Source organism: Rhodococcus sp. 14-2483-1-1, from assembly GCF_002259335.1.
In the GTDB taxonomy this organism is placed as follows: domain Bacteria; phylum Actinomycetota; class Actinomycetes; order Mycobacteriales; family Mycobacteriaceae; genus Rhodococcoides.
On sequence record NZ_NPFX01000007.1, the window covers coordinates 114,342 to 229,684 of the forward strand.

At 64.7% G+C, this 115,343-nt stretch carries 105 protein-coding genes and 1 tRNA gene (2 of these 106 cut by a window edge); 62 read left to right on the top strand and 44 right to left on the bottom strand.

Annotation, left to right across the window (positions count from 1 at the left end):
• The 4 genes in view from CH294_RS06935 to CH294_RS06950 are tightly spaced (at most 9 nt apart) and all read left to right on the top strand, a layout consistent with a single transcriptional unit that may run on beyond the window.
• Positions 1–182 carry the final stretch of an ABC transporter permease gene (locus CH294_RS06935; RefSeq protein WP_032405316.1) on the top strand. The gene continues 853 nt to the left of window position 1, outside the view, so only the last 182 of its 1,035 coding nucleotides appear in the window; the start codon falls outside the window, past its left edge; it ends in the stop codon at positions 180–182.
• Positions 179–1,207: an aryldialkylphosphatase gene (locus CH294_RS06940; RefSeq protein ID WP_094737452.1), complete on the top strand. Its 1,029-nt coding sequence runs from the start codon at positions 179–181 to the stop codon at positions 1,205–1,207. The genes CH294_RS06935 and CH294_RS06940 overlap by 4 nt, the downstream gene beginning before the upstream one ends.
• 9 nt (positions 1,208–1,216) lie before the next feature.
• Positions 1,217–1,969, top strand: coding sequence for a glutamine amidotransferase (locus tag CH294_RS06945; RefSeq protein ID WP_094608655.1), 753 nt, complete (start codon positions 1,217–1,219; stop codon positions 1,967–1,969).
• The gene (locus CH294_RS06950) at positions 1,966–2,592 is read left to right on the top strand and encodes a TenA family protein (protein WP_094737453.1); all 627 of its coding nucleotides are present in this window, start codon (positions 1,966–1,968) and stop codon (positions 2,590–2,592) included. The genes CH294_RS06945 and CH294_RS06950 overlap by 4 nt, the downstream gene beginning before the upstream one ends.
• Positions 2,593–2,657: 65 nt before the next feature.
• On the opposite strand, the gene CH294_RS06955 is transcribed toward CH294_RS06950, so the two are convergent.
• The 6 genes from CH294_RS06955 to CH294_RS06980 all read right to left on the bottom strand — a co-directional run bounded on the left by CH294_RS06955 (position 2,658) and on the right by CH294_RS06980 (position 9,487).
• Complete coding sequence (locus CH294_RS06955) at positions 2,658–4,055, bottom strand: MFS transporter (RefSeq protein WP_032405826.1); 1,398 nt, start codon at positions 4,053–4,055, stop codon at positions 2,658–2,660.
• 159 nt (positions 4,056–4,214) lie between these two features.
• Positions 4,215–4,874, bottom strand: coding sequence for a bifunctional 4-hydroxy-2-oxoglutarate aldolase/2-dehydro-3-deoxy-phosphogluconate aldolase (gene eda, locus CH294_RS06960; protein ID WP_094737454.1), 660 nt, complete (start codon positions 4,872–4,874; stop codon positions 4,215–4,217).
• Positions 4,871–6,283, bottom strand: coding sequence for a mannitol dehydrogenase family protein (locus CH294_RS06965; RefSeq protein ID WP_094737455.1), 1,413 nt, complete (start codon positions 6,281–6,283; stop codon positions 4,871–4,873). The genes eda and CH294_RS06965 overlap by 4 nt, the downstream gene beginning before the upstream one ends.
• Positions 6,280–7,230: a PfkB family carbohydrate kinase gene (locus CH294_RS06970; RefSeq protein ID WP_094737553.1), complete on the bottom strand. Its 951-nt coding sequence runs from the start codon at positions 7,228–7,230 to the stop codon at positions 6,280–6,282. Before CH294_RS06970 ends, CH294_RS06965 begins: the two co-directional genes overlap by 4 nt.
• An 8-nt stretch (positions 7,231–7,238) precedes the next feature.
• Positions 7,239–8,444, bottom strand: a complete 1,206-nt coding sequence (manD, locus tag CH294_RS06975; RefSeq protein WP_094737456.1) for a D-mannonate dehydratase ManD — start codon at positions 8,442–8,444, stop codon at positions 7,239–7,241.
• Entirely contained in the window at positions 8,441–9,487 is a 1,047-nt protein-coding gene (locus CH294_RS06980; protein WP_094737457.1) for an alcohol dehydrogenase catalytic domain-containing protein, read from the bottom strand. Before CH294_RS06980 ends, manD begins: the two co-directional genes overlap by 4 nt.
• Before the next feature lie 119 nt (positions 9,488–9,606).
• Between CH294_RS06980 and CH294_RS06985 the strand changes: the two genes are divergently transcribed.
• Complete coding sequence (locus CH294_RS06985) at positions 9,607–10,320, top strand: GntR family transcriptional regulator (RefSeq protein WP_032405307.1); 714 nt, start codon at positions 9,607–9,609, stop codon at positions 10,318–10,320.
• A 69-nt stretch (positions 10,321–10,389) separates the two neighbouring features.
• Here CH294_RS06985 and CH294_RS06990 read toward each other — a convergent pair whose 3' ends face one another.
• The gene (locus CH294_RS06990; RefSeq protein WP_094737458.1) at positions 10,390–11,559 is read right to left on the bottom strand and encodes a thiolase family protein; all 1,170 of its coding nucleotides are present in this window, start codon (positions 11,557–11,559) and stop codon (positions 10,390–10,392) included.
• Positions 11,560–11,652: 93 nt separating this feature from the next.
• Between CH294_RS06990 and CH294_RS06995 the strand changes: the two genes are divergently transcribed.
• Both CH294_RS06995 and CH294_RS07000 read left to right on the top strand, forming a co-directional pair.
• Entirely contained in the window at positions 11,653–12,120 is a 468-nt protein-coding gene (locus tag CH294_RS06995; RefSeq protein ID WP_094608662.1) for a helix-turn-helix domain-containing protein, read from the top strand.
• Positions 12,121–12,124: 4 nt separating this feature from the next.
• Entirely contained in the window at positions 12,125–12,664 is a 540-nt protein-coding gene (locus CH294_RS07000) for a hypothetical protein (RefSeq protein ID WP_094737459.1), read from the top strand.
• Here the strand turns inward: CH294_RS07000 and CH294_RS27700 are convergent.
• Complete coding sequence (locus CH294_RS27700) at positions 12,659–13,105, bottom strand: cold shock domain-containing protein (protein ID WP_212709771.1); 447 nt, start codon at positions 13,103–13,105, stop codon at positions 12,659–12,661. The two genes, CH294_RS07000 and CH294_RS27700, sit on opposite strands and share 6 nt — an antisense overlap.
• Positions 13,106–13,158: 53 nt before the next feature.
• The gene (locus CH294_RS07010; RefSeq protein WP_094737460.1) at positions 13,159–13,749 is read right to left on the bottom strand and encodes a LysE family translocator; all 591 of its coding nucleotides are present in this window, start codon (positions 13,747–13,749) and stop codon (positions 13,159–13,161) included.
• Positions 13,750–13,801: 52 nt separating this feature from the next.
• On the opposite strand from CH294_RS07010, the gene CH294_RS07015 reads away from it, so the two are divergent.
• Both CH294_RS07015 and CH294_RS07020 read left to right on the top strand, forming a co-directional pair.
• On the top strand, positions 13,802–14,356 hold the full coding sequence (locus tag CH294_RS07015) for a CGNR zinc finger domain-containing protein (protein ID WP_094737461.1): 555 nt from the start codon (positions 13,802–13,804) through the stop codon (positions 14,354–14,356).
• On the top strand, positions 14,353–14,748 hold the full coding sequence (locus CH294_RS07020; protein ID WP_094737462.1) for a VOC family protein: 396 nt from the start codon (positions 14,353–14,355) through the stop codon (positions 14,746–14,748). Before CH294_RS07015 ends, CH294_RS07020 begins: the two co-directional genes overlap by 4 nt.
• A 153-nt stretch (positions 14,749–14,901) precedes the next feature.
• Here the strand turns inward: CH294_RS07020 and CH294_RS07025 are convergent, their stop codons facing one another.
• The 7 genes from CH294_RS07025 to dcd form a co-directional block, all read right to left on the bottom strand.
• The gene (locus tag CH294_RS07025; RefSeq protein WP_080734214.1) at positions 14,902–16,017 is read right to left on the bottom strand and encodes a fused (3R)-hydroxyacyl-ACP dehydratase subunits HadA/HadB; all 1,116 of its coding nucleotides are present in this window, start codon (positions 16,015–16,017) and stop codon (positions 14,902–14,904) included.
• A 50-nt stretch (positions 16,018–16,067) separates the two neighbouring features.
• The gene (locus tag CH294_RS07030; protein ID WP_032405301.1) at positions 16,068–17,036 is read right to left on the bottom strand and encodes an Hsp70 family protein; all 969 of its coding nucleotides are present in this window, start codon (positions 17,034–17,036) and stop codon (positions 16,068–16,070) included.
• Between the two features lie 139 nt (positions 17,037–17,175).
• On the bottom strand, positions 17,176–17,463 hold the full coding sequence (locus CH294_RS07035) for an ANTAR domain-containing protein (RefSeq protein ID WP_032405300.1): 288 nt from the start codon (positions 17,461–17,463) through the stop codon (positions 17,176–17,178).
• 150 nt (positions 17,464–17,613) lie between these two features.
• Entirely contained in the window at positions 17,614–18,663 is a 1,050-nt protein-coding gene (locus CH294_RS07040; protein WP_094737463.1) for a hypothetical protein, read from the bottom strand.
• A gap of 84 nt (positions 18,664–18,747) precedes the next feature.
• The gene (locus CH294_RS07045; RefSeq protein WP_094737464.1) at positions 18,748–20,190 is read right to left on the bottom strand and encodes a CYTH and CHAD domain-containing protein; all 1,443 of its coding nucleotides are present in this window, start codon (positions 20,188–20,190) and stop codon (positions 18,748–18,750) included.
• Between the two features lie 54 nt (positions 20,191–20,244).
• The gene (locus CH294_RS07050) at positions 20,245–21,795 is read right to left on the bottom strand and encodes an Hsp70 family protein (RefSeq protein ID WP_141216468.1); all 1,551 of its coding nucleotides are present in this window, start codon (positions 21,793–21,795) and stop codon (positions 20,245–20,247) included.
• Between the two features lie 165 nt (positions 21,796–21,960).
• Positions 21,961–22,539, bottom strand: coding sequence for a dCTP deaminase (gene dcd, locus CH294_RS07055; protein WP_032377592.1), 579 nt, complete (start codon positions 22,537–22,539; stop codon positions 21,961–21,963).
• A 140-nt stretch (positions 22,540–22,679) separates the two neighbouring features.
• On the opposite strand from dcd, the gene CH294_RS07060 reads away from it, so the two are divergent.
• The 6 genes from CH294_RS07060 (at position 22,680) to CH294_RS07085 (ending at position 29,766) form a co-directional block, all read left to right on the top strand.
• Positions 22,680–23,393 carry a hypothetical protein gene (locus CH294_RS07060; protein ID WP_094737466.1) on the top strand — a complete coding sequence of 238 codons (714 nt, stop codon included), beginning with the start codon at positions 22,680–22,682 and terminating at the stop codon, positions 23,391–23,393.
• Positions 23,390–25,501 (top strand): Rv1355c family protein, encoded by a 2,112-nt coding sequence (locus tag CH294_RS07065; RefSeq protein WP_094737467.1) that lies wholly within the window; start codon positions 23,390–23,392, stop codon positions 25,499–25,501. The genes CH294_RS07060 and CH294_RS07065 overlap by 4 nt, the downstream gene beginning before the upstream one ends.
• 117 nt (positions 25,502–25,618) lie before the next feature.
• Entirely contained in the window at positions 25,619–27,400 is a 1,782-nt protein-coding gene (locus tag CH294_RS07070; protein WP_094737468.1) for a bifunctional diguanylate cyclase/phosphodiesterase, read from the top strand.
• A gap of 32 nt (positions 27,401–27,432) precedes the next feature.
• Positions 27,433–27,506 (top strand) — tRNA-Gly (locus CH294_RS07075).
• A gap of 269 nt (positions 27,507–27,775) precedes the next feature.
• Positions 27,776–28,627 carry a glycoside hydrolase family 16 protein gene (locus CH294_RS07080; protein WP_032405296.1) on the top strand — a complete coding sequence of 284 codons (852 nt, stop codon included), beginning with the start codon at positions 27,776–27,778 and terminating at the stop codon, positions 28,625–28,627.
• A gap of 179 nt (positions 28,628–28,806) precedes the next feature.
• Positions 28,807–29,766, top strand: coding sequence for an alpha/beta fold hydrolase (locus CH294_RS07085; RefSeq protein WP_094737469.1), 960 nt, complete (start codon positions 28,807–28,809; stop codon positions 29,764–29,766).
• Positions 29,767–29,770: 4 nt separating this feature from the next.
• Here the strand turns inward: CH294_RS07085 and CH294_RS07090 are convergent, their stop codons facing one another.
• Entirely contained in the window at positions 29,771–30,949 is a 1,179-nt protein-coding gene (locus CH294_RS07090) for a helix-turn-helix domain-containing protein (RefSeq protein ID WP_094703106.1), read from the bottom strand.
• A 190-nt stretch (positions 30,950–31,139) separates the two neighbouring features.
• Here CH294_RS07090 and CH294_RS07095 point away from each other — a divergent pair, with 190 nt between their 5' ends.
• From CH294_RS07095 to CH294_RS07115, 5 genes are all read left to right on the top strand, one after another.
• A complete protein-coding gene (locus tag CH294_RS07095) occupies positions 31,140–32,864 on the top strand; it encodes an aldehyde dehydrogenase family protein (protein WP_094737555.1) in 1,725 nt (574 codons plus the stop codon).
• A gap of 34 nt (positions 32,865–32,898) precedes the next feature.
• The gene (locus tag CH294_RS07100; RefSeq protein ID WP_094737470.1) at positions 32,899–34,485 is read left to right on the top strand and encodes a GMC family oxidoreductase N-terminal domain-containing protein; all 1,587 of its coding nucleotides are present in this window, start codon (positions 32,899–32,901) and stop codon (positions 34,483–34,485) included.
• A 161-nt stretch (positions 34,486–34,646) separates the two neighbouring features.
• On the top strand, positions 34,647–35,345 hold the full coding sequence (locus tag CH294_RS07105) for a hypothetical protein (protein WP_032405820.1): 699 nt from the start codon (positions 34,647–34,649) through the stop codon (positions 35,343–35,345).
• A 91-nt stretch (positions 35,346–35,436) separates the two neighbouring features.
• On the top strand, positions 35,437–35,907 hold the full coding sequence (locus CH294_RS07110) for a hypothetical protein (protein WP_094737471.1): 471 nt from the start codon (positions 35,437–35,439) through the stop codon (positions 35,905–35,907).
• Positions 35,904–36,569, top strand: coding sequence for a methyltransferase domain-containing protein (locus tag CH294_RS07115; protein ID WP_080734215.1), 666 nt, complete (start codon positions 35,904–35,906; stop codon positions 36,567–36,569). Before CH294_RS07110 ends, CH294_RS07115 begins: the two co-directional genes overlap by 4 nt.
• Here CH294_RS07115 and CH294_RS07120 read toward each other — a convergent pair.
• Positions 36,556–37,872 (bottom strand): hypothetical protein, encoded by a 1,317-nt coding sequence (locus CH294_RS07120; protein ID WP_032405818.1) that lies wholly within the window; start codon positions 37,870–37,872, stop codon positions 36,556–36,558. The genes CH294_RS07115 and CH294_RS07120 overlap by 14 nt on opposite strands.
• Positions 37,873–37,951: 79 nt before the next feature.
• Here CH294_RS07120 and CH294_RS07125 point away from each other — a divergent pair, with 79 nt between their 5' ends.
• From CH294_RS07125 to CH294_RS27400, 5 genes are all read left to right on the top strand, one after another.
• Complete coding sequence (locus CH294_RS07125) at positions 37,952–38,749, top strand: S-methyl-5'-thioadenosine phosphorylase (RefSeq protein ID WP_032405817.1); 798 nt, start codon at positions 37,952–37,954, stop codon at positions 38,747–38,749.
• On the top strand, positions 38,746–39,804 hold the full coding sequence (locus tag CH294_RS07130; protein ID WP_094737472.1) for an NAD-dependent epimerase/dehydratase family protein: 1,059 nt from the start codon (positions 38,746–38,748) through the stop codon (positions 39,802–39,804). The genes CH294_RS07125 and CH294_RS07130 overlap by 4 nt, the downstream gene beginning before the upstream one ends.
• Entirely contained in the window at positions 39,797–40,450 is a 654-nt protein-coding gene (locus tag CH294_RS07135; RefSeq protein ID WP_094737473.1) for a glycosyltransferase family 2 protein, read from the top strand. The genes CH294_RS07130 and CH294_RS07135 overlap by 8 nt, the downstream gene beginning before the upstream one ends.
• A complete protein-coding gene (locus CH294_RS07140) occupies positions 40,447–41,121 on the top strand; it encodes a DUF2064 domain-containing protein (RefSeq protein ID WP_094737474.1) in 675 nt (224 codons plus the stop codon). Before CH294_RS07135 ends, CH294_RS07140 begins: the two co-directional genes overlap by 4 nt.
• Positions 41,122–41,293: 172 nt before the next feature.
• Positions 41,294–41,455 carry a hypothetical protein gene (locus tag CH294_RS27400; RefSeq protein WP_165712864.1) on the top strand — a complete coding sequence of 54 codons (162 nt, stop codon included), beginning with the start codon at positions 41,294–41,296 and terminating at the stop codon, positions 41,453–41,455.
• Positions 41,456–41,461: 6 nt separating this feature from the next.
• On the opposite strand, the gene CH294_RS07145 is transcribed toward CH294_RS27400, so the two are convergent.
• Positions 41,462–41,896, bottom strand: coding sequence for a MarR family transcriptional regulator (locus tag CH294_RS07145; RefSeq protein WP_094737475.1), 435 nt, complete (start codon positions 41,894–41,896; stop codon positions 41,462–41,464).
• 219 nt (positions 41,897–42,115) lie between these two features.
• Between CH294_RS07145 and CH294_RS07150 the strand changes: the two genes are divergently transcribed.
• The 3 genes from CH294_RS07150 (at position 42,116) to CH294_RS07160 (ending at position 45,706) form a co-directional block, all read left to right on the top strand.
• Positions 42,116–43,144, top strand: a complete 1,029-nt coding sequence (locus CH294_RS07150) for a DUF4185 domain-containing protein (RefSeq protein WP_230592733.1) — start codon at positions 42,116–42,118, stop codon at positions 43,142–43,144.
• Between the two features lie 23 nt (positions 43,145–43,167).
• Positions 43,168–43,791, top strand: coding sequence for a class I SAM-dependent methyltransferase (locus CH294_RS07155; RefSeq protein ID WP_094737476.1), 624 nt, complete (start codon positions 43,168–43,170; stop codon positions 43,789–43,791).
• 79 nt (positions 43,792–43,870) lie between these two features.
• A complete protein-coding gene (locus CH294_RS07160; protein ID WP_094737477.1) occupies positions 43,871–45,706 on the top strand; it encodes an acyl-CoA dehydrogenase in 1,836 nt (611 codons plus the stop codon).
• A gap of 194 nt (positions 45,707–45,900) precedes the next feature.
• Here the strand turns inward: CH294_RS07160 and CH294_RS07165 are convergent, their stop codons facing one another.
• The 4 genes from CH294_RS07165 to CH294_RS07180 all read right to left on the bottom strand — a co-directional run bounded on the left by CH294_RS07165 (position 45,901) and on the right by CH294_RS07180 (position 51,784).
• Positions 45,901–46,887, bottom strand: coding sequence for a hypothetical protein (locus tag CH294_RS07165; RefSeq protein ID WP_094737478.1), 987 nt, complete (start codon positions 46,885–46,887; stop codon positions 45,901–45,903).
• A gap of 492 nt (positions 46,888–47,379) precedes the next feature.
• Positions 47,380–47,871: a flavin reductase family protein gene (locus CH294_RS07170; RefSeq protein WP_094737479.1), complete on the bottom strand. Its 492-nt coding sequence runs from the start codon at positions 47,869–47,871 to the stop codon at positions 47,380–47,382.
• Between the two features lie 170 nt (positions 47,872–48,041).
• A complete protein-coding gene (locus tag CH294_RS07175; protein ID WP_094737556.1) occupies positions 48,042–50,249 on the bottom strand; it encodes a VanW family protein in 2,208 nt (735 codons plus the stop codon).
• Between the two features lie 230 nt (positions 50,250–50,479).
• Positions 50,480–51,784, bottom strand: coding sequence for a helix-turn-helix domain-containing protein (locus CH294_RS07180; protein WP_249305121.1), 1,305 nt, complete (start codon positions 51,782–51,784; stop codon positions 50,480–50,482).
• Between the two features lie 148 nt (positions 51,785–51,932).
• On the opposite strand from CH294_RS07180, the gene CH294_RS07185 reads away from it, so the two are divergent.
• From CH294_RS07185 to CH294_RS07205, 5 genes are read left to right on the top strand one after another with little or no spacing between them, the layout of a single operon-like run.
• A complete protein-coding gene (locus CH294_RS07185) occupies positions 51,933–52,754 on the top strand; it encodes an ABC transporter ATP-binding protein (RefSeq protein WP_249305123.1) in 822 nt (273 codons plus the stop codon).
• Positions 52,747–53,466, top strand: a complete 720-nt coding sequence (locus CH294_RS07190) for an ABC transporter ATP-binding protein (protein WP_094737481.1) — start codon at positions 52,747–52,749, stop codon at positions 53,464–53,466. The genes CH294_RS07185 and CH294_RS07190 overlap by 8 nt, the downstream gene beginning before the upstream one ends.
• 26 nt (positions 53,467–53,492) lie before the next feature.
• A complete protein-coding gene (locus tag CH294_RS07195; protein ID WP_032405283.1) occupies positions 53,493–54,371 on the top strand; it encodes a branched-chain amino acid ABC transporter permease in 879 nt (292 codons plus the stop codon).
• A 1-nt stretch (position 54,372) separates the two neighbouring features.
• Positions 54,373–55,416 (top strand): branched-chain amino acid ABC transporter permease, encoded by a 1,044-nt coding sequence (locus CH294_RS07200; RefSeq protein WP_032405282.1) that lies wholly within the window; start codon positions 54,373–54,375, stop codon positions 55,414–55,416.
• Positions 55,413–56,732, top strand: a complete 1,320-nt coding sequence (locus CH294_RS07205; RefSeq protein ID WP_032377571.1) for an ABC transporter substrate-binding protein — start codon at positions 55,413–55,415, stop codon at positions 56,730–56,732. The genes CH294_RS07200 and CH294_RS07205 overlap by 4 nt, the downstream gene beginning before the upstream one ends.
• Before the next feature lie 137 nt (positions 56,733–56,869).
• Here the strand turns inward: CH294_RS07205 and CH294_RS07210 are convergent, their stop codons facing one another.
• Positions 56,870–58,168, bottom strand: coding sequence for an acetyl-CoA C-acetyltransferase (locus CH294_RS07210; protein ID WP_032377570.1), 1,299 nt, complete (start codon positions 58,166–58,168; stop codon positions 56,870–56,872).
• Positions 58,169–58,307: 139 nt separating this feature from the next.
• On the opposite strand from CH294_RS07210, the gene CH294_RS07215 reads away from it, so the two are divergent.
• Positions 58,308–59,654 (top strand): 3-oxoacyl-ACP reductase, encoded by a 1,347-nt coding sequence (locus tag CH294_RS07215; protein ID WP_032378373.1) that lies wholly within the window; start codon positions 58,308–58,310, stop codon positions 59,652–59,654.
• Positions 59,651–60,508 (top strand): MaoC/PaaZ C-terminal domain-containing protein, encoded by an 858-nt coding sequence (locus tag CH294_RS07220; protein ID WP_032405280.1) that lies wholly within the window; start codon positions 59,651–59,653, stop codon positions 60,506–60,508. Before CH294_RS07215 ends, CH294_RS07220 begins: the two co-directional genes overlap by 4 nt.
• A 79-nt stretch (positions 60,509–60,587) precedes the next feature.
• Here CH294_RS07220 and CH294_RS07225 read toward each other — a convergent pair whose 3' ends face one another.
• Together CH294_RS07225 and CH294_RS07230 are read right to left on the bottom strand one after the other, a co-directional pair.
• Positions 60,588–61,190 carry a TetR/AcrR family transcriptional regulator gene (locus CH294_RS07225; protein WP_032377568.1) on the bottom strand — a complete coding sequence of 201 codons (603 nt, stop codon included), beginning with the start codon at positions 61,188–61,190 and terminating at the stop codon, positions 60,588–60,590.
• Between the two features lie 62 nt (positions 61,191–61,252).
• A complete protein-coding gene (locus tag CH294_RS07230; RefSeq protein WP_094737482.1) occupies positions 61,253–62,428 on the bottom strand; it encodes a glycoside hydrolase family 3 N-terminal domain-containing protein in 1,176 nt (391 codons plus the stop codon).
• A gap of 153 nt (positions 62,429–62,581) precedes the next feature.
• Here CH294_RS07230 and CH294_RS07235 point away from each other — a divergent pair, with 153 nt between their 5' ends.
• From CH294_RS07235 to CH294_RS07245, 3 genes are all read left to right on the top strand, one after another.
• Complete coding sequence (locus CH294_RS07235) at positions 62,582–63,049, top strand: universal stress protein (protein ID WP_032377566.1); 468 nt, start codon at positions 62,582–62,584, stop codon at positions 63,047–63,049.
• Between the two features lie 136 nt (positions 63,050–63,185).
• Entirely contained in the window at positions 63,186–63,356 is a 171-nt protein-coding gene (locus CH294_RS07240; protein ID WP_080730504.1) for a DUF2613 domain-containing protein, read from the top strand.
• 22 nt (positions 63,357–63,378) lie between these two features.
• The gene (locus tag CH294_RS07245; RefSeq protein ID WP_094737483.1) at positions 63,379–67,626 is read left to right on the top strand and encodes an alpha-(1->3)-arabinofuranosyltransferase family protein; all 4,248 of its coding nucleotides are present in this window, start codon (positions 63,379–63,381) and stop codon (positions 67,624–67,626) included.
• Here CH294_RS07245 and CH294_RS07250 read toward each other — a convergent pair.
• Positions 67,604–68,752: an acyltransferase gene (locus CH294_RS07250; protein ID WP_094737484.1), complete on the bottom strand. Its 1,149-nt coding sequence runs from the start codon at positions 68,750–68,752 to the stop codon at positions 67,604–67,606. The genes CH294_RS07245 and CH294_RS07250 overlap by 23 nt on opposite strands.
• 167 nt (positions 68,753–68,919) lie before the next feature.
• On the opposite strand from CH294_RS07250, the gene CH294_RS07255 reads away from it, so the two are divergent.
• A complete protein-coding gene (locus CH294_RS07255) occupies positions 68,920–70,041 on the top strand; it encodes a DUF3068 domain-containing protein (RefSeq protein ID WP_094608684.1) in 1,122 nt (373 codons plus the stop codon).
• A 67-nt stretch (positions 70,042–70,108) separates the two neighbouring features.
• Here CH294_RS07255 and CH294_RS07260 read toward each other — a convergent pair whose 3' ends face one another.
• The 3 genes from CH294_RS07260 to CH294_RS07270 all read right to left on the bottom strand — a co-directional run bounded on the left by CH294_RS07260 (position 70,109) and on the right by CH294_RS07270 (position 73,870).
• Complete coding sequence (locus tag CH294_RS07260; RefSeq protein WP_094737485.1) at positions 70,109–71,827, bottom strand: nitrilase-related carbon-nitrogen hydrolase; 1,719 nt, start codon at positions 71,825–71,827, stop codon at positions 70,109–70,111.
• Positions 71,824–73,266 carry a cytosine permease gene (locus tag CH294_RS07265; protein ID WP_094737486.1) on the bottom strand — a complete coding sequence of 481 codons (1,443 nt, stop codon included), beginning with the start codon at positions 73,264–73,266 and terminating at the stop codon, positions 71,824–71,826. The genes CH294_RS07260 and CH294_RS07265 overlap by 4 nt, the downstream gene beginning before the upstream one ends.
• A gap of 166 nt (positions 73,267–73,432) precedes the next feature.
• The gene (locus CH294_RS07270) at positions 73,433–73,870 is read right to left on the bottom strand and encodes a MarR family winged helix-turn-helix transcriptional regulator (RefSeq protein ID WP_032377561.1); all 438 of its coding nucleotides are present in this window, start codon (positions 73,868–73,870) and stop codon (positions 73,433–73,435) included.
• Between the two features lie 104 nt (positions 73,871–73,974).
• Between CH294_RS07270 and CH294_RS07275 the strand changes: the two genes are divergently transcribed.
• The gene (locus tag CH294_RS07275) at positions 73,975–75,051 is read left to right on the top strand and encodes a substrate-binding domain-containing protein (RefSeq protein ID WP_032377560.1); all 1,077 of its coding nucleotides are present in this window, start codon (positions 73,975–73,977) and stop codon (positions 75,049–75,051) included.
• Here CH294_RS07275 and CH294_RS07280 read toward each other — a convergent pair.
• A complete protein-coding gene (locus tag CH294_RS07280) occupies positions 75,023–76,246 on the bottom strand; it encodes a polysaccharide biosynthesis protein (protein ID WP_170944622.1) in 1,224 nt (407 codons plus the stop codon). The genes CH294_RS07275 and CH294_RS07280 overlap by 29 nt on opposite strands.
• Positions 76,247–76,271: 25 nt before the next feature.
• Here CH294_RS07280 and CH294_RS07285 point away from each other — a divergent pair, with 25 nt between their 5' ends.
• Complete coding sequence (locus CH294_RS07285) at positions 76,272–78,035, top strand: hypothetical protein (protein ID WP_094737560.1); 1,764 nt, start codon at positions 76,272–76,274, stop codon at positions 78,033–78,035.
• Here CH294_RS07285 and CH294_RS07290 read toward each other — a convergent pair.
• A complete protein-coding gene (locus CH294_RS07290) occupies positions 77,955–79,196 on the bottom strand; it encodes a glycosyltransferase family 4 protein (protein WP_094737559.1) in 1,242 nt (413 codons plus the stop codon). The two genes, CH294_RS07285 and CH294_RS07290, sit on opposite strands and share 81 nt — an antisense overlap.
• Positions 79,197–79,278: 82 nt before the next feature.
• On the opposite strand from CH294_RS07290, the gene CH294_RS07295 reads away from it, so the two are divergent.
• A complete protein-coding gene (locus CH294_RS07295; RefSeq protein WP_230592639.1) occupies positions 79,279–80,049 on the top strand; it encodes a class I SAM-dependent methyltransferase in 771 nt (256 codons plus the stop codon).
• A gap of 9 nt (positions 80,050–80,058) precedes the next feature.
• Positions 80,059–80,937: an ROK family protein gene (locus tag CH294_RS07300; protein ID WP_094737487.1), complete on the top strand. Its 879-nt coding sequence runs from the start codon at positions 80,059–80,061 to the stop codon at positions 80,935–80,937.
• 57 nt (positions 80,938–80,994) lie between these two features.
• Here the strand turns inward: CH294_RS07300 and CH294_RS07305 are convergent, their stop codons facing one another.
• From CH294_RS07305 to CH294_RS07320, 4 genes are all read right to left on the bottom strand, one after another.
• A complete protein-coding gene (locus tag CH294_RS07305) occupies positions 80,995–82,824 on the bottom strand; it encodes a phosphoenolpyruvate carboxykinase (GTP) (protein WP_032405271.1) in 1,830 nt (609 codons plus the stop codon).
• Between the two features lie 309 nt (positions 82,825–83,133).
• On the bottom strand, positions 83,134–83,436 hold the full coding sequence (locus CH294_RS07310; RefSeq protein WP_052070345.1) for a DUF6802 family protein: 303 nt from the start codon (positions 83,434–83,436) through the stop codon (positions 83,134–83,136).
• A 34-nt stretch (positions 83,437–83,470) separates the two neighbouring features.
• On the bottom strand, positions 83,471–84,949 hold the full coding sequence (locus CH294_RS07315) for a hypothetical protein (RefSeq protein ID WP_141216469.1): 1,479 nt from the start codon (positions 84,947–84,949) through the stop codon (positions 83,471–83,473).
• Positions 84,946–86,010: a hypothetical protein gene (locus CH294_RS07320; RefSeq protein WP_094737488.1), complete on the bottom strand. Its 1,065-nt coding sequence runs from the start codon at positions 86,008–86,010 to the stop codon at positions 84,946–84,948. Before CH294_RS07320 ends, CH294_RS07315 begins: the two co-directional genes overlap by 4 nt.
• Positions 86,011–86,219: 209 nt before the next feature.
• Between CH294_RS07320 and trmB the strand changes: the two genes are divergently transcribed.
• The 4 genes from trmB (at position 86,220) to CH294_RS07340 (ending at position 93,201) form a co-directional block, all read left to right on the top strand.
• Positions 86,220–86,978, top strand: coding sequence for a tRNA (guanosine(46)-N7)-methyltransferase TrmB (gene trmB, locus CH294_RS07325; RefSeq protein ID WP_032405268.1), 759 nt, complete (start codon positions 86,220–86,222; stop codon positions 86,976–86,978).
• Positions 86,979–86,992: 14 nt separating this feature from the next.
• A complete protein-coding gene (locus CH294_RS07330; protein WP_230592732.1) occupies positions 86,993–87,679 on the top strand; it encodes an NYN domain-containing protein in 687 nt (228 codons plus the stop codon).
• Positions 87,680–90,913, top strand: a complete 3,234-nt coding sequence (locus CH294_RS07335) for an MMPL family transporter (RefSeq protein ID WP_094737489.1) — start codon at positions 87,680–87,682, stop codon at positions 90,911–90,913.
• Positions 90,914–91,047: 134 nt separating this feature from the next.
• On the top strand, positions 91,048–93,201 hold the full coding sequence (locus tag CH294_RS07340) for an MMPL family transporter (protein WP_037147310.1): 2,154 nt from the start codon (positions 91,048–91,050) through the stop codon (positions 93,199–93,201).
• Between the two features lie 78 nt (positions 93,202–93,279).
• Here CH294_RS07340 and CH294_RS07345 read toward each other — a convergent pair whose 3' ends face one another.
• The 3 genes from CH294_RS07345 to CH294_RS07355 all read right to left on the bottom strand — a co-directional run bounded on the left by CH294_RS07345 (position 93,280) and on the right by CH294_RS07355 (position 97,089).
• Complete coding sequence (locus CH294_RS07345) at positions 93,280–95,226, bottom strand: DUF2339 domain-containing protein (protein WP_170944623.1); 1,947 nt, start codon at positions 95,224–95,226, stop codon at positions 93,280–93,282.
• Between the two features lie 78 nt (positions 95,227–95,304).
• Positions 95,305–95,955, bottom strand: a complete 651-nt coding sequence (locus tag CH294_RS07350) for a DUF1707 domain-containing protein (RefSeq protein WP_032405265.1) — start codon at positions 95,953–95,955, stop codon at positions 95,305–95,307.
• Positions 95,956–95,976: 21 nt separating this feature from the next.
• Positions 95,977–97,089, bottom strand: a complete 1,113-nt coding sequence (locus tag CH294_RS07355; RefSeq protein ID WP_094737490.1) for a glycosyltransferase — start codon at positions 97,087–97,089, stop codon at positions 95,977–95,979.
• Between the two features lie 110 nt (positions 97,090–97,199).
• Between CH294_RS07355 and CH294_RS07360 the strand changes: the two genes are divergently transcribed.
• Entirely contained in the window at positions 97,200–97,589 is a 390-nt protein-coding gene (locus CH294_RS07360) for a hypothetical protein (protein ID WP_032405807.1), read from the top strand.
• Positions 97,590–97,591: 2 nt separating this feature from the next.
• On the opposite strand, the gene CH294_RS07365 is transcribed toward CH294_RS07360, so the two are convergent.
• From CH294_RS07365 to CH294_RS07380, 4 genes are read right to left on the bottom strand one after another with little or no spacing between them, the layout of a single operon-like run.
• Positions 97,592–97,810, bottom strand: coding sequence for a hypothetical protein (locus tag CH294_RS07365; RefSeq protein WP_032405263.1), 219 nt, complete (start codon positions 97,808–97,810; stop codon positions 97,592–97,594).
• Positions 97,811–97,847: 37 nt separating this feature from the next.
• The gene (locus tag CH294_RS07370; protein ID WP_170944630.1) at positions 97,848–98,474 is read right to left on the bottom strand and encodes a response regulator transcription factor; all 627 of its coding nucleotides are present in this window, start codon (positions 98,472–98,474) and stop codon (positions 97,848–97,850) included.
• Between the two features lie 29 nt (positions 98,475–98,503).
• On the bottom strand, positions 98,504–99,673 hold the full coding sequence (locus tag CH294_RS07375; RefSeq protein WP_170944624.1) for a DUF5931 domain-containing protein: 1,170 nt from the start codon (positions 99,671–99,673) through the stop codon (positions 98,504–98,506).
• A complete protein-coding gene (locus tag CH294_RS07380) occupies positions 99,660–100,838 on the bottom strand; it encodes an AI-2E family transporter (protein WP_032405806.1) in 1,179 nt (392 codons plus the stop codon). The genes CH294_RS07375 and CH294_RS07380 overlap by 14 nt, the downstream gene beginning before the upstream one ends.
• Before the next feature lie 142 nt (positions 100,839–100,980).
• Here CH294_RS07380 and CH294_RS07385 point away from each other — a divergent pair, with 142 nt between their 5' ends.
• The 14 genes from CH294_RS07385 to CH294_RS07450 all read left to right on the top strand — a co-directional run bounded on the left by CH294_RS07385 (position 100,981) and on the right by CH294_RS07450 (position 114,734).
• Positions 100,981–102,456: an adenylate/guanylate cyclase domain-containing protein gene (locus tag CH294_RS07385; RefSeq protein ID WP_032378364.1), complete on the top strand. Its 1,476-nt coding sequence runs from the start codon at positions 100,981–100,983 to the stop codon at positions 102,454–102,456.
• A 9-nt stretch (positions 102,457–102,465) separates the two neighbouring features.
• Positions 102,466–103,596, top strand: a complete 1,131-nt coding sequence (locus tag CH294_RS07390; protein WP_094737493.1) for a YbhN family protein — start codon at positions 102,466–102,468, stop codon at positions 103,594–103,596.
• 109 nt (positions 103,597–103,705) lie between these two features.
• Positions 103,706–104,257: a YceI family protein gene (locus CH294_RS07395; protein WP_032405259.1), complete on the top strand. Its 552-nt coding sequence runs from the start codon at positions 103,706–103,708 to the stop codon at positions 104,255–104,257.
• A gap of 159 nt (positions 104,258–104,416) precedes the next feature.
• Entirely contained in the window at positions 104,417–104,791 is a 375-nt protein-coding gene (locus CH294_RS07400; RefSeq protein WP_094737494.1) for a DUF3054 domain-containing protein, read from the top strand.
• 150 nt (positions 104,792–104,941) lie between these two features.
• A complete protein-coding gene (gene nhaA / locus CH294_RS07405) occupies positions 104,942–106,276 on the top strand; it encodes a Na+/H+ antiporter NhaA (protein WP_094737562.1) in 1,335 nt (444 codons plus the stop codon).
• Between the two features lie 42 nt (positions 106,277–106,318).
• On the top strand, positions 106,319–107,416 hold the full coding sequence (locus tag CH294_RS07410) for a serine hydrolase domain-containing protein (protein WP_212709772.1): 1,098 nt from the start codon (positions 106,319–106,321) through the stop codon (positions 107,414–107,416).
• 81 nt (positions 107,417–107,497) lie between these two features.
• A complete protein-coding gene (locus CH294_RS07415) occupies positions 107,498–108,739 on the top strand; it encodes an APC family permease (RefSeq protein ID WP_094737495.1) in 1,242 nt (413 codons plus the stop codon).
• A 31-nt stretch (positions 108,740–108,770) separates the two neighbouring features.
• Entirely contained in the window at positions 108,771–109,136 is a 366-nt protein-coding gene (locus tag CH294_RS07420) for a metalloregulator ArsR/SmtB family transcription factor (protein ID WP_032405255.1), read from the top strand.
• Positions 109,133–110,221: an ACR3 family arsenite efflux transporter gene (gene arsB / locus CH294_RS07425; RefSeq protein ID WP_094737496.1), complete on the top strand. Its 1,089-nt coding sequence runs from the start codon at positions 109,133–109,135 to the stop codon at positions 110,219–110,221. The genes CH294_RS07420 and arsB overlap by 4 nt, the downstream gene beginning before the upstream one ends.
• On the top strand, positions 110,221–110,640 hold the full coding sequence (locus CH294_RS07430; protein ID WP_094737497.1) for a phosphatase: 420 nt from the start codon (positions 110,221–110,223) through the stop codon (positions 110,638–110,640). Before arsB ends, CH294_RS07430 begins: the two co-directional genes overlap by 1 nt.
• A gap of 5 nt (positions 110,641–110,645) precedes the next feature.
• Positions 110,646–111,701, top strand: coding sequence for an ArsO family NAD(P)H-dependent flavin-containing monooxygenase (locus tag CH294_RS07435; protein ID WP_094737498.1), 1,056 nt, complete (start codon positions 110,646–110,648; stop codon positions 111,699–111,701).
• On the top strand, positions 111,698–113,014 hold the full coding sequence (locus CH294_RS07440) for an NAD(P)-binding domain-containing protein (protein ID WP_094737499.1): 1,317 nt from the start codon (positions 111,698–111,700) through the stop codon (positions 113,012–113,014). The genes CH294_RS07435 and CH294_RS07440 overlap by 4 nt, the downstream gene beginning before the upstream one ends.
• Before the next feature lie 125 nt (positions 113,015–113,139).
• Entirely contained in the window at positions 113,140–114,051 is a 912-nt protein-coding gene (locus CH294_RS07445; protein ID WP_094737500.1) for a fumarylacetoacetate hydrolase family protein, read from the top strand.
• Positions 114,048–114,734 carry a TetR/AcrR family transcriptional regulator gene (locus tag CH294_RS07450; protein ID WP_032405249.1) on the top strand — a complete coding sequence of 229 codons (687 nt, stop codon included), beginning with the start codon at positions 114,048–114,050 and terminating at the stop codon, positions 114,732–114,734. The genes CH294_RS07445 and CH294_RS07450 overlap by 4 nt, the downstream gene beginning before the upstream one ends.
• A gap of 26 nt (positions 114,735–114,760) precedes the next feature.
• Here the strand turns inward: CH294_RS07450 and CH294_RS07455 are convergent, their stop codons facing one another.
• A protein-coding gene (locus CH294_RS07455) for a sulfite exporter TauE/SafE family protein (protein ID WP_032405248.1) crosses the window boundary here: on the bottom strand, positions 114,761–115,343 show its 3' portion. It continues 164 nt past the right edge of the window; 583 of the gene's 747 nt are visible here — the last part of the coding sequence; its start codon lies off the right edge, out of view — the gene reads right to left on this strand; its stop codon occupies positions 114,761–114,763.

Here is a 115,343-nt window from a genome sequence, read left to right on the forward strand (position 1 = left end):
CCGTGATCGGTGCGGTCCTCACCGGCATCATTGCCAACGGCCTGACCCTGCTGGGCGTCAGCCCGTTCCTCACCCCGATCATCACCGGAATCGTTCTGCTCGTCGCCATCTGGATCAACATGCGTGGGCATTCACTGGCGTCGCTGTTCAAGCACTTGCAGAGCGCTCCGGGCAAGCAGTGATCGTCACGACGGTCACGGGGCCGGTCGACTCCAGCGAACTGGGGCTGGTGCTGCCACACGAGCACCTGCACAACGACGCCTTCGTGGCGTACTCGGAGTCGCCCGACCCCGCTGTGGCACACGCTCTCTCCGGACCGATCTCGGCTCGAGATGCATGGCTGCTGCACGACAATCCCTATCACAGCGCCGACAACTGTCGGATCGACGACGCGACAGCCGTATTGGCAGACCTGAAAACCTTTGCCGATCACGGTGGGACGACCGTCGTCGATCTGACGCCGCCCGGAATCGGCCGTCGGCCCGAGATTCTGGAACAGTACTCCCGCGAATCGGGTGTCCGCGTCGTCATGGGCTCGGGCTGGTACCTCGAAGCCACGCACCCGGCCGAGGTCGCGTCGCTCGGCGTCGACCAGCTCGCGTCGGGACTCATTGCCGAGTTCACCGCGGACGACGGACCGCGGCCCGGGGTGATCGGCGAGATCGGCGTCTCGCCGTCGTTCACCGCCGACGAACAGAAAGCGCTGCGCGCAGCGTGCGTCGCCCAACGAGAAGTCGATGTACCACTGTTCGTTCATCTTCCGGGCTGGCAGCGGCGCGGGCACGAAGTGCTCGACATCGTCATCGATGAGATGGGCGTCGACCCGAGTGCTGTGGTGCTCTGTCACATGGACCCGTCGGGCAACGATCCCGATTACCAATGCGCTCTGGGCGATCGCGGGGTGTATCTCGAATTCGACATGATCGGCATGCCCTTCGAGTTCCCGGGCGAGGGGCAGTCTCCGTCACCCGCCGAGACCGCCTTCGCGGTCGCCGGTCTCATCGGCGGAGGGTACCGACAGCAACTTCTCCTCAGTCACGACCTGTTCCTCAAGTCGATGCTCCGCGCCTTCGGGGGCAACGGTTTGGCCTACGTACCAATCTCTTTCGCAGCCCGACTCGTGCGCAGCGGAATCGATCCACAGCACGTTTCCTCGCTGATGCGAGACAACCCCAGGTCGCTCTTCGAGAGCGCCGGAAAAGGATAGAGAACCACCATGGGTAAGAAAGTTCTGATCGCCGGTGAAAGCTGGATGACCACCTCGACCCACGTCAAAGGGGTCGACGAATTCACTGTGCACTCCTACGTCGAAGGCGTCGGACCGCTCAAGGATGCCCTGACCTCCCGCGGACACGACGTGGTGCACATGCCGGCGCACCTGGTGCCGACCCAGTTTCCCGGCAGCGCAGACGCCCTGTCCGCCTACGACGTCATCGTGCTCTCCGACATCGGCGCCAACTCGATTCAGCTCGCGCCGAGCGTTTTCGACCGGTTTCAGGCGGGCGAGGATCGATTGGTCGAGCTCCGGAACTGGGTGCACGACGGCGGTGCGCTGCTGATGATCGGCGGCTACCTCTCGTTCTCCGGATTCCAGGCCCGAGCAGCGTTTCGGCAGACGGCACTCGCAGACGCGCTGCCGGTGACGATGCTCGCCGAAGACGATCGCGTGGAGACGCCCGGCGGCATGATCCCCGTGGTTGTCGACGGCACGCACCCCACCGTGAGCGCCAGCGGTACCGAGTGGCCGGCTCTACTCGGCTACAACCGCGTGATCGCCAAGGACGGAGTTGCCGTACCCGCCACCATCAACGGCGATCCGCTCGTCGCTGCGGGCACCTACGGTAAAGGCCGCTCGGCGGTCTTCACCTCCGACTGCTCGCCGCACTGGGCACCGCCGGAATTCTGCGAGCAATGGCTCGGATACACCGATCTGTTCGACGGCCTGATCACCTGGCTGTCCGAAGAATGAGTCGATCCACCGAACTGACTGCGCGGCAACATCGCAACCTCGTTGCCGCGCAGCAGGCCAGTTTCATTACCGACTCGATCGGCGGCACACTGCGCGACGACGACTTTCGGCGTTACCTGGTGATCGAGGAAGCGTTCGTGCTCACGGCCGTACGCATCCTGGGCCTCGTGGTTGCAGAGTCCGAGTCCTTGGACGACGCAACCGATCACGTGATGTCACTGTCCAACCTCGTCGGTGAACAGCGTGAGTACTTTGCCGGGTTACGCGAGCAGTTTCCGTACGACGGCGACGTGCGCGAGTTGATCGAGAGCTCGTCCGTACTGTCCAACTACGCACTGGGACTCGTCCGTCGAGACGGACGGTCTGCGGCTCTGGTCGCGATGTTCGCCGCCGAGACCCTGTACCTGTCCTGGTGTCGCGCAGCATTGGATGCGTCGGTCGATCGCGAACCGGCACTACAGGAGTGGATCGAGATGCACACCCGACCCGCCTTCGTGGCGCAGGTGGACGCATTGGCCCGCGAGGTCGACGCCATGGACGGTGTGGACGACGCAACGCTGGACGAGTGGTTCGCCGGCATGCTCGCCGCGGAGACCGAGTTCCACAACGCGGCGATGCACTAATGCCTACGGCAGTGGTGCGGTTGAGCGCCGTCTGGGGCACATAACCACGCCACTGCCGTAGGCACTCAGGCTGCGTCGTTCAGTCTGACGAGATCGCGGCCCTTGGTTTCCGGTGCCAGGTAGGACGAGACCAGGGTGATCGCGGAGTAGATCACGAGCATCGCCGCGATGGGCCACCAGCTACCCGTCCATGCGGTGAGGCTGGCGGCGAGCAACGGTCCGATCGCGGTGGCGAGGATGCCGCCGATTTCCTTGGCCAGTGCGAGTTGCGTGAAGCGGGTTCGCGCACCGAACAGTTCCGCCATCGTCACGCTCTCGAGTGAGAACAGGCCGAGCACACCAAGATTGAGGGCCAGCACCATTGCGACGACGAGGGCCACTGTGTTGCCGCTCGTGACCATCAGCATCAGTGGGAAAGCCAGAATCATCGTCAGCGCGCTGAGCACCATATAGATCGGACGACGACCGAATCGGTCGCCCAGGATGCCGACGATCGGAATGGTGGCGAAGCCGATGAGGGAACCGTAGACGATTGCACTGGTGGCAATGGAACGATCGATCAGCAGCGTCGACGCGATGTAACCAACCAGGAATGTCTGGATCAGCCCGGAGTTGCCGGCCTGACCGAACCGCAGACCCAGCGCGATGAAGAACGCGCGGCCCTTCTTTTGCTTGAGACCGGACTCGAGAACGCTGACCTTCAGTTCCTCGTCGGTCTTCTCGATCTCGTCGCGTGAGAGGGCCACACCGTCGACCACATCGGCACGCTCCTCGAAGACCGGGCTCTCCCTCAGGTTGGAGCGCAACCACACCGCGAAGATCATCAGGAAGAAGCTCGCGAGGAACGGTACGCGCCAGCCCCAGCTGAGCAACTGATCCTCGGACAGTACAGCGAGCAGCAAGGCCCAGATGGCGGACGCAGCAAGGGTTCCGGAGTTGGTGCCCAGGGAGACGAGTGAGGCGATGAGGCCTCGACGCTTGTCCGGTGCGTACTCGACCAACATGACCGTGGCACCGGCGATTTCGGCTCCGGCGCCGAATCCCTGGATGAGGCGAAGGGCGACGAGCAGGATCGGGGCCATGATGCCGATCGCGTCGTACGTCGGGAGCGCACCGATGAGGGTGGTGGAGGCACCCATCATCGCGATGGTGATGAACAGGACCTTCTTTCGACCGATTCGATCGCCCATCCGGCCGAAGTAGATGGCACCGACCAGGCGCGCGACATAGCCGACGCCGTACGTGGCCATGGCGGCGATCAATCCGATCGCCGGGCTGACGTCGGGGAAGAAGATGCGATTGAAGACGATCGCGGCGGCGAGCGAATACAGCTGGAAGTCCATGAACTCCATTGCCGTACCCAGCCAACCGGACATCGCCGCCTTGGTGAGGTCTTTCGTGCTGCGAGTCGGGACGGCGGTGTTACCGCGATCGTCCGTCGATTCGTTGGTGTCCTGTGACATCCGAAGCTCCATTGCTGGTGATGATCGATGAGTTCATGATGCGAGTTCGCCGCGGGCCTACGTGAGACCGGTGCCTCATCGAGGGAGGTTGGTGGCGCTCGCCACAGTGATATACAAGCACTGTTATACCAATCCGTCAATGACCCTTCGCGAACCGAACTAGGCGCTGGACAGCGCACTCGCAGAACGAGCCAGTTCCTCGATCGAGGCCCAGTCCCCCGCCTGCACGAGCGAGCACGGCGTGAGCCAGCTACCGCCGACGCACACCACGTTGGGCAGCGCCAAGTAGTCGACGGCGTTCTGCGGAGTGATGCCACCGGTGGGGCAGAACGTCAAGTGAGGCAAAGGACCCGCCAGAGCCCCCAGCGCCGATGCCCCTCCCGACGACTCGGCCGGAAAGAACTTCATCTCGGTCGATCCGCCCTCGGCAACCGTCATCGCTTCGGTCGCCGTCGACACTCCCGCCAGAAGCGGAACCGGCAGCGCGCGGGCCGCGTCGAGCAGCCCCCTCGGGGATCCGGGCGAGACCAGGAATCGCGAGCCGGCATCCACCGATCTCAGCGCGTCCTCGCGGGTCAGCACCGTTCCCGCCCCGATGACTACTTCCGGCACGTTCGCAGCGATTGCTGCGATGGCACCGAGAGCGGCCTCCGAACGCAGCGTCATCTCGATGATGCCGATACCGCCGGCATACAGAGCCCGAGCCAGCGGAACCGCATCCTCGACCCGATCGATGACGACAACCGGAATAACAGGGCTTACGCGCAATACATCACGGGCAGTTAGGTTTTCGAGCAATTCTTCGTGTTCGGAGGTCATGTCAACACTCGTTTCCACTTGCTCGGCGAGTCGGTCCGTAGGAAGTCGGTCCACGCAACGACCTGCGTGCCGAACGGTGAAGTGGCCCCGAGATCGGGCCCGAAGATGGAGTCGATACCGAGCAGGTCCGACGCCGATCCGGCACGGGACAGCTGTGTCGACAACGGATCATCCAGCACACGTCCGGCTTTCGCTTCCTCCAGCACGAAAGCGCACCAGGCCCCGACGGCGAGAGCGAGCATGCCCGTCGAGCCACCGGCGGACGTTGCATCACGCACAGTCCCCAACAGGCGCGGACCGAGCTTCTGTGATCCGTCCATCGCCACCTGCCGGGTGGTGTGTTTCAGCGCCGGGTTGGCGAATCGCACACGAACCTCGTCGCCGTACCCGACAGCGTCCATTCCGCCGACCATCGTCGGTGCGACGTCTCGAAGAACCATGGTCCGGCAGATCTCGTCGAGCACCGGATCCCCGACCGCCTCGGCGATGGTGCTGTGCCCACGGAGGATTCCCAGGTACGCCAGCACCGAATGGGTGGCATTGAGCACGCGCAGCTTCATCGTCTCCCAGGGCTCCACGTCCTCGACGAACTGCACGCCGACTCGCTCCCACGCTGGACGCGGACCTGCGAAATCGTCCTCGATCACCCACTGCCGAAACGGCTCGCACACCACCAGAGCGTCGTCGCGTAGGCCGGTTCTTCGCTCGTTGTCCGCCCTGTCGTCGTCAGTGGTAGCGGGCACGATTCGATCGACCATGCTGCTGGGGAACGTGACTCGACGCGTAATCCATTCGGCCAGGCCATGGTCGCGGTCACGGGCAGCGACGAAAGCGTGGACCAGCTCGGACAGAATTCGACCGTTCGACGGCAGGTTGTCGCAGCACAGGACTGTCAGAGGCGAATCGCCTGCCATGCGCCGATCCAACCCCGAAACCAACTGCCCGACCACCGTGCGCGGCGGCCTGCCGCTCAGATCAGCCACGATCTCCGGATCGTCCAGACGCAGTCGGCCCGAGGCAGGGTCGAGCCGATATCCCTTCTCGGTGACCGTCAGAGTGACGATGTGTGTTGCCGGATCGGCGATGGCCTCGACAACCGCGTCGGGGTTCGCGGCTGCGTTCCGTACGTCGAGCATCGAGCCGACAACGGTCGCCGTAGTCTCCTCGATCCCCTTCTGCACCAGGGTGAACAACCCGTCCTGCGGGGCGAGCTGCTCCACCACCGTATTGCTTCGCTGAGTGAAACCTGTGATGCCCCAGTTCGTTTCCCCGGTCAACAGTGCGGCCTCGTAGGTGAACGCTGCCTGATGCGCCCGGTGGAACGCTCCGACGCCGAGATGCACGATTCCACTGGAGGTGGGACGGGCGACCGCGGCGGTCGCGTCGGACAACCGGGTGGACGCCGTCATGTCGCTACTCGCTCGGTGCGGTATCGCTCACCGTGGCGGCGGATCTCGTCGAGCGGTGCAATGAGACCGGTGCCGCCGCGTCCGCCGACGCTCAGCGATGCCGCTGCTGCAGCCATGGCCGCGGCCTCGCGAAGATCGTCGCCGAGAGCGAGACGCGCCGTCAGGGTGCCGGCGAACACGTCACCGGCACCGGTCTGATCGATCACTTGGCGGGCAGGAATCACCGGCTGATGGGACCGTCCCTCCTCGGTGAAGATGCTGGACCCTTCGGAACCCTGGGTGACCACCACAGAGCGTGCACCCCAGCCCATCAGGGACGCCGCAGCACTCGCCGGATCGTCTGTGCCGAGCAGCAATTCGATCTCGCTCGGTGCCGACGGCACCATCACCTCGCAGTAGGCGGCGATGTTCTGCAGGAAGTCGCGCGCCTGATCGGCCGTCGTCAACCTGGGGCGGAAGTTGGGGTCGTAGACAAATCTGCCCGAATGCTGCGCCACGTGCAGCATCGTGCGGGCGAGGGTCGGCGACAGTGCCGCAGCGATTCCGCCGCCCAGGACGGCACCCGCATTCTCGATCACGCCCACGGGCAGGTCCGCCACATCGAGCTGGCTGCCCACCGAACCGGCTCGGGCATAGGAGAACTGGCGATTACCCTCCGGATCGATGTGCAGGAAGTAGACACCCTGCTGGCCGGGGACTCGCCGAACGAAGGTGTCGTCGATGCCGAGCTCACGAATCCGCCGACAGACAGCGTCGCCGAGCTCGTCGTCGGATACCCGCGCGACGAGGGCTACCGAAGCCCCTGCAGCAGCAGCGGCGGCACCTGCGTTGACGACATCGCCCGATACTCCGAGCACACCGTCTGCTCCGTGCCGAAAGGCCTCGGTGGTCGAAACCTCGACGAGCGGCTCGCCGAGCAGGACTACATCGAACTGAGTTGTGGCCATGTGGCGCTTCACCAATCGTGCATACTGCCGTCGAGACGGCGATTGACGGGCAGATACTTGGGGTTGTACGGGTACTTCGCGGCGGCCTCTTCGTTCACCTCGACGCCGATACCCGGCTGGTTTCCCGGATGCATGAAGCCGTCGGTGAAGGTGTAGCTCGTCTGGAACACATCGCCCGTCGGGTCGACGTGCCCCATGTACTCCTGCACTCCGAAGTTGGGAATCGACAGATCCACGTGCAACGCGGCAGCGAGGGAAACCGGCGAAAGATCGCCCGCACCATGAGATCCCGATCGAACGCCGTACAGATCGGCCAGCGAGAAGATTCTGCGCAGATGGGTGATACCGCCGGCGTGCGAGACCGACGTGCGGATGTAGTCGATCCACCGGTTGGTGATCAGATTCTGGCAGTCCCAGATCGAGTTGAAGATCTCGCCGACGGCAATCGGGGTGGTGGTGTGCTGACGAATGACGGCGAAGGCGCTCTGATCCTCGGCGGGGGTGGGATCTTCGATCCAGAACATGCGCATCTCTTCGAGGTCCCGCCCGAGTCGTCCCGCTTCGATCGGGCTCAGACGGTGATGTACGTCGTGGAGCAGGTGGAAGTCGAACCCGTGACGTTCACGCACGGCACCGAGCATCTGCGGTGCGAACCGCATGTACGGGGCGGTATCCCACGAGTCCTCCTGCGGCGCAGCGCCGGATGCGGGTTCGTAGAAGCCGTCGACCGGAATTCCGTAGGTCTTCTTCAGGCCGGGAATGGCCGACTGGGCACGAATTGCTTTGTAGCCCTTGTCGAGATGCGCTTGGACGTCGTCGAGCATCTCGTCGATGCTACCGCCGCTGGCGTGCCCGTAGACCATGATCCCGTCTCGTGCAGCACCGCCGAGGAGCTGGTAGACCGGCATATCGGCGGCCTTGCCCTTGATGTCCCACAGTGCGACGTCGACCGCTGCGATGGCTGTCATCGTCACCGGACCACGCCGCCAGTAGGCACCCTTGTACAGGTACTGCCAGATGTCTTCGATCCGGTGGGGATCGCGTCCGATCAGGAGCGGCGCAATGTGGTCCTTCAGGTACGACTCCACCGCGAGCTCGCGTCCGTTCAGAGTCGCATCACCCCACCCGACGATGCCCTCGTCGGTGGTGATCTTGAGCGTGACGTAGTTGCGGCCCGGAGCCGTCACGATGACGGTGGCGTCGATGATTTTCATTGCGGTCCTTGCGAAGTGGTGTCGATGACGATCTTGAGCTGGGTGGGGTCGGTGAGCGCGGCCTCGAGCGCTGCAGCCGATTCGGCCAACGGGTACGTCGATGTGACGAGCGCGGCGAGGTCCACTCGCGCCGATCCGGCGAGTGCGATCGCGTCGGCGAATGCCGAAGGGCCATAGCGGAAGCACCCGCGGATATCGAGCTCCCAGCGTTGCACTGCTCCGATGGGGAATTCGGCGACCGCGCGTCCCGGCACGCCGACGAGCGCCAGGATGCCTGCCGGGCCGAGGGAGCGTGCTGCATCGGCAATGGCTCCGGGGTGGCCCGAGCAGTCGAACGCGATGTCGAAGGTGCCCTCGGGCAGTGCATCTTCGCCCGAGCGCAACGTCGTGGTGGCACCGAGCGCTGCCGCGACCTCGAGCCGCGCGGGTGCGACGTCGGTGATGGTCGTCTCCGATGCGCCCAGGGCAATGACCGTCTGCAGAACCAGCAGTCCGATGGGCCCGGCACCGGTGATCGCGATGCGCTCGCCCAACACCGACCCGACCCTGGCTGCGGCCCACGCTGCGACGGCCAAGGGCTCGATCAGCGCAGCGACGCCGTCGTCGATCGAATCCGGGAGTGGGTGCGCGAATTCGGCTGTCAGGACAACGGATTGCCGCAGCAGTCCGTGATTCGGTGGGGATCCGAAGCAGACGACACTGGGGCAGACGTTGTAGTGACCGCTCAGGCTCAGCGACGAGGTGCCGTTCGGAACCGCGGGCTCGATTGCCACTCGCTGGCCGATTCGGCCCTGAGACACGCCCGCGCCGACCTCGGTGATGACCCCGAATCCCTCGTGCCCCAATACGGTGGGCTGCGTCAGCGAGTTGGAGCCGTTGCGGCCGTCTGCGTAGTAGTGCAGGTCCGAGCCACACAGGCTCACGCCGTGTACCTCCACCCTGACCTGGCCGTCGCCGACCTGCATACGGTCGATCTTCTCGATCCTCAGGTCACGTGGACCGTGCAGAACGGCCGCCTCGTCGTTGCCGCTGATCACTGCCATCGCTGTAGAGCCTCCGCCGTAGTGCCTTGAATATCAGTACTACCATACTAGTGACCGAGGGCACTCCGTCAAGGGTTCGGCACTGCGGGTCACCCGGCACCCCGCGTTAGTCTTGACCGGTGAGCACACAGAGCAGCAGGAAAGTCACCGCACGAGAGCGGGCGTACAGAGAATTACGCCTACGCATCGTGTCCTTGACGCTCCCCCCGGGTAGCCCGCTGTCGGAGAACGAACTCGCCGAGCAAATGTCCGTGAGCCGCACACCCGTCCGTGAGAGCTTGATCCTGCTGGCCGAAGAGGGCCTGGTTCAGGTCTTTCCGCAACTCGGTACATTCGTCTCACGCGTCGACACCGAGCGCGTTGCCGATGCCCAATTCGTCCGGGAGGCAATAGAAACCGCGTCGCTCAGCGATGCGGTCACGTCTCGGTCGGACGACGATCTGGCCGCGTTGCGGGCAAATCTCGCTGCGCAGGCCGAGCCCGGAATCGACATGGACCAGTTCTTCGAGCTGGACGAGCAATTCCACCAGTTACTTCTTGCGGCCGGTGGACATTCCGCCGCATGGCGATCCGTCGAATCGGCGAAGGCTCATCTGGACCGAGCACGACGACTGGGGCTTCGTGACACTCGGCCCATTCCCGACCTGATCGAACAACACACCGCAATAGTCGACGGCCTCGAAGCACGAGACTTCGAGGCCGCCGCTCGGTCGATGCGCGAGCATCTGCGTGCCGTGTTCGCCGATGTCGAATACATCAAGAGCAAGAGCCCACACCTGTTCTCCAACAGCAACGAACGACCGACACGCAAAGTCGTCTCCAGCTGGGAGTGAGTGCGGCTCCGCCGCAATGGTGCGGTTATGTGCCCTCCAGGGGACTCAACCGCACCACTGCCGTAGGCATTACAGGCGCTCGACGATGGTGGCGTTCGAGAGACCACCCGCCTCGCACATCACCTGCAACCCGAATCGCTGCTCGCGCTCGGCGAGTGCGTGGACCATAGTCGTCATGATGCGGGCACCACTGCCGCCGAGGGGATGACCGATGGCGATGGCTCCGCCGTTGACGTTGACCTTGTTCAGGTCCGCGCCGGTCTCCTTGGCCCATGCGAGCACCACGGACGCGAAGGCCTCGTTCACCTCGAACAGATCGATATCGTTCATGGTCAGCCCGGCTTTGGCGAGCACCTTCTTCGTCGCCGGGATGACTGCGGTGAGCATCATCAGCGGATCGTCGCCGACCACCGCGAAGCTGTGCAGCCTGGCCATCGGGGTGAGGCCGAGTTCCCTCGCCTTCTCGCTGGTGGTGATCATGACCGCCGCACTACCGTCGTTGACCTGACTTGCGTTGCCCGCGGTGATGTTCCACCCGATTTCCGGGAACCGCTGCGCCATGGCGTCGCTGTAGTAGGCCGGTCGCAGTCCGGCTAGGGTCTCCAGCGTGGATCCGGTGCGGATTCCCTCGTCGCGGTCGAGCCCACGGATTGCGGTGATCTCCCGCTTGAAACGTCCCTCTTCGGTGGCTGCGGCAGCCTTCGCATGACTCGACAAGGCGAACTCGTCCATCTCGGTGCGGCTGATACCCCACTTCGCCGCAATCAGTTCGGCGCTGATTCCCTGCGGCACCAGACCTTCCGGATACCTCTCGGTGAACCCGACACCTGCCGGATCTTCGGTTCCGACCAGGTTCGAACCCATCGGAATGCGGCTCATCGACTCCGAACCGGTAGCCACGGCCAGATCGTAAGCACCGGAGATGACACCCTGAGCGGCGAAATGTATTGCCTGCTGGCTACTTCCACATTGCCGGTCGACGGTGGTTGCGGGCACCGATTCGGGATAGCCCGCCGCCAGCGCCGCGCGCCGAGTCATGTTCGACGCCTGATCCCCTACCGCAGTGACAACTCCGCCGATGACGTCGTCGATCTGGTTCGGGCCTATCCCGCTGCGCTGCACTACTTCCCGCAGGCTGTGGGCCATCAGGTCGACTGGATGCTCGGGATGCAACGTGCCGTTCGTTTTGCCCCGCCCGACCGGGCTTCTCACTGCCTCGACGACGACTGCGTCTCTCATGACGGCTCCTTGTCCGATCGATCCGTTCCTATCGGATCGCTGACACCACGGTACGAGCTGGCTTTAGTTTTGTAAAGTCAGTAGGATCGTGACATGCCCCTCCACATGGACGGCCCGCTGTCCGACCTCGAGACCTGGACAGCCGGCGACCGATGCTCCATTGCGCGCGCCTTGTCTGTGGTCGGCACGCGATCGACCATGCTCATCCTGCGCGAGGCCTTCTACGGAACCACCCGCTTCGACGACTTCAGCCGACGCGTCGGCATCACCGACGCCAGCAGTGCGGCCCGCCTCAAAGAGCTGGTGGAGGTTGGGATCTTCGTCAAACAGCCCTACCGACCGGACAAGGGCAGAACGCGTTACGAATACGTTCTGACGAGGATGGGCGAGGATCTGCTGCCCGTCGTACTCGGATTGATGCAGTGGGGCGACCAATACCTGCAAGACGACGACGGACCACTCGACGTCGTCGATTCACACGGCGAGCCCGTGCGCGTCCGCGTCACCGACAACCGTGGTTCCGAAGTGCCGATGAACGAGCTGCGAGTACGGATACGCTGAGCCCGTGGTGATGTCGCGGTGGATCGGCGCAGCTCTCGGCCTGACCCTGGCCGTCGCCTTCTCACTGCTGTGGCAGTTCGCCGCACCTCTCTCAGCGTTCGATGCGACGGCCCTGCCCGGCGAAACAGGAAGCGTGACCATCGTCGGCTACTCGATTGCGTTCGTGGAGAGAGGCCCACACTGGCTTGCCCCCTCACTGATCATCAGCGCCGTAACACTGTGCGCCTCAGCTGCGGCCGCCGAGGCGCGAAACCGGCTCGGCCACAACGACACCGATGAATCGAATTTCCGCTGCACGTGGTGGCCGTTGCCGACCTCGGTGCTGCTTGCGATCACCGTGTGGACAGTCGCCACAGTCGACCCGCCGGCGAGCGCCGGCGTCGACATGGTTCATCCCGACTCGATCGCCGCCCAGATGTCTCGGTCGCCACTGTTCCGCGATTCGAGCACGGTCTTCCTGATCGAATGCCTGACCATCTCGATCGCGATCGGTGCCGTCTTCACAGCTGGCCAGCGCGCCGCAGACGGCTACAGGCGATCATGATGAGAGCGGCTTCACCCGTTCCGCTCGGTATCGGTACCAGTCCTGCTCGGCCTCGGGTCCGTATTCTGCAACCAAATCCACGTACTCGACCGTCACGTGCTGACCCGGGTACGGCATGCGAAACCCCGATCCCTCGATGCTGGAGTAGAACACCCAACAGCCACCAGGAAGTTCGGGCGCGTCGAGCACACCCCAGCCTTCCTCACCGTTGAATTCGCGAACCACCGCTCGTGTCGTCGAGGTCGGTACCGGCTCGGGCATGAACGGCTGAGCGTCGTCCGACGCGACAAAATCAGTGATGCCGCCGTCTGGGCTGTACGTCCACGACGCTCCACGGAACGTCGGCTCGCCAGCGCTTCTGAAGAAGACCAAGATACCTGCGCCGGCGACGGCCAACGCCGCCAGGACATAGCCCCTCTGCCTCGAATAACCAAAACCCACCGCCTGACGGTACCTGCACAGACTCCTCGGCAACGAGTGCGTCGCAACCGCTCTCACACCGCCTCGACGGCGAGTGCGACTCCGATACCGATGAACAACACCCCGGCCACACGGCTCCAGGACGTCGAGTTCGACGAACCGCTGGCCAGGCGGCCCACAGCGGCGGTGACCACTGCCCAGACCGCCAATCCGATTGCCACATCGACGATTCCGAGTAGACCGATCTGCAGGGGAAGCGCTCCGTCGGCATCGACGAACTGCGGCAGAAGCGCGACGAAGAACAGCACGGCTTTGGGATTGAGCAAGTTCGTCACCAGTCCCATACGAAACCACCGCACGTCGGACGTCGCACTCCCCTCCGACGAAGTCTGCCGCAGTGCCGAGATGCCCAGCCACACCAGGTACAGACCTCCGAGGATCTGAATGATGTTCAGCGCGGTCGGCGATCGAGAGATGAGCAGCGACAGCCCCACCACCGCTGCAACCATGTGCACGCACAATCCGGTCTGCGCGCCGAGGCCCGCTCGCCACCCCGCGGCGCGGCTGCTCGCCGCCGCTCGGGCCACCACCGCGAAGTCAGGACCGGGTATCGCGTAGGCCAGGAGCACCACGCCGAGGAACGGTAACCATCGGATATCCGTCATTGCCTCGACGGTATCTGATGCTTTTCGATACGTAAACCGTTAGAGTCAGGATATGGATTGGAACTGGCTCGGCGACCACTTCGCACTCGACGTGGTCAACACCGTGCAGTTGCAGCGCGGTGCTTACGCCGAATTGATCGACTCGGTCGCCGACCTCCAGGACTGGGCCGAACTGCAGGGCGCGCGAGTGCCCGAGGTCATCCCCGACGGTGCCGACATAGTCACGTTCAAGGTGACGCGCGATCACCTGCTGTCGCTACTGCGTGCGGTGGCGTCGAACATGGATGTTCCGCGGGAAAGCGTCGAACACATCGATGAGATTGCCCGACGCCATCCGGTGACCCGACGGCTCGATCTCGGCGACGGCGGTGGCGTCGGAGATGTTGTGGGAACCGATGATCCGATCGAATCACTGTGCGCGCGTGCGGCGTCCGCCGTCATCGATCTACTCAACGGGCCGGATCGCGCACGATTGGCCTTGTGCGACGCTCCGCGATGCGGTCAACTGTTTCTGCAGGATCGGCCCAATCAGCAATGGTGTTGCAGCGCATGCGGGAATCGCGCGCGTGCGGCACGACACCACGCCAAGGAGAAGCGGGGATCATGAACATTTCGGTACGCCAGGTGGTACTCGACTGCACCGACGCCCGCCAACTCGCCGAGTTCTATCGGCAACTCCTGGGATTCGAGTACGTCCCCGGCGACGCCGAAACGATCGACCCGGACTGGCTCGCCATCAACGCACCCGACGGCTCGTGGCGCATCGCGTTCCAGCAGATCGATGCTCTTCCCGAAGCAACATGGCCGGACGGCGAACACCCGCAGATGGCGCACCTCGATTTCATGGTGAGCACCGTGGCGGAACTCGACGAAGAACACTCCCGTGCAATGGAATTGGGCGCGCGACTATTGCGGGATCTACACGACGATCCGGAGGAGCCGATCCGAATCTACGCCGATCCGGCCGGCCACCCCTTCTGCATCTTCGTAGGGCCCTGACCGGCACACATCTACGCCCCTCGTTGGAATCCGCACCTCCCCCGCGGGGTGCGGATTCCGACGAGGGACGTATTTGTGGCCCGCCACTACCGTCATCGAGCGGTGCGGTCAAGTGCCGCCTGGGGCACCCAACCACACCACTGCCGCAGGCACTCAGCCCAATTGCACCGTTGCCGTAGCGCGGTGACCGAAGATTCGCTTGCCCTCGAATGTCGCACCGATGGACACCACAGCGGTTCGAGTCGCCTCGTCCTTCGACTTGATCTTGCCACTGAAGACGATTTCGGCCGGCTTGTGCGTGTCCACCGGGATCGGGGTGGTGAAGCGAACGGTGTAATCCTTGACGGCACCCGGATCGCCGAGCCACTCGCTGATGTATCCACCGCCGACGCCCATCGTGAGCATGCCGTGCGCCAGGACGTTCTCGAGGTCGATCATCTTGGCGAACTTCTCGTCCCAGTGAATCGGATTCGCATCACCCGCGACGCCGGCGTAGTTCACCAGATCTCCGCGAGTCAATCGCACAGTGCGCGTGGGCAACTCGTCGCCGACGCTCACCTCGTCGAACGTCCGCGTCGGCTGTCCCCGGTACTCCTCGACAATGAGCGGCTCGTGCTCCTGCGGGGTGGACAGGGTGTCGTGCTCGCTCGCGTTGGCGACTGCTGCGTCCATCGATGCGCCGAACATCACCAGGTTGCGGGCGGCTTCGGCGATGGCCGGGTCGATTTCACCGGACCGTCCGACGAGCAGGGTGGTGTAGGTGGTCTGCACCAGTTCGTTCTTCTGGTTGGACACGACGTTCTTGGTGACCATCATGTCTCTGCCCATGACCGTCTTGAACGAGTCGAGCGAGACGTCGCACGTCAGCTGATCACCGGCCAGGATGGGCTTCTGGAAGACCAGCACCTGGTCGGTCTGCAGAATCTGGCTCAGGTCGTAGCCCTCGGCGATGGACTCGAGGAGCTTCTTCTGCGCGAGCGTGCCGACCAAGGACATGAACGTCAGAGGTGCAACCAGAGCGCTGTGTCCCAGCGCGGCCGCGGCATCGCCGTCCCAGTGTGCGGGGTGGAAGTCCTGGACCGCGCGGGCGTACTCACGAATCTTCTCGCGACCCACCTCGTAGTAGTCCTCGGTGCGGTAGTGATAACCGACCATGCTCCGCGCGTGCTCCGCCGGGTCGAATGCCTGTTCGTCGGCTGCTACCGCGCCGGACTCCGCTACCTGCTCTGCCACTGTTGTCCCACCGTCTCGTCCCCTGCTGTTCATCATTACCCGAGCAACCTACCCAACAACGGCGCAGGTTGGCCAGGCTGGGGCATTCAAGCAGAGCGGTGTCGCGGCGCGTCGCGATAGCCCACCACGCCCACCATGGCGCCCTGCTGAGACAACCCACCGGCTCGGCTCATCGCCCCACGCGGATGGTGCTGACGCGACGCAACGACATCGACGGCCATCAGCGCAGCGCCGTGAGCAGTAAGTGACTCGGGATTTGCGGGCGCGATGACCGGCAACATCAGATCGCGGCGAAACAGCCGACGAAGCGACGGCAGGTTGGCGCAGCCGCCGACCATCACCAACGCATTCACGGCACAGGGCGCATCGACGATGACACTGGCCACCCAGTCCTCGAGCGAACCGATGCTGCGCTCGAGTACATCGTCGAAGGTGTTGCGCCACAATCGGACCGGTCCACCCACGAACGGTCCGACAACCTCTGCCACCCGCAACCTCGACAGTTGCTCCCGCGCCGTACGAATCGCGACCAGCAAGTCCGCTCGCGCGCGATCGGTTGCCAACTCGTCTGCGCCGTACGTCGAGAGCAGGTAGCGCGAAATCTGCTCGTCACACCCGATGCCACCGAACAACGTGGTGCGCACCGACCTGAACACCGTGCCGGTAACCGGGTCTGCGATGGACACCGTGGTGCCGGACGCCCCGATATCGCAGATCGCGACGGTACGTGCGCCCTCGAGCTGACCCGTACCTCGCAGATACCGCAGCTGAGCACCGAGTTCCGACGCGACCAGCAGACGATCTGCCTCGTACGTGGAGTACGCCGATGTCCGGCCACGGGCACCGGGATCGTCGGGGACGGCCAAGACGATGTCTGCTCGCTCGACCATCTGATCGCGCGACATCGACTCGACCAGATCGAGGGCGACCTGGAGATGGTCGCCGGGATCGAACGAGTGCACGATGTGGGCCGACCGTACGGATTCGTCGAACGCATCGACGGCGACCCCTCGGGCGGTGGCAGAACCCACCGAGACACCAAGGACTGTTCTCATGTTCCCTCGACTCGAATAGCTACTCCGACCAGCCGATAGTAGCCCTCGAACCGCCCCCTGGACAGCAAATCAGCGATCTATGTGAACTTTCGGTTTGTTTAGTCCGATTTTTCACGCCTCCGGGCGGAATTCGACAGCGTCAGGCGACATGATCGAAGGGATCACGGCGGTCGGCCAACAACGGTCCCCAGTCTTCCTGCGCCGACGTCATGGCCGCGCAGGCGACACCGTTGGCCGAGTCCATACCGCGGGCGGCGGCCACGATGGAACGGGCCGACTGCACCAGAGACACATCGAAACGAAAGCTGTGCGCCGCCAACTCCGCGAACGCATCCTCGGGACTACAGCCACGCAGCGCGATGAGAACACCCACTGCCCTGTCGATCGTCGTGCGGGTCACCACTTCTGCTGCGGCATTGTCGGTCATCGGATACTCACCGTCTACTGGTCGATCACCCGATGGTAGCGAGGCTCGAGCAGAAGTTCAGGTGTCGAAGTGGAATTCACACACCCGTCATAAGAAGGACTTGTCCGAGTATCAAACCCGCTCGCTCACAAGGGAACAGCACGTTTCGGATCACTCGACCTGTTCCACCGTCGGTTCCGCGGAAGGCTCCTCCGGGGTGGACGTGGGCTCGGTTGTCACCGGAACCTCCACGGTGGTCGTGGGCGGATCCGTGTCCGGAACCTCGGGCTCGGGCTCCGGTTCCGGCTCGGGCTGTGGCTTCGGATCCTTGGTCGGAGTTCGCCCGCCGCCCGACTCGTCACCGTCGGGGGCGTCGGACGCGTTGCCGCCTCCACCGACGATCGCTCGATCGGGCTGTCCGCCGCCGCCCGAACCGCCGGTGCCCGACGCCGCGTCGGCTACCGGAGTCGGAACAAGGGCCGCCGGTGGTGGTTCGCTCCACACGCCGACCGGCACCGGCCCGAACGGGGGTGCCTCGACGCCCTGCGCATCTACGGAAGGAAGTGTCGACGAACCGAGAGGTGTGCCCGTGGTACCGGCCACCACTGTCGCCGACGACGGCGTCTCGGCGACGACAACGGCGTCTGCTGTACCGACCGCGGGACTCTGCTCCGAGCCGGTCGCCGCCAGTGCCCAGACCGTCGCACCGCTGAGCGCGGCCAGTATTGCGATACCCAAGCCGATCATCGTCAGCCGAGCACCGCGCGGGGTGCCCGTCCGATCACCACCGGAAGGACCCCCGACGTCCTCGCCCGCGTCGAGCTCGTCAGCCGACAGCTCGCTCCGCCACGATGCAGGGCCGGTCGCGGTACCGAAGAGTGCGGCTGCGACTGCGAACGGAACCTCGACGTCCAACCGCGGATCTCCGGCATCCACCACCCCGACGTCGCGAACAGCATGGGCGACCAAGGCGGCGCGAACGATTCCGCAGAGCGCGATGCTGTCGCAGACCACCGCGGAACCGACGATGTGCAGATCGTTCTGGGCTGCCTGCACCCTCATGATTCCGAGCATCGTGGTGACGGCGTCACCGACACCGCCGGGAGCTGCGGCAACAGAAACAGTGCGGGTGGAAATAGGCCCGAGTTCGGGCAGATCGGCCTCGACCAGGACAGCCGACACTTCTTCGACACCGACGTGTACGCCGAGCGCTATGGACATGATCGTCGACTCCCCCGAATCCAATTCCGACTCAGAGTACCCTTCGGAACGCAAAACGGGGAATTCAATTGTTTTATGCGGCGATCAGAACTCCAGCTTGCTCGCCTCGTCTCGGGCCGCTTCTGCTGCGCGGCGCTCGCGCTCGAAGAGCAGACCGAACGTGAAACCGTTCTCCCCTGCCGTCGTCCCGGCTCGCGCACCCAGCGTCCGCAGAATGCCCGCCGCGATCACCGCATCCTGATGCTCGCCGAGCACTTCCTGAATCATCTTGAAACGCTTGATGTTTGCTTTCGAGACCTTCTTGTCCACCACCGGCGCGACCAACTCGGCCGCATACCGAGCTCGCTTCGACGCCTTGCGAGCGCGGTGCAACGCCTCGTCGTCGGTACCGAGCACCGCACTCTTCGTACGATCGATCGCCTTCTTCCCGGCCTTGCGTGCAAGCTTGACCAGCAGGCGATCGCTGACCTCTCCGTCGATCGGCAGCCCGCGCGACCATGCCGACAACTGCGTCAGCAGCGCGCGATAGCGGTCGCCGTCGAGTTCGGCCATCGCTGCTTCACGATGCCGAATCTGCTCTGCCAACAGATCGTTCTCGATACGCGAGGCCACCGGCCCCAGCACCCATTCGGACGGCAGTTCCCGCAGCGCCGCAGCGAACCGGGCGCGCTGCACCTGACGGTCTCGTACCTCACCCAGAAGACTTGCGTACCAGGATAGTTCGGCCTCCAGATGAGCTGCGGCCTCGTCCTCGAACGCACTCCCGAACACCCGAAGAGTGCTGCGATACCGTCTGATTGCCACCCGGGTGGAATGGATCGGGTCCAACCCGCGACGCAGATACACATCACCCGCGACGATTGCCTGCACCTGCTCGTCGAGGTAGTCCGTCAGCAGCCGAACTCCGGAGTCGGCCGGCACCTCGCGCACCACGGACAGCGCCCGATCCAACTTCGACGGGTGCGCCGACGGGCGAGCACCCGCACCGCGCAGCAGCTTTCCGGCCTTCTTCAGAAACGACTCGGAACCGGCCGGGCCGAGTTCGACCTCGACCTCCCGCCACCGCGGCCCCGTCGCGCCGCCGATCAAGACCACCGACACCTCGTCGTCGGCGATCTCCGCAACCACCGATCCGTCGGCGTCGGACACCGAATGCACCGTCCGACGCGTCGTCAAGGTCGCGACCGCGGACAACTGCCCGCCCATCACGGCGCCGCGAAGAACGTCGGCCAACTCGTCGGGCACCACGTCGTCGGCACTGCTGCCGAGAGGAAGTCGAATCTCCGTTCGCGCCTTCTCTGCTGGAACCTTCGCGTGCCAGCCGTTGTCCGAATCTCCGGTGCGCCGCCGCAGCGTGATTCCCCGTTGCAACAGATCGTGCCCGGCAGTGTCGAAGTACTCGCTGATCAGATCGGTCTCACTCGTCGCCAGGACCCCATCGGTGGGCACCAGCGAAGCGAGAGTGGGCAACTCGAAATGTGCGTCGACGTCGAACTTGTCTTCGCGCTCGGTCTGAATCGACTCCATACGACCATCCTGCCTCGAGTACCGGGTCCGACGGCGGCGGAAAGCGCAGACCCGTCAGCCTCGCGGCATGTCCAGTTTCGGGAACGGGAAATCGAACGTCCGAGTCGTGCGGGTGGTGGTCGTCGGACGAGCGGTGGTGGTCGTCGGGCGCGTGCTGGTGGTCGCCGGAGCCTGTGTGGTCGTGGGCTGTGAAGCCGTCGTCGTCGGAGCCGCCGTCGACTGCTCCGACGTGGGCCTGACGGGAGCCGTCGACCCGTCGTCATCGGGAGTCGCACCGGTTGAGGCCGTTGTTCGCCGCGGCGCGGTTGCTCGTGCCGCATCGGAGGTCGTGGATGCGTCCGACGAGGATGTCGTGGGTGCCGGGGAGGAGGTGTCCCCGGACGGGGATGTCGACGTCGTCGTGGTCGCGAGCGGCACCGATGACCGATCCGGATCTGCAGGGGAACCGGCCGATGCAGGCTCCACGGACTGGGAGCGGACCGTCTGCGATGAATCCTGCGAGCTGCCGACCGACGGTGCCGGATCGTCGGTATTGGTCCGCGCTGCTGCGGCGACGACGGTCCCGGCCGCACAGACCGCAACCAGTGCGGCGACTGCGCGTCCGAGATGCCGCGACTTGTTGGCTCTGGTCATCCGCTTGGAGGAGGTGTCGCTGTGCCGCGGGCGTTTGGAGACCACCGCACCCACCGGGACAACTGCGGCCACCTCACGATCGGCGGAATCGCTATCGACGGCCGCGAATTGCTCGGTGATCGCGTCGTGCGTCGTCGGCGCAGGCCGAACGCCTACCGTCCGAGCAATCCCTGCAGCACCGCGGGCCGCCAACAGTTCCGGTTCTTCGGGAACGAACACCGGCATCGAGACCGCGTCGAACAAGACCTGTCGAACGATCTGCATGTTGGCACCGCCACCCACCGCGACGACGGCGTCGACGCGGATGCCCCGCGCACCGACGGCGTCGAGCACATCGACTGCCATCGAGACGGCTCGGTGCACCGAGTCGCCGATGAGCTCGTCGAGAGTGCCGCGCCACAATGTCGCGCGACCGCCGACGAAAGGTCCGAGAACCGAGACGCTGCGCAGGAGCGACAGTTGGTGTTTACCGACTCGGACGTCGTGGACGAGCCGTCGCCGGGCCTCGACCGTCAGTGCCTCCGCTGCCCCGAACGTGGCGATGAGGTGATCGCACAGGACACGATCGCAGGCATCACCACCCAATTCATCGGTGCGAGACGCGGCGAGTACCCGGCCGCTGTGGACATCCACCACGGACACCGACGTGCCGGACGCACCGACGTCGAACAGCGCGACGCAGCTCTCCCCGGCGAGTACACCCGTTTCCCGGAGCGCACCCAGCTGGGCACCGAGCTCAGAGACGAGCACAACGTCGTCGGAGAAATCCTGGTCGAAGGCCGTTCTGGGGTCGCTTTCGCGAAGCGCGAGAACCGGGTAGAAGTCAGCGGACGCATGCTCGGCTGCCAGATTGTGCACCGAGGTGATGACGGCATCCCAGGGATCGGGTGCAAGACCGTTGGGCGCCGGCCCTGACGCCACTGGTTCGTGTACTTCCATGACGGAACCGGGGAGAGCGTTGTTGCTGATCACGCTGCGAACACCGCTCGATCCCAGTGACGCACCGAGTACAGACGCACCGACAACCGCGGACACAAGAAACCTCGTTCTGGTAGGCCCCAACCCACGTTAGGTCACCAGAGTACCGCTACAACCGGCCATTCGTCATGTTTCGAAGGCCGAAAACAAACTCGGGGGTCAGTCCACGCTCGACTGATTGAAGTTCAGGTACGCCTTGGACGGGGTGGGACCGCGCTGGCCCTGGTACTTCGACCCGACGGCGGCGCTGCCGTAGGGGTTCTCGGCGGGCGACGACAGCCGGAAGAGGCACAGCTGCCCGATCTTCATTCCCGGCCACAGCGTGATCGGAAGATTGGCGACGTTGGACAACTCCAATGTGATGTGACCGCTGAAGCCCGGGTCGATGAACCCTGCCGTCGAATGAGTGAGCAGACCGAGCCGTCCGAGTGAGCTCTTGCCTTCGAGTCGACCGGCCAGATAATCCGGCAGCGTCGTCAGCTCCAAGGTGGAGCCGAGCACGAACTCGCCCGGGTGCAGAACGAAGGGTTCGCCGGCCTCGGGCTCGACCAGCGTCGTCAACTCGTCCTGCTGCAACGCCGGATCGATGTGCGTGTAGCGCGTGTTGTTGAACACACGAAACAGCTTGTCGAGCCGTACATCGACGCTCGACGGCTGAACCATCGACGGGTCGAACGGCTCGATGGCCAGGTTGCCAAGGGTCACTTCGGCACGGATGTCACGGTCGGAGAGCAGCACCTCTGCAGGCTACTGGTCCACTACTGCCTCCGGCGACACACCCGAGCCCCGGTCAGGGCGAGTAGCTAGGCAAAAGAAAATCCGGACAATCGAGCGGCACCAACTTTCACACTCGGGCAACTCCTATCAGGAAGAGTGAAATGAGAATTCCATTCGACGTTCCGTCGTACCAGGACGATCGATCTCGATGCCGCATTGTCGCCGCAACACCCGGAAACAATCCGGTGCTGTGGGAACAATTCCTCGACGGCGCAGAAGAAAGTTATACGAGACATGGTGTTGCTTCTGCGCTCGAAATGTCGACCATTCGAGACGGTGACACCACCACCCTGTTCTTCGCAGCACTCGATCACGCCGAGGTGATGGTCGGCGGGGTGCGCGTGCAAGGCCCGTATTCCTCGGTGGATCAATCACACGCACTCGTCGAATTCGCGGGACATCCCACCGGGCGCCGCCGCGTTCACGCCATGCTCGACGAGCGCATCGCGCACGGGGTGGTCGAACTCAAGTCGGCATGGGTCGCGCGGGACGCACACCGCGGCCGCGCCATCACGGCAGTGATCGCGGAATCGCCCGCGTACAGCACCGCGATGCTCGGCGCGCGGTACGCACTGGCCACCGCCGCCTCCCATGTCCGCAGCGCATGGCTCGACACCGGCGCGATCATCGCCACCCAGATCGAACCCATCCCCTATCCCGACGAGCGATACCGAACAGAGGTGTTCTGGTGGGACAGGCGAACTCTCGCGTTCGACGCCGAACTGTCCACCTGGCGGCGGATGCGCCGCAACACAGTCACCTTGCTCGCCCACCGTCGACCGTCCATCGGACTCCCGGAAGCAGTGGCATCATGAGCGAGGTATGGCAGCCTGTGATATTCGACAAGACGGATGCCGCACAGCGCGCCGCCCTGGCGGAACTCGAACAGGATACGAGCCTGACATTTCTCGATGAGCGCGAGACGCAGAGAAACGGCTTGCGCACTCTCCTTCCCAGCCCTGAGCAGAGCCTTCTCGAAGAGAACGACCGGTGGGTGTACTTCCCGTGGAGAAAAACGGTGGTCGCGGTTCTCGGACCCACGGCATTTCGACACCTGAGACTCGACAGAAACCGGAACAAGATAACCCGTTCCGAACAGAATTCATTGGGAGATCTCACCATCGGAATTATCGGCCTCAGCGTCGGGCACGCCATTGCCCACACGTTGGCACTCGAAGGAATCTGCGGAACGCTGCGCCTTGCAGACTTCGACGCCATCGAGCTCTCCAATCTCAACAGAATTCCGGCATCCATCCTCGATCTCGGTATCAACAAAGCGGTCGTCGCGGCGAGACGCATTGCGGAGATCGATCCGTATCTACGGATAGAAATAGTCGAGGACGGAATCACGGACGACACCATCGACGGGTTCTTCGACGGACTGGACCTTCTCGTCGAGGAATGCGACTCACTCGACGTCAAGGTCCTCGCCCGCGAAGCAGCCAGATCGCGCCGTATCCCGGTGTTGATGGAGACATCCGACCGTGGGTTGCTCGACGTCGAACGCTTCGACCTCGAACCCGAGCGCCCGGTGTTCCACGGCGTACTCGGAGAGATCGACTCGACGCGCCTGCGAGGCCTGGGCACCCGGGACAAGATTCCGATCGTGCTCGACCAGCTGGACGCCGCGCTCCTCTCGGCGCGCATGGCCGCATCGATGGTGGAGGTGAGCGAGACGATCGAGACGTGGCCACAGCTGGGCGGCGACGTCCAGCTCGGTGGTGCCACCGTCGCGGCCGCTGTTCGACGCTTCGGCACCGGAGCCCACCTGCCGTCCGGACGAATCCGGATCGACCTCGACACGCATCTCGATGCGCTCGCCTCTCCGCATCCGACTCGGACGGAGGAACTGTCCCCGACCGATGGTGCAGACGGTTCGCCGACGAGCTTCGTCGATCCCGACGAAGCCGTTCTCGATGCTGCCCGACGCGCACCGTCCGGCGGCAACAGTCAGCCGTGGACGCTGTCGACCGACGGACGCACGGTGACGATAGGCATCGACCGATCCCGCACCTCGACACTCGACATCGCTTTCCGCGGCAGCTGTGTAGCAGTGGGTGCCGCGGCCTTCAACGCTCGCGTGGCCGCCGCCGCTCAGGGCAGATTCGACGGTGAGCTCATCACCGACCACGGAGTCGAAATCTCGTTGAGTGACCGTGACTCCGAACCGATCACCGATCGACGCCTCCTCGACGGCGTTGTCGGACGATGCACCGATCGGGAGTTGGGCACCGCCGAGCCTCTCGACGCGAGCGTTGCAGCAGACGTCGTTGCTGCGGCCGCGGCGGAAGGTGGGCGAGCCGTGCTGCTGACGGCACGCGAATCCATTTCTGCGGCTGCGGACATTCTCGCCGACGCCGACCGTATTCGGTATCTCACACCACATCTGCACCGAGAGATGTTCTCCGAGTTGAGATGGCCGGGAGATCCCGATCCGGACCGAGGCATCGAGGTAACGAGCCTGGGGATCGACGACGCGGATCTGTCCAAGCTCGAGATCGTCAAGCGGCCGGACGTCATGGCGCTCGTCGACACCTGGGACGCCGGCGCGGCGTTGGGTTCCGACATGCGTGATCGGGTGCTGTCGAGCTCGGCGCTGGTGGTGATCGTCGTACCCGGATCGACCGCAGACCATTACATTCGGGGAGGATATGCAACGGAGAACGTTTGGGTAACTGCGCATTTGCACGGTCTGGCCGTACAGCCGGTTTCCCCCGTGTTCCTGTACGCACGCACCCCGGAAGAACATCAGCAGCTGTCGATGCACCGCGGAGAAGCGTTGCAGGAGTTGAACTCGAGGTTTCGCACACTCCTCGACATCACCGACATCGAATCGGTAGCGCTGGTGTTGCGGCTCAGTTGCGCCCCGAAAAGCAGGATATACAGTCGCAGAGTGCCTGTTTCGGCTCTCGGATCGGGGTAGAGTCCGGCAAAGACCAGGAGGAACAGTCCTGCACTGTGTCTGCGAAGAGGCGGGAGCGGGGCACTGGCGCACACACAGACGCTCGAGGTTCTCGTCACCGGCGTCGCAACCGAACTCATGGGAGTCGATGCGGCGACGGTGCACGAGGCGTACGAATCCGTGCTGCGGCGACTCGTGGACCACCTCGGCATCGACTTCGGTTTCCTCAGGCACAACGATTTCGAGGCGAGAGCCACTGTGCTCAGCGCGGAATGGCCCCGACGACTGAGTAGGCCCGATCCGGATCCGCTGGCCGTCGTGAAATTCGAAGACGCCGATTCGGTGTTCGCACTGGCCGAAACACTGACCGAACCGGCAGTGTTTCGGCCGGGCCAGCAACAGGATGGCTATCGCCGACGCGTCGAGCAGGGATCGGGATTCTCCGCGACGTCGATGGCCGTGGTGCCGCTGCTGCACGCGGAACGAACCATCGGCATCCTCGGCCTGATCAAGATCGGCGACCGCTCCTGGTCCGAGATAGAACTCAACGCTCTCAAAGCAATTGCGGCGCTGCTCTCCCAACTACAAGCACGAGTGATCGCCGAGGAACAACTGCGATTCGCGGCCCTGCACGACCATTTGACCTCACTGCCGAACCGCACGGCCCTCGCACAGCACCTCCGCGAACGACTCGACCCGTCCATGCCCGGTCCCGTCGCGGTGATGCACATCGACCTCGATCGACTCAAAGCACTGAACGACTTTCTCGGGCATCTCGCCGGAGACCACTTCCTCGAAACCATCGCGAATCGACTGCAGAGCTTCGTCGGCGATTCGGCCGGCATCGTCGCGCGTCTGGGCGGCGACGAGTTCGTCGTCGTACTCGCCGGACCGTGCTCGGCCCGCGTCGCGACACACCACGCCGAACTCATCGCCGATGCCATGAACGCACCCGTCACCCTCGGTGTCGAACGAATAAGCCGCAGCGCCAGTATCGGCATCGCCTTCGGCCAACCCGGCCGGCACACCGCGGAATCACTGCTGCGACAGGCAGATCGAGCAGCATTGGTTGCCAAACGTGCAGGCGGTCATGACATCGCTCTGTTCACCGACGAAATGCATGCCGATTCCGAACTACGCAACGACGTCGAGATCCACCTGCGCGACGCCATCGCAGGCGACTCGTTGATCCTGCATTTTCAGCCCGAGGTGGACCTCGTCTCGGGACGGATCACCGCAGTCGAAGCATTGGTTCGATGGCAGCACCCCACCCGTGGACTGCTACCCCCGTCCGCGTTCATCCCGGTCGCGGAGGAGACGAACCTCGCCGGAGAACTCGGTCGCTGGGTTCTCGAACACGCCTGCCGCACGCTGGCCGACTGGCAGCGGGACATCCCCGAGCTCGACATCTCGATGCGCGTGAACATATCGCCGGTCCAACTCGTCACCAACGGTTTTGTCGGCGCCGTCGCCAGAGCACTGGAAGAGTTCTCGATAGCAGGCCCCAACCTCTGCCTGGAGATCACCGAAGTGGCAGTGGTGCAGGATCTTTCACGCACACGCGTGACGCTCCGCGAACTTCGCGAACTCGGCGTGCAAATAGCGATCGACGATTTCGGTACCGGATACAGCTCACTGTCGCACCTGAAGGAACTGCCCGTCGACGCACTCAAGATCGATCGCGCCTTCGTCACCGAGCTCGGCAACGGAACCACCGGCGACCTCGCCATCGTCCAGTCCATCATCGGACTCGCCGACGCGTTCGGGCTCAGCATCATCGCCGAAGGCGTCGAAACGCAGAGCGCCAGAAACACCCTCATCGAACTGGGCTGCACTCGCGCGCAGGGCTACCTGTTCTCCAAACCGGTAGCCGCCGCAGACGCCCTGATCCTGCTGCACGGTGTGCGAATCGACGTCTGAGTGCCCTGCTAACCTGAACAGCGCAACGCCACGCCGGTGTAGTTCATTGGTAGAACGCGACCTTCCCAAGGTTGAGAGGCGGGTTCGATTCCCGTCACCGGCTCCACGGACCGACCCTTCGGCCTCACCTCCGACTCACGAACAACCCTGAACACACGGACCATCCCGAGTCACTACATTCACTCCTGAAACAAACCGACCAACGGGTCGATCGGTCGGTACCCTCGCAAAAGACCGATAGCGTATGCGAATTCATTCATTGTATTCGCAAGAATTCCTGCATTTCAAAAGAGTCTTCTTCCGCCTTCATCGGCGTGCTAGAAATCGAATGTCGACTTTCTTTCACACGACATCTGACCTGACAGGAATCCCCTCATGCGTTCACTATCGACCCTTGCTGCGGTCACCCTGACGACATTGGCCGTTGCCGTGTCGTCGGCCACCGCGGCCCCCGCGCTCGCTGCGCCCCTGAGAACCCAAGGCGGAGCAGGAACCCTCCTGTGGGAAGATCAATTCAACGGCTACGGCGGACCGGACCCCTCCAAATGGGGGTTCCAAACCGGCCGGTGGGGTGCGAGTTCCGGTGAGCAGCAGTACTATACGAACTCCTGGAACAATGCGAACCAGTTCAACGGAACCCTGAACATCACCGCGCGTCGCGAAACCCCGCCGGACGGCAAGGGGGCACCGAACAACTTCACCAGCGCTCGAGTGGTCAGCATGGGCAAGCAGTCGGCAACCCCACCGGTACGCATCGAGGCGTCGATCAAGATGCCGAGCGCACAGGGTTTGTTGCCGGCATTCTGGACACTGGGACTTCAGCCCGGCGGTGAGTATTCGTGGCCCAGTCAAGGCGAGATAGACGCGGTCGAAATTCCCGGATTGAACGGGCCATCGTTCAATTTGCATGGTCCCTCGAAAAGGAATTCGAGCCAGGACGTGAAAGCAGGCGGAGGAATGGGTCCCGTCGGAAACGGCTTTCACACCTACCGAATCGACTGGCTACCGACCAGTATCACCTGGTTCGTCGACGGAGTTGCGAGATATTCACTGACCAAGGCTCAGTACGAGGCGAAAGGCGGCAACTGGAAGGCATTCTCGGGTGCCTGGCCGCATTACATCCTGCTCAACGTGGCAGTGGGCAACAACTGGGTCGGGAAGACACCCACGAGCACGCCGTACCCGCAGACCATGAGCGTCGACTGGCTCCGCGTGAGCCGTCTCTGACCTGCAGGTAAGCCCGATCGATCGAGGAGCCCAGCCACATCGGCTGGGCCCCTCGTCGTGCGTCGATCAACTCTCCTCTTTTCGCTCGCTTCTTTGTAGCAGAACAATTCTTAGGACTTTTACCGGTCAAACGCGTTGGTCATAGGGACATCTCACAAATTCAGGAATACCGTCTGTACATGCGCGGACCACGCCAGAGTCTGATCACCCTCGTCATCGCCGCGGCTGCTGTCGCCATCGCTGCACCGACCGCACAAGCGACTCCACTGATGCCCATTGCGGCTGCGCCCGAGCAACCCGACCACGCCGACGCCATCCGCTACGCGGCAACCAACCGTGACGCCGCCCCACCCGGGTCCAACGACATGAGCTGCACACCCACCGCAGAGCACCCCGACCCCGTCATCCTGGTGCACGGCACCGACTCCACTGCGTACTCCGACTGGGCCGCCTTCTCCCCGATACTCCGAGCAGCCGGATTCTGCGTGTTCGCCATCAACTACGGTGCATCTCCCGACGGCACGAGCAACGGCTACGGTGCCATCGAAGACAGTGCGGCACAACTGAAATCGATGGCTCAGTCCATCCTGGACACGACCGGGGCTGCAGCGGTCGATGTGGTCGGTTACTCACAGGGTGCTGCGGTCGCACGATACTTCGTCAATCGGCTCGGCGGTAACGCCATGGTGCGTCGCTGGGTGGGAATTGCATCCCCGACCTACGGCGGCACCATGTACGGAGCCACCCCCGTCGTGCAGGCTGTGCCCGGTGCAACCAGTCTGGTGGCAGGCGAATTCGGACCCGGGCTGGCGCAACTGATGGCCGGATCCGACTTTCTCGATCGCCTCAATGCAGGCGGCGACACCGTGCCCGGCGTCGAGTACACGTCCATCGCAACCAGAGTCGACGAAGTGATTCAGCCGTATACCAATGCGCTACTTCGGGATCCCGGAGCCCAGAACATCGTGGTGCAGGACGTGTGCCCCGACACCGAGGTAGCGCACTTCACGTTCACCTACGATCCCACTGCACTGCGCTTGGCGCTCAATGCACTGGATCCAGCGAACGCACGCCCCCCGACGTGCGTCCCGGTGCCCCTGGGATCCGGAATCCTCGACGTCGTCCTGGCCAGCAATTGACGTCTCAAGTGAGCAGTTGATGCGCTCTGAGTCCGACGTACAGTTCTGCGGCCTGAACGGGATCACGAAAATCTCGGCCGGTCAGCTCGGCAATTCGCCGTAGCCGATACAACACCGTATTGCGGTGATAGTGCAGCGATTCGGCGGCACCCTTGGTGGATCCACCGCACGAGAACCACGCGTCGAGTGTGGCCAGCAGGCTCTGCCGCTCGGCGCGTGGCAACGCCAGTAGATCGCCGAGGATCTGACGCGAGGCGATGCGACCCGACTTCGGATCGCGGACCAACAACAGCGGCACCGGTACCGAGTCGTATCGAATCGGCGTCGACTCGGCAGTGCAACAGGATCTCGCCAACCGCGCTTGAACCACGGCGTCACCGATACCCGACGGGGACCGAAAGACCGAACTCACCCCTACCCGCCCCGCGCACAATTCACTCAGCGTCACCAACGCGGAGTCGATCTCCGATTCGGTTGCCGCGCACATCAACCCGACGCTTCCGTCCACCTCCGCATCCCACACGGACTCGGTGCCCGTCGAACGAAGTCGCGCGATCAACCCGTCGACCCCCACCGCCGTGGTCAGCGGCTCCTGCGAGACCACCACGAAGTAACCGTGGTCGGGAATGCGAAATGCTCGCAGCGCGTCGGCAGCCGCGGACGGATTCGCCGTGTGATCGGCGAAGAGAACCCGAATGAGTCGGCCACGGGCCTCGGCACTCTCGCGGGCACGCATGTCTGCGCTCTGCCGATAGGCCTCCGCGGCCTCGTCGGAATACACGTCGACCAGAGCCCACACCTGTGCTGCCATGTCGAGAAGTGCGTGACTCGCCCGGCCGTCCGAGCGCAGCATCAACTCGTCCCAGACCAACCTGCCGCCGAGCCGGAACGCGTGCAGCAGTGCAGCCAGCGGTACCCCCTGCTCGGCCTTGAGTCGGCCTGCGGCCTGTGCCGACTCGAGCTGCATGGGCGCGCGACCGGACAGCTTGCCCAGCATCGACGCCAGATTGCTCCGCGCCGCCTCGTGCAGCTGCTCGGGCGTGAGCAGCGTCGATTCGAGGTATGCATGCTCGGCCCCGAGAATTCGACGCACCAGTTCGCTCGCCAGATCGTCGACGCCGTCGAGCATCGTCGCGGCCAGATCGGTCGGTGACGGATGCAGATCCAATTCGGTCGCGGTCATGACAGAACTCTAACCGCACCCATGTAAGCCACGCCACACCCGAACTGTGCGACGGCACAAACGGTGGGACTCGATTGACAGCGGTGGCCCATAGCGTCCGCGCCACGAATGCGACGACAATCACACTCGAAGCCGTGTATCCGAACAACGATCTGGAGCCGAGAAGTTGACCAGCGAAGCCACCCCGTACCTGCATCCCGTCCCGACCACTGGCTCCGACTCCCACCCAGCCGTCGATGCCGCTCTCACCGATCTGTCTCAGGGTGAGAAGAACTGGGGACAACTCACCCTGGCCGATCGGCGGGCACTGCTCGAACGCATGCACGAGCTGACCTCCACTCACGCCCAGGAATGGGTGACCGCGGCCTCGTCGATCAAGGGCCTCGACAGCTCGTCCAGCCTCGTCGGTGAGGAATGGTTGTCCGGCCCCTACTCCTTCCTCGGTGCGCTCGGTGCCCTCTCCCACACGCTCACGGCGCTGGAAGCGGGCACCAGTCCGCTGGCCGACGTGAAGTTCGGGACGGCGCCCGGCGGGCGGACGACGGTGTCGGTGCTGCCGCTCAACATCTTCGACCGCCTGCTACTCAACGGGTTCACCGGCGAGGTATGGCTGAAGCCCGGAATCGATCGTGCGACTGCACAGCGCACCGCGGGGCTCGCCCAACTCGACCCGGCGCACACCGCAGGCATCGGAGTGGTACTCGGAGCAGGCAACATCACCTCGATCGCCCCGCTCGACGCCCTGTACGAACTGCTCGCGTTCAACCGGGTGGTCGCACTCAAGCTGAACCCCATCATGGATCCACTGCTACCGGTGTTCGAGAAGGTGCTCGCACCCCTCGTCGACATCGGCGCACTTCGCCTGCTCACCGGCGGTGCCGATGTGGGCACCTACCTGGTTCGGCACGATCTCGTCGACCACGTTCACATGACCGGAAGCTCCCTCACCCACGACGCGATCGTGTTCGGCACGGGCAACGACGGAGCCGCCCGCAAGGCCGCGAACGACCCGATTCTCACCAAGGACATCTCCAGCGAGCTCGGCGGCGTCTCGCCCACCATCGTGCTGCCAGGTGAGTGGAGCCGCGCCGACATCTTGTTCCAGGCCGAACACGTTGCCACCCAACGACTGCACAACAGTGGGTACAACTGTGTCGCATCGCAGGTCGTCGTGCTGTCCTCCGAATGGAAGCAGCGCGACGAATTCATCGCTGCTCTGCGCGCGGCACTCGATCGCGCACCGGCACGCACTCCCTACTACCCGGGCAGCGACAAGAGGGTGTCCGACGCCACCGCCACCTACCCGGCCGCGGAACGACTCGGCGACGGTGGGGGCCGCGTGCTCATCACCGATCTGAACCCCGGTGAATACGCACCCCTGCTGCAAACCGAATACTTCGCTCCGGTTATGGGTGTCATCGAATTGCCCTACAGCGGTGCAGCATTCGCAGCCAAGGCCGTCCAGGCCGCGAACGAGGAATTCACCGGCACCCTCGGTATCAACATCATCGGCTCCCCTGCCACCATCAAGGGACTCGGCGAGAAGTTCGACACCATGCTCGCCGAACTGCGGTACGGCACCATCGCCGTGAACGCATGGACAGCACTCGGTTTCCTCACCGCATCGGCCACCTGGGGTGCCTACCCAGGTCACACCGTCGACGACGTGCAGAGTGGAATCGGCATCGTGCACAACGCATTGCTGATCGACGGGGCCGAAAGAACAGTGGTCCGTGGCCCCTTCCGTCCCCTGTCGCGTTCACTGATCAACGGGGAACTCTCCATCTCCCCGAAGCCGCCGTGGTTCGTCACCAACAAGACCGCAGCATCGACCGGCAAATTGCTCACTGCATTCGCCGGTGCACCGTCCTGGGCCAAACTGCCCGCGATATTCGCCTCCGCCCTGCGCGGCTGACACCCCTGCGCCCGCCACGACTTCAAGGACAAAGATGAGCTCACAGCACAAGACTGCCGACTACATCGTGGTGGGCGCAGGTTCCGCAGGCGCTGTGGTGGCCAATCGCCTCAGCGCCGACCCTCGCAACGAGGTGATACTGCTCGAAGCAGGTCCCGAGGACAAGAACAAGTTCGCCCACATCCCGGCTGCGTTCTCCAAACTCTTTCGTAGCGAGGTCGATTGGGATTACCTGACCGAACCGCAGCCGGAGCTCCGAGATCGCAGCATCTACTGGCCGCGCGGCAAGATGCTCGGTGGCTCGTCGTCGATGAACGCCATGATGTGGGTGCGCGGATTCGCCGCCGACTACGACGAGTGGGCGGCAGTCTCCGACGACTCCTGGTCGTTCCGTAACCTCGTCGGATACTTCCGCAAGATCGAGAACATCGAGGGGACAACAGCACTCGACGCGGGCACCGACGGCCCACTCATCGTCTCGCACCAGCGCAGCCCTCGCGACCTGACGTCGTCGTTCCTCGACGGCGTCGAAGAAGCGGGCTATCCGCTGGAAACCGCCAACCTGCCCGAGCCCAGGGGCTTCACCCGCACGATGGTCAACCAGAAGCGCGGAGCACGGTGGAGCACCGCGGATGGATACCTGCGACCGGCGAAGAAGCGCAAGAACCTCACCATCCTCACCGAGGCACACGCCACTCGCGTGCTGTTCGAGGGCACTGCGGCCGTGGGCGTCGAATACATCTCCGGCGGCGAGACACACACCGTGCGCGCACACAAGGAAGTGATCCTCTCCGGTGGCGCGATCAACACCCCACAGCTGCTCATGCTCTCGGGCATCGGCGACCAGGAACAACTGAAATCGCACGGCATCACCGTTCAGCATCACTCACCGGGCGTCGGACAGAATCTCCTCGACCACCTGGCCGCCCTCATCGGCTGGAAAACCGAACGAGACTCCCTCTTCCATGCCGAGAAGATCCCCGAGCTGGTCAACTACCTCACGCGCCGACGCGGCATGCTCACCTCCAACGTCGCAGAGGCGTACGGATTCATCAAGAGCCGAGAAGACCTTGCCCTGCCCGACGTCGAACTCATCTTCGGACCGGCACCGTTCTTCGACGAGGGACTCGTCGGCCAGGACTCACACGCCGCCGTCATCGGCGCGGTACTCGTCAAACCCGAGAGCCACGGCGAGATCACCCTGCGCTCTGCCGACCCCTTGGCGAAGCCCATCGTGGAGCCGCGCTATCTCAGCGACCCCGGCGGACTCGACCGCCGCGCCATGATCGAAGGGCTACGGGCCTGCGTCGCGATTTCGGAAACCCCCTCGCTGAAGGGCGAGCTCGGCGACATCCTCCGCCCCAGGGTGGCGTCGAACATCTCCCCGGCGGACCTGCTCACCGAAGCCCTCGAGCAGAATGCGCACACTCTGTACCACCCCGTGGGCACCGCCCGGATGGGTAACGACGCCGACAGCGTCGTCGATTCCGAGCTCCGGGTAAGGGGAGTCGACCGCCTTCGCGTGGCCGATGCGTCGATCATGCCGAGCATCATTCGCGGACACACCCATGCGCCGTCGGTGGTGATCGGAGAACGGGCAGCGGATTTGATACTTCGCTGAGTCTGCACCGAACATCAGGAATCTTTCCGGTTTGACGGTCCGGTTTGTCGGGTAACAGGTTGTCACGCTCCCAGCAGGGATCGAGATGTAACCCATCCGCTCGGCAAGCAGCGCCGAATGACCCACAACGCTCGAGAGACGAGCACGGAAGGTTGACCGACATGTTCACTGTTCGTAAAGCTTTGGCCGCCACCGCAATCGGTGCAATGACGATCGTCCCGCTTGCCGCATGCTCCAGCGACGACGCTTCCAGCACAGTCGATGCAGCCACGTCCTCGGCCGCATCGGCCATGGAAACCACCGAGAGCACCCCCGAGCCCGCTGCCGAGGTCGCCGACCTCAGCAACGGCGTCGACACCGCGGTTGCACTCGATCCCGGCTTCCTGGGCGCACTGACCACCCTGGGCCTGACGCCCGGCGTAGTCGGAACCGCCACTCTCGCAGACGGTTCCATCCGCTTCCCGATCACCGGCGGAGACGTCAAGTACTGGGAGCCCGGCACCGTGGATCCCTACGTCCAGGGCGAGATCATGCACGACGGCAGCGGCCTGTCGCTGACCGCCGGCGAAACCGTCGTCGAGCTCACCAACTTCGACATCGACCCGGGCACTTCACTTCTCACCGGTGACGTCACCGTCAACGGCGAAGAGGCTGCTGCGGACGCCGTGCTGTTCGATCTCGACGGCCGCACCCTGCAGCCGCTGGCGACCGGACCCGACAACACCGCAATCCTGCAGGGCACCCAGGTGAAGATCTCGGAGACCGCTGCCGGACTGCTCAACAGCACCTTCAACACCGATGCTGTGACCCCGGGCCTGCTCGTGGGCGTTGCGACCATCACGGTCAAGACCGCCGCATAACCATTGCCTGACCCCGTGCGCGAGAGCACACCGTGACAGACGGTGGCTCTCGCGCACGGGTCTTTTTGCATAGCAAGGTCAGGAGCCTCGGATGAGAGCGTTCACGAAGATCTACGGTGGGCACCCACTGCACGCAGTCGGTCTGCTGCTTTCGTTCGCCCTCGTCGGTTACGTCATCGCGATTGCCGGACCGGAAACATTGTGGAACAACGACGTGTGGTGGAAGTCCATCATCGTGTGGTTCTTCGGTTCGGTCCTGCTGCACGACGCCGTGCTGTATCCGCTCTACTCGCTCGCCGACCGACTTCTCACCGGATCGACACAGCGCCCCTGGACGTTGTCTCCGGTCAACTACGTTCGCGTTCCCGCTCTCGGAGCCGGATTGACGTTTCTCATGTTCTTTCCCGGGATACTCACCCAGGGTGCGGAGTCGTACCGGGCCGCAACCGGTTTGACGCAAGAGCCCTTCCTCGGTCGTTGGCTCGCGCTCACCGCCGCGTTGTTCACCGTGAGCGCAGCCGCTTACTTCATTCGATTGATCCTCGTACGGAGCCGAGCATGAGCGTCACCGCCGATACACTCTTCCACCGCGCAGCAGCCGGATTGCCCTGTTGGATAGGCGATTCCGACGGCTCACGAGAACGTCTACCCACTGCCCGCTGGATGGGCGGGGATGCCTCGTCCGTGGAGGATCGCCGTGCGGACCACGCGATGATCAGTCGATGTACCGGCCCCACCCTCGACCTCGGCTGCGGGCCCGGGCGCCTCACCGAAGCACTTGCTCGACGGGGAGTGTCGGCACTCGGCGTCGATACCTCGAAGGCAGCCGTCGACCTGACCATCGGCCGCGGCGGAAACGCCGTCCTGAAGGACATCTTCGAGCCACTGCCCGACACCGGCGAGTGGTCCTGCGTGCTGCTTGCTGACGGAAACATCGGCATCGGCGGCGATCCGGTTCGGCTGCTGCGCCGCGCTGCCGACCTACTGGCACCGCACGGAGCCGTCATCGCCGAGGTGGATGCGCCGAGCAACTACGGAGTGCGGCACCGCACCGTGCGCTGGGAAACCGACACCATGGTCGGAGATTGGTTCGCGTGGTCGAGTGTCAGCGCCGACGCCACCGCGGATCTCGCTCGGGCAGCAGGCCTTCGAATGATCGACGTCGCACCGATCGACGGGCGCTGGTTCGCCCAGATGACGCCTGCACCGCTCACCAATTCGTGAACAGCAGATGATTGACCGCCAATGCGCCGATCACCTGCAGTGCCAACCAGAATCGGTGCGTGCGCATCGGCAACACCGCGGGCGCAATGAGCATCCACATCGCGAACGGCAACCAGATTCGCTCGGTCTCGGCCTTGCTCAACTGACTCAGATCTGCCATGACCACCGCCGCCACGCCGCCGATCACCAGCAGGTTGATCGGCTGCACTCGCGTGAGAATTCGCGGGAATGCCGCTGGCACAGCAACACCCAGCGCACAGAACAGCGCCGCGAAGTTGGCCCAACCCCAGTACTCGAACGGGCGATCCTTGGCGATGCCCTGGTAGTAACGTTCTTGCACCAACTCGTAACCGTCGTACCACCAGAATCCGTACGCCGTGAAGATTCCCGCGACGATCAGCGCTCCGATGACCGCGCCCACGAACGGGAGAATCTTTCGACCGGCAATCAGTACCGCCACCGCGGGCAAGCCCATCAGCACCAGCCCGTAGTTCAGATAGATACCGAAACCGAGCAGCACTCCCGCACCGATCGACGCGGGCCACAGGTACCGCTTCGTGGAGATCGCCAGCAGCGCGATACCCCACGCGGCGACCCCGGCATAGAACGCATCCGCCGACACGGCGATCCAGATCGCGGCCGGCGCGACGGCCACGAACGGCGCTGCGCGCCTGGCCATCTTCTCGTCGCCCAACACCCGCAGCGTGAGGACGACAGCCACTGCGGCACTCGTCCCGACCGACACGCAGAGCGTCGCCGCCCACGCACCGCCGCCGAGGCCGAGGCGGTCCAGCCAGACGAACGTCAACAACGCGCCCGGCGGATGTCCCGAGACATGCGTGGTCCACGAATCCGCCTGGTAATCCAGGATTCTCTCGGAGAACCCGCGCAGAGTTGCGGGAATGTCGGTGATCCCCGGCACCTCGTGCAAGTACTCGTCCGTCGACGCCAGCCGGTCGACGAAGCCGCGCCTCCACCCATCGACCATCGCCAACGACATCGTCCATGCTGCGGACGCGCCCCAGACGACGAACAGCAAGCGCGTCCAGGACAACCGGCGGGCCACCGTAGGCCCCCACAGCACGGTGGCCACGGCGATGAGTACGGCGAACGGAGTTCCCCACCCGAAGTGAATCTCACGGAATCCGAACAGCGGTGCCGCGTCTGCGAAATCGCGCACCTGCTGAGGGGTTCTGTTGATGATGGGCGTGACGAGTTCGTTTCCCAGATACGGCACGATGAACGCGACCACGACGAGCGCGACGGCGAGCGCACCGGCGACGGCTTCTCTCCAGTAACGGATAGTGTTTTCTCCCTGCGGACCTCGAGACGAACACGACTTCCGATCAGCATATCGACCGACGGTGATGGAGGATGAACAGATGAACAAGGACGCGCAGGGACGGGCCGAGATCGCCGTCATCGGCGGCAGCGGCTTCTATTCGTTCTTCGCCGACGACGCCGAGGAGATCGTGCTCGATACGCCCTACGGAGTCCCGAGCGCTCCGATCACATTGGGCGAGGTGGAGGGTAGAGATGTTGCCTTCCTCCCTCGGCACGGGCGGAATCACGAGTACTCCCCGCACACGTTGCCGTACCGCGCGAACATGTGGGCGCTGCGGATGCTCGGGGTGAGTCGAGTGTTCGCGCCATGCGCCGTCGGATCACTGGTGCCCGAGTACGGCCCCGGCACCGTCGTGATTCCCGATCAGCTCGTCGATCGCACCTCCGGGCGAACGCAGACCTACTTCGATCAGGGCGGCATCCACGTCGAGTTCGCCGATCCCTATTGCGGGGAGTTGCGCAGGGCGGCCCTCCAGGACACCGCGATCGACGGCGGCGTCATGGTGGTCGTCGAGGGTCCGCGATTCTCCACTCGCGCGGAAAGCCAGTGGTTCGCCCGCCAGGGTTGGACACTGGTGAACATGACCGGTCACCCCGAAGCCGTTCTCGCTCGCGAGCTCGAACTCTGTTATGCACCGATCGCATTGGTGACCGACCTCGATGCCGGCATCGAATCCGGTCAGGGCGTCAAGGCCGTGGACGTGTTCGCGGAATTCCAGAAGAACATCGAACCACTCAAGACCCTCGTGCGATCGGCCGTTCGTGACGCTCCGACCGGTGATTGCCCTACGTGCCGCGTGCACACCGGGATCACCCTGCCGATCGAGCTGCCATGACACGGGTACTCCTCACCGGCGCAGCCGGATTCATCGGTGGCCACATCCTCGACGCCGCGCGAACCGCCGACCTCGACGTGGTCGGCGTCGACGCGATGCTCGAATCGGCGCACGGCCCCGGCGCGCATGCCGATGGGATCTTCGACCTCGATGTGCGAGACAAGGACGCACTCGTCGAGACACTGCGCGGAGTGGACGTCGTGTGTCATCAGGCCGCAGTCGTCGGAGCGGGCGTCGACGCCGCAGATGCCCCGGCGTACGCAAGCCACAACGACTACGGGACGGCAGTCCTGCTCGCAGCCATGTACGAGGCGGGCTGCACCCGACTGGTTCTCGCCTCGTCGATGGTCGTGTACGGCGAGGGGCGGTACCTCAATTCATCGGGCGAGACCGTCGTTCCTCGGCCCCGCTCCCGCGCCGACCTCGACGCAGGCATGTTCGACAACCGCGATCCCAGGTCCGGTGAGCCACTCGATTGGCTTCTGGTCGAGGAGGATTCGAGACTCGAGCCCAGGAGTACCTACGCCGCCAGCAAGCTTGCTCAGGAGAATTACGCCTCCGCCTGGGCAATTGCTACCGGCGGATCGGTGGTAGCACTGCGCTACCACAACGTGTACGGCCCGCACATGCCACGCAATACCCCGTATTCCGGTGTGGCAGCGATGTTTCGATCGTCCCTCGAACGCGGCCAGGCTCCGACGGTCTACGAGGACGGCAAGCAGGCCCGTGACTTCGTCCACGTTCACGACGTAGCGGCGGCCAACATCGCATCGATCTCGGCCGCACTGGACGGCTTCACCGCGCTCAACGTCTGTTCGGGACAACCGATCACCATCGGTGAAGTCGCAGGCATCCTCGCGGACGCGCGCGGCGGACCGGCGCCCGAGGTCACCGGACAGTACCGAGCGGGCGATGTGCGGCACATCGTCGCCAGTTCGGAACTCGCCGAACGGACTCTGGGATTTCGCGCGAAGGTCATGCCTCGCGAGGGCCTCACCGCATTCGCCGACGCACCGTTGCGCGACGCCGAGGGTACGGGTCCCCCTCGTGTCTGACCCGGGCTCGGTCACCGTCGTCGTTCCCTGCATGAACGAGGCCGAATCGCTTCCTGCAGTTCTCGATTCGATGCCGTCGGGGTATCGGACGATCGTGGTGGACAACAACTCCACCGACGACACCGCCGCCGTCGCCGCGGCGCACGGAGCCACCGTGGTGTCGGAATCGGTACCTGGTTACGGGGCTGCCGTGCACGCGGGCGTCCTCGCCGCCGACACCGAGATCGTGTGCGTCCTCGACGGAGACGGCTCGATGGATCCGGGTGACCTGCCGACGCTCGTGGCCGCATTGGATCACGCCGACCTCGCCGTCGGCCGTCGACGACCGGCCAGGGGAAGCTCACCCCTGCACGCGAGGATCGGCAATGCCGTTCTGTCCCTTCGACTCCGGACCAAGTACAAGCTTCCGGTGCACGATCTCGGCGCCATCCGCGCGGTCCGCCGCCAGGCACTGCTCGACCTCGGCGTCACCGACCGCCGCTCGGGCTACCCGCTCCAGCTGCTCGTGTTGGCAGCCGAAGCCGGGTGGACCGTTGCCGAACACGACGTGGACTACCGTCCGAGAACCGCGGGTACATCCAAGGTTTCGGGCTCGGTGAAGGGAACGATCGTCGCCGTGCGAGATTTCTGGAAGGTTCTTTCGTGATCGTCACCGCTCTCGTCGTTGCCAAAGCTCCCGTTCCCGGCCTGGCCAAGACACGCCTTGCTGCCACGATCGGGGATGCCGCTGCGGCCGAGCTGGCTGCGGCCTCGCTGCTGGACACCCTCGATGCCGTCTCCGCGGCCGACGTCGATCACCGCGTCGTGGCTCTCACCGGCACCCTTGCCGACGCGGCCCGCTCCGACGAACTGACTCGGGCTCTGGCGTCGTTCACGGTGATCACGCAACGCGGCGACGGACTGGGGGAACGGCTGGCGAACGCACACGCAGACGCGGCCACCGACGGAGCCGTCTTGCAGATCGGTATGGACACACCCCAGGTGACCGCGCAGATACTGTCCGACGCGGCCGCGCGGCTGGACCATGGCGACGTGCTCGGATCGGCCGAGGACGGCGGCTGGTGGGCGCTGGGCCTGCGTGACCCGGCCATGGCACGGGCCCTGCTCGACGTGCCCATGTCGGCACCGTCGACGGGCACCGACACACACGCCGCGCTGGCGGCCGCGGGGGCGTCGCTGACAATGCTCGAAGAATTGCGGGATGTCGATTTCGAGTCGGATCTGGACCCGGTATCCCACAAGTGCGCACCGGAGAGTCGGTTCCGCATTGCCGTCGACCGAATTCGATCGAAACAGGATTTCGAGTCCGTTACGTGAGGTTTGTTTTGCCCGAATTGGTTCTGTAAAGCCCGAAACTCCACATCTGTTGTGGAACAGCGCCTTCGATATGTCCTGATTGTCGAACCATCGACGACCAATATCGAATCGCAACAAAGCCGAATCACCGTTTCACGGCGATTTCACAGACACGGGTGCTAGAAAGTGTGTCATGACCGGGTTGTGGATAGTCGTTACCGTATGGATGGTGTGCGCGGCAGTCGTCGCCACCGTCCTCGGTCGCGTCGCGCGCCGGGGCGATTCGGAAGAATTGGGCTCGACTCTCGAGTGGGACATCGACACCCTCGATCACGAAGTACGGAACGACAACTGACGAAGCTCAGTCGACCTGTTCGACGAGCTCGGTGAGAATGCCGGCGGCGGCGGCCAATGTCTCCCGCTCCTGCGCCGTCAGGTTCTCCAACTGCTCGGCAAGCGCAATCTCCCGAGACGCGACCTCTTCCCGCGCGGCAGCAGTCCCGGTATCGGTCAGCTGCAGAACCACTTGCCTGCCATCCGTCGGGTGCGGTGCCCGAGAGATCAAACCGGATTCCACCAATGTGTGCGAGGACCGCGACACCGACGGTGGCTTTATTCGCTCCCGCGCCGCCAACTCACCCGTCGTCATCGGCCCTTCTCGCAGCAGAGTCGTCAGAATCGACAGCTGAGCGACGGGCAATCTGTCGCTGGAATGGCGCAGACGCAGCCTCCGATTCAGCCTCATCGCACTGACGGACAGATCCCTGGCCAGCCCGGAATCGGGTAGATCACTCACGTGTCCAGATTACGACATCGAGGTGCATTCGCCCGATTCCTCCGAAACAGCGGATCACTCAATGTATTACCCCTCGAACAAACCGCTGATATGGTTCCTGAGGTTGTCGGGGTGGGAGATCGAAATCGGGGGGACGTCTTGAGTCGCGTAGGTTCCAGAGCATTGACCATCGCTACCGTGACCTTGGCGGCGTCGCTGCTGGTCACAGGCCCCAATGCCATGGCGGATCCCAATGCGGTCAATCCCATCGCCGGGCTCAACGGCACGTTCGGGCTGCCGCAGCTGCACGGCCGAGCCCAGGCCGTCGCCCAGGTGACCGGCATGTCGAGCCCCAACAACACCCAGAACGTGAACATGATCGGCACCGATCTCGGAATCATGTGGGACAACGGCCGCGGAGAGGTGTTGACGGCATTCGGCGACACCGCGGGACTCGGGATACCCAACCTGCTGCAAGGCAGTCTGTGGTCGTGGCGCAGCAATGCCATCGTCCGCAGCACCGACCGCAACCTCGCCGACGGCATGAACTTCGACAGCATCGTGAAAGACCCGCTGGGCCAGACCAAAGAGGTCGTTCCCAGTCCCAAGATCCCGTTCGTCGAGATCAGTCGGATCCCGACGGCCGGCGTGGCCGTCGGCGACACCCAGTATCTGAACCTGATGTCGGTGAAGAACTGGGGTCCGGCCGGAACCTGGGAGACCAACTTCTCGGGGCTGGCGGTCTCGAACGACAACGGGGAGAACTGGGCACCGCTGCCGGAGACCCAGCGCCCCAGCGTCGGCGGCGACCGTAACTTCCAGCAGAGCGCATACCTGAAGGACGGCGGTTACGTCTATCAATACGGCACCCCGCCCGGCCGGTTCAACCTCGGCCACGTTGCCCGCGTGAAAGAGCAGGACATCGCGAAGCTCGGCGAATACGAGTACTGGACCGGCCAGGACTGGAAGAAGGGCGACCCGGCCGCGGCGGCACCCATCGTCGGCGGAGTGGGAGAACTCTCGGTCGCGTACAACGCCACGCTCGGGCAGTACCTGATGATGACGACCGACAATGCCAACTCGATCGTGCTGCGGCGCTCACCGTCACCGGTCGGTCCGTGGAGCGAACCGGAGGTTCTGGTCGACACCCGCGAGGTCAGCTCCATCTATGCGCCGTACATCCACCCGTTCTCGACCGGCCGAGACCTGTACTTCCTGGCCACCGTCTACCAGAACTACAACGTCCTGCTGCTGCGCACCACGTTGTAGTAGCCCCCACTAGGCTTCCGTGGGTGGACGCCGCAGAGTGGGATCGCAAGTACGACGGCCGAGAACTCGTGTACGGCGAGGCACCGAATGCGACATTGGTCGAGGTCGCGACAACGCTGAAGCGTGGTCGCGCACTGGATCTCGCGTCGGGCCAGGGTCGGAACGCCATCTGGCTGGCCACCCGCGGCTGGACCGTCGACGCGGTCGATTTCTCCTCGGTGGGGTTGACGAGGGCGAGTCGTATCGCCGCCACTGCACCCGCGTCCGTTCGCGAACGCCTCACCTGGATTCATGCCGATGTGACGCAATTGGCAACGGAACCCAACTATGACCTGGTTCTCATGTTCTACCTGCACTTGTCCCCGGAAGGACGACGGAAGGCCGTCTCGGCCGCAATTTCGGCGCTGAAACCTGAAGGAATCCTCATGATTCTCGGACACCACACGTCGAACGTCGAGTCCGGCATCGGTGGCCCACAGGAAATCGAAATCCTTTACACGCCAGACGATTTGGTCTCCGACATCGACTCCCGCCTGACCATTGTGACCGCCGAGAATCGGTATCGCGACGTGAGCGACGGCACTGCGATCGATGCACTGCTACTGGCGAGTAGGTCTGCCCTTGGCAGCGAAACGGATCGGGGGTAATATCCGTTAAGTTACCGACGAGTAGCTAACTTGGGCGGTACTCACGAGACCGCACCACCGACTGGAGAGCGAACGAGCAATGGGCCATTACAAGAGCAACCTTCGGGACCTCGAGTTCAACCTCTTCGAGCTGTTCGGCCTCGACGAGACACTCGAAGGCGACAACTTCGGCGACATGGACGGCGAAGTCGCCCGCGACATGCTGCGCGAGGTCGTGCGCCTGGCCGAGGGTCCGCTGGCCGAGTCCTTCGCAGACGCGGACCGCAACCCGCCCGTCTTCGATCCCGACACCCACAGCGTCAAGCTGCCGGAATCCTTCAAGAAGTCGTTCAAGGCGCTCTTCGACGGTGAGTGGTGGCGCGTCGGCCTCGACGAGGAAATCGGCGGCACCCCGGCTCCCCGCAACCTCCTGTGGGGCATGAACGAGATGCTCCTCGGCTCGCAGCCCGCAGCGTTCATGTACTCGGCAGGCCCCGGCTTCGCAAACATCCTGTACCACAACGGAACCGATGAGCAGAAGGAATGGGCCAAGGTCATCGTCGACCGCGGCTGGGGTGCCACGATGGTGCTCACCGAGCCCGACGCCGGCTCCGACGTCGGCGCGGGCCGCACCAAGGCCATCAAGCAGGACGACGGCTCGTGGCACATCGAAGGCGTCAAGCGCTTCATCACCTCCGCCGTCTCGGACGACCTGTTCGAGAACATCTTCCACCTCGTTCTCGCTCGCCCCGAAGGTGCCGGACCGGGCACCAAGGGCCTGAGCCTGTTCTTCGTTCCGTCCGTACTCTTCGACTTCGAGAAGGGTGAACTGGGCGAGCGCAACGGTGCTTTCGTGACCGGCGTCGAGCACAAGATGGGCCTCAAAGCCTCCACCACCTGTGAGCTGACCTTCGGTGGCCACGGCGTTCCGGCCAAGGGTTGGCTCGTCGGCGAGGTCCACAAGGGTATCGCGCAGATGTTCGACGTCATCGAGCACGCTCGAATGATGGTCGGCACCAAGGCAATCGGCACCCTCTCCACCGGCTACCTCAACGCACTCGATTACGCCAAGGAGCGCGTCCAGGGCGCCGATCTGACGCAGATGACCGACAAGACCGCGCCTCGCGTCACGATCACGCACCACCCCGATGTCCGCCGCAGCCTGATGCTGCAGAAGGCGTACTCCGAAGGCCTGCGCGCGGTGTACCTCTACACCGCCGCACACCAGGATCCGATCACCGCCAAGCAGGTCTCGGACGCCGATGCCGACATCGCGTACCGCGTCAACGACCTGCTGCTGCCCATCGTCAAGGGCGTCGGTTCGGAAATTGCCTACCAGGTGCTGGCCGAGTCGCTGCAGACCTTCGGTGGCTCCGGCTTCCTGCAGGACTACCCACTCGAGCAGTACATCCGTGACGCCAAGATCGACTCGCTGTACGAGGGAACCACCGCCATCCAGGCGCAGGACTTCTTCTTCCGCAAGATCGCCCGCGACCGCGGCGTGGCCCTGGCTCACGTTGCCGGACAGATCAAGTCGTTCATCGACAGCGAAGCAGGAAACGGCCGCCTCAAGACCGAGCGCGCATTGCTCGCCACCGCGCTCGAAGACGTGCAGGCCATCGTCACCTCGATGACCCAGCACCTCATGGGTGCACAGGACCAGCCCACCGAGCTGTACAAGGTCGGCCTGGCATCGGTGCGCTTCCTGATGGGCTTCGGCGATCTGCTCATCGGCTGGCTGCTGCTGCGTCAGTCCGAAATCGCCATCGCCGCACTCGACAACGGTGCAGAGGGCAAGGAGAAGGCGTTCTACGAGGGCAAGATCGCAGTGGCCTCGTTCTTCGCCAAGAACATCCTGCCGCAGCTCACCTCGACGCGAGCAATCCTGACCAACATCGACAACGACATCATGGAACTGGACGAAGCAGCGTTCTGATCCACTGACATTGCAACGGCCGCACCTGTTCACGGGTGCGGCCGTTGTTCGTTGTGTGCTGGGTGTGGGTTGCTCGCTCCCGACCAGTGCTGCCGCAAATGCGCGCGCGTTTGTCAGAGTTGCGGCGTCCCGAGCCCTCCTGCCATCGCAAATGCGCGCGCGTTTGTCAGATGCGCGCGAATTCGCCGAGTTTCTCAGGCGATTTCGCGAGCGTTCGGCAAATGCGCGCGCGTATGCGGGCCACACGGTGTACTCCGCGCGCTTCCCAGCGGTGGCGGCAGGGCAGCGGCCCGTTCTACAGCTCGGGCAACGCGCGCCACCAACTCTGCCGGATTCGCCAGGTCCGCCCAGGTCCAACGCACCACCGGATAGCCGAGATCGCGCACCGCGTCCTCCCGTATCTTCTCCTTGAACACCACGTCGCCGGGGTTCTCATCCGGTCGCAAGTACTTGGTGTACTTGGCTTTGCCATCGAACTCGCACACGACGACGCCGTTGACCAACCAGTCGATCCGTGCCACCGATCGCCTGCTTGGATCCAAGATCTCAACCTGAGACTCGACGTCGAATCCACTCTCGCGCAGGATGATTCGACTCTGAGATTCGCCAGGGTTTTCGCTGCGCCCGTCCATGAGATTCACGGCTCGCCGCGCCTGCGCCACACCTTTCCAACCCCGAGCCCGCTGCAACTCCGCGTCGAGCTCCCTTGGATCGCAGCGCTTCAGAGCCACGTCACCTGCGATAACCGCGGACAGCAGCGTCTCGGTTCGAGCAAGGTCGACCACCGTCTGAGCCAGCGAGGTCACCGAGATACCGTCGACTGTCACGCTCGATACCGACGGTGCACAGTGCACGGTCACCGCCGCGTTCGTACGACCACCGCCGCGGCGGTGTCGGGTGATGTGAACCTTGTCGAATCCGCCAGTGGGTAAGGGTAATCCGTGCAGCAGTGCAGCCGATCGGTGACTGACGACGTAACCCTCGGACAAGACCGGCAACAAAGCATCGATCAACAATCTGTGCCGCTCTTGTTCCGTCAGCGTGGCCAACCTCGACGACGGAACGTAGACGCCGTGCACAAAACGCTCCCAGCCACCCCGCTCGTACAGTGCGCGCAACTCATGATCGGCGCTACCGTCTGCCAGCGCTTCGGAGCGTCGAACCATTCGGTCGTCCTTCATCCTCCGAGTCTCGGCTATGCGTCGACACAGTCGAGCTCGAATGCTGCCGACTGTGCACAACTTCGGGCCTGTGGATGAATACAGGTACCGGCGTACCAGTTCGCCAGCTGTGTTGGTCGCGCAAACGCGCGCGCATTTGTCAGAAGCGCGCAGAATCGCACACCATTCGGGCACCATGTTGCGCGCGTTCAGCAAATGCGCGCGCGTTTGCGAAGAAGGCGGAGCTAGCGCAGGTCAACGAGCGAACGAGGCCACACCGAGCACGTCGCCGCCACACCATCAGGCGCGCTGACCCGGCGAAGCGTCGGCGGCCGACTTCACAAGACCGGTCCGACAAACGCGCGCGCGTTTGTCAGGTGCGCGCAGAATCGCACACCATTCGGGCACCATGTTGCGCGCGTTCAGCAAGTGCGCGCGCGTTTGCGAAGAAGGCGGAGGGGCGAACGGACGACCGGCGATGGGTGAACAGGCCGAACGAAGTCGAACCAGAGATTACTGCTGCAGTTTGCGGAACTTGCTGCCGTGGAACACGATTGGGTTCACTTCACTCTGCACATCCAGGGAATGTATGCGCAGCAACACGATTAAGTGGTCGCCCGCGGGGATCTGCTGGTCGATGGTGGTGTCGAGCCACGCTGTTGCACCCACGATGAAGGCTGCTCCCCCGTCCGTGACGGTGAGATCGAGACCGGCGAATCGGTCACCGGTCTTGGCCGCCAGCGTACGAACAGCATCGTTGTGCGCCTCACCGAGAACGCTGACGCCGACGTTGGGTGCCAATTCGAGTTTGGGCCACGTCGTCGACGTGTTCTGAATGCAGACAGCCACCAGAGGCGGATCGATGGACACCGAAACGAAGCTGCTCGCTGCCAACCCCACCAGAACGCCGTCGATCTTCGCGGCGATCGCCACAACGCCGCTGGGGAACTGCGCGTACGCCTCACGCAGCGTCTGCTGATCGAGGACGGTACGTGTGAGCGTCATCGGCAATGCTCCCTTTCGGTGGTCGAGTGCAGTGAAGCACCTGTGCTGTGCAACCCCCGCACGGGCACATTCATTTCGAGCAGTACCCTGCTACCAGCAAACACCCGATCGGGCGGCGACGCCACAGTCCGACTCGAGGTGATTCGAACTGTGTCCTCGCAGCTCGGGCGTCACTCATCCGGTTCCGGCTCCGGCGCAGGGTCGGGTCGAGGTGCAGGCGAAGGGTCCGGGCGATCGGGCTGGACGCATTTCACGATCGGAATCGGGTCGTACTTCACCGTTCTCGTGTTCCGCGACAATTCCCTGCCCGACGCGGCATCGCTGATCACCTTGGTGTCGCTGGCCGTGAATCCCGGTCCTCCACCCGATGCGACACAGCCTGCGCCGGCGGGCAGCGTCACCGTGTTGGGTGACGTGGGGTTGGTTCGCGACCCGGTGATGGATTCGACGTCGACGGTCTTCGTGCCCCACAGTCGAACGGTGACGCTGGACGAATCGGCGAACGATTCGATGACCACGCCGGTGTCGTTGGGGTTGGTGAACTTCAGATCGATCGCACCCTCGAAGACCGTCGCCTCGCGGGCCTCGGGATACCGGCTGATGTAGTAGCTGTGCTCGGTGTGATCGGTGTCTTCCATGCCGGCGAAGTAGGACGCGTTGTACAGCGTCGTCGCGAACTGGCTGATGCCACCGCCGACGGCGCGATCGGGTCTGCCGTTGTCGATTATCCCCGACTCGACGAAGCCCTGCGCCGTACCTCGCGGACCGGTATATCCGTTGAGCGAGAACGTCTCCTTCGGCTTCACGAGCGCACCGTTGACAATTTGCGCCGTCAGCCCGATGTTGACGCCCGACGCGTACTCGAACCCGCCGGTGGTGTACTCGGCGATCACTTCTCGCACACCGAGATTCTGCGCGGCCTCGGTGGTGAGAGCGGGCGGAGCCGGTTCGTAGATCGCCTCGGTGGTGCGGGGGCCGTCCGCAGACAACAGTGCGGGCAGCTGCTCGAGAGTCTTACGCCACTCCACGAGCTCACCCATCACCCCGGGCACGACGGTCGGCGCACCGCCGGAGAACGTGAACGACGCGTCCTTCGGCGGTACCTCGGTGCGAACGAGTTGTGGTGCCAATATCCCCGTGGCGACATCGGTGTCGTAGATCGGAGTCAGCCCGCCCTGGCCGTCCGGATCGAAGCGCAGAATCTCGCCCACGCGGTCGGTCGGCAGCGTCGCATCGACGTTCTCGCGACCGGCGATGATCACCGGTGCCTCGACAGCGGGAACAGCGATATCGGCCAAGGCTCGGTCGACCGCGTCCTGCGTCACCGATACGGGGGTGGACTCGTAGACCACTTCCGTTGCCCCCGAAGCCCATTCGGTCTGCAGATTTCGACGCGTTCCGTCGGCATCCAACACCCGACCCTCGAGTGGTGCAACAGCAACAGGAGTGACACCGTCGAACACGACGTCGCCTTCGACGGGAGCACGATCGGTCTCGGCGCGGAGGCCGTCGATGGCGACGTTCAATGCTTGCTCGTCCGTGGTCGATACGACGCCGATCTCGCGGCTACCGAAGAAAGACGTCAGCCGGGTGATCGGATTGATCGGCTGAGACCCCGCGCGGTCCAGCGTCGCATTCCAGTCCACCCCGAGACCGGCAGCGGCAGGGAGCACGTCGACCTGCCGATCGCCGACGTCGACCTGAACGGGCTGCTCGGCGCGAGGGCCGAGTTCGGAGCGCAACGTGTCTTCGGCGTCGGAGTGAGCTTTGCCGCCGACGTCGATTCCGGCAACGGTGACACCACGGGGCACACGGTCACTCGAAGTGAACCAATCCGCGGCATACAGCAGTGCGAAGACGGCGAACACTGCACCGGTGCCGATAGCAATCTTCCGCCACGGCGGCGTGACGCCTGCTCCATCTGTCTGCGCGCTACCGTCGCTGGGAGGAATCGAGGGTGGTTCCGCAGGAGACTCGGGCTGCTCCGCAACTACCGGCTGCTCAGGGACAACGGGCTGCGCCACGGTCGGAGATTCGTCCGCGGCCGGCGCCTGTTGCGGGGACGAGGTCGACGAATCGGCCTCGACTTTGTCCGTCGGACCGGCCGATTCGAGGACCTCCGTGGTGGCGGAATCAGTGGGGACGGAATCTGTGGTCAAGGCTTCGTGAACAGGTGATTCTGTGGCGTCCGTGCCCTCGACATCGGCCGCGGGGTCGACCGTCACGTCGTCGGACAGGCGATCGGCTTCGGACGTCGGCTTCGACATGTCATCACCGACAGCTCCGAATGCCTCGGTGGGAGCGTCGTACGGCGGTGTGTCGGGATGAGTCTCGTCGCCCTTCGGCGCATCGCCCGACCTACTCTTGCCCTCGCTCACGTTCGACCCTTCCAGGACCACCGTTCGATGAAAGTTCCACCCGTGGACACGGAGTACCCCGCGCACGAGCTTACGCAAACCGAACGACGACGCTCACTCGGCGATGTTCGGTATCCGAACGAAGAAAGGCTCCGCGCTGCTGCCGGGTCGGGGGTCAGGCAGCAGCACGGAGCCACCTGGAATATATGCACTCTTCGACCGCGCGTTACACCGAGTAAAAAAATGTCTCGTCAATTCATTCGATTGAATGATCCACGGGGCGTCGAGCTGTCACCTTGCCCGACGGCACGAGTCCAGTGCCCCGTCCTGACCAGGGCGAGCGTGAGCAGAAGCCGATCTCGCGGATCGGTCAGATCGTGCCCGGTCAACTCCTCGATCCGACGAACCCGGTAGATCACCGTGTTTCGGTGGCAGTAGAGCGCCTTTGCGGCATTGGTCGGCGAACCGTCGGAGGCAAGCATGTGCGCCAGGGTGTCGAGCAGCGTTCCGCGATGCGGCTCCGGGTGCGTCCACAAACTGCCGAGAGCGTGGCGCACGAGCAACTCCGACGATTGATGGTCGGCAGCCATGATCACGCGGGGCAGACGCTCCGTCGCCAACGCCACGCCGCTGCCCTCGGTGATGGTCTCGGCCGTCAACGCCGCCAATCGGTACGCCGCCGCGAACGAAGACACGCCTTCGGGTGAATGCGCGACGCCGACCGGCCCCACGGCCTGCGCCGCAAGGGAATCGACGACGGAATTCCACGACCCGGTTCCGAGAGCCACGAGCGCGAATTGATGGCCGTCCCTGGTGTTCCAATGCGATACCGCGCCTATCTGATCCAACGCATCCTCGGGCGCAGGCAGCGGCGGCGATCCCTGATCGTCGAGTGGACCGACGACACACGCAATTTGCTGTGACGCCGAAAGTCCAAGTGTGGCACGAGTTTCGATGACGAATGCCGGATCTCCACCACGCCCCGATCGAAGACCGTCGAGAATTTCCAGGACGTTGGCGAGGTCCCGCTGCTGCATTCGGGCGCTCTCCTGCCGGTACGCCTCGACCAGAGTTTCGTACTGGCTGTCCAGCGCACGCCACAACTGCTGACCCGCCACCAGAAGCAGATGCTCGTCGATGCTGGATCGGCATTGTTCTCGCTCGAGCATCAACTCCTCCCAGAGCGTTCGGCTACCGAGCGTGTACGCCTTGAGGACCAACTCCATCGGAATGCCTTGGCGAGCGCGTTCCCTCCCGGTACGACGCCACACCTCACGGGTGTTGTCGTTCGCGGCCGGCAGCCCGGACAACGTGCGAAGACCCTGACCGATGTGCTCGCGGGTACTGCGCCTGATCTCGCCGGCGATGTCCGGAGCGGAGCTGGCCAGGTAGGCGGGTTCCTGCTCGATGAGCGCCAACGTGATGGAGTCGGCGATCGTGTCGGCTCGTGGCGTCAAGGCCGCCCATGCGCTTCGGATCTTCTCCTGATCCGAGGCCGTCACCGCGCCTCGGGCAGCGGATCGCGCCGATGCGTGTCGACCACCAGGAGCACCCACCCTCACAGTTTTGCGCACAGAGCCCACATCACAGGGCGATTTGACCGGTACTGGTGCCCAGCGACCCAAAGATTCTGTGCGCAGCGCCCATATCGCCCGTTGTGCGCGACGCACCATAGTGAACGCAACAGATTGTGAGGTGCGTCACTTGAACTCTCTCGACACGATGGACCCGGTTCTCACCATGAAGGACGTCGACGTGTCGTTCGGCGGAATCGTCGCGCTCTCCGGAGTCAGTCTCGACGTGCGCCCCGGCGAAGTCCTCGGCGTCATCGGACCCAACGGGGCCGGCAAGACGACCCTGTTCAACGTTGCGTGCGGACTCGTACGCCCGCAATCGGGCACACTCGGCCGACACGGCAAAACGTTGCCGAGACTCCGACCACACGACCTCCCCCGACTCGGCATGAGCAGAACTCTGCAGGGACTCGGCTTGTTCGATCGGATGACCGTTCTGGACAACGTCATGGTCGGTGCCGACCGAACGGCTCGAACCGGAGTCCTGGCCGGCCTTCTCGGGCTGCCGTCGAGCGCCTCCGACGACGCTGTGGTCCGATCGATCGCGATGGCCATGCTGCAGCGATTGCGCATCGACGACCACGCCCACCGCTTGCCGCCGAGCCTGCCGTACGCGGTGCGCAAGAGAGTCGCGCTCGCGCGGGCTCTCGTCAGCGAACCGACACTGCTCCTGCTCGACGAACCCGCCTCGGGACTGTCCAGCGACGAAATGAGCGAGCTCGGCAACGAGATTCGTTCTTTGGCAGCAGTTTCCACCGATTCCGATCCGGAAAGGCCTGCCACATCGGTCATGCTCGTCGAGCATCACATGGACCTCGTGATGAGTGTGTGCGACCGGATCTACGTACTCGATTTCGGCAAGGTCATCGCTCAGGGCACGCCCGATCAGATCCGCGAGGACCCCGCCGTGCTCGCTGCATACCTCGGAAACGAGGTGGCACATGATGACTGACGCGGCACACCTGAAGATCACCGACCTCACGGTGCGTTACGGTCCGGTCACCGCCCTCGATTCGGTGTCGATGACCGTCGCGGCCGGGGCGATCACCGCCGTTCTCGGAGCCAACGGAGCCGGAAAGACGACACTGCTTCGCACCATCTCCGGCCTCATTCGGCCGGTATCGGGACGCATCGATCTAGCGGGTGTCGACGTTGTCGGCGTGGCACCGGATCGCATGTCTCGCAAAGGACTTGCGCACGTCCCCGAGGGTCGTGGAGTGATTGCCGAACTCACCGTCGACGAAAATCTTCGACTCGGCGCGTTGGGACGCAACAGAAGTCACGACGCCGTCACTCTCGATCGGATCTACGAGATGTTCCCGCCCCTGACCAACCGCCGAGCGTCTTCTGCGCACACCCTGTCCGGCGGGGAACGGCAGATGCTGGTGATCGGTCGAGCTCTGATGGCGACACCGTCGGTCCTTCTTCTCGACGAACCGTCTCTCGGGCTCGCTCCGAAAGTCGTCGCGCAGATCTTCGAGACGCTCCGTGCACTCGTCGATTCCGAATCCATGACCGTCGTGCTCGTAGAACAGAACGCGCGGAGCGCGCTGTCGATCGCCGAGCACGCCGTAGTCCTGGATCTGGGCAAAGTCGCGATGGAAGGCCCCGCCGACACCCTGGCCGGGGACGACGCCCTCCGACACGCCTACCTCGGGTTCTAGAGCAAGCCGAAAGGACGCCTGCCACAGTGCAACAGCTGCTCACCATCCTCATCAACGGCGTGACGACCGGCATGATCTATGCCGCCTTCGCGCTCGCTCTCGTGCTCATCTGGCGATCGACACGCATCGTCAACTTCGCCCAGGCTCCGATGGCCATGATCACCACCTACGTTGCACTCGTCGTCATCGACGCCGGGTATTCGTACTGGATCGGGTTCGGAGTCGCACTCCTCAGTGGCCTACTGCTGGGAGCGTTGATCGAACGACTCGTCATCCGGTTCGTCGACAGCTCCTCGCACATCAACCCGGTGATTCTGACGCTGGGACTGTTCATCATCATCCACGCGGTGGCAGCCATCATCTTCGGCAACCAATTCCGTTCCTTCCCAGCTCCGTTCGGACTCACAGGCCAGCGAATCGGGGAGATCAACGTAGCGCTGACCGGGTACGACATCTTCAAGATCATCGCCGTCCTGGTGGTACTGGCCCTGCTCATCCTGTTGTTCCGCTTCACCGATCTGGGGCTGAAGATGCGGGCGAGCGCCTTCGAGCAGGAGGTCGCCAAACTCCTGGGAGTACGCGTGAGCCGAATGCTCACCCTCGGTTGGGCTCTCGCCGCAGTCGTCGGATCATTGGCAGGCCTGCTCATCGCGGGAGGTTCGTTGGTGCATCCGGGTTACATGGACTCGATCGTCGTATTCGGTTTCGTCGCTGCAGTTCTCGGTGGCCTGGACAGCCCGGCGGGCGCGGTGGTCGGCGGCTTGCTGATGGGCATCGGACTCAGCTTCGTCAGCGGCTACCTCGGCCAGGATCTGGTCTCCAGTGCGGCATTGGTGATCCTGATCGTCGTACTTCTGGTCCGCCCGAGCGGATTGTTCGCCAGCGCAGCAGCCAGGAGGGTGTGACATGAACGCGGTTCTCACTCGTCTCGCTGCAACTCCGGTTCGACGTCACTTCCTCTGCGCTGTCATCGGACTCGTCGTCATCGTGCTCGCACTCGAATCACTGAGCACCTTCCGCCAGAGCCAGCTCACCTCGGTTGCCTACCTGGCGATCGCGGCCGGCGGCCTGACCGTGCTGACCGGGTTGAGCGGCCAGCTCTCCCTGGGACACGGTGCGTTCATGGCCGTCGGCGCATACACCGCAGCGTTGATGCTGCGGGCCAACGATTCGGGATGGTCGGTGCCCCTCGTTCTGCTTGCCGCCACCGTGATCTCGGCGGTGGTGGGTGTTGTGGTGGGAGTGGCCGCCGCCCGGTTGCACGGGCCGTACCTGGCCGGTGCCACGCTGGCACTCGCCGTTGCCGTACCGGGCCTGGCCCTGTACTTCTCGGACTACCTCGGCGGAGAACAAGGCCTCGTCGTCCCGGCGCCGAAAGTGCCGGAGCTGATCGACGACGTGATGTACTTCGTCACCGGAAACGAGCTCAGCGGAACGAAATTCGTCGCCTACGTCAGTTGGGTACTGCTCGTCCTCGTGTTCTTCCTCCTGGCGAACATCTCTTCGAGCCGAATCGGACGCCGCTGGCGGGCCGTCCGGGACGACGAAGTGGCCGCCGAACTGGCCGGCATCGACCTCGGGCGCGCACGCATTCTGGCGTTCGTCGTCAGCGCGGCCTGTGCGGGCGCGGGCGGTGCTGTTCTGGCGATGTCGGCCCGGATCGCGGCACCGAGCGGATTCACGCTGACACTCTCGCTGACGCTGCTCTCGGCCGTCGTCATCGGTGGGCTCGGAACGCTGTCCGGGGCATTGATCGGGGCAATACTGCTGACCTACATCCCGCCGGTGGTCACCAACCTCGGACTCGATCTGGGGCTGAGCAGTCTGCAATCCGCCGAACTCGCACCACTGGTGACCGGAATCTTCACCGTCCTGGTCATCCTGTTCGCCCCACTGGGTCTGGTGGGCACGTATCGAAGGTTGCGTTCAACCAGAAAAGAGATGAAATGAAGAAGTTCGGATCGGTGGCGGTCAGAACGACCGCGCTCGTCGCCGTCGTCTCGTTGGCCGCAGCGTGCGGTGCAGGCGGTAGAGACGAGGCGACGGAATCCTCGGAAGGCTCGACGGTCGGCATCACCGACACCTCGGTGAAGATCGGTGCCCACTTTCCGTTGACCGGGGTCGCAGCACCCGGCTACAGCGAAATCCCCACGGGCGCACAGGCGTACTTCGACTACGTCAACGCCGCGGGTGGCATCAACGGTAGGCAGATCGAGTACGTGGTTCGAGACGACTCGTACGATCCGACCACCACCACCCAGGTCGTCAACGAACTCGTGCTGCAGGACGAGGTGTTCGCCGTCGTGGGCGGACTCGGCACGGCGACCCACAGCGCGGTCATCGACTTTCTGAACGAAGAGGGAGTACCGGATCTGTTCGTCTCCTCCGGCGCGATCATGTGGGGCAACGATCCGGAGAAGTACCCGAATACCTTCGGCTGGCAGCCTGATTACCAGGTCGAGGGCAAGATCATCGGCGACTGGGTGACGAAGAACCGGCCCGACGCCAAGGTGGGCCTTTTCCTCCAGGACGACGACCTCGGCAGAGACAGCGAGGAGGCTGTGCGCCAGTATCTCGACGACCAGATCGTCGAGGTCGTGCGCTACACCTCGGGCAACACCGACGTCGCACCGCAGATCGCGGCCCTGCAGGGTGCCGGAGCAGATCTGATTCTCGGCTTCAACGTGCCCTCGTACACCGCGCTGAGTCAACTGACCGCCATGCGGCTCAACTACGACCCCGAGTGGTTCTACAGCTCGATCGGTTCCGACGTGGACCTCGTCGGCTCCCTGCTCGGGCGCTTCTCGCAGGGTGCGGTCACCGACGGCGCGCAGTCGCTCGAAGGCATGATCTCGCTGGAGTACATCCCGGGCGTCGACTCCCCGGAGAATCCGTGGACCCAACTGTGGCAGAAGGTCTGGGCGGAGAACGGAACCGGTGACCCACTGACCAACTACCGCATCTACGGTCTGAGCCAGGCATACGCATTCGTGCAGGCGCTGGAGGCGGCAGGCGAGAATCCCACTCGTGAAGGCATCGTCGCGGCAATCCAGGACGGCGGGATGGACTTCGAGGGACCGCAGTTGGCCCCGTTCCGGTACTCGGATTCGAGTCACCTCGGAATCTCCGGTGCCAGTGTCTTCCAGATTCGCGGCGGAGTTCCCGAGTACCTGACTCCGGTGCTGCAGACCGACATCGGCGACTCGGCCGTCGAGGAATACACCGGGGCGGAATCGACCCCGCCGGAAAGTGGCATCCCCGGCTGATCCGACGAGAGAGGGCACGCAGAGATTACTCTGCGTGCCCTTTTCTCACGTAGTGGTCGGCAGATCCGAGAACCCCTCGATTACCGGATCCGCCGACCCTGTGTCCCCCGAATCGTGAGCAGCCGAAGCTGCAGTGATCAGCGCTCGATGATGGCCGTGACGCCTTGGCCACCGGCCGCGCAGATCGAGATCAGGCCACGGCCCGAGCCCTTCTCGGCCAGCATCTTCGCCAACGACGCCACGATGCGTCCGCCGGTCGCGGCGAACGGGTGGCCCGCGGCGAGCGAGGATCCGTTGACGTTGAGCTTGCTGCGATCGATGGAGCCGAGTGCGGAGTCGAGACCCAGACGCTCCTTGCAGTACTCGTCGCTCTCGAATGCCTGCAGAGTTGCGAGTACCACCGAAGCGAACGCCTCGTGGATCTCGTAGTAGTCGAAATCCTGCAGCGTCAGGCCGTTGCGCGCGAGCAGACGCGGAATCGCGTAGGTCGGAGCCATCAGCAGACCGTCCTTGAACGAGCCGTTGCCGTGAACGTAATCGACCGCTGCGGTCTCGGAATCGACCAGGTGCGCGAGCACCGGGAGGTTGCGCTCGGCAGCCCACTCGTCGCTCGACAGCAGTGCAGCCGACGCACCGTCGGTGAGCGGCGTCGAGTTACCGGCCGTCATGGTGGCGTCGCCCAGCTTGGTGCCGAAGACCGGCTTGAGCGTGGCCAGCTTCTCGACGGTCGATCCCGGACGCAGGTTGTCGTCGCGCGTGAGACCGAGGAACGGCGTCACCAGATCGTCGAAGAATCCGCGGTCGTAGGCGGCTGCCATGTTCTTGTGGCTCGCTGCGGCCAGTTCGTCCTGGTCCTCGCGGCGGACGCCGAATTCCTTGGCGGTGATGGCGGCGTGGTCACCCATGGACAAGCCGGTGCGCGGCTCGCCGTTGCGCGGGATCTCGATGCCGAGCATGCCGGGACGGACGTTGCCGAGGAGCTTGATGCGATCGCCGGTGCTCTTGGCCCGGTTCAGGGAGAGCAGGAACTCGCGCAGTTCGTCGTTGACGCCGATCGGTGCGTCGGACGTGGTGTCGACACCGCCGCCGATACCGGCATCGATACGGCCCGATGCGATGGCGTCGCCGACCGCGATGATCGACTGCAGGCCGGTGCCGCAGGCCTGCTGGATGTCGAAGGCCGGGGTGTACGGGCTCAGCGCGCTGCCGAGCACGACCTCGCGGGTGAGGTTGAAATCGCGCGAATGCTTGAGCACGGCACCGGCGGCGACGAGGCCGAGGCGCTCGCCCTGCAGACCGAATCGCGACACGAGACCGTCGATGGTGGCAGTGAGCATGTCCTGGTTGGACGCCAGCGCGTACTTCTTGTCCGAACGCGCGAACGGAATGCGGTTGCCACCGACGATTGCGACCGGTCGTAGCTGCTTGCTTGTCACTGACGTCTCCAAACATCGTCCCCAGCATGTGGGGAATGGCCCTGGTGGAGTTTCATCTTACTGGCGAGTAAGTTGGTTGTCGACACCCGGTCGTGCGCCTTGCTCCTCGAGCGAGCAGCGCTGAATGAAAGGTACGACAGTGGCAGCCTCCAAGGGAGCCCCAGATCTCTACTCAACGTTCCTCGCGTCCGCGCCGGGAGCTTTCATCGCCAAGCAGGCAGGCCTGCCGCAGCCCGAGAAGCTGCGTCGCTACAAGGCAGGCGAGCCCGCACTGGCCGGCCCGGTCCTGATCGGTGGCAGCGGCCGCCTCGTCGAACCCCTGCGTGAGCTGCTCTCGGACTACCCGCAGTCGCAGCCGCACGACGACAAGCACGGCGGACTCGTCTTCGACGCCACCGGAATCAGCAACGTCGCCGAGCTCGAGCAGCTCTTCAAGTTCTTCCAGCCGGTCATCCGCAACCTGGCACCGTCGGCTCGCGTCGTCGTCATCGGCACCACTCCCGAAGAGACCTCGAGCGTCGACGAGCACATCGCACAGCGCGCCCTCGAAGGCTTCACGCGCAGCGTCGGCAAAGAGGTCAAGCGCGGTGCCACGGCGCAGCTCGTCTACATCTCCCCCAACGCGTCGACCGGCCTGTCCGGCCTCGAATCCACTCTCCGCTTCCTCCTGTCGGCCAAGTCGGCATTCGTCGACGGCCAGGTGATCGCCGTAGGTGACGCCGATTCACAGGCACCCGCCTCGTGGGACAAGCCTCTGGCCGGCAAGGTAGCCGTCGTCACCGGAGCCGCCCGCGGCATCGGTGCCACCATCGCCGAGGTCCTCGCCCGCGACGGAGCCACCGTCATCGCAGCCGACATTCCTGCTGCCGGAGAAGCACTCTCGCAGACGGCCAACAAGGTCGGTGGCACCTCGCTCGCACTCGACGTCACTTCACCCGACGCCGGAGAGGTCCTCTCGAAGCACCTCCTCGAGCGTCACGGCGGGGCCGACATCATCGTGCACAACGCCGGCATCACCCGCGACAAGACTCTCGCCAACATGGACGACGCCCGCTGGAACTCGGTCATCGGCGTCAACCTTGCTGCGCCGCAGCGCATCACCGACGAGCTGGTGGCCTCCGGTGCACTCAAGGACGGCGGCCGCGTCGTCGACGTCTCCTCGATCGCCGGCATCGCGGGCAACCGCGGCCAGACCAACTACGGCACGTCCAAGGCCGGTGTCATCGGCTTGGTGCACGCATCCGCGCCGGTGCTGGCGAAGAAGAACATCACGATCAACGCCGTTGCTCCCGGCTTCATCGAAACCGCGATGACCGCGGCAATTCCGTTCGCGACCCGCGAGGCCGGACGACGCATGAGCTCGCTGCTGCAGGGCGGCGAGACCGTCGACGTCGCAGAGTTGGTCTCGTACTTCGCTTCTCCCGCATCCAATGCCGTCACCGGCCAGGTCGTGCGCGTGTGCGGCCAGAGCCTGCTCGGCGCATGAGCACCGTCACGCTCACCGCGCAGCCGAAGACATCCGACATCTACACCTCGGCTGCGCTCGGTGCGCTGCCGTTCTTCGGATCCAGGTCGTCTTCGGTTCCCAGCACGGTGTACGAGCTCAAGGGTCTGCGAGTGGACCCCGACAACCTCGCTGGGTACTGCCGCGCGACGGGTCTGCGATTCGGCGATCAGCTGCCGGTGACCTACCCGTTCACGCTGGTGTTCCCGACGGTGATGAAACTGATGGTCTCCAAGGGCTTTCCGTTTGCTGCCATCGGTTCGGTACACGCCGAGAACGTCATCGAGCAGTTCCGCGGCATCTCGGCATCGGAGCCGCTGGACATCCGAGTGCACGCGGAGAACCTGCGCGAGCACCGCAAGGGCTTGTTGGTGGACCTGATCAGTGAGGTCAAGGTAGGACGCGAGCTGGTCTGGAAGCAGACCTCGAGCTTCCTGAGCCTGCAGAAGACCTCACTGTCGGGTGGACCTCGTGAAACTCCGCCTGCAGACGAGGTTCCGCCGCCCCCGACCCGCACCCTGCGCGTCGATCAGCGGATCATCAGCCGGTACGCGGCCATCTCCGGAGACCGCAATCCGATTCACGTATCCTCGCTCGGCGCAAAGGCATTCGGATTCCCGAAGACCATCGCGCACGGAATGTGGAGTGCGGCAGCCGTACTGCAGACCGTCGAGGGCCGAATCCCGGAGGCCGTGAACTACAGCATCCGCTTCGGCAAGCCGATCATCCTGCCCGCGACGATCAACGCCTACGCCGATGCCGTCGGTACCGGCTGGGACCTGTCGCTGAAGAACCCGAAGAAGGGCTACCCGCATCTGACGGGAACCCTGCGCTGACTGCTCGAACTCGAAGTTATGGACGGATTTCCCCGGATTTCCGTCCATAACTTCGAGTTCGGCTGTGTAGGAGTGGAGCCTAGGTTGCGGCGGTTTTCTTGCCGGCCAGGCCGCGCCACGCCAGATTTTCCAGGAGGTCGGCTGCAGCGTCGACCTCGATTTCGCCGCCCGCCACCCTGTCGGCCACGGCCTCGCCTGCACCGACCAACGCGACGGCCATCAGCCCGAAATTCTGCGACTGCTCCGGGTCCCTGGTGCTCATCGCCAGCAAACCTGCCGTCAATTCGATCAACCGATCACGGCTGCTCTGCACCTGTGAGGCGAATGCCTGCTGGCCGATGGCCTGACGGTAGAGCACCATCCACGACTTCCGGTTCTCACCGACGAATCCGAGGAAGCCGATCAGCGCCTTGCGCAGCTGCTCGCGCGGCGTCAGAGTCGGGTCTGCGGCCGGCGTCAGAGCTTCGACGAATTTGACGCCCTCACGATGGATGCAGGCGGCGAACAACTCGTCCTTCGACCCGTAGTACAAGTACAGCATCGGTTTGGAGATGGCCGCCTTCTTGGCGATCGAATCCATCGATGTCTCGTGAAAACCGTTGTCGGAGAACACATCCACCGCCGCGTCGAGCATCTGCTGCTCGCGGACGGCGCGGGGCAATCTCTTGGTGCCGCCAGCCATGGACCCTCCAATACGTACGAAGTACTAGACGTTACTCCACAGTAAGGTCGAGTACCGCGCAATCAGGCCCCGCACGCCCCCTTGAACCGAGCAACCGTCGCCGCGGCCTCGTCCACCTGCGCCGCGGCAAGGCGTCCCGTCGCGACTGCGTCTTCGAGATTGTCCAACACTGCGGGCACCTGATCGGTGGTGAGCCACAACGCCACATCGGCACCCGCAACCAGTGCCGCCTCCACCGCGTCGACGATTCCGAGCCGCGCAGTGATCGCCGCCATACCGCTCAGATCGTCGGTGAAGATCGGACCGTCGAACGGAGCAGCCCCGTATCCGACGCCGTCGCGCAACAACGCCATCGCCGCCGGGCTGATGCTCGCCGGCACCCCGGGCTCGGTGAGTCCGGGCACGTCGAGGTGCCCCACCATGACGCCGACGCCGCTGTTGTTCAATGCCGCGAACGGCAGCAGATCCTTGGTCTTCAGCTCGTCGAGCGACGGAGTGGTGACGGCACCGGTGTGCGAATCGCCCGAACCCGAGCCGTGCCCGGGAAAGTGCTTGATGACAGGCTTGATTCCCGCGTCTTCCAGACCTCGCGCGTAGGCCCCCGCGTACTCGATGACGACCTGCGGATCATCGGAGAACGACCGATCGCCGATGACGGAATCATCGGGCTGTGCACTCACATCGACCACCGGAGCGAAGTCGACGGTGACCCCGAGATCCTTCAGACCCCGGCCCCGCGTCAACGCCTCCTGGTATGCCTCGTCCACCGTCATCGTCTGTGCCAACACCCGCGCCGACGGTGCCTCCCCCAGCAGATCCGCGACCCGCGAAACCCGTCCACCCTCCTCGTCGATCGTGATCATCGGGGCCACCGCAGACGCGCCCCGCACCTGCGGTACCTCCCGATTACCGAGCATCGACTCGTCGGTCCAACTGCCGACGAAGAGGCCACCGACCTGCTCGGTCGACATGATCTGCACCGCGTCCGCAGTGCCGGTGACTCCGACGGTGAGCAACTGAGCCAGTCGCTGACGCTCCGACAATCCGCCGACGAACGCCGCACAATCGTCGACCGGCGGAACCGGTTGCGGGACGGTCGTGTCGGCTGCTGCCGTCGTCGAAGCAGGGGGCGCTGCCTGCGTCGACGCGACCTGGGTGGACTCGCTCGAGCACGAGACCAACAACCCCACACCGACCGTCATCACCGCAGCGGACCGAACCGAGTACCGAAATCGCATGGACACGACGGTAGTCGAGATCGTGGGTGTCGCTGCCGCCCCTCCGGTTGGGATCAATGCGCCTTTGTTGCATTCTGAGCGACTGAAACCCACATTGATCCGCCAAGGGGTGGGGGTAATCTGGACGAACGCGACATGAGGAGGAGCTCGACCATGACCGCAGACCTCATCCTGATTGCCTACGACGGCTCCGACAACGCCAAACGAGCCATCGACTACGCCGGCCGGTTTCTCACCACCTCCCGCGCGATCGTTGTCACGGCATGGGAGCCGATGGTGCGTCAGGCAGCTCGAATGTCCGGCCTGTCCGGAGTCATGCAGCCCGAATGGGTGCCCGACGACGAGGCCGAGGACGTTGCGCTCACCGACGCGAAAGTGACCAACAGCGAAGGCGTCGCGCTGGCCGAGGCCGCAGGCCTGAAGGTGGAAGGTCAGTGCACCGAATGCACCACCGCCATCTGGAGCGCCATCGTGGAGAAAGCCGACGAGATGGACGTGGACATCATCGTCACCGGCACCCGAGGCACGACCGGTCTACGTGCACTGCTGCAGAGTTCGGTGGCCGAGCACGTGCTGCGACACAGTCACCGCCCTGTCCTGATCGTTCCCCCCGGCAAGTAACGCGTCCACCGGCCTGTTGCTGTGCTCCCCATGTGGGTCATTCCGCAGGCTCCACTCCCGCAAGTGATACCGTGATGCCCGCGTGGGGGTCCACCTCACCCTTTTGATCTGTGAGCCGACTGACTGGAGAACCGAGATGAAGTTCGCTGTCCCGGGTGTCATTGCCGCCGTCGTCGGAGCCGTACTGGGTGCGGGCGTCGTGTTCGGAGTCACCGCCGCTGCAGCCGACAACTCTCGTCCGGATATCGATCGCACCGGAAACGCCGATTCGTCCTTGCTGAACCAGGTTGAGTACGGCAGCCGCTGACGCTGGTCGCATTCGTGGATCGATGATCTCGGCCGAGCCGCTCGGCCGTAAATGGCTTCTCGGCGTCTCGGCTCTGGCATTTCTTCTCACCTTTCTGCAGGTCCCCGGCTTCACCGTCGCCGACACCAAATACGACCTGGCGCAGAATCCCCTCGGATTTCTCGAACGTGCCTCCCATCAGTGGAACAGCGCGGCACCGTTGGGCCAGGTGCAGAACCAGGCCTACGGCTACTTCTTTCCGCACGGAGCGTTCTTCGCCGGCGGTGACCTCCTGTCCATCCCACCGTGGATCACGCAGCGCATCTGGTGGGCGCTGCTGCTCATCGCCGGGTTCTGGGGAATCATCCGACTCGCCGAGGCCCTCGGAATCGGCAGCCGCAGTTCTCGCCTGATCGCGGCAACGGCCTTCGTCCTGTCTCCTCGAGTGATCACCACCCTCGCGTCGATCTCCTCGGAGACGATGCCGATGATGCTCGCGCCGTGGGTGCTGATCCCGATCGTGCGATGTCTCACCGGCGACAACGCGAAGCAGACGGCTCGCCGGGCCGCGGCGCAATCTGCGCTCGCAGTGGCGTTGATGGGCGCGGTCAATGCCGTCGCCACCGCCGCCGCCGTTCTGGTGGCCGTGATCTGGATGCTGTCTCATCGGCCGAACAGGCGCTGGCTCGTATTCAGCGCCTGGTGGGCCGGCTTCCTCGTGCTCGCAACGCTGTGGTGGATTGTGCCATTGCTGTTGTTGGGCAAAGTCTCTCCACCATTTCTCGACTACATAGAGTCCTCCGGCACCACCACCCAGTGGACGTCGTTGACGGAGGTGCTGCGCGGCACCGGCAGCTGGACGCCGTTCGTCTCACCCGAGCGGGTGGCCGGTGCGGTTCTGGTGACCCAGCCTGCCGCGGTCATCGCAACGGGCTTGATCGCGGCTGCCGGAATCGCAGGCTTGGCGATGCGATCGATGCCGGCCCGAGGCCGGCTGACGATCATGTTGTTCGTCGGTCTCGTCGGGCTCGGTGCCGGGTTCGTCGGCGATCTGGACGGTCCGTTCGCGGCAACAGTGCGGGTCTTCCTCGATTCTGCGGGCGCGCCGCTACGCAACATCCACAAACTCGAGCCCGTCATTCGAATCCCGTTGGTACTGGGCCTGGCTCATCTGTTGGGCCGTGTTCCGCTGCCCGGGTCGGTCCCGCGGCCGCAGTGGCGATCGGCCGTCGCGCATCCGGAAAAGAATCCGATGATGGCGGTGACCGCACTGGTATTGGTGGCGTTGGCGCTGTCCACCTCGCTGGCGTGGACGGGCAAGCTCGCGCCAAGAGGTGCGTACGAGGCTGTTCCGCAATACTGGCACGACGCCGCGGACTGGCTCACCGCCCACGCGTCCGGGTCGAGTCCCGACGGTTCCGACGCGCAGCGGGCGCTGATCGTGCCCGGGGCACCGTTCGCTCTGCAGACGTGGGGACTGACCCGCGACGAGCCGTTGCAGGCTCTCGCCACGACGCCCTGGGCCGTTCGCGACGCCGTGCCGCTCACCCCGCCCGGGGCCATCCGCGCGTTGGACTCGGTGCAGCGACTCTTCGCCGACGGGCGTCCGTCCAGCGGACTGGCCGACACCCTCGAAGGACAGGGCATCAGCTACGTCGTCCTACGCAACGACCTCGATCCGGAGAATTCTCGGTCCACCCGTCCGGCATCGGTGCACCAGGTGCTCGACGGTTCGCCGGGGTTGGCCCGGGTGGCCGAATTCGGTGAGGACGTTGCTCCCGGTCAGGTCGACGGCGTTGTGCTCGACGGTGATCTGCGGCCGCCGTATCCCGCTGTCGAGATCTATTCGGTGAACGGCTCGGCCGATACTCCCGCGTCCGGCCCCTACACGGTCGATCTCGATCGGGTCCCGGTGGTACAGGGCGGACCGGAGTCGATCCTACGCTCGAACGAATTGCGCAACAACGGGATTCGTACTCCCGTGCCGGCCGGGCCGACACTGCTGGCGTCGGATGCAGCCGCCGCAGGCATACCCGTCGACTCGGTGACGGTGACGGACACCCCGATGAACCGTGAGACCGACTTCGGCCAGGTCGACAACCACAACTCCGCACTGCGGGCCGCGGACGAGCCCCGGCGATCGCTGAACGAGGTTCCCGACTACCCGGTGTACGGGGCGGAGACCGTGGACGCCGAGTGGGAAGGCGCGACGCTGACCGCGTCGAGTTCGGCATCGGACGCAACGCAGATCGGTGGCAGCGCACCCGGTAGCGGTGTCGCAGCCGCGGTGGACGGCGATCTGGCCACCAGTTGGATCAGCAACGGTATCGAACGCGCTGTGGGGCAATGGCTTCAGTTGGATTTCGATACCCCGGTTCGCGGCGGTCTGCTGCACCTGCGTACCAGTCCCGGAACGATCGGCGACCCGGTGAAATGGGTCGAGGTCACCACCCCGAACGGTTCGACCGCGGCGCGGGTGGACAAGCCAGGGGACCCGATGACGGTGTCCCTGCCAGGTGGCGAAACGCCGTGGCTGCGGATCACCGCGAAGTCGACGGTCGATGGAACCCGAGGAAGCCAATTCGGCATCAGCGAGGTCTCGGTGGACGACTACTCCGATCGAGACAACCCGAAGCCGGTGCCGATCGTGCACCGTGCCGTGTTGCCGGACACTCCGGTCGGGGCGAGCGTCGACGCGTGGGAACTCGGCCAGGAATTCCCTGGGCGCTCCGGATGCCTCGACACCGAGGATCGAATCCGTTGCAGCAGTGGATTGTCCAAATCTCCCGAGGAACTGGGGCGTTTCTCGCGCACGATCGAGGTGCCGATGGGCACCGCGGTCATCCCCGATCTGACGGTGCGCACACGGCAGTCGCCCGAACTCGAGGCACTGTTGGCGCAGCCGGGTCGACCGCTGGCCAGCGGGGCGTCGGACGTCGCAGATCTCGAGGGTTCCGCCTTCGCCGCCACCGACGGTGACCCGCGCACATCCTGGACCGCACCGGAGAAGTCGATCACCGACCGGGCCGGCACCAACCCCACTCTGACCATCCAATTGCCCGCTCCCACACTGGTGGACGGGCTCGAGCTCAGCCCGAGCCTCGGCGCACTTCCGGCCCATCCGACCCGGGTCGCGGTCAATCTCGGCAACGGCCCGATGGTCCGCGACGTCGACACCGACGGTTCGACGACAGTCCAGCTGGCACCGTATGTGACCGACAAGATCGTGCTGTCCATCGTGGACTGGGACGGCGTCTTGGATCGAAACTCGTTGGGCTTCGTCCAATCTCAACCACCGGGTTTCGCCGAAGTGACGCCGCTGTCCGCGGGCGAGATGATCGGTGCCCCGTACGACGGTGACCGTGAAATCACGGTGGACTGCTTCAACGGTCCCATCGTCTCCATTGCCGGGCAAACGGTGCGCACGTCGGTGACCGCTACCGCCGACCGATTCCGTTCCGGCGAACCGCTGAAGGCGTCGGTGTGCGACGCCGACACCCCCGTGAACGAGAACTTCGTCAACCCGGTGTCGTTGCCCGAGGGCCGTCAGGACGTGGTGGTGGAGCCTGGAGCGTCGTTCTTCGTCGACGGTATTCGACTGCGCACCATGCCTATTCCGGCCGACTGGCCGACGAGCTCGGCACCGCAGGCGGCGAGGACCACGGCCTGGAGCCCCGATCACCGCGAGGTGACGCTCACCTCCGCAACGGAGGATCGACTACTGGTGATTCCGGAGAGCAACAACATCGGTTGGCACGCAACGATGCCCGGAGGTGTGGAGCTGTCCCCTGTGGTCGTCGACGGGTGGCAGCAGGCCTGGATGGTTCCGGCGGGGGCGTCGGGCACGATCTCGTTGGATTTCACCACCGATCGCTGGTACCGACTGGGCATCTTCGGTGGGCTACTGCTGTTGGTCCCGTTGCTGTTCGCGGCGATTCGCGCGCCCCGCACGGTACCGAATCCGGGCCCGCCGCCGCGCCCGTGGCGCAGCATCACGGCCGCATTCGTGGCACTGCTCGCAGCGACCGTCGTCCTGGCCGGGATTGCCGGCGCGGTCACTGTTGCCGTGATCGGAGTCGGAGCGGTGTATCTGGATCGCCGTTTCGATCGCGCGTTGTCTTCGCGTGTATTGGTCTGCATCGCAGGCGGATTCGCCATGCTCGGCCCCGCGCTGTTGTCGCTCGGTCCGTGGCGATCGTCCGACGGGTACGTGGGCGGATCCTACGTAGTTCAGCTGGCAGCGTTGATCGGGATCGTCGCGCTGGCGATCAGTGCGATACGGCGTCCGTGAGAGGTGTCTTCTTCGGCGCGAATCGCCGTCGAGCAGGTTCTTCCACCAGCGCGTAACTGGCCGCGGCCACCGGGATCGACAGCGCAAGAGTCACCGTCAACACGAACCACATTCCGCCCGAGAACGGGACGATGCCGAACACCGGGAACACCACAGCCAGAACGGCCAAGTGCCAGATGAAGATTCCGTACGACCAACGACCCAGCGTGAGCATCACCGGATGCTCGAACAGTCGGTGCCTGCGGCCGGTGTCGGCGAGTACCAGGGGCGAGAGCATCGCGAATGCGAGAACCGCACCGAAGACGATCTTGAGCTCGAACTGCCACGGCTCGGGCCGAACCAATCCCTGCGGGCCTGCCAGTGGAGTCGCCGACATCACGAAGGCAGTCACGGCGATCGACGGCATCACCCAACTGCGCCGAGCCCACCGATGCACCCAGGTCTGCGGTCCGACGGACACCTCGGCCAACACCATCCCGGCCGCGAACCAGGGGAGGTAGCCGGGTAGCCAGTTGTCGTGGTGAATGGCGTCCGCAGTCGTGATCGGTAGAAACCCCCAGGACAGCGTCACCGCGGATGCACCGAGCAGCACCGAGATCCGGTATCGGGCCGAGGCTCCGCGCAATCGGACCATCAGCCACGCGAAGACAGGCAGCAGTAGATAGAAGGCCACTTCCACCGACAGCGACCACATCTGCGTCATACCCTCGGTCAGCGTCAACGGCACGAACACCTGCGTCAGCGAGAGATTGGCCAACCACACCCGGTAGTCGCCGCCCGCATGCGGCAGAAACAGCAGCACCAGCACGACGACGACCCAGTACGCGGGCAGGATGCGCACCGCGCGCGACCAGAAGTAGCGTCGAGCGGACTGCGCCCGCGTGAGCCCCCTGGCCTGCGCGGCATGGGGACGCCACAGCAGAAACCCCGAGAGCGCGAAGAAGATCGCCACGGTGAGATCGAACCTGCCCCAGATCCGACCCATGAGCGGGGATTCGGCGGCACCGGTCTGGAAGGCCACGTGGGTGACCACGATGCCGATCGCGGCCAGCGCGCGCATTCCCTCGAGTGCAGGGACGAACGCACGCAGCGGTACGACGGATGCCGAATCGACTCGAGTACTCATGGTGGCTCAAGTGTGCCGTGTCGAACCGGCTCGGACGAGACCGGCGCCACTGTCGACTGTTACTGTCACCTGCGACGTGTCGTAAGAAATCGGGCATCGGGTCGGGGGCGAACGTTGGTCCCGCCTGCGGTGTCTTCCAGTGAAGCGGTCGAACAAGGAGAATCAGCATGGCGGAGCGCTCAGGGCCGAGCCGGATATTGGCTCTTGTACTCATCGGCTTGGGTGCATTTCTGGTGGTCGCCGCCATCCTCATTCCTACCTATACGGTCTCGGCGCTCGAGAAGACGCCACTGGACCTCGAGGTCACCACCGTCTCCACCGGCGAAGGCAGTGTGCTGAACGCGAGCTCCCTCGCCGCCGGTCGCGCGGTCGTCGACCAGAACGTTCCGCTCGTCTCACAGCGATTCGTCACCGTCGAGGATCCCTCCGACGCCGACATCATGACGCTGCAGGCCGGTCAGACCCTGCGACGTAGCGACAAGCAGGCCGACACCGGACTGCTGACCGCCAGCGTCGACCGCGTCACCATCGACCGCAAGACCTCGATGCCCGTCGAGAGCCCGATCGGCACCATCCAGGTGGCCGGCGACAAGCCCGCCGAGGAAGTTGCCCACACCGGTCTGCAGTACAAGTTCCCGTTCAACTCCGAGCAGAAGAGCTACCCGTACTTCGACGTCAACGCTCGTGCGTCCAAGGACATCGACTTCGTCGAGGCCACCGAGATCAACGGAACGCCGGTGTACCAGTACCAGCAGACCGTCGGCCCGGTGGACCTGTCGACGGTGGTCAACCTGCCGACCAACAAGGTGACCCTGCCCGCCGACACATGGGGTGTCGAAGGCGGAACTGCGCCGGTGACGATGACCCGCTGGTACGAGAACACCCGGACCCTGTGGGTCGAGCCCGAGACCGGTGTCGTCGTCAAGGGTGAAGAGCAGATTCACCAGTACTACGGACGTGAGGCAGGCAAGCCCGAGGTCGACGTGCTCAACGCACCGATCACGTTCGACGAGAACACCGTCGAATACCAGATCCAGCAGGCCAAGGACGGCCAGGACAAGCTCTCGCTCTTCGGCCGCACGGTTCCGATCGTCGCCGGCATCCTGGGCGTCATCTCGCTGATCGCCGGAGCGTTCCTGCTCCTGCGCGGCGGAAACGGTGGACACCGTCAGCCTGCCCGTACCGACGCGGCTCCGCGCCCGACCCCGAGCGGCGGAACCGCACCGAACCGCGACTGGACGACGGATCGCACGGAAGAAATTCCGAGGACGAACCTCTCCAAGGAGTAAGTGCTGTGCTGTGCAGTGGCGTGGTCGAGTGCCCTCGTGGGCACCTGACCACGCCACTGGCGTTTTCTCAGGCGGTCGAGAGAATCTCGTAGTGGTGGGGTTGCCGCATCAGGACGAGGTCTTTGCGTCGCACCACGTTGGTGGGGTACGCCCCGCCGAGGTTGGTGGTATCGACGACGCTCGTTGCGATGCCCGGTTCGTCGCCGTCGACAAGAGCTTCGGTGCGCGGGAACGCGAACGTATCCGGCCCGAACACTCCGCTGTGTCCAGCGATACCGCGGCTGGGGTCGACGACGTTGGCGAACGCGAAGTAGACGTTGTTCTCGCCGGCGCGCACGCGCATGTGGTGCCAGTGGGTGGTGTCGGGCCCGGTGAGAACCTCGGCGGCGAACGGAATCTCGGTTCCTGGGTGCGATCCGACAAAAACACCCGCCAGTGCGGATGGGCAGACGATGAGGTCGCACCCGCGCAGCGCGAGCACCCGGCCCGATTCCGGGAGCAGGGCATCGTTGCCGACGAGGAGACCGACTCGTCCCAGAGGCAGGTCGACGACCATCCATCGATCACCCGCATCGAACAGCGACGTGTGTTCCGCGGACAGATGGATCTGGCGGTATGCCGTGCACTTTCCGTCCTGCTCGATCAGCACCGCCGAGTTGTACACCCGATCCGTGGTGGCCTCCCGCTCGGCGATACCGACGACGATCGATACGCCGTGCAGGACCGCAAGGTCGGCGATTCGCGTGAGCGAGGGCCCGTCGACGGTCTCGGCAACGTCACGAGGTGGTCGATCCTCGGAGACCGGACCGGTGATCGACAGTTCGGGAAAGACGACGAGATCGGCTGTGCCGGAGACCTGCTGGACCCAGGCCTCGATGTCGGCGAGGTTGCTCTCGATCGACGTACCCGGAGTGCACTGGACCACGCTCACTGCAGACGTGGCACCGGACGGCAGCGGCGAATGTCCGTACAGAGTGAAGAAGTCGAGAGGATTCCAGGTGTACGTGTTCGTCTGCAGCTCCCGATACAGCTCGGGTCGACGCGTCGGACCCTCCTCGCGGGTGCGCCGAATGTCGATCTCTGCGGCGACGATCCCGTTGCCGACGTCGATCCGGCCGGAGACGGTGCCGTCGGGCTCGATTATGCATGTGCCGCCGCTGAATTGGACCGTCCGTTCGAGTCCCCATCGGTTGCTCTCGATGACGTAGCAGTTGTTCTCGAAGGCTCGACTGATCCAGTAGGGAGCCGGCGTTCGTTCGGCGAGCCAGTTGCTGATGTGGCAGATCACGTCCGCGCCCTGTAGCGCGACCACTCGAGCGGTCTCCACGAAGTGCAGATCCATGCAGATCAGCAACGCGATTCGGCCGAGCCTGGTCTCGAACACCTGATGGCCAAGATTCCCCGACGCTGCCCACTTGGGCTCAGCGATGTACGGGTGCGTCTTGCGATGGGTACCGATGATTCCCTGGGGTCCGATGAGAATCGCACTGTTGTAGAACAATCCGCTTGTCGGGTCGACTTCCGGCATGCCCAGGACGATGTAGCAGTCGCGACGGGACGCGATCTCGACGAACGTATCGGTGGTGGGTCCGGGGATCTGCTCGACGACGGTCGACGCTTCCTCTTGATCATGGAAACAGTAACCCGTGGTGGCCATTTCGGGTGTGGTGATCAACTCGGCCCCGTCGGATGCGGCCTTGTCGACCAGCTCTGCCAACGCGGCGACATTCGCATCCTTGGCGAACAGTGTGGGCTCGAACTGGATGGCCGCTGCGGTGAATGTCATGACGCCACAGTCCTTTCGATTGTCGGAGCTTCGGTGGTGACCGGCGGTTCGTAGAACTTCCCCCGCGTTGCCATCGTGAGCGGGATATAGATGATCGGTCCGAGGAGCATCGCGATGAACGAGGCGTAGTACGACGGGTAGAGACCGAACACGCCGAGTCCGCCCACGGCCACACCCGCCGCCATGGCAACGATGCCGCAGGGGTTCCAATTACGCACTCGCCCTTCGCGAAACTCGATGTTGCTGCGCGGTGCGAGGCCGAGCATCCGCCTGCACACGAAGTAGTCGGCGAGCAGAATGAAGATCCAGGTGTTGGTCATGATCCCGGTGACGGCCAGGAACTTGTCGGTGTACTGCAGGATGTTGACCGGGTAGCAGAGCACGCCGACGACGAGCAGCGCGACCATCCACCACTGGCGGCCGACCTTGCGGGGCGAGAGCACGTCCCAGGCGTTGGAGAGCGCCAGCGACCCGGAGTACAGGTTCATCACGTTGATGCGCACCTGGGTGACGACGGCGAAGATCACACCGAGCAGACCCATGATGATCGCGAAATACAGTCCCGGGTCGGTGGCCGAAAGTTCGGGTGTGGCAGTGCTTCCGGTGAAGTGACGCAGCATCGTGAAGCCGAGGAACACACCGAGAATCATCACGACGACGATCATCAGGAGCTCGGCCAGCATCAGTCCGGCCGTTCCGACGTAGCTCACGCTCTTCTTGACGAACCGCCCGTAGTCGGTGGCGATGAGTGCTTGGAACACCACCTGCCCGTTGGCGAGACTGAAGGCCTGCCACATCGCAGTGGCGGTGAATCCACCGGTTGCTTCCCATTCACCGGGTCCGACGAGCACGTAGCCGCTGGCCAGCATGTACATGCCGACGGCGAACAGGACCAGGAAGATGGGCATCCCGAATCGCTGCAGGATGTTCATCGAGTGCATTCCGCGCCAGGAGAAGAACAGTGCGACGAGGGCAACCAATGCGAATACGACTGTGGCCCAGGCAGAGTTGATATCTATCCCGGCGAGCTCGCTGAGGCCGTGCGAGACGATGCTGCCTTCGAAAATGAAGTAGAAGACGTAGTTCACGGCGTAGACGAGCGAGGCCACGGCCGAGCCTTTGGTGCCGAACCCGAGTCCGCGGGTGAGCAGCGGCAGCGACAGGCCCTCCTGGCTGGCGATGCGCATGATCAGGCTGCCGACGAGCGTCGCACCGACGACCATGTAGGCGACGGGAATCAGGAACATCGGCCATCCCACCAGGAACCCGATCTGGCCGCCGAGGGCGAACCAGAACATCGCTGTCACGTTTCCGGTGAGGACCAGCAGGATCGCCGGCCGTCGCCACCGTTGGTCGTCGGGCACGCGGGAGGTTGCGTAGCTTTCGATCTGGTCGTCGAGGCTCGTTGCCGGCCCCTTGAAGTACTTCTTCATGTTCATGAACGGGTGTCCACTTCGGTTCGAAGTTGTAGCGCTGATTGCGCTGCAACGGAACAATACTTTCCGTGGACACTATTGCAACGTGAAACATGTTAATTGGAGATCACGAAACTTCCCGACCAGGAAGGAAGCCGGGAAAAACGTGCTTGCCGGACACCGGCGGAGGTCAGAGCGAGACCGAGGACGCCTTCGCGTTGGTCTCGAGAGCGCGCAGCAGCGTTTGCAACAGCTCACGATCGGAAGCCGAAGGAAACACCGCAGCCGCGGCGGCGTCCATGACCGGGGACGCCTCGTCGTACTTGGCCTGCCCACGCACCGTGGATCGAATGAGCACCTGTCGACGATCGACGGTGCCGGTACGACGGTGCACAAGATTGTTGGACACCAGCCGGTTGACCGCCTTGGTCAACGTCGGCGGAGCAAGGAGCGCGAACTCGGCCGTCTCGGCCATCGTGTGTCCCTCGCCGTCGGACAACAACGACAGCACTCGCCATTCTTCGAGGTCGAGCTCCCAGGGAACGAGTGCAGCACGCAACCGATCCGACACAGCCCGCTCGACCACGGTGAGCAAACGCGCTGCCGACGCAGCCTCGTCGTGATCCATGCGATCGTCCCCCTGCTCGGTTCCGCCGTCGGCGCTACAGTCTGCTGTCAGCGATTCTATGGCGAAGCGAACGACGAATCGACACGGATCGGACGGACGGCACTATGAACAACGATCGGTTCGGCACATTTCGCGTCGGCCTGATCTTCCCGATGTCCGGACCGTTCGGCATCGTGGGTCCGTCCAGCGAGCTGTCCGCCCAGCTGGCCAGGGACGAACTGAACGCCTCGGACGGAGTGCTGGGCCGCCGGGTGGAGCTGATCTCGATCGACGGCGGCCGCGACCCCGCACACGTGGCCCGTGAAGTGGCCACGCTGCTCGATGCCGGTGCCCTCGACGCGGTTGCCGGCATGCACACCTCTGCGGTGCGCCGAGCCGTCATTCCGGTGACACTGAACCGCATTCCCTACGTCTACACGTCCCTGTACGAGGGCGGCGATCGCTACCCGGGACTCTTCATCACCGGGGAGACGCCCGCCAACCAACTCGTTCCGGCCCTGGAGTTTCTCGTCCGCGAATTCGGTCGGCGACGCTGGGCCATCGTCGGCAACGACTACGTCTGGCCACGAAAGAGCGCGGCCATCACCGCGACTCGACTGCGTGGGCTCGGCGCATCGGTAGTGCACGCCGAGTTCGCACCGGTCGGCACCATCGATTTCGCCACGACCGTGACCGAACTCGAACGATCCGGAGCCGACGCAACCGTGGTGCTCCTCATCGGCGACGACGCGGTCTACTTTCACCAGCAGTTCGCGGCAGCAGGACTCGACGTCCACTGCATCCGTCTCAGCCCACTGATGGACGAGAACATGCTGCTCGCTGCCGGTGGCGAGAACACACATGGCCTGTACGTCGCGTCCGGATACTTCGAGACACTGGCCACCGAAGCCAGTTTGGGATTCTCGGCTCGATTCGCCCGGACCTTCGGGGTCGACGCGCCGATCGTCGGTGCCCTCGGACAGTCGTGCTACGAGGGCATCAAACTGTTGGGGGCGTTGGTGAACAGGGCGGGCACCGTCGATGTCCGCATCATCGAGGCCGTATCGGATTCGGTGTCGTTCACCGGAGCGCGCGGGCACTTGTTTCTCTCCGACGGCCATGTCTCGCAACCGATCTACCTGGCACTGGCCGGGGCAGTCGATTTCGAGATTCTCAGCGAGATCCGTCCCTCTGCCGACTGACGCCTCCGCCCCACAACACCAGCGCACATACTGCCACCATCGTCACTGCGGCAGTGGCCGCAGCGACAATGACGAACTGCGCCAGCGTCGAGGCCACGAACAGCAACAGCAGTACCTCGGCGGCGAGGGCGAACCAGGCGACGAAGGCAAGATGGGTGCGCTCACCCGCGATGGCCCACAGCAACGCGCTCTGCAGCACGGCCAGGCACGCGCCCTGCAACACGAACAGCCAGACATAGTTCTGCACACCGGAATACGTATCGCCCACCACCAACGGCAGCAACGGTGACGCCAGTGCCCCGCCGATCACCAGCACCGTGCCCAGACCGGCGACGACGGCCAGAGCCGAGCGCACCGCAGCAGCAGAATGCAGTGGGTTCGCCATCCGCGGGTACAGCACCACCCCCACGGCCTGCGGCAACCAGAACGCCGCCTTGGACGCAACGGCACCGACGGCGTACAGCCCGGCCTCGTTGCTACTGAGCAGCGTGCGCGCAAGAACCAGATCCAGCGCCGACATCGCGATCAGCACCAATTGCACCTGCGATGCCTGCAGTACGGCCAGAACCGTGACCTTGGTTTCCGACACCGAGCTCACCGGCGCGCCTGCGGTCCATCGCGCACCGACGGCCACTGCGCCGATTCCGCCAGCCGTGGCCAGCAGAACCGAACCGGGTCCGCCGCCGAGCGCGAGCACAACCACTGCCGGCACCACCTTGCCGAAACCGGCCGCAGCCAGCACGAGGCTCAGAGCCCCGAAGCGCCCCCGCCCCTGCAACAAGCCTTGTTCGGCGGCCAGCAATACCAACACCGGCGCAGCAATGACCGCCGACACGGTTGCTGCCATCGAGATGTCCATGGCAGCGGACAGAGCGGGAGCGAGCGCCACCGCCAGCACACCCACGACCGCAGCACACCGATACCCGACGGTCCGCAACTCCCCCGAACTGCGCCCGCGCACCACTTCACGCGCGACGACGGACTGCAACGCCAACGCCGGAACTGCGAGAACCAGTTGCGCAGCAAGCAGACTCGCGAACTCGCCGTACCCCTCCACGCCGAGCATCCGACTCGCGAGCACCTGCAGCAGATACGCCGCAACGTTCGCGAACATCGAACCGGCCGTCACCATCCCCATCCCGGCGACCGACGCGCCCGGCGTGTGGTCTGCCTCGGACGAGGCGCGGAAAGACATGAGCCCACGGTATAGGGTGCCGATCATGGCGCGGTCGAGGTCGAGGTGGACGCCACCGCTCTACAGTCTGCTGCTGGCGCTGGTAATTCTCGGACCACTTCTCGGCCCCGGATACCTCCTGCTGCGCGACGCCGTCAGTACTCCCCGTTCCTACTTCACCGACTCCGCCTGGGGAATCGCCGACGCGGCCGCGCGAGCCGTCCCGCAGGACGCCGCAATCGCAGCGCTGACGACGGTGTTCGACGGTGGCCTCGTCGTCAAGACCATCCTGCTGCTGGCGCTGTGGCTGGCAGGTTGGGGCACGGCCGTCCTGGCTCGTGCGGTGTTACCGACCGCTCCCCTGCCCGCGCTGCTCGTCGCCTCGACCGTGGCGATGTGGAACCCGTACGTCGCCGAGCGCTTGCTACAAGGACATTGGAGTCTGCTCGTCGGCTACGCCGCCCTCCCCTGGACCGTGGTCGCAGCGCTCGCGGTCAGACAGGGTCGTTCCTGGTGGGCCCTTGCCGTCTGTCTCGCTGCCGCCGGCCTCACCCCCACCGGCGCACTGCTTGCCGCAACTCTCGCGTCGGTGATTCTCGCCCTCCCCGGGGGTGCCCGACGCGGCCTGCGCGTGGTCGTCACCCTGGTGATCGCGGCGGTGGCGTCGGCGCCGTGGCTGGTGGCGACAGCCGTGTCCGGCAGTGGCGTCGAGCAGGCGGATCCGGCGGGGTGGGCGGCATTCGCGGCTCGGGCCGAGCCGGGACTCGGCACGCTCGGCTCCCTGGCCGGCCTCGGCGGAATCTGGAACTCCGATGTCGTACCCGCTTCTCGTACAAGCATTTTCGCATTCGTGGGCACCGCGATTCTGCTGTCCGTGGTCGCGTTCGGTGTGCGGCCGCTGATCCGGCGTCGAAAAAATCCGGTGATCCTGGGCCTCGCTGTCGTTGCGTTGCTTGCCATCGCAGTCCCTGCGCTGGCAGCAACAGGACCGGGGCTGGCCGTCGCCCGAGCGGTGGGCGAGACGGTGCCCGGAGCCGGTCTGCTTCGGGACTCTCAGAAATGGGTCGCGCTGGCGATGCCGATCTACGCGTTGGCCGCCACGGCTGCGTTCACTCCCCGGCATCGACCGAATCCGGTGCAACCAACCGCGCTGAGCGCGGTCCAGCGCACCCGATTCGGCAGCGCCGTTGCGATATTGGCCCTGCTGATTGCACTATCCGACCTGGGCTGGGGCGTCGGGAACTCGATGCGGCCCGTCGTCTATCCGGCGTCCTGGCAGGCGGTCGCAGCCAAATTGCAGGGCAGCGCCGGCGATGTCGCGGTGCTACCGGCCGGGATGTTCCGCCGCTTTCCCTACAGCGGCACTGCTCCCGTGCTCGATCCCGCGCCGCGCATGCTGCCACTGGACGTGTTGCAGACCGGCGAGCTCATCGTCGCAGGCGGCACGGTGCGGGGCGAGGGCACTCGTGCCACCGACGTCCAGAACGCTCTGCTCGCAGGCGAATCCGCGGAGACACTCGCAGAATTGGGCGTCGGGTGGGTGTTGGTGGAGAACACCACACCCGGCGAGCTCGGCGACTCCGCGCAGACGCTGAACCGGTTGGACGCCGTGTACGAGGACGAGCAGCTCACGCTCTACCGGGTACCCGATCCCGTGATCACCGAGAGCCGCTCGAACACGGCCGTCGTCGTCGCCCACCTGGCCTGGGCACTGCTGCTTCTCGGGGGCCTAGCGACAGGGCTGGGACGCCTTCGACACTCCAGCCGAATCACCTTGCGACACAACGTCGGACGCTCCAACGAGACCTGACGACCACGCGCCACGCGTCGTCGCGTCGAGTACCGAGTACACACCCTGCGCACACTGCTCCCAGGAGAACTCTCCTGCGCGCACTCGCGCCTTCTCGCCCAGGCGAGTGCGGGCTTCGGCGTCCTGCAGCAGCTCCGAAACGGCAGCGGTCAGACCGGAGACGTCCCGGTCCTCGACCGACTGTCCGCCCACCAGAATGCCGGTGACGCCGTCGATGACCGAATCGGTGAGCCCTTTGGAGCTGCGATAGCCGACCGTGGGAACGCCGTGCTGAGCGGCTTCGACGACCGCAAGGCCCCAACCCTCTTTGCGCGAGGGCATGACATGGACCCACGAACGGCCGAGCAGCTCGTGCTTGCGCTCCTCGTCGACGTGGCCGTGGAAGGTGACGTACTGCTCGATCCCCAGTTCGCGCACGTAGTCGCGGAGATTCTGCTCCCACCAGCCGCCACCGATGACGTCCAGGTGGATGTCGGGGATCCGGCCGCGCAGCGCCGCGACGACGTCGAGAGCGTCCTCGATCTGCTTGTGCGGAACCAACCGGGACAGCACGGTGAGCGACGGGTACGCGGTGCGGGTGCTGTCGTCACCCTCGGGGACCGACTGCGGAATCTCGTCGGCTCCGTTGCGGACCACGGCGATGCGCTCTCGGTCGACGCCGAGGGCGATCAGCTCGTCCGCGGACGGCAACGACACCGTCAAGTACTGATTGCGACGGTGCACTCGGGGAGACACGGTCGATTCGAGCCACCAGCCGAGCTTGGCCATCATCGGCCCGGCGACCGGCCACTGCTCACGATGGCAGTGGTGCACCAGCAACGTGACGGGAACGCCGAGCGCGGCACGTGAAAAGAAGGGAATGCCGTTCTGGGTATCGATCACCGCGTCGGGTGCGATGCCCTTGAGCGGGCCGAATCCGAGTCGCCCGGCTGCGATGGCGGCCAATGCGCGGGGATACACCGACAGGCGACCACCGCCGCGACTGATGCGGATGCCGTCGACGATCTCCTCGGCGGGGGCTCCGGGGTACGACGCCGTCCGCAGCGTGACGCGGACACCGCGTCGAGCCAGACCTGCGCCTACCTGCTCGAGGTAACGCTCGCTGCCGCCGCCCTGCGGGTGCCCGGTATCGCGCCAGCACAGCAACAGAACCTCGCGCACAGCTCGCTTCACCCAATTTCCGCATGCTCGTCTCGACCGCCGTCGATTACCGCTGCCACAGTAACCGCTAGGGTTCGTTTTCGTGACTTCCGCCGTGACACGTCTGTTCGCCTCCCGCGCGACACTGCGCCGCTCGGTGAAGCTGCTGAAGGACTTCGGCCACGAGCAGAGCGCTCCGGACATCTTCTACGGGGCCCTGGCGCGCGATTCCGTCGAGCTGATCGGTGATCTGTATCGGGGCCTGACCGGCACCGACATGTCGGCGGCAACGGTGTTGGACGTCGGCGGCGGACCCGGCTACTTCGCCGAGGTGTTCGGTGCGAGTTGCGCGCGCTACCTGCCCGTCGAACCCGATGCCTCGGAGATGCATGCGGCGGGTCTGCAGATTCCCGGTTCGGTGCGCGGCTCCGGCATGGCACTGCCGTTTCGCGACGACAGCGTCGACATCTGCTTCTCCTCCAACGTCGCCGAACACGTGCGCGAGCCTTGGACCATGGCCGAGGAGATGCTCCGTGTCACCAAACCCGGCGGCCTCGCGGTGCTCTCGTACACCATCTGGTTCGGCCCGTTCGGCGGTCACGAGACCCGGCCCTGGCATTACCTCGGCGGCGAATACGCGGCCCGCCGCTACGCCCGCACCACCGGACACGAACCGAAGAATCGCTTCGGCGAATCACTGTTCGACATCAGCGCTTCGGACGGATTGCGTTGGGCACGAAGCACTCCCAACGCCACGCTACTCGCTGCTTTTCCGCGCTACCACCCGCGCTGGGCATGGTGGATGATGCGCGTTCCGATACTCCGCGAATTCTTGGGCAGCAACCTGGTGCTTGTCATGCGGCCCACCGCTTAGCCTGGATCGATGACGGCACTCGCGCTCGACATCGGCGGCACCAAGATGACAGCGGCACTCGTCGGCGAAGACGGTCGGCCGCAGAACCCGGTGACGGTCCCGACTCCCGAGTCCGGGGTGTGGCCTGCATGCGCGTCGTTGCTTCGGAAGATCGCTCCTGGACAGCACATCGACCGCATCGGCGTCGCCTGCTCCGGGCCGGTGAACCTCGAGACCGGATCGGTCGCACCGATCAACATCGACGAGTGGAAGAACGGATTCGGTCTGGGCGAGCACATCTCCGCCGTGCTTCCCGATGCCGAAATACGTCTGGCGATGGACGGCAGCGCAGCGGCACTGGGTGAGTATCGCTTCGGTGCCGCTGTGGGTGTGCCCGACGTACTGAGCCTGGTCGTCTCGACCGGCATCGGCGGTGGGTTGGTGCTGGGCGGAAAGATCGTCGCCGGAGCAAGCGGCAACGCCGGTCACATCGGCCACATCGTCGTTCCCGGTTCGACGACGCCCTGCGCGTGCGGCGGAATCGGGTGCGTGGAAACGGTGTCGAGCGGACCCTCGGCGGTGCGGTGGGCACGTGAGCAGGGGTGGCCGGGAAGTACCGGTGTCGAACTGGCCGCAGACGCCGCCGCAGGCGAACCGCGCGCCATCACCGCACTGCAACGCGCCGGAGTGGCCCTGGGCCAGGCGATTGCCTCGGCCGTCGCGCTGACGGACGTTCGCATGGTGGTGATCGGCGGCGGCTTCGCTCAGGCCGGCCCGCCGCTGTGGGACCCGATTCGAGAGTCGATCGGATTGCACGCCCGATTGACATTCCTCGACGGCCTGCAGGTGGTGCCCGCGGCACTCGGTGGCCTGGGAACCCTGGCCGGGGCAGCCGCGCTCACTGCCTGACCTACACAGCCAGAACGGGGCCCACCCCTCGGTGAGCCCCGTTCCGTGTCGTGAATACTACGCGCCCAAACGCTGCTTGAGGGCGTCGAATTCGTCCTGAATTCCGGTGGGCAGTTTCTCGCCGACGAAGTCGAACCACTCCTGGATCAGCGGGATCTCGGCCTTCCACTCCTCGGTGTTCACCGCGAGTGCCTCGGCCACGTCGTCGACGGTGGTGTCGAGTCCGTCGATGTCGAGTGCCTCGGCGGTGGGGACCACGCCGATCGGCGTCTCGACGCCAGCGGCCTTGTGCTCGATGCGCTCGACGATCCACTTGAGCACACGCGAGTTCTCACCGAATCCGGGCCACAGGAAGCGCTTGTCGTCGCCGCGGCGGAACCAGTTGACGTAGAACACCTTCGGCAGCTTGGACTCGTCGGCGTTCTTGCCGAGGTCGATCCAGTGCTGGAAGTAATCGCCCACGTTGTAGCCGAGGAACGGCAGCATCGCCATCGGGTCGCGTCGGACGGTACCGACGGTGCCCTCGGCAGCAGCGGTCTGCTCGGAGCCGACGGTGGCTCCCATGAACACGCCGTGCTGCCAGTCGCGGGCCTCGGTCACCAGCGGAACGGTGGTCTTGCGACGTCCGCCGAACAGGATTGCCGAGATCGGCACACCCTGCGGGTCGTCCCACTCGGGAGCCATGGACGGGCACTGGGCCATCGGCACGCAGTAACGCGAATTGGGATGTGCGGCATCGGTTCCGGACTCGGGGGTCCAGTCGTTGCCCTTCCAGTCGATGAGGTGATCGGGCTTGCCTTCGAGGCCTTCCCACCACACGTCGCCGTCATCGGTGAGGCCGACGTTGGTGAACACCGAGTTGCCCTGATCGATGGTCTTCATCGCATTCGGGTTCGAGTCCCAGTTGGTGCCCGGCGCGACGCCGAAGAAACCGAACTCGGGGTTGACGGCGTAGAGACGACCGTCCTCACCGAAGCGCATCCACGCGATGTCGTCGCCGATGGTCTCGGCGCGCCAGCCCGGAATGGTCGGCTGAATCATCGCGAGGTTGGTCTTGCCGCACGCGGACGGGAATGCCGCCGCGATGTAGTAGGCCTTGTCCTCGGGCGAGATCAGCTTGAGGATCAGCATGTGCTCGGCGAGCCAGCCCTCGTCGTGGGCCATCGCCGAGGCGATACGCAACGAGTAGCACTTCTTGCCCAGCAGAGCGTTGCCGCCGTAACCGGATCCGTAGCTCCAGATCTCGCGATCCTCGGGGAAGTGCGTGATGTATTTGGTGTCGTTGCACGGCCACGGCACGTCGGCCTGGCCCTCCGCGAGCGGTGCGCCGAGCGAGTGCAGCGCCTTGACGTAGAACCCGTCCTCGCCGATCTTGTCCAACGCAGCCTGGCCCATGCGGGTCATCACGCGCATGGAGATGACGACGTATTCGGAATCGGTGAGCTCGACGCCCAGCTTCGGATCGGCGGCGTCGAGCGGGCCCATGCAGAACGGAACGACGTACATGGTGCGTCCGCGCATGCAGCCGCGGTAGAGATCGGTCATCAGCGTCCGCATCTCGGACGGGTCCATCCAGTTGTTGGTGGGACCGGCGTCGATCTCTTCCTTGGAACAGATGTACGTGCGCGATTCGACACGGGCGACGTCCGACGGATCGGAGTTGCCGAGGAACGAGTTGGGCTTCTTCTCGTCGTTGAGACGAGTGAAGGTGCCTGCCTCGACCAGCTTGTCGGTCAGGCGCTCCCACTCGGCGTCGGATCCGTCAGCGAACACCACGGAGTCCGGTTCGGTCAGTTCGGCTACCTGAGCAACCCAGGCAAGCAGTTCTTTGTGTCGAGTCGGCACGCTGTCGGTGCCGCTCAAACCGGGAATGGTCGCTGAGGTCATCTAACTCTCCTGGGGTTAGCCGGAACCGGGAAGAATTCGCACGATCGCTGTGGGCAAGCACGCACGAGTAGATCTCGGTTTTCCCCTCTCGGCGGGGCGCTGCTCGGCCGTTCGAGCTGCAGTACACCATGTTACTGGGTACGGCAAGCCGAGGACCGAGCGCCGGATGTCCTGTTCATCAGGTTAACGCCGAGCGACCTGAATCCAGAAACAGGGTGTTGTCCGATTGGTCACAAGACCGATTCAGATTGGGAAAGATCCGCGCAAGAAGGCTTCGACCAGGGGCGATACGCTGTCCGTGCCGGGGCGTTACAGCTCGCCCGATTCGGACATTTCACCCCTGCCAATACCGTTCGCCTCGCGAAAAATCTCCCAGCTTCGGTATTGGCCGTCACGTCCGAAGGCGGTGAACTTGTCTGTCACACCATCCCCGTCGACGTCGGTCGCCACCGTGATCCCGGCATCGGTGTGCCGCACGGTGGTCTCGTAGTGACCGTCGCCGTCGAGATCGAGAAGGTCGGCCGAGACGACGGGCGCACCCGCGTCGAACTCGTGTTGCGCCACGTCATCCGTGGGAAAACCCTCCGCTGCGAAGCCATCCACCGCGATCATCGACGCCCCTCACCCAGTTCGACCGACACTGCACCTACTGACTCCGACGCACGGACAGATCGAACGGTTCCACCGGGCCGCGGAATCGCTCCAGCCCCCGTTCGAGTGCAGAGAGATCCCGATCGCACGCCGACAGCAACGCCGATCGGTGGTCGGCAAGCGCGCGTAATTCGGCATCCACCTCGGCAAGCGCGACGTCGATGCGGGCCGCGGCCTCCCGGTCCGCCACCGCGAGGGCGGCCGCGAGAGCGGACTCGGCTTCGAGGATGCGCGAGAGCAGCCGCTGCTCCACCGCGGACTTCACTCGGGCCAGACATTCCTGCGTCCAGCTCCGCATGTGCGACCGATCCGACACCAACGCCCGCGACCGTGTCAACCACCACGCGAGCGCCCCGCCGAGAACGAGGGTGATCACGGTGTTGGCCACCGCCCACGCCTGCACCAGTGCCATCGGAGAGACGATCAGGCGTCCGAGGCCGACTCCCGCCGACGCCCCGACCACGATCATGATGGCGTCCTCGATACCGCGACGCCGGGACGGTGAACCGATGTCGAGCGACGCGTCCTCCGCGCTCGCCTGGGCCACCGTCTGGCCGAGCCCCAGATCGGACTCCACCGCTCGCAGTCCCGCGGTGAGCGCAGCGTCGGCTCGACTCTGCGCACCTCGCGCCGACTCGGCGACATGCGCGGGCAAGTGCTTCAGCTCGGCCCGCCGGGCCCCGTCGATCGATCCCCTCACCTCGACACCCAGTTCGCGAAGATCCTCGGCGGCGGCATGGAGCGACTCCACCCGAAGCCGCTGAATCCGATTGTGCAACAGCGCACGTCGATCACCACCGAGGCTCTCTCGTTCGCCTACGAGTGCGGCTCGTCGCGCGCGAACTGGAACGGAGTCGCTACCCCCGGTCACTGCGCGAGCTCTCGCTACGATCGACGCTTTGGCCCCGGCGGCGCAGTCATGCACCGCCGCAGCGTATTTGCGCTGCGCTCCGAGAGCTGTGGCGTCCAGCAGCAGCACACCGAGCCGGTCCGTCACAGCCCCGAGGCCGGATTCGACGCACACTGCTGCGTCGCCACTGTCCCTCCCCACCCGTGCCAACCGGACCGAGACCGGGTGGAACGTGCACTCCACCGCTCGCGGAACACACTCGGCCACCAGGTCACCGTCGGCGATCACCACCTCACGCCAGTGCCTGTGCACGTCGATCTTGTTCACCACGAACACGACCGGCGTGGATTCGAGTGCCCCTCGCCATCGCTCGATCTCGACACGATCGACCGGAGCCGACGCGTCGACGACGATCAGCACGACGGCTGCGTCGGCTACCGAATCCGAGAATTCGACGCCACCGAGCCGGGACAGCTCGCGGCGCAACTCCGACTTCCCCGATCCGGCCGTGCCGGTCAGGTGCACCCCGGCGGGTCGGCTCTCCCGCGCCCGGGCGATCCGATCGAGTGCATCCGAGTTCCAGCGCCGAAGAACGCTTTTCATGTCCTCCGACAACGGCGTCATCGCCGCAGCATCCGCACGTAGCCCCGACACAGCGCGAGCGCCGACCGACGCACTCCCGAGTCCTCGGACGCGGCCGCGCGGTGCTTCCACCTGGCTGCCTGCTCCACTACGACCTGCTCGGAACCGGTCTCGATCGGCACCCCTAAATACAGAGCAGCGCAGCGCATTTCGGCCGCCACGGCCTCGTCCGACGCCAGATACGACTCGACGGCACCGCGCACTTGCCGATGCCGAGCGCCGATCTGCTGCAGGCTCCGGTGCAGGTGGGCGTCACGGTTCGCTGCGGAAACCGACACCGCCGTCGACACCGCGGCCAGCACCGCGTCGACACCGGTGGCATCGGCCAGCTCACGCAGCGCATCGTCGTCGGACACAGCGGTTCTCTGCCGCAGCACGTCGATCAGCAGGGCGACGCCGCGCAGCTCGATGCACTCGATCAGTGCCTCTCGGCGACGCGTCGAGACGGTGATATCGGCGGCGAGGAAGCGATCCACGGTCAACAGGTCTGCTGGGCTCACCTCGCTCGCAGCGACGGCGCGAACGTCGGCCATGACGAGCGAAGCCCCCGATCCCCCCGTGCCGCCCAGTCCCGCGCCGCGCAGTCCCGCTGCGGTCGCACCCATCACCGGCAGCACCGTCCGCGCGAGCTGGTGGGAGGCCGCCGCAGCCGCTGCCGTCGGATCGTCGAGGGTGTCCGCCTTGGTGAGCACAACGACGGTCCCGTCCTGCGCGCCGCCGGGAGGCGAACTCAGGAACGCAGTGTCGACCGGCGACACCGCGCCTGCGATGACGTAGACGAGAACGTCGAAGTCCGTGTTGTCGGTGCCGCTGTCTTCGCGCACCCGCACATCGAGGCCGTCCGCGTCGAGGCGCACCGACTCGAGGATGGCGAGGATCGCAGATTTGCCCACTCCGGTTCGACCCGTCACCCGCACGATCAGCGGCCGTAGTCGATCCTGCAGCGCGATGTCGACGGCCTCCCGAGCACCGTCGTCGGCAGTCACCCCGATCGAGCTCACGGCGGTGCGGTCTCGCAGTCGTCCGAAACCCGCCACGCTCATATTCGATCCCCCCAGAACGACCGCCGTCTGCCCCCGGACGCGGCGCACAGCCCCCTGCTGCGGCACCGATTCTGGCACATCGGTGAGCTGCACGACCCGCCCCGAAGAATTGCACCGTTGTAATTAGTCGCGGACTTCCTGCCCCTGATCAGCGGCAGGACGCCAAGTCTCAACTTCAACTCGAGACCCACGTGTCACACGCCCCGTCGATGCGCGACAATGGAGCCGTGAACGAGTCTCAGGACACCTCTGTCGACACCGAGGAGAACGCAGCGCGCACCCACGAACGGGGCTCACGGCTGTACCCACGAGTGACGAGCTTCCGCTCTCGGCGTGGAGCGCTGACCGAGGCTCAACAGACCACCTGGGACAGCCTGTGGCCGCGCATCGGCCGAGATGTCGCCGACGAGCAGATCGACATCGACGCCTGGTTCGGCCGCAGCGGACCGGCGATTCTCGAGATCGGGTCGGGCACCGGCACGGCCACTACGGCGATGGCCTCGGCCGAGCCGCACGTCAACCTCATGGCCGTCGAGGTCTACCGTCCCGGCCTGGCGCAGACGCTGCAGCAGATCGAACGAGAAGGCATCGAGAACATCCGGCTGCTTCGCGGTGACGCCATGGACGTGCTCGAGAACATGTTGTCGTCGGAGTCGTTGACCGGAGTCCGGGTCTTCTTTCCCGATCCCTGGCCCAAGGTTCGCCACCACAAGCGTCGCCTGCTGCAGGGGCCGACCTTCGCGATGATCGCGGATCGACTGAAGCCGGGCGGCGTTCTGCACGTGGCCACCGATCATGCCGAATACGCTGAGTGGATTGCCGAGGCCGGGAACGCCGAACCCGGTTTGACCGTTCTCGATTGGGAATCGCCCATGACGCACGAGCGGCCGGTGACCAAGTTCGAGGGCAAGGCACAGCTGGTCGGCAGCTCGGTGACGGAATTGATCTGGGGAAAGAAGACAGCATGAGCGTCAGTACGGACATGCCCGACACCGTGATCGACCCCTCCGAACTCGGCGCGATCGGTGAATCGCGCCACAGCAAGCGCGTCCTGCTGGTCTGGGACGCCCCCAACCTGGACATGGGGCTGGGTGCAATTCTGGGTGGCAGACCCACCGCCGCCTACCGCCCACGGTTCGATGCACTGGGCCGTTGGCTGCTCAGCCGCACCGCCGAACTCTCCACCTCGGGCACCGCGACGCTCGAACCCGAGGCGACGGTGTTCACCAATATCGCTCCCGGTAGCGCCGATGTCGTCCGACCCTGGGTCGAAGCATTGCGTAACGTGGGCTTCGCGGTGTTCGCCAAGCCCAAGGTCGACGAAGACAGCGATGTCGACGCCGACATGCTCGACCACATCGATTTCCGCAACCGTGACGGCGGCCTCGCCGGGGTCATGGTCGCGTCCGCCGACGGTCAAGCGTTCAAGGGACCGCTGGAGGCCATCGCAGCAACCGGAGTGCCGGTCCAGGTACTGGGTTTCCGGGAGCACGCAAGCTGGGCTGTCACGTCGGACATCCTGGAATTTCTCGATCTCGAGGACATTCCTGGCGTCTTCCGTGAGCCACTGCCACGGGTGAGTCTCGACTCCCTCCCCGACGAGGGCGCGTGGCTGCAGCCCTTCCGACCGCTGTCCGCCCTGCTCGTCGGGCGCCAAGGAGTTTCTTAAGTGTTCGCCAGATGGGGAGACATCGTCTACCGGCTGCGGTACACCGTTATCGGTGTCATGGTGGCCGGGCTGTTGGGCTTCGCAGCCTACGGTCTCGATCTCAACAGCCATCTCAGTCAGAGCGGTTGGGACGATCCGACGTCGGAATCGGCCCAGGCTGCCCGTCTGGCAGACACCACGTTCGGTCGCGACAAGCAGGGTGACGTCATCCTGCTCTACACAGCTCCTGCGGGATCGACCATCGACGACCCGGATTTCCAGTCCAAGATCGTCGCCAATCTCGACTCTCTCGCCGCCGACCACCCCGACCAGATCGAGAAGGTCAACGGCAGTTACTTCCGGACGGCGACTGCTCCGAACCTCGCCGCGCTCGGCACCACCGACAAGCAACACGCCATTGCCAGCGTTGCCATTGCCGGTGCCAACGACACCGAGCTGACCAACAACTTCCAAGCCGTCAAGGACGTCTTCTACATCGACGGCGTCGACGTGCAGGTGACCGGACTGCAAGCCGTGGCGGGCGCACTGCAGTCGACGATGGCCGGCGACATCCACCGCATGGAGCTACTGGCGATCCCGGCCGTCGCGGTGCTGCTGTTCTTCATCTTCGGTGGCGTGGTCGCAGCCGCGCTTCCGCTGATCATCGGTGGCCTGACCGTCGTCGGAGCCAACGGCATCGTGAAGGTGTTCACCAACTTCACCGAAGTCAACTCGTTCGTTGCGCCCGTGGTCTCACTGGTCGGCCTCGGCCTGGCCATCGACTACGGACTGTTCATCGTGTCGAGATTCCGAGAAGAACTCGGCGACGGCTACACGACGCCACAGGCCGTGCGCCGGACCGTCATGACGGCCGGTCGCACCGTGGTGTTCTCGGCGACGATGATCGTCGCGTCCCTCGGTGGACTGCTGCTGTTCCCGCAGGGCTTCCTGAAGTCGGTGGCCTACGGCTCCATCGCCACCGTCGCGCTCGCGGCACTGACGGCCATCACGATCCTGCCCGCCATGCTGGCGATCCTCGGCCCACGCGTGGACGCGCTCGGTCTGAAGTTCATGCGCAAGACCAAGTCGAGCGAGGAAATCGAAAACGGCATGTGGGGCCGCCTCACCCGCTGGGTGATGCGCAACCCCGTCAAGGTCACCGTGCCCATCGTGCTCGGTCTGGTGCTGCTGACGCTGCCCGTCGGCAACATCAAGTTCGGCGGCATCAACGAGACCTACCTGCCTCCCGACAACGTCACCCGCGTCGCGCAGGGCGAGTTCGACACGCTCTTCCCCGGTCAGCGCACCGAGCCGATCAAACTGGTGATCAGCAATGCGCAGGGCGCCAACCTAGCCGCGATCACCAACCAGGCGAACAACGCTCCCGGGTTGGTCGAACAGTTCTCCCCTGTGGGTGCCAGCAAGGACGGCATCATCGTCTTCAAGGCCGGCCTGGTCGATCGAAACGATTCCAAACCCGCCATCGACTTCCTCCGCAGCATCGACGTGCCGGACGGAGCGTCGGTTCTCGTCGGCGGCACACCTGCCATCGAGCAGGACTCGATCAGCGCGCTCATCGACAAACTGCCACTGATGGCCGTCCTCGTGGTGTTCATCGTGACGCTGCTGATGTTCCTGACGTTCGGATCGTTGGTGTTGCCGATCAAGGCAGTGCTCATGACCGTCCTCGGTCTCGGTGCCACCATGGGCATTCTGACGTGGATATTCATCGACGGCAACGGTGCGGGGCTGATGAATTTCACCCCCGGTCCGATCATGGCTCCGGTGTTGGTGCTGATCATCTCGATTGTGTTCGGCTTGTCCACCGACTACGAGGTGTTCCTACTCTCGCGCATGGTGGAGGCTCGCGAAAAGGGTGCCAGCACAAGCGAAGCCATCCGAATCGGAACCTCGCACACCGGTCGCATCATCACCGCCGCGGCCCTGATCCTCATCGTCGTGACCGGAGCGTTCGCATTCTCCGATCTGGTGATGATGAAGTACATCGCGTACGGCATGATCGCCGCACTCATCATCGACGCCACCCTCATCCGCATGTTCCTCGTGCCCGCCACGATGAAACTGCTCGGCGACGATTGCTGGTGGGCTCCGCAGTGGATGAAGCGAATTCAGCGCAAGCTCGGACTCGGCGAGACCATCCTCGAGGACGAGCTCCTCCCCATCGCCGATGTGCCAGAGCTCGCCCTCGCCGGGGGTGCACCGTCCACCACGGTCGCACCGCCGCTGCGTCCGGCACCGCGCCGCAGCGAACCGCTCACCGAGCCCATTCCTGTTGTCGCGCCCCATGGTTCGGGCCCCATCCGGGCGACCCACGCCGCGAAAGAAGAGTCCAGGCGCAGTGTGACGGGACGGCCGGCAACACCACCCGAGCCGACCCGCGAAACTCCGGCCGCTCCCCAGGCACAGCAAGCTCCGCGCTCTGCCCCGAGTCAGCCGACACCACCACGTCCACGTCCGACCGTGGAGCCGCATCCGAACGCAGGGCCGCGTCCTACTGCAGGGCCGCGTCCTACTGCAGGGCAACGTCCCACTGCAGGGCCACGTCCGGCCGTCGAGCCGGAACCGACCCAGGCCGCAGAGGTAGTTCGACCTGCGCCCTCGGTCGATCCGGTTGCGGATTCTCCGTCGGTCGAGCCGCCGCGCGCACCGAGCACACCGCGTCCGCCGGTCGCACCGCCCAGCCGACCCCGCCCTGCTCGGGCACCTCGAGCCGAGGAACCGGACTCACGGTCCATAGAGAGTTGGCTCGCCGATCTGCGCGCACCCAGTGCGTCGCCGCCGAGTCGACCGAACGCGACCGTCAACGGATCCGATCGGAACGGTCACGGCGAGAACGGCTCTGCTCGAAACGGCTCTGCTGACAACGGCTCTGCACCGAACGGGTCAGCCGGAAGCAGCTCGAATCGAAACGGCAACAGCAGCAACGGATCCGGCCACAACGCCAGCAATGGCAGCAATGGCACCGAGCATCGCGCCGACAACGACACCGAGCACAACGGCAGCAATGGATCCGAACACCGTGGCTCCGAACACCGTGGGTCCGAGCGCAACGGGTCCGAACGCACAGGGTCCGAGCGCACCGGCACCAACGGATCCGAGTCGGACAGGCCGTCGGGCCGTCGTGCGGCACCGGCAACCGAGGGTGGCGACAGTGGCCGTCATCGCGGCGGGGAGAACGGGCAGGTACTCAGTGTCAGCGAATTGCTTGCGAGGGAACGCAACCGTTCACGCTGATGGAGCGCTGCCGCACAGGTGAGCGGCTCACCTGCATAGGTCGTTGCGCAGGCTACACTCCTGCCTCGTAGTGGGGTCGAAGTTTCATTCACGAGGCGGTGACGCCGCGTGCACCGAGGGGGAGTGACACACACGTGTTCGTTCGATGGGGAAACTTCGTCCACCGCCTTCGGTACAGCGTTCTCGGGGTGATGGTGGCCGGGCTGGCGATCTTGGCGGCGTACGGCTGGGATCTACCGGACCACCTGAGCCAGAGCGGATTCGACGATCCGACGTCGCAGTCGGCCGCGGCCAGCAATCTTGCGGACGAGACGTTCGGGCGTGACACCGAGGGCGATGTCATCGTGCTCTACACAGCTCCCGAGGGCTCGAACATCGATGATCCGTCGTTCGATGCCGCGATCATCCAGAATCTCGATTCGCTGGTCGCCGACCACCCGGACCGCATCGCGAAGATCAACGGCAGCTATTTCAGAACTGCGGAAGCACCGGTGCTCGCGGCGCTCGGCACCGCCGACAAGCAGCATGCCATCGCCAGCATCGCGATCGTCGGAAGCAACGACACCGAACTGACCGAGAACTTCGAGGCCGTGCAGAACGCCTTCTACATCGACGGTGTCGATGTGCAGGTCGCCGGACAGCAGGCGGTGGCGGCCTCTCTGCAGTCGACGATGACCGACGACATCCATCGCATGGAGGTCCTCGCCATCCCCGCCGTCGCGGTGCTGCTGTTCTTCGTCTTCGGCGGCGTTGTTGCTGCCGCGCTTCCCCTCATCGTCGGCGCGCTGACGGTCATCGGGGCCAACGGCATCGTGAAGCTGTTCACCCACGTCACCGAGGTCAACACCTTCGTCGCACCGGTGGTGTCGCTGGTGGGGCTCGGCTTGGCCATCGACTACGGCCTGTTCATCGTCTCCCGTTTCCGCGAGGAGCTGGGAGACGGCAGATCCACGCCCGATGCGGTCCGTCGAACAGTCATGACCGCCGGTCGCACGGTGGCGTTCTCGGCGACGATCATCGTCGCGTGCCTCGGTGGCCTGTTGCTGTTTCCGCACGGGTTTCTGCGATCGGTCGCCCTGGGTTCGATTGCGACGGTTGCTCTCGCGGCCCTGAACGCGATCACCATCCTGCCCGCCATTCTGTCGATTCTCGGCCCACGCGTCGATGCGCTCGGCCTCGCGTTCATGCGCAAGACGAAGTCCTCGGAGGAGATCGAGAACGGCAGGTGGGGCAAGCTCACGCACTGGGTCATGCGCAATCCCATCAAAGTGGTCGTCACCATCGTTCTCGGACTGCTGGCCCTGACGTTGCCCATCGGCAATCTCGCGTTCGGCGGAATCAACGAAACGTATCTGCCACCGGATAATCCGACGCGAGTGGCGCAGGAACAGTTCGACGAGTTGTTCCCCGGCCAACGCACCGAGCCCATCAAACTGGTCATCCAGAACGCGCAGGGTTCCACACTCGCAGCCATCACCACCCAGGCGAACAACGCACCCGGCCTGATCGAGCAATTCACCCCGGTCGGTGCCAGCAAGGACGGCATCATCGTCTTCAAGGCCGGGTTGATCGATCGGAACGACAGCGCGCCCGCCATCGAATTCCTTCGCAGCATCGACACTCCGGACGGCACGACGATGCAGGTGACGGGAACGCCTGCGATCGAACGGGATTCGATCGATGCGATGGTCGATCGCCTACCCCTGATGGCGGCACTGGTCGTCATCGTCGTCACGGTACTGATGTTCCTGACATTCGGATCGCTGGTGCTGCCCATCAAGGCGGTACTGATGACGACGCTCGGGCTCGGTTCCACGATGGGAATTCTGACGTGGATCTTCATCGACGGCCACGGAGCCGGTTGGATGAATTTCACCCCCGGACCGATCATGGCGATGATTCTGTTGCTGATCGCGGCAATCGTCTTCGGACTCTCCACCGACTACGAGGTATTCCTCCTGTCCCGGATGGTCGAGGCTCGCGAAAAGGGCTCCAGTACAAGCGAAGCCATCCATATCGGCTCCTCTCACACCGGTCGCATCATCACCGCCGCGGCCTTGATCCTCATCGTCGTCACGGGGGCATTCGCGTTCTCCGATCTGGTGATGATGAAGTACATCGCGTACGGCATGATCGCCGCTCTGATCATCGACGCGACCGTCATCCGCATGTTCCTGGTGCCCGCGACGATGAAACTGCTCGGCGACGCCAGCTGGTGGGCACCGGCCGGAATGAAACGAATGCAGCGCAAGCTCGGACTCGGCGAGACCGTCCCGAAAGACGACTGACGCGCCTGTCCCCGCAACGCGTGAATGGACCATTGCACCGCCGAGACGTGTGCAATGGTCCATCGACGCAGCAGGGGATCAGGAAGAAACTGCCGCACTCTCGCGATCGGCGAACACCTTGGCGTATCGGGTGCCCGCGATCAGCAGCAGCAGACCCACTGCGATGAAAGCGATGACTCGGAACAGTCCGTCCAGCGCGACGAGGTCGAAGAGGAACAGTTTCGCGATGGCCGCCGCCGTCAGGGCCAGTCCGGCCACGAGTGCCGCATGGGCGTGCGTGACGCTACGCAGCCCGAAGGCCAGGAGCGCGAAGGCTGCGATCATCCACTCGATGGTCGCGGCAGTGTGACCTGCCGTGAATCCTGTTGTTTCGCCGCCGATTCCGATGCCGAGCATGACCGTTGCCGCCGTCAGTCCGTAGAGCGCGAGTACTCCGCAGACGATGGCGATGGTCTGCATTCCGTCGTCGACCAGGTTCAACTCGGCCAGTACATAGGCGAAGGCGAAGGCCGTTGCTGCCAGCAGGATTCCACCGATCACGATGCCGGCACTGCCGACGGCGAAATCGGAGTCCAACAGCGCCCGGGGCGGGCAGACCGAGACGAACATCAGTGCACCGATCACGCCGAATCCGCTGCCGATCAGGTACGCAAGTGTCGAGCGAATGCTGTGCGCCACGGCGAGCAGAGCGAGGGCGACAGCGAACAGCACGACCGGACGGATTTCGAGGGTTGTCGACTCGACTGCAGCCTGCAACGTGGCCAGGGCACCGATCACCGCGACCGTGATGCGAGCATGTCCCGGCAACCAGCTCACCACAGCCACGATCGCTACTGCGGCAGCAGCGAGAACCAGTTGAAGGGTGACGGTAACACCGCGGTCGAAGATGTCGACGGAGAGCAGGACCGGCAGCGCCGGCAGGGCGATCATCACGGTCGCAACCACATCGGAGACGTTGCGGCGCAACAGCTCCAGCGACATTCCGATACCGAGTACAGCCGTGAGCACGATTGCCAGGAGCAGCCAGTAGTTATCTGTCGAGCCGTTCATGTCGGCAGTGGCGACCGCAGTCAACACCGTGCCGACGAGGGGAACGGTCCGAACAACCTGCAGGATCTGCCAATTCCGACCGATCTGGGCGGGGAAGCCGGCGACATACGTGGCGATGAAGAATGCGATCAACGCCAGGGTGAGGCCCTCGGTCAGTACCGGGCCGCACACCGCGACGCCGACCAGAATCAACACTGCCATCGGCTGCGACTTCCACTGCACCGCCAGAGCTGTTCCGGCAGCTGCAATTCCGAATGCGACGATCAGCCCGATCACGGGATCGAGCCAGCCGTACAGAACGGACGTCGCAAGCACGTCGAGGTACAGGCCCGCGATGCCGGTGGCAGCGAGAGCAATTCCGCCGACCCGTCCACCGGAGCGCCCGAACACCCGAACGCCCGCACCGATCAGCGCGACGGAGAAGACGGCTCCGGCCGCGACCCGCAGCGGTGGGCCGAACCACCCGGCCTGCGCCGCGAGCACCAACAGCATCACGACACCGACGAGGGTGACGCCGGCCCCGGCGACGGCCAGCAGACGACTGATGACCCCGTCGCGCTGCCACCAGGGCTCCCTCGGCGGAGCGGGCGGACGCGGCGCGACTACCGGCCCACGTGGCGCTGCAACCGGACCAGGGGCGGCCGGCTGAGTGCGACCCACCGGCTGACCCGCAGGCTGACCCGCAGGCTGACCCGCAGGTTGCCTCATGGTCCGATACATCGGCTGACCGTAGTTCTGCGGTGGGAGCTGCTGCGGCACGAAAGGCAGGGCATAGGACATCGCAACGGGAGCAGGCGGCACCGGGGCAGGGGCCTGAGGAGCACGAGCAGGAGCCTGGGGAGCGGCACCGAGTTGCGACTGCAAGGTCTGCAGATCGACGGCCACCTGACGCATGTGGTCGCCCAGGGAATCGAAGCGACTGGACAGTCGCGCGACGAGTTGCGGATCCAGCCCGGAGTTCTGGGAAGAAGTCATGGGTTAGATACTGCGAGCATTGCCGCCGAAAAGCGTGAGTAGTGCTACCCGGTTCTCTCGAGTAGAACAGCCGAATCTCTAGCCGAACATCCTGCGGATCGAGCTGCCGAAGGGATGTTTTGCGGTCACCGAGCCCAACCGAACCTTGCCCGACACGACAAGATGCAGCGGCCCGTAGGGCGGGCCGGTGCGGACCTTGTTGGTGGCGCTGCCCGCCACCGTGTCGACACCGTTGAGGTCGACGGTCGCTTCGGTGGGCACGATCAGTGTCACGGTGCTGCAGTAGTCGTCGACGTGTATCTCGACCACCTGCGTCGACATGACTGCCTGGGTGAAGTCGAGCGTCACCGTGGACATGCGGGTGGAGACGCGCAGGCTCGGCGGCACGTTCCACGGTCCCTTGCGGGTGATGGTGGACATGGTGCCGCGCAGTGTGTCCGACGCGCCGCCGCCGTGCCCCCAATGCTCCTGAACAACACGGCGTGGAGGCTGTTGCGGGGTCGGCGCGGCGAAGGGTTTCGGTGCCGGGCCATGCTCCTCGGCCAGGTGCATCCCGGGCAGGTCGACGAGAACCGAGTTCAGCTCACCGCGCGTCTTCGACGCCAGGGCGGTGTCCATTCGCTCGGTGAACTCACCGAGCGAGAGCATGCCCTGCCCCACCGCGCGTTGCAGCAATTGCCCGACGTGTTCACGTTCGGCATCGGACACTCGCAGATCCCTTGCCTCCATGCACTCAGGGTAGCGAAGATCTCAGGCTGCGCGACCGCCGAGAACCGACAGCATTCCGGACACCGATGCGGGCCAGCCGAACTCCTCGGCACGCAACCTGGCGGCGATACGACGGCCGTCCACCGGCAGTTCGAGTACTCGCTCGATCTCCGCAGCGAACCCGTCGGCAGTGTTTTTCGAGGATCCTCCGCAGTGCGGGGTGACGATCTGCGCCAGCGCCGAGGTCTCGGAGACGACGACGGGTGTACCTGCTGCCAGTGATTCCAGCGCGGCGAGTCCGAACGTCTCGTGTGGGCCGGGGGCAAGAGCGATATCGGCCGAGGCGAGTAGGGATGCAACGGTCGACCGGCCGGTGACGAAGCCGAGGAAGTCCACCGGGAGGCCTCGGGCGCGTCGTTCCAGGCCGGCCCGGCGGGGACCGTCGCCGGCAATGACCAATCGAGCACGTATGCCCAAATCGTTGAGTGCAGCAAGCGAATCGATACTTCGCTCGACGTGCTTCTCCACCGACAAGCGGCCGCAGTGCACCAGCAGACGATCCGCGTTGCCCAACCATGCAGACCGATCACCCACGTGCCGACGCCGCGGATGAAACAGGTCGAGATCCACCCCGAGTGGCACCCGATGCACGTTGTGAACCCCGATGCGCTCGAACTCCTGTTGCGCGAACTTGGTGGTACACACAACGGCGTCGTACTGCTCGGCGGTGCGGCGGTTGGCCAGATCGGCAATGGGACGCGCACAGCGCATCGGCATCGTCTGTGCCAGCAGACGGTCGAGGCGTTCGTGCGAGATCATCACGCTGCGTACATCCCGCCGCGCGGCCCAGCTTCCCATGCCGCGCAGCGTCAGCCGGTCCGATACCTCGATCACGTCCGGCCGCAGCCCGGACGCCACCGCCGACACTCTCCGCGGGTCGGCAACCCGGTAGCCGCCGGTGCACGGGATCTGCGGGGCGGGCACCTCGATACGCACCACCCCCGAGGGCAGCAGTTCCTCGCTCCACTGCGCTCCCGGAACGATCAGCGTCACCTCGTGGCCGCCTGCGACGTAGCCCGATCCCAACTCGTCGACGGCCGTCCGCAAACCGCCGGACCGAGGTCCGTAGAAGTTGGCCACCTGCACGATGCGCACCCGACCAGTCTTCCCACCCGGACGTCCACCGGGCACCGCAGCGATGGACAGTGGCCGAACCCTCGCGAAATTTCTGTGTGGGGATCGCTACCAGCGGGTAGGTGGAACAGATGCGAGTGACACTGCAATCCACCGGAAACGCCGCAGCGCCCGAGGTCTGGGAGCGCTACATGGAGCCGACGGCATGGAAAACCTGGGCTCCCCAGATCATCGGCGTCGAATATCGTGGCGAGCGACTCACCGCGGACAGCACAGGCCGAGTGCTGGGGCCGCTGGGACTGCCGATCGACTTTCGGGTGCATTCGGTCGACGAGCGGTCGTGGACCTGGGCATGGTCGGCGTGGTTCCAGAACCAGGCCATCGGAGTCGACCTGACGCACGGCGTCGTCTCACGCCCCAACGGGACCAGGGCCTGGCTGACGATCGACGGACCGATGCCCCTGGTCCTGCCGTACGTACCGGTCGCCAAGTTCGCGCTCGGCAAACTGTGTGCGCAGTAGTACTACTCGGAGCGGGTGACGGTCTTCTCGTCGGATTTGTCGGCCACGTGGGTCGGCTCGGGGGTCGGTAGAGAAGGCTCGTCACCCGATCCGTCGAGATGGCCGTCGAACTCGTCGACCGCCTCGTCGCGCTCGGCACCGGTCTGATCGAGATCGGCGTCGACGCCCTTCGAGTGCTTCGCCGGGTCGACGGTGGTGTCCACTGCTTTGTTGTCGGTCATGGGGTCAAGAGTGCCCGTCGGCCCGAGACGCAAACCCCTACAGCCCCTTCTCGATGGCGTAGCGAGTCAGTTCGACACGGTTGGCCAGCTGCAATTTCCGCAACGTCGCCTGCACATGGTTCTCGACGGTGCGGTGACTGAGCGTCAATCGCGTCGCAATCTGCTTGGCGCTCAGACCCTTTGCCACCAGTCGCAATACCTCGGTTTCCCGGTCCGTCAGCGTGGGGCGCGTATCGGATTCCGGTTCGGGCGACGACGACATCCGCCGGAATTCCCCGAGGACCAGGCCCGCGAGACCGGGAGTGAACACGGCTTGCCCGGCTGCGGTGGCGCGGACGGCGTCGAACAGCTCCTCCGCCGATGCACTCTTGACCAGGTAACCCGTCGCACCCGCCTTGATCGCGTCGAGCACGTCGCTGCGTTCGGCAGAGGCGGAGAGCACCAGGATCTTGGTCTCGGGCGACGCCTCCAGGACGGCCACGGTGGCGTCGGCCCCATTGCCGTCGGGCAGGTGCATGTCCATCAGCACGACGTCGGGAGTGGTGGCTCGGGCGCGGCGTCCGGCAGCGGCGACGCCGTCCGCGGTGGCAACGACCCTGAATCCGGCGGCCTCGAGATCTCGGGCGACGCCGTCACGCCACATCGGGTGATCGTCGACGACCATCACCGCGACCTCGGAATTCGTCTCCTCTGTCATCGAAGTCCCTTCGTTCTCGGAAGACGAATCTCCCATTCGGTCCCCTCGCCGTCGGCGGTATCGAGCAGTGCTGTGCCACCCAGGGATTCGACGCGGCCGAGTATCGATTTCGAGACGCCCATCCGACCCTCGGCTTCGGCGGCGGCGAGCCGTCCGGCGGGAATGCCGTGGCCGTCGTCGCGAATACTGACGATCAGCTCTCCGTCGACGTCCTCGAGCAACACGTACGCCTTGGCCGCGGACCCTGCATGGAGTTCGACGTTGGACAGTGCAGTTGCCACCACTGCGGCGAGTTCCTCGGCCACTTCGGATTCGACGAGCACCGGGTCGGCCGGAGTGGAGACGGAGACTGCAGTACCGGCCTGCGTGCGCAGCAACGCGCGCACGTCCACGATCGAACCGGTGTGATCATCGCGCGGAGCGGCCTGTTCCGAGATCAACACGCGCAGCGCGACTTCCTGCTCACCGGCAAGAGTCGCGAGTTCTGCAGCAGGCCCGCCTATTTCGAGCCCTCGCCGGCGCACGAGGGCCAGTACCTGCAGTACCCCGTCGTGCACCTGCCGGGCGAGTCGTTCACGTTCCTCGGTGATCGCGGCCGATCGAGCTGCGCGACGCAGCTCTTCGTGAGCGCGCCGGGCAGTGTTCGACGCCATTCCCAGCGCCAGCCCGGCCGAGAGCAATACCGGAGCAGTGGCGTCGGACCAGAGGTCGGAGTCGAAGCGATCGCGAACGAACGCGCTGACCACCGACATCACGACACCGGATGCAATCCCTCCCTTGGGACCCAACAGGATTGCCGCGGAGATGACGGCATTGGTGGCCCACAGCGTGGTGGGCAGGGTTTGGCGGGTGCTGTACCAGTCGTAATCGGCCACCAGCCGCGTCGAGGCCATCAGGGCGATGACGATCACCTGATCGGCGAGCACCACCTGCCACCGTGGCAGCGATGCGCGCGCCAGCATCAACGCCGATGCCCCGGACCACACGGCCATCAGGGAAACGAACACCCAGCTCAAGCGGGGATTGGTGTAGTTGTCGACGGTGGCGACCTGGTAGCTGACGGCGTAGACGAGGGTGATCAGGCGAAAGGCCTGCGAGGCCCGCCACAGCGGGGTGTCGGGATCGGACGAGGTGAGCGTGGTCCGCACCCGATCAGCCGTCCGCATCGGTGTTCTGGCCCGGAATCTTCAGTTCTCCCTTGGCAAGTCGATCGGGCTCGTCGGCACCGGGAGGTGTGTGCGGATCACTCGCTTCGGCCGCGTACAGCGGGTCGGTCGGTTCGAGTTCTTCGTAGACCTCCTCCGGATCGTCGGCGAGCAGCGACCGCACGGCGGTGTTGAGCACTGCGACGATCGGTACGGCGAGCAGGCCACCGACGATGCCGGCGAGCAGAATTCCGACGGTGATGGACAGCACCACCGCCAGTGGATGCAGCCGTACCGCGCGTCCGAGCAGAAGTGGTTGCAGCACATGCCCTTCGAGCTGCATGACGGCGACCACGATGCCGAGGGTGATGACGGCGGTGATCAGGCCCTTGGTCACCAGGGCGATGAACACGGCCACGAATCCGGTCAACACGGCACCGATGATCGGGATGAACGCGCCGATGAACACCAACGAGGCCAGCGGGAGAGCCAGCGGCACACCGAGAATGGCGAGACCGGCACCGATGCCGATGGCATCCGCGGCCGCCACGGCAACCGTCGCGCGGACGTATCCCACCAGAGATCCGAAACCTTGGATGCCCGCGGTGCGGATCTTCCTGCGGGCTCCGGTCGGCGCGAGCCGGGTGACGAACTGCCAGATCTGATCGCCGCCGTACAGGAAGAAGATGAGCGTGAACAGTGTCAACAGTGCGCCGGTGAGAATCTCACCGATCACCGCGGCGGTCGTCAGTGCTCCGCTGGTGACGGCTTCCTGGTTGTCCTGAATGACCTTGACCAGGTTGTCGGTGGCCTGCCGAATCTGGTCCTCGCTGATGTGCAGCGGTCCGCTGCTGAGCCATTCCTCGACGCCGTTGATCGATTGGGTGAACTGATCGCCCACCTGCGGCAGACCTTCGATGAACTGCTCGACGATGAAGGTCATGATCCCGGCGACGACGCCGATGCTGGCAATGATCACGATGATCACCGCGACGGCTCGCGGCACTCCGCGTCGATGCATCCAGTCGACGACCGGCACGAGCATCGCCGACGCCAACAGTGCAAGACCCAACGGAATGACGACGGTGCTCAGCTTCGCGACCACATACGCGAAAGTGATGAATCCGGCGAACAGGACAAGTATTCGCCACGTCCATTCCGCCCCGACCCGCACCAGCGGGTGCACCGAATCTGCCGCCGAAGTGGGGCCCGGGGACGCCCCCGTACCTTGCGCCCGCAACTCGTCGGTGCTCACCCGCTAAATTTAACCTGTGCTGGCATCTTTCCGAGCGGTCTCGCTCACTCTGAAGAGTCGCTGGCCGCTCTATATGTTCTCGATGCTCATCGCCAATGTCTTCGGGGCCGTGCTCGTGTTCGCGTTCGTGCGCTACGGCCTGCCCATCCCCGAATCGCAGTCGATCGTCGCCGATCGTGTCCGCAACGTGTACATCTTCGGTGCCTATCTGGGTGTCGCCCTGGTGGTCAGCCTGATCTACGCGTACACACTGCTGCGCTCGGTCATCAGGTGGCAGCTCCGCGGTGGTCCGCCCACCCGCAAGGAACAGATGACGACGCTGCACGCGCCGTTGCGTCAGGCGATCGTGCACCTGATTCTGTGGATCATCGGCGGCATCATCTTCGTGTTGCTGACCATCGCAGAGATGCCGTCGCTGTCGATCGCGGTCATCGTCACCGTCGGAATGGCCGCGACGGTCACCTTCGGATTCACCTACATGCTCGGCGAGCGCATCCTGCGGCCGGTCGCGGCGATGGCTCTGAGCGAGGGCCGCTTCGATCGCACGATGACGCCCGGCGTCGGTACCCGCATGGCCATGACGTGGGGACTGGGAACGTTGATGCCCGTCATCGGCATCATCCTGCTGTGCGCCACCCAGCTGACCACCGATCTGGTGTTCTCCCCCAACGCCCTCGCCGTCGCCATCATCCTGCTCAGTGTGCTGGCCATCGTGCAGGCATTCGTCCTGTCGATGCTCACCGCGAGCCAGATCTCGGACCCCATCAGCCAGCTGCACAGCGCCATCGAACGCGTTCAGCGCGGCGAGACCGACGTCGAGGTCGACGTGTTCGACGGCAGCGAGATCGGCCGCCTGCAGGTCGGTTTCAACCGCATGATGGAGGAATCAGCCGAACGACGCGTCCTGAGAGAGCTGTTCGGCCAGCATGTCGGCGAGGACGTGGCGCGTCGCGCATTGCAGTTCGGTACCGAACTCGGCGGCGAGACACGATTCGTCGCGGTGCTGTTCGTGGACATGGTCGGCTCCACTGCCACCGCCTCCGAGCGCCCACCGAGCGAGGTCGTGGTGTTGCTCAACGAGTTCTTCCGCGTCGTCGTCGATGTCGTCGGACGTCATCACGGCTTCGTCAACAAATTCATGGGCGACGCGGCCCTCGCGATATTCGGAGCCCCACTCGATCGTCCGGACGCCCCTACCGCCGCGCTCGCCGCCGCCCGTGAACTGCGATTCGCACTGAACGAGATCACCGGCCTCGACATCGGCATCGGCGTCTCGGCGGGTCTTGCCGTCGCCGGCAACATCGGAGCCTCGGAACGCTTCGAGTACACCGTCATCGGAGACCCGGTCAACGAGGCATCGCGACTCACCGAGCTGGCGAAACTGCGCCCTGGACGCGTCCTGGCGTCGACCTCGGCCCTGTACTTCGCCGACGACGAGGAACAGGAACAGTGGGAGTTGGGAGACCAGGTTCAACTGCGTGGTCGACGACGGGCCACCCACCTGGCCTGGCCGGTCGAGTATCCCGACGCCACACCCGGCGACGGTTAGTCTGACAAGGTGCCCGACCCCAGCTCCACCCGCGGACCCGGAGTGCGGCGTCCGCGAAACCGGCTCCGGTGGCTCAAATGGATCGCTGGAATCGCCCTGGTTGCGCTGCTGGTGGGCGAGGCGATCTACCTGTGGCCGCGGCTGCACGAATCCTGGACCGCCGTTCGTGAAATCCACTGGGGATGGCTGGCGGCCTGCATCGTCGCTCAAGCAGTGTCACTGAGCGCATTCGGCCGAGTACAGAAACAACTACTCGACGCAGGCGGCGTGAAAGTACGTCAGCGTAAGTCCGTGGCCGTCATCTACGGCAGTACCGCGATGGCGCTCACCCTCCCCGCCGGGCAGGTCTTCTCGACGGCGTTCACCTATCGCGAGACCCGTCGCTGGGGCGCGAGCCCCGTGGTGGCGTCGTGGCAGTTGGCCATCTCCGGCGTCATCGCCGCAGCGGGACTGGCTGTCCTCGGGGTGGCCGGAGGATTGGTCGTCGGCAGTTCGTTCAACACGTTCACCGTGGTGCTGCCGATCGCCGGAGTCATCGCGATCGTCGTCGCCGTCCGCTACATCTCGAATCACCCCCAGTCGATCAAGACCGTCGCGCGCTGGGGACTGCGTCGCTACAACGCGTTCCGAAACCACGAGCTCGATGCCGGAGCCGAGGGCATCGACAAGATCATCGGTCAGATTCAGTCCGTCCAGCTCGGCAAACGCGACGGGGCGCTCACGCTGTCGTGGTCGGCGGTACATCGACTCGGCGACGTGGCCTGCCTGGCGTTCGCGTGCTTCGCCGTCGGCGCGGATCCACGACTGTCCGGTTTGCTCATCGCCTTCGCGGCGGGCAAAGCCGTCGGATCCGTTCCACTCGCGCCGGGCGGTCTGGTTGTCGTCGACGCCACCCTCATCGCGTTCTTGACCAGCGCCGCATCGATCACTGCGTCGCAGGCGGTCGCGTCGGCGCTGGTCTATCGCGGGGTCAGTTTCATCCTTGTCGCCATCGTCGGGTGGATCGTGTTTCTGGTGCTCTTCCGCAAGCACCAGCACGCCGATCTCGAGTTCGATATTGCGCTCGAACAGCAGGAGACCGCCGAGCTGCGACGCACCGAGAACAGCCGGGACGCGAAGGGCGATCCGGAGCCGGCGTAAACGCAGACGGTCAGTGGCGTTCGTCACTTTCCGTTCACCCGGAATATATACGGACCCTGGTCCGCTTGTGTACTATGAGCATTGAAACTTCAACCCACTAGGAGTCACCATGACCACCGCCATTGCACTTCCCGAGCTCACCGCAGGCACCTGGGCCATCGACGCAGCCCACTCCACCGTCGGATTCACCGTCCGCCACCTGGTGGTCAGCAAGGTCCGCGGCCGTTTCCAGGCCTTCACCGGCACCATCACCGTCGCTGCCGACGGCACCCCCTCTGTCGACGCCGAGATCGACGTCACCTCGATCACGACCGACAACGCCCAGCGCGACGGCCACCTCAAGACCGCCGACTTCTTCGAGGTCGAGAAGTTCCCCACCGCAACGTTCAAGTCCACCTCGGTCAAGGCCGACGGCGGAGACTTCATCGTCACCGGTGACTTCACCCTCCACGGCGTCACCAACTCCATCGATCTCAAGCTCGAGTTCAACGGCGTCAACGCCGGCATGGGCAACGGACCGGTCGCCGGCTTCGAGGCCAGCACCGTCATCAACCGCAAGGACTTCGGCATCAGCATCGACATGCCCCTCGAAGGCGGCGGCGCAGTCGTCGGCGACAAGATCACGCTGAACCTGGAAATCGAAGCCGGACTGCAGGCGTAATTCTGCCCCGCTTCACCCCTCCCCCCTTCCGGATCAATGCGGCTTTGTTGCAGTCCAAGCGACTGAAAGCCACATTGATCCACGCCGGGAGGCCCACCGAACGGCCCGTATCGCATTCGCGGTACGGGCCGTTCGCTGTAGGTGTCTACAGTGGGGCGCGTGAAGTTTCGATCCCCCGTAGTTGCTGCCGTCCTCGACCTGCTGATGGTCTTGCTCTTCGCCGCGATCGGCCGTCGCAGCCATGCCGAGGCCACCGCGCTGTCCGGCCTGTTCCACACCGCCTGGCCGTTCGTCGTCGGTGCGGCCATCGGCTGGATCGTCACATTCGCGCTGTACCGCAACAAGTTCGACGCGTTCCTCATCGTCCCGACGGGCATCGTCGTGTGGGTGATGACGGTCGCTCTCGGCATGGTCCTGCGTGCAGTGACCGGGCAAGGAACAGCTGGGTCGTTCATCGTCGTGGCAACCCTGTCCACCGCCGTTCTGCTGCTCGGTTGGCGCGCGCTGGCGAAATTCGTACCCAGCGTCCGCTGACTGAAGAGTTCGTCGAGATCGGCCTCGGCGCGATAGGATCATCCACGGTGCGCCGGGAAGTCTGGTCGGCAACTGTTCTGTGCTGCGCACATGCCCTTCGATTCGACGGGTTCGCACGGCACGACGTTGCTACCGAAAGGCTTTGTCACTGTGTCTGATTCACCGAGTCCGACTGGTTCAACCACACCGAAAGCACGATTGCCGCTGTTCTCTCGCGGCTCCTGGTCCGAGGCCGACCGGGTCGCGCAGATTCTCCGCAAGGAAACCGTCGGTGGCGCATTGCTCCTCGTCGCCACTCTTGTCGCGTTGATCTGGGCCAACTCACCTTGGTCCGCGGCATACGACTCGCTGATGAGCACCCGCTTCGGGCCCTCGGCACTGCATCTCGATCTGACGCTCTCGACGTGGGCCGCCGACGGGTTGCTGGCCATCTTCTTCTTCGTCGTCGGACTCGAGCTCAAACGCGAATTCGTTGCCGGTGATCTGCGCGATCCGGCACGCGCCGCGTTGCCGGTGGCCGCGGCCGTGGGTGGAATGATCGTTCCCGCAGTCATTTTCGTGCTGTTCAACCTAGGCACCGGGGACGGCGCTCTCCTCGGCTGGGCCATTCCCACCGCAACCGATATCGCGTTCGCCGTCGCCGTTCTCGCGGTGATCAGCACGCATCTTCCGACCGCGTTGCGCACCTTTCTGCTGACTCTGGCCGTGGTCGACGACCTCCTGGCAGTCAGTGTCATCGCAATCTTCTACACCGACGACATCAACTTCGTCGCGCTCGGACTGACGCTGATTCCGCTTGCCCTGTTCGCCGTTGCCGTGCAAATGCGCGTCCGCTCGTGGTGGATTCTCATCCCGCTGGCCGTCGTGACGTGGGTGCTCATGCACGAGTCCGGCGTCCACGCCACCGTCGCGGGCGTTCTGCTCGGCTTCGCCGTTCCGGTGATCCGGAGCAAGGCCAACGGCGGCCCCGATGCGGGCCCCGGTCTCGCCGAGCACTTCGAGCACAAGATTCGGCCCATCTCCGCAGGAATCGCGGTGCCGCTCTTCGCCTTCTGCGCTGCCGGCGTGACCGTCGGTGGATTCTCAGGTCTTCGCAGTGCACTGACCGATCCGATCGCCATCGGCATCATCGCCGGCCTCGTCATCGGCAAGGCCATCGGCATCTTCGGCACTACGTATCTCGTATCCCGTTTCACCAGGGCGACACTGGATGCCGGACTGAAATGGCTCGACGTCTTCGGTGTCGCGATGCTCGCGGGTATCGGCTTCACCGTGTCGCTGCTGATCGGCGACCTCGCTTTCGGCGAAGGAACTCAGCGCGACGATCACGTCAAGGTCGGTGTGCTGACCGGTTCGATCATTGCGGCCACCATCGCCTCGATCATTCTGCGAACCCGCAACAAGGCGTACCGGGACTTCTACATCGAAGAGACCCGCGACGACGACCACGACGGCATCCCGGACGTGTATCAGAACAAGAAGTAGCGATCGTTGGCATCCGGATGGCTCCGGTGACACGATGAGTCCGTGAGCGGAACCGTGCGCGAACTGTTGACCCGGCACGTCGACGCCGGACTGATGCCGGGGGCGGTAGCACTCCTGGGCGGCCCTGATGCGGAACCGATCGCGGTCGGATCATCGGCGGTCGGCGGTCCACCGATGGCAATCGGCGCCATCGTCCGGATTCAGTCGATGACCAAGATCGTCACCAGCGTGGCCGCCCTGCGGCTCGTGGAGGCGGGCCGACTGACGCTGGACGACGACGTCGTGCCCTGGCTTCCCGAACTCGCGGGCCGCCCCGTGCTCACCCGCCCCGACGCTGCACTCGACGACACCGTTCCTCAGGGCCGACCGATCACGTTGCGGCACTTGCTCACCAACACCAGTGGGTACGGAATTCAGATGGGAGACACCCCGCTGGCCCGGGCGATGAGGGACAACGACACGGAAGCCGGATCCGCGCCGTCTCCGCTCGGCGCGGACGAGTGGTTGGCACGCATGGCGGATCTTCCTCTGGCTTTTCAGCCCGGCGCTGGGTGGCGCTACCACCACGGCTTCGCGATCCTCGGCATCCTCGTCTCCCGCATCGTCGGCCGGTCTCTGCAGGATCACCTCCGCGACGACCTGTTCACTCCATTGGACATGCCCGACACCGGACTGTGGGTGCCGACCGACCGGTGCCATCGCCTGACGGCGGCCTACCGGTTCGAGGACGGGTCGTTGATCGAAACCGAACCCGCCGCAGGCGGGCCCTACGCGGGACCGCCCCCTGTCGACGTGAGTCACGGCGAGTTGGTGTCCACGGTGACCGATTTTCACCGCTTCCTTCGCGCGATCACGACGTCGGTGTCGACCGAGCACCTGGAGCTGATGACACACGACCAGGTGCCTGCGTCGATCAAGACCGACGAGAGTTTCTACCCCGGCTTCTGGCCGGGTACGGGGTGGGGATTCGGCGTCTCGGTCGTCACCGAAGGAGATCACCTCGGTCGGTACGGCTGGTCCGGCGGGCAGGGCACCGACTTCTTCGTCGACCCGGACGGGACCATCGGCATCTTGCTGACGCAGACCGAATTGTGCGAGGCCACCTTCGCGCTGCTGTCGGAGTTCCAGGGACTGCGCTGACAGGACCTATGCTGACACGACCTACGCTGGGTCGATTGCAGCACCTACAGTTACCGCCGTGATCGAGAACCGGTTTCGAGCGTGACGCAGCCACTGGCCCGTCGACTCGGGCTCTTCGACGCCATCGTCATCGGTGTCGGTTCGATGGTCGGGGCCGGAGTGTTCGCGTCGTTCGCCCCCGCTGCGGCCGTTGCAGGTGCGGGCCTGCTCATCGGTCTTGCCATTGCCGCGGTCGTGGCGTTCTGCAACGCCACATCCTCGGCGCAGCTGGCCGCCCAGTACCCGACCTCGGGTGGCACGTACATCTACGGTCGTGAACGACTCGGCGAGTGGCCGGGATTCGTGGCCGGGTGGAGCTTCGTCATCGGCAAGACCTCGAGTTCGGCGGCCATGGCACTGGTGTTCGCGGCGTATGTCGCACCTGCCGGTTACACAGAACTCGTTGCGGCGCTTGCCATTATCGCATTGACAGCGGTGAACTACTTCGGCATCACCCGCACGGCCATGCTGACGAAGATCCTCGTCGCTGCCGTGCTCACCGTCCTCGTCATCGCAGTGGTCCTCGGCCTCACAGGCTCGTCCGGCCCCGCCGTCGGCGGACTGGGCTCGTTCACCGAGAACGGGTGGTACGGAATTCTGCAGTCGGCGGGGCTGCTGTTCTTCGCCTTTGCGGGGTACGCGCGTATCGCCACCCTCGGCGAGGAGGTCGTCCGACCCGAACGCGCCATTCCGCGTGCCATCGTGTCCGCCCTCGGTATCGCATTGCTGGTCTACGCGGTGGTTGCGTTGACACTGCTGTCGGTTCTCGGCCCCGATCTCCTGGCCTCGTCGTCTGCCCCATTGGTCGATCTCGTGGGGGCGTCGGGACATTCGTGGGCGTCGCCGCTGATGCGGATCGCCGCCGGCCTCGCCGCACTGGGAGCGTTGCTGGCGCTGATCGCCGGCATCGGACGCACGTCGCTGGCAATGGCCCGCCACGACGATCTGCCGTCGTATCTGACCGCGGTCCATCCGCGCTATTCGGTTCCGCACCGGGCCGAGATCACCCTCGCCGTGATCGTCGTCGTGCTGGTCCTGGTGGTCGATCTGCGTGACGCCATCGGCTTCTCGTCGTTCGGAGTCTTGCTCTACTACCTGGTGGCCAATCTCAGCGCGTACACCCAGGATGCCGAGAATCGCCGCTACCCGCGGGCCTTACCGGTGATCGGCAGCATCGGGTGCGTGGTACTGATCGCAACGTTGCCGGTGTCGTCCATCGTCGTCGGAACCATCGTGGTCGTGCTCGGCGTCCTCTACCGAACAGGCCGACGACTGTTCACTTGACGGTTGATTCGACAAACGTCAATATAGACGAATGTCGAATCAAGAACGGTCGTCCCTCGATGGTGACTGCTGCTCGCCGCTGATCCGCGAACCCCTGAACGCCGATTGGGCCGGAGATCTGGCTCGGATGTTCAAGGCACTGGGAGATCCCGTGCGTCTTCGCCTACTCAGCCTCGTCGCCAGCCACGCCGGCGGCGAAGCATGTGTCTGCGACATCTCCCCCGCATTCGACCTCTCCCAGCCCACCATCTCCCACCACCTCAAGGTCTTACGCGAGGCAGGTCTGCTCGACTGCGAGCGCCGCGGCACCTGGGTCTACTACTGGGTGGTTCCTACTGCGCTGCAACAACTGTCGTCGGTTCTCAGTTCGGCCGACCCGACGGCGGTGATGGCATGAGCACATCGACCGAAACTGCCGTAGTCGGCAAGCTCTCCACTCTCGACCGGTTCCTGCCCGTATGGATCGGCGTGGCCATGGTCGTGGGGCTGCTCCTGGGACGCATGATCCCCGGGCTGAACGACGCCTTGTCGTCCATCTCGATCGACGGCGTCTCGCTCCCCATCGCCATCGGCCTGCTGATCATGATGTACCCGGTGCTGGCCAAGGTGCGCTACGACCGTCTCGACACCGTCACCGGCGACAAACGCCTGCTGATCGGATCGCTGGTCCTCAACTGGATCCTCGGTCCGGCCCTGATGTTCGCTCTCGCATGGCTTTTCCTCCCCGATCTGCCCGAGTACCGGACCGGGCTGATCATCGTCGGACTGGCACGCTGCATCGCGATGGTCATCATCTGGAACGACCTCGCCTGCGGAGACCGGGAAGCCGCCGCGGTTCTGGTGGCGATCAACTCGGTGTTCCAGGTGTTCATGTTCGCCATCCTCGGATGGTTCTACCTCTCGGTCCTTCCCGGTTGGCTCGGACTGGAGCAAACCACCATCGAGGCGTCGCCCTGGCAGATCGCCAAGTCGGTCCTCATCTTCCTCGGCATCCCTCTGATAGCCGGATTCGCGTCTCGCTTCTTCGGCGAGCGCGCCAAGGGTCGCGAGTGGTACGAGGAGAAGTTCATCCCCAGGATCGCCCCGTGGGCGCTGTACGGTCTGCTGTTCACCATTGTCATTCTCTTTGCGCTGCAGGGTGATCGGATCACATCGCAGCCGCTCGACGTAGTGCGCATCGCGCTGCCACTGCTGGTGTACTTCGCGGTGATGTGGGGCGGCGGCTACGCCCTCGGTGCCGCGATGGGTCTGGGCTACGAGCGCACCACCACCCTCGCGTTCACCGCTGCAGGCAACAACTTCGAGTTGGCGATCGCTGTCGCCATCGCGACCTACGGCGCGACATCCGGGCAAGCACTCGCCGGAGTCGTCGGACCACTCATCGAGGTGCCGGTACTGGTGGGCCTCGTCTACGTCTCACTCGCCCTGCGTAAACGATTCTCCCCCAATCCATCCGCGACCACCGTGACCAAGGAGTCCTGATGTCCGACGCTCCCAGCGTCCTGTTCGTGTGCGTCAAGAACGGTGGTAAATCTCAGATGGCCGCCGGTCTGATGCGCAAGGCCGCAGGCGATTCGGTCGAGGTGCACTCGGCTGGGACCAAGCCCAGCGGATCCGTCAACGCACTCTCGGCCGAGGCCCTCCTCGAGGTCGGCGTCGACCTCTCCGGCGAGCAGCCCAAGCCGATCGACCCAAACCTGTTGTCTCGCATGGACTACGTGGTCACCCTCGGGAGCGAAGCGAAGGTCGATCCCATCGACGGTCCGACCTTCGAGAACTGGAACACCGACGAGCCGTCCGAGCGCGGGATCGACGGGATCGAACGAATGCGCCTGGTGCGCGACGACATCGCCGCTCGGGTCGAGGAGCTCGCGTCCCGATTGCGCCGCACCAACGGTTGACTCGAATGACTCCGGAGGTAGTGGTGATCGGCGGCGGTCAGGCGGGACTGTCCGCCGGCTACTACCTGCGACGGGCCGGTCTGGACTTCGTCATCCTCGACAATCAGACACATGCCGGCGGGTCCTGGCAGGACTACTGGCCATCGCTGCATCTGTTCTCCCCCGCCGAGTACTCACGCCTACCCGGCTGGCCGATGCCGCCGTGGCACAACGGCTTTCCATCGGCATCACATGTGGTGGACTACCTTCGGGCATACGAGAAGAAGTACGAACTGCCGGTTCACCGGCCCGTCGAGGTGAAGTCCGTGCATCGAGTCGAGGGCAGCTATCGAATCGACACCGACGGCGAGTCGTACGGTGCCGCGGCCGTCATCAATGCAACGGGAACGTGGTCTCGACCCTTCTGGCCGAGCTACCCCGGAATGCGCGGGTTCGGCGGGACCCAGCTGCATGCCGCCGACTACCGGGTGCCCGATCCGTTCGCGGGCAAGCGAGTCGGCATCATCGGGGGAGGCAATTCGGCGGCGCAGATCCTCGCCGAGATCTCCACCGTCGCCGAGACCCTGTGGTTCACCAACCGTGAACCTCGGTTTCTGCCCGACGACGTCGACGGCCGGGTGCTGTTCGATGTCGCCAGCGATCGGGCTCGCGCCCTTGCCGCGGGCGACGCGGACTCCGGCGGGGTCACCGGCCTGGGAGACATCGTGATAGTGCCGCCGGTGCGAGACGCACGCGATCGTGGAGTTCTGCATGCTCGGCCGATGTTCACCGCCTTGACCTCAGACGGCGTCACCGACGGGCACACAACCGAGACTCTGGACGCGATCGTGTGGTGCACCGGTTTTCGTCCGGCACTTCGCCACCTGCGAGCATTGCACTTGCACGCCGATGGTTCGGGAATTGTGCTGGACGGCAACCATGTTCGAGACGAGCCGACCCTGATTTTTCTCGGCTACGGCGACTGGACCGGCACCGCGTCGGCAACGCTCATCGGTGTCGGCCGGACCGCTCGGGCAGCCGTGGACACCGTCATTCGTGGAAGAAAGGTAGATCAGTCATGAACGAATACCCCGTAGTGGTGATCGGCGCAGGGCCCATCGGTCTCGCCGCCGCGGCGCATCTGACCGAAACCGGCTCTGCCGTAGTCGTTCTCGAATGTGGTTCGTCCGCAGGAGCAGCAGTGTCCGGATGGAACCACGTTCGGTTGTTCTCTCCGTGGTCCGAGGTCGTGGACCCCGCGGCCGCGCGGTTGCTCGAGCCCACCGGTTGGACCGAGCCGGACGGCGAGACCTACGCCACCGGACGCGAATGGGTGGAGCAGTACCTCGCGCCCCTCGCCGCCGTACTCGGTGACGCCGTTCGCGTGGACTCCGAGGTAGTCGGTGTCGCCCGCCGCGGACGCGACCGCGTGGTCGACGCCGGCCGCGACACGGAGCCGCTGTCCGTCCACATCCGGCATTCAGACGGCAGCGATGAACGCATCCTCGCCCGCGCGGTCGTCGACGCGTCGGGCACCTGGGGATCGCCGAATCCACTGGGCAGCGAGGGACTTCCGGCCGTCGGAGAGAAGGCCGCCGCAGATCGGATCGACTACCGAGTTCCCGATCTCACCGATCCGGCGATTCGCTCCCAGTTCGCGGGCAAGCACACAGTCATCGCTGGCAGCGGCCACTCCGCCCTGACCGCCATCATCACCTTCGCCGAACTCGCCGCCGAGGAACCAGGAACGACACTCACCTGGGCCGTCCGCCGAGGCGTCACCGCCGATGTGTTCGGCGGCGGGGACGCGGACGAACTGGCTGCTCGCGGCGCTCTCGGTCAACGCGCCAGGAAGGCGGTCGACGACGGATTCCTCACCGTCGTCGCCGGCTTCCGCACCGAAACCGTTGCGGTGGAGGGGGATCGGCTCACTCTGATCGGTGACACCGGCGCTCGCATCGAGAACGTGGATCGCATCGTCGCACTCACCGGGTTCCGACCGAATCTGTCGTGGCTGTCCGAGGTGCGCCTCGATCTCGATCCCACCCTGCAGGCACCGAAGTTCGTCGCGGAATTGGTGGACCCCAACATGCATTCGTGTGGATCGGTGTCCCCACACGGCGTCGAAGAACTCACTCAACCCGAGCCCGGCTTCTACCTGGTCGGCATGAAGAGCTACGGCCGCGCTCCGACGTTTCTCGCGATGACCGGCTACGAGCAGGTTCGCAGCATCGCAGCCGAACTCGCCGGCGACCACGAGGGCGCACGGAAGGTGGAGCTGACGTTGCCCGACACCGGAGTCTGCGGCGGCGCGGGCCTGTTCGACGAACCCGACGCGCCGTCGACCGGCGGTTGCTGCAGTGTCCCCCGCGAGACCGAGGCGCAACTGATCTGACCGTCAGCCGACCCGGGAGGTGAACAAGATGCGGACCGCCGCGCCCTTTCGGAACGATCGTTCCGCGGCTAACATCGAATCCTGCTACTTGGAACACTCGTTCCGTTATCGAAAGGAATAGTGCGGTGAAACTGCGACGGATACGGACTGCGGACGGATTGCAGTTGCAGACTTCGACCACAGGTGAGTCCTGGCAGCCGACACTCGACCGGTCGGCTCTGGGCGGGAGCGTTTTCGATTCCGAGTGGGAACTGGCCCGCGCCGATGAACACCTCGAGCGCAGTGCGCTGGTGCTGCCGTTCCAGCCGGCCTCGTTCCGGGACTTCATGCTCTACGAGCAGCATGTTCTCGACGCAAGTCGGGGCTTGCTCCGGCGTTTCCATCGGAAGCAGAGCCGGGCAGTGGCTGCCGTGGAAGCGCTCACCCGACGCCCCTTTCCGCTGCTGCGCCCCAAGCCGCTGTTCTACACCCAACCCATGTACTACATGTCCAATGCGCTCACTTTCGTCCCCTCGGGGACGGCGCTCGCCGCCCCGTCCTATGCGAAAGCGCTGGACTACGAACTCGAGATCGGCTTCGTCCTCGCTCGGAGTTTGTTCGACGCCACCGCGGACGAGGCTCTCGACGCCATCGGAGCGTTCGTCGTCCTCAACGATTTCAGCGCTCGCGATGTCCAGCGCTCCGAGATGGACAGCGGATTCGGGCCACAGAAGTCCAAACACTTCGCGACCTCGCTCTCGGAGGTAGCCGTCACCGCCGATGAGATCCTGCCCACGATCGATTCCCTGCGGGGAACGGTCACCATCGACGGCACCACCGTGTCCACCGTCTCGAGCGCCGGGATGCAGCACACCATCGGGGAAGTCCTGGCGCATGCCTCCCGCAGCGAGATACTTCGGCCCGGTGAATTGTTCGCCACCGGCACCCTGCCCGGCGGCAGCGGGATGGAAACCGGGCACTGGCTCACACCCGGGTCCACCGTCGAACTCAGCATCGACGGGATCGGCAGTATCAGCCACGTCATACTCGATTCGTGACGTTCCCCGACTCCGAAGAATCGCCTGCTCGCTCGAAACGGGACGCCAATCGCGCCGAGCTGCGGACCCGGTTGCTCGACTCAGCCGAGGAACTCTTCGCCGACCGCGGCTACTTCGGTGTCGGTGTCCGCGATATCACCGACCGCGCACACACCCGATTGGCCTCGGTCAGTGAGCAATTCGGCGGTAAAGAAGCACTCTTTCAGGCCGTGCTGGCGCGGCGCATCCGCCCTCTCAACGACGATCGGCGCGCCCACCTGTCGGCGCTACCGACGCGTGGAACCCAGCCCGAACGTCTACGCGCACTGATCGAGGCGTTCACCGAACCGATGCGTCGCCGTGCCGGTGCTCCCGGATGGGACAACTACTTTCGGCTCATTGCTCAACTCTCCAACTCCGGCAACCCGATCGGTCGTCTGATCGTCGACGACTTCAACGCCATCGCCATCGATTTCATGACCCGGATGCACGCACTGTTCCCACACGCGAACGAGGCGGAAATTCACGACGCGTACCTGCATCTGGTCGCCGCCGCGATGCACACCTACTCCAACAATCTCCGGCTCGACAGTCTCACCGAGGGCCGGATGCATGCGCGTGACATGGACGAACGGCACCGGGCGTTGCTGCGCTTCGCCCAGGGGGGCATCACCGCGACGGTCACCCGTTCTGCGTCCGGCTGATCGTCGTACCGCGGCGAAGGAGTCACTCAGCCGAAGGCCTGGTACCCCAGCCAGCCGGCGAGTCCGAGGCCCAGAATCCCGACACCGATACGCAGGACGATCGGCGAGATCACCTTGACCGTCGGCGGCCCGCAGGCTCCGCCGACGAAGCACCCGATCGCGAGTGCGAGCGCAGCCAGCCAGTGCACCTGGCCGGAGAACGAGAAGATGATCGCGGCAATGAGATTGGCGATGCCGAGAAAGAAGCTCTTCAGAACGCTTGCGCGCCAGAAGGTATCCGACGTGCAGATCAGCGCCAGCGCGAGGAAGATGACACCGGCTCCGGCACCGAAGTAGCCGCCGTAGATCGCGACAGCGAACAGCGCCAAGGGGTAGAGCGTCGGAAACTGTTTGCCTCCGGACAACTTTCGGATGCTCGGTTGCAGCAGCAGTGCAATGGCGGCCATCGCCACCAGGAACGGCACCACTACCTCGAACGAACCGTCAGGCGTGTTGAGCAACAGGATCGCGCCGGTGGTGCCGCCGAGCGCGGAGTAGATCGCGTAGCGAACAAGCTGCTTGCCGTCCTTGGCCAGCTCGGCCGACGAACTCGCCGTCGCGCCGACGCCG

What these genes read in the sequence shown, in the direction of transcription:
- CH294_RS06945 (WP_094608655.1), top strand. Translation starts at nt 1,217, where the DNA reads ATGGGTAAGAAAGTTCTGATCGCCGGTGAAAGCTGGATGACCACCTCG.
- CH294_RS06950 (WP_094737453.1), top strand. Translation starts at nt 1,966, where the DNA reads ATGAGTCGATCCACCGAACTGACTGCGCGGCAACATCGCAACCTCGTT.
- CH294_RS06955 (WP_032405826.1), bottom strand. Translation starts at nt 4,055, where the DNA reads ATGTCACAGGACACCAACGAATCGACGGACGATCGCGGTAACACCGCC.
- eda (WP_094737454.1), bottom strand. Translation starts at nt 4,874, where the DNA reads ATGACCTCCGAACACGAAGAATTGCTCGAAAACCTAACTGCCCGTGAT.
- CH294_RS06965 (WP_094737455.1), bottom strand. Translation starts at nt 6,283, where the DNA reads ATGACGGCGTCCACCCGGTTGTCCGACGCGACCGCCGCGGTCGCCCGT.
- CH294_RS06970 (WP_094737553.1), bottom strand. Translation starts at nt 7,230, where the DNA reads ATGGCCACAACTCAGTTCGATGTAGTCCTGCTCGGCGAGCCGCTCGTC.
- manD (WP_094737456.1), bottom strand. Translation starts at nt 8,444, where the DNA reads ATGAAAATCATCGACGCCACCGTCATCGTGACGGCTCCGGGCCGCAAC.
- CH294_RS06980 (WP_094737457.1), bottom strand. Translation starts at nt 9,487, where the DNA reads ATGGCAGTGATCAGCGGCAACGACGAGGCGGCCGTTCTGCACGGTCCA.
- CH294_RS06990 (WP_094737458.1), bottom strand. Translation starts at nt 11,559, where the DNA reads ATGAGAGACGCAGTCGTCGTCGAGGCAGTGAGAAGCCCGGTCGGGCGG.
- CH294_RS06995 (WP_094608662.1), top strand. Translation starts at nt 11,653, where the DNA reads ATGCCCCTCCACATGGACGGCCCGCTGTCCGACCTCGAGACCTGGACA.
- CH294_RS07010 (WP_094737460.1), bottom strand. Translation starts at nt 13,749, where the DNA reads ATGACGGATATCCGATGGTTACCGTTCCTCGGCGTGGTGCTCCTGGCC.
- CH294_RS07015 (WP_094737461.1), top strand. Translation starts at nt 13,802, where the DNA reads ATGGATTGGAACTGGCTCGGCGACCACTTCGCACTCGACGTGGTCAAC.
- CH294_RS07020 (WP_094737462.1), top strand. Translation starts at nt 14,353, where the DNA reads ATGAACATTTCGGTACGCCAGGTGGTACTCGACTGCACCGACGCCCGC.
- CH294_RS07025 (WP_080734214.1), bottom strand. Translation starts at nt 16,017, where the DNA reads ATGATGAACAGCAGGGGACGAGACGGTGGGACAACAGTGGCAGAGCAG.
- CH294_RS07030 (WP_032405301.1), bottom strand. Translation starts at nt 17,036, where the DNA reads ATGAGAACAGTCCTTGGTGTCTCGGTGGGTTCTGCCACCGCCCGAGGG.
- CH294_RS07035 (WP_032405300.1), bottom strand. Translation starts at nt 17,463, where the DNA reads ATGACCGACAATGCCGCAGCAGAAGTGGTGACCCGCACGACGATCGAC.
- CH294_RS07040 (WP_094737463.1), bottom strand. Translation starts at nt 18,663, where the DNA reads ATGTCCATAGCGCTCGGCGTACACGTCGGTGTCGAAGAAGTGTCGGCT.
- CH294_RS07045 (WP_094737464.1), bottom strand. Translation starts at nt 20,190, where the DNA reads ATGGAGTCGATTCAGACCGAGCGCGAAGACAAGTTCGACGTCGACGCA.
- CH294_RS07060 (WP_094737466.1), top strand. Translation starts at nt 22,680, where the DNA reads ATGAGAATTCCATTCGACGTTCCGTCGTACCAGGACGATCGATCTCGA.
- CH294_RS07065 (WP_094737467.1), top strand. Translation starts at nt 23,390, where the DNA reads ATGAGCGAGGTATGGCAGCCTGTGATATTCGACAAGACGGATGCCGCA.
- CH294_RS07070 (WP_094737468.1), top strand. Translation starts at nt 25,619, where the DNA reads ATGGGAGTCGATGCGGCGACGGTGCACGAGGCGTACGAATCCGTGCTG.
- CH294_RS07080 (WP_032405296.1), top strand. Translation starts at nt 27,776, where the DNA reads ATGCGTTCACTATCGACCCTTGCTGCGGTCACCCTGACGACATTGGCC.
- CH294_RS07085 (WP_094737469.1), top strand. Translation starts at nt 28,807, where the DNA reads ATGCGCGGACCACGCCAGAGTCTGATCACCCTCGTCATCGCCGCGGCT.
- CH294_RS07090 (WP_094703106.1), bottom strand. Translation starts at nt 30,949, where the DNA reads ATGACCGCGACCGAATTGGATCTGCATCCGTCACCGACCGATCTGGCC.
- CH294_RS07100 (WP_094737470.1), top strand. Translation starts at nt 32,899, where the DNA reads ATGAGCTCACAGCACAAGACTGCCGACTACATCGTGGTGGGCGCAGGT.
- CH294_RS07105 (WP_032405820.1), top strand. Translation starts at nt 34,647, where the DNA reads ATGTTCACTGTTCGTAAAGCTTTGGCCGCCACCGCAATCGGTGCAATG.
- CH294_RS07110 (WP_094737471.1), top strand. Translation starts at nt 35,437, where the DNA reads ATGAGAGCGTTCACGAAGATCTACGGTGGGCACCCACTGCACGCAGTC.
- CH294_RS07115 (WP_080734215.1), top strand. Translation starts at nt 35,904, where the DNA reads ATGAGCGTCACCGCCGATACACTCTTCCACCGCGCAGCAGCCGGATTG.
- CH294_RS07125 (WP_032405817.1), top strand. Translation starts at nt 37,952, where the DNA reads ATGAACAAGGACGCGCAGGGACGGGCCGAGATCGCCGTCATCGGCGGC.
- CH294_RS07130 (WP_094737472.1), top strand. Translation starts at nt 38,746, where the DNA reads ATGACACGGGTACTCCTCACCGGCGCAGCCGGATTCATCGGTGGCCAC.
- CH294_RS27400 (WP_165712864.1), top strand. Translation starts at nt 41,294, where the DNA reads ATGACCGGGTTGTGGATAGTCGTTACCGTATGGATGGTGTGCGCGGCA.
- CH294_RS07150 (WP_230592733.1), top strand. Translation starts at nt 42,116, where the DNA reads ATGGCGGATCCCAATGCGGTCAATCCCATCGCCGGGCTCAACGGCACG.
- CH294_RS07160 (WP_094737477.1), top strand. Translation starts at nt 43,871, where the DNA reads ATGGGCCATTACAAGAGCAACCTTCGGGACCTCGAGTTCAACCTCTTC.
- CH294_RS07165 (WP_094737478.1), bottom strand. Translation starts at nt 46,887, where the DNA reads ATGAAGGACGACCGAATGGTTCGACGCTCCGAAGCGCTGGCAGACGGT.
- CH294_RS07170 (WP_094737479.1), bottom strand. Translation starts at nt 47,871, where the DNA reads ATGACGCTCACACGTACCGTCCTCGATCAGCAGACGCTGCGTGAGGCG.
- CH294_RS07190 (WP_094737481.1), top strand. Translation starts at nt 52,747, where the DNA reads ATGACTGACGCGGCACACCTGAAGATCACCGACCTCACGGTGCGTTAC.
- CH294_RS07200 (WP_032405282.1), top strand. Translation starts at nt 54,373, where the DNA reads ATGAACGCGGTTCTCACTCGTCTCGCTGCAACTCCGGTTCGACGTCAC.
- CH294_RS07205 (WP_032377571.1), top strand. Translation starts at nt 55,413, where the DNA reads ATGAAGAAGTTCGGATCGGTGGCGGTCAGAACGACCGCGCTCGTCGCC.
- CH294_RS07220 (WP_032405280.1), top strand. Translation starts at nt 59,651, where the DNA reads ATGAGCACCGTCACGCTCACCGCGCAGCCGAAGACATCCGACATCTAC.
- CH294_RS07225 (WP_032377568.1), bottom strand. Translation starts at nt 61,190, where the DNA reads ATGGCTGGCGGCACCAAGAGATTGCCCCGCGCCGTCCGCGAGCAGCAG.
- CH294_RS07230 (WP_094737482.1), bottom strand. Translation starts at nt 62,428, where the DNA reads ATGCGATTTCGGTACTCGGTTCGGTCCGCTGCGGTGATGACGGTCGGT.
- CH294_RS07235 (WP_032377566.1), top strand. Translation starts at nt 62,582, where the DNA reads ATGACCGCAGACCTCATCCTGATTGCCTACGACGGCTCCGACAACGCC.
- CH294_RS07240 (WP_080730504.1), top strand. Translation starts at nt 63,186, where the DNA reads ATGAAGTTCGCTGTCCCGGGTGTCATTGCCGCCGTCGTCGGAGCCGTA.
- CH294_RS07245 (WP_094737483.1), top strand. Translation starts at nt 63,379, where the DNA reads ATGATCTCGGCCGAGCCGCTCGGCCGTAAATGGCTTCTCGGCGTCTCG.
- CH294_RS07250 (WP_094737484.1), bottom strand. Translation starts at nt 68,752, where the DNA reads ATGAGTACTCGAGTCGATTCGGCATCCGTCGTACCGCTGCGTGCGTTC.
- CH294_RS07255 (WP_094608684.1), top strand. Translation starts at nt 68,920, where the DNA reads ATGGCGGAGCGCTCAGGGCCGAGCCGGATATTGGCTCTTGTACTCATC.
- CH294_RS07260 (WP_094737485.1), bottom strand. Translation starts at nt 71,827, where the DNA reads ATGACATTCACCGCAGCGGCCATCCAGTTCGAGCCCACACTGTTCGCC.
- CH294_RS07265 (WP_094737486.1), bottom strand. Translation starts at nt 73,266, where the DNA reads ATGAACATGAAGAAGTACTTCAAGGGGCCGGCAACGAGCCTCGACGAC.
- CH294_RS07270 (WP_032377561.1), bottom strand. Translation starts at nt 73,870, where the DNA reads ATGGATCACGACGAGGCTGCGTCGGCAGCGCGTTTGCTCACCGTGGTC.
- CH294_RS07275 (WP_032377560.1), top strand. Translation starts at nt 73,975, where the DNA reads ATGAACAACGATCGGTTCGGCACATTTCGCGTCGGCCTGATCTTCCCG.
- CH294_RS07280 (WP_170944622.1), bottom strand. Translation starts at nt 76,246, where the DNA reads ATGTCTTTCCGCGCCTCGTCCGAGGCAGACCACACGCCGGGCGCGTCG.
- CH294_RS07285 (WP_094737560.1), top strand. Translation starts at nt 76,272, where the DNA reads ATGGCGCGGTCGAGGTCGAGGTGGACGCCACCGCTCTACAGTCTGCTG.
- CH294_RS07300 (WP_094737487.1), top strand. Translation starts at nt 80,059, where the DNA reads ATGACGGCACTCGCGCTCGACATCGGCGGCACCAAGATGACAGCGGCA.
- CH294_RS07305 (WP_032405271.1), bottom strand. Translation starts at nt 82,824, where the DNA reads ATGACCTCAGCGACCATTCCCGGTTTGAGCGGCACCGACAGCGTGCCG.
- CH294_RS07310 (WP_052070345.1), bottom strand. Translation starts at nt 83,436, where the DNA reads ATGATCGCGGTGGATGGCTTCGCAGCGGAGGGTTTTCCCACGGATGAC.
- CH294_RS07315 (WP_141216469.1), bottom strand. Translation starts at nt 84,949, where the DNA reads ATGACGCCGTTGTCGGAGGACATGAAAAGCGTTCTTCGGCGCTGGAAC.
- CH294_RS07320 (WP_094737488.1), bottom strand. Translation starts at nt 86,010, where the DNA reads ATGAGCGTGGCGGGTTTCGGACGACTGCGAGACCGCACCGCCGTGAGC.
- trmB (WP_032405268.1), top strand. Translation starts at nt 86,220, where the DNA reads ATGCGCGACAATGGAGCCGTGAACGAGTCTCAGGACACCTCTGTCGAC.
- CH294_RS07330 (WP_230592732.1), top strand. Translation starts at nt 86,993, where the DNA reads ATGCCCGACACCGTGATCGACCCCTCCGAACTCGGCGCGATCGGTGAA.
- CH294_RS07345 (WP_170944623.1), bottom strand. Translation starts at nt 95,226, where the DNA reads ATGACTTCTTCCCAGAACTCCGGGCTGGATCCGCAACTCGTCGCGCGA.
- CH294_RS07350 (WP_032405265.1), bottom strand. Translation starts at nt 95,955, where the DNA reads ATGGAGGCAAGGGATCTGCGAGTGTCCGATGCCGAACGTGAACACGTC.
- CH294_RS07360 (WP_032405807.1), top strand. Translation starts at nt 97,200, where the DNA reads ATGCGAGTGACACTGCAATCCACCGGAAACGCCGCAGCGCCCGAGGTC.
- CH294_RS07365 (WP_032405263.1), bottom strand. Translation starts at nt 97,810, where the DNA reads ATGACCGACAACAAAGCAGTGGACACCACCGTCGACCCGGCGAAGCAC.
- CH294_RS07370 (WP_170944630.1), bottom strand. Translation starts at nt 98,474, where the DNA reads ATGGTCGTCGACGATCACCCGATGTGGCGTGACGGCGTCGCCCGAGAT.
- CH294_RS07375 (WP_170944624.1), bottom strand. Translation starts at nt 99,673, where the DNA reads ATGCGGACGGCTGATCGGGTGCGGACCACGCTCACCTCGTCCGATCCC.
- CH294_RS07385 (WP_032378364.1), top strand. Translation starts at nt 100,981, where the DNA reads ATGTTCTCGATGCTCATCGCCAATGTCTTCGGGGCCGTGCTCGTGTTC.
- CH294_RS07395 (WP_032405259.1), top strand. Translation starts at nt 103,706, where the DNA reads ATGACCACCGCCATTGCACTTCCCGAGCTCACCGCAGGCACCTGGGCC.
- CH294_RS07420 (WP_032405255.1), top strand. Translation starts at nt 108,771, where the DNA reads ATGTCGAATCAAGAACGGTCGTCCCTCGATGGTGACTGCTGCTCGCCG.
- arsB (WP_094737496.1), top strand. Translation starts at nt 109,133, where the DNA reads ATGAGCACATCGACCGAAACTGCCGTAGTCGGCAAGCTCTCCACTCTC.
- CH294_RS07430 (WP_094737497.1), top strand. Translation starts at nt 110,221, where the DNA reads ATGTCCGACGCTCCCAGCGTCCTGTTCGTGTGCGTCAAGAACGGTGGT.
- CH294_RS07435 (WP_094737498.1), top strand. Translation starts at nt 110,646, where the DNA reads ATGACTCCGGAGGTAGTGGTGATCGGCGGCGGTCAGGCGGGACTGTCC.
- CH294_RS07440 (WP_094737499.1), top strand. Translation starts at nt 111,698, where the DNA reads ATGAACGAATACCCCGTAGTGGTGATCGGCGCAGGGCCCATCGGTCTC.